Genomic DNA, 115,343 nt, shown 5'->3' with positions numbered 1-115,343 from the left:
TTTCTTATGCGCCGGCAAATAGCTGCGCTCGGTCTCGACCAGCTTCTCCACCTCATCGACGAGACGAGCGAAATCATCGGGCGGCAGAATGCTGTCGAGCGTCGCCAGACGCTCAGCGAAAGAGGGCAAAGGCTGATCGGGCGTGAAAAGTGGGTCCATCTTGAGGACCCGTACTCTAGCTTTCGACTTTACAATTTTATGACATGGCCGGGCTGTGCTTGAGGTCGGCATGATAACGCCGCATCCAGTCGAGGCTTGTCGCGTCGGCCAGTTTTGCAACGCCGGGCTTCACATCATCGGTATCCGGCGCCGCAACACCGAGTGCATCGCAGATGCATATCAATGCGGCGGCGGGATCGGCCGAGAGCCGCTCATAGCCGATACGCAGAGGACTTATGTCCTGCTCTTCGAACCACGTGTTCCAGGCGTCGTCGTAGCTCTCGAGCTCCATGATCTCCTGCCTGATGCGCTGGAAGTCATACTGGGGGTCTTTCGCCGGGGCCAGCCGCTCGATCTCGGTTCCGTCGGGAGCGATATGCCAGAGGCCGGTCTGCTCAGCTTTGACCAGCGAAATGGCCTGGGCGAGCTTGTCGTCGCGGGAGAGGTGCAGGTAGAGGATCTTGCCGAAGGCTTTTTCGAGACGTGCCCTGTCCGATGGCAGACCTGGTTGGATTTGATCCAGGATGGCCGAGAGTTCGTCCAGATTTTCCCGCATCAGGCGAAGGCCGAAGATGTCCGTGCTGCCCTTTCCGGCCCTGATTGCCGCTTCGAGGAAGGCAATATTGAATTCCTTCCCGGTCATCGTGTCGGAGCTCGGCAAGTTCCATTCCTGAGCCCACCAGGAAATGGTCTGCCGCCGATAGAACGAGTCAGGATTGCCGGTTCTCCTTGTGGAGGCCAGGAGGCCGCACAAGAGCGTGCTGCCGGTTCGCGGCGTGCCGCAGATGATGTAGGCGTCGAACATTCTATTTGATCTCGATCTCGATGAAGGCATATTCGCCGTCATTGGCATTGATGACGTCGTGCTCGACGCCTTCATTGCGGAAATAGGGCACGCCCTTCTTCATCTCGGCGAAATTCTCGCCTTGCTTGGTGAGGAGTTTCACCTTGCCATCCATCAGGGGCACGACGACATAATCATGGCCATGCCGGTGCCAGCCGGTATTGGCGCCGGGCGCGAAGCGGTATTCGGTGACGATCACCCTGTCGTTCTCGATATGCTTGATGGCTTTGGCGGTGCCGGACATCGATGTCTCCTTTGTTTTATTTGAGGAACCAATAGAGGATGAAAGGAAGGATGAGGGCGGTCATGACCGCATTGAGCGCCATGGCGATGCCGGCGAAGGTGCCGGCCACCTCGTCGACGACGAAGGCCCTGGCCGTGCCGATGCCATGCGCCGCAAGGCCGGCGGCGAAGCCGCGCGCGGCATAGTCCTTGAGGCCCAGCGCGTTCATCAGCGGCGTGACCATGATGGCGCCAAAAAGGCCGGTGGTGACGACAAGCACGGCGGTGAGCGCCGCTTCGCCGCCGAATTGCTCGGCGATGCCCATGGCGACGCCCGCCGTCACCGATTTGGGCGCCAGTGCCGCGAGCACCGGATCGGGCAGGCCGAAATAGGCCGCGACGGCGAGCGCCGAGACGACGGCGGTCACCGATCCCATGACCAGAGCGGCGATCATCGGCAGCAGGTTTTCCCGCACTTTGTCGAGATTGCGATAGAGCGGTATGGCGATCGCCACGATCGCGGGCCCCAGAAGGAAGTGCACGAACTGCGCGCCCTGGAAATAGGCGGCGAAGGAGGTGTGGGTGACGATGAGAAGGGTGCCGAGCGCAATGATCGAGAGAAGGACCGGATTGACCACCGGATGCCGGCCCGATGCGACGGCGATCCGGTCGGCAGCGATCCAGACGATCAAGGTGACGGTCAGCCACAGAAGCGGCGTCGAAGCGAGATAGACCCAGAGATCGAAAGCCGGCGTCATGACACTCCCCGCGGCGACCGCCAGCTTTTAACCGCGGTGAAGGTCAGCGCGGTGACGGCGAGGGACAAAGCGGTGGAGACGAAGAGCGCCAGGAACAGGACCGGCCCATAGGTTTGCAGAAGATGCAGGTGATCGATCACACCGACACCCGCCGGCACGAAGAGGAGGGAGAGATGCTGCAGCAATCCTTGGGTCGCGCGCCCGAGCGCCGTGTCGTTGATCGATACCGCGCTCGCCTTCCCGAAATTCTGCGCGATGACGAGGCCGGCGAAGAGGATGAGCAATCCGATCACCGGACCGGGCATGGGCAGGCCGAAGCCATGCGACAGGACCTCGCCCGCAAGCTGGCAGAGGAGGAGAAGAGCGAAGGTCTCGATCATGTAGGCAGGCTATCCGAGCATTATACGAGGTCAAGCGTGGTCGCGAAGCCGCTATTGCCTCCCCTTTGTTCATGTTGCCGGGCGGACTCAATGCGAAAGGTCAAGCAATCTAGAATCCGGGATTGGGGTAGGGCAAGCGCCGCTTGTAGGGCCTTGGTCCAACTGCCGCGCGCTCCCCCGGTCGTATAGGCTTGGCGAGGTTTCCAGTACCGACTTCACGCCTCTACCCGAGCTATCGATACGTTGACGACGCAAGCCGGTTTAGCTGCGTCGTCCGCAACGAGCAACGAGAGGAGACAGCCTCATGAGGAACCTGGCACGTCATACGGGCATTCTGGGGATCTGCGGGGCACTGCTGCTGGGCAGCACCGCGCAGCTTTCGGCGCAGTCGGTGCTGAGCAAGGCCACGCGGGCGAGCGAGAGCCTGGAGCCGGCCCTGGTGCATCCGCAGCAGGCGGAGACGGCCCAGCAGAAGCTCGACGCGCTCTTCAGGAAGACCGGCAAGCGGCCGAACATCGTGTGGCTGGTCGTCGACGACATGGGCTATGGCGATCCGGGCTCCTATGGCGGCGGTGGGGCCATCGGCGCGGCGACGCCCAATATGGACAGGCTGGCGCGCGAGGGCCTCAAGCTGACTTCGGCCTATTCGCAGCCCACCTGCACCCCCACGCGCTCGGCCCTCCTCACCGGAAGGCTGCCCGTGCGCACCGGGCTGACGCGCCCGATCCTGGCGGGCGACAGGATCACCAAGAATCCGTGGGCGGACGAGATCTCGTTGCCGAAACTACTGGGGGAGGTGGGTTACGCGACCGTTCTTTCGGGCAAATGGCATGTTGGCGCCCCCGAAGGCATGCGCCCGCACGATGTCGGTTTCGACGAATTCTACGGCTTCTACGAGGCCGAGAAGGAGATCAGCCAGGGCGTCGACAAGCGCCGCTATCCTGATCTCGTTCTCAATCCGGAGCGCCTTGCGATGCTGCGCAAGACCGGTGCCAGCGACGCTCTCGTGCACGGTTTCAAGGGCGGCAAGACGACCGACGTCGTGAAGATCGACAGTATCGAGACGATGGCGGAAGGCGACCGCATGACGAAGGAGTTCAGTGTCGCCAAGATCAAGGAGCTCGCGGCCGGCAACGCGCCGTTCTTCCTCGAGCACTCCTTCATGAAGGTGCATGCGGACAATTTTGCCAGCAAGGCCTTCGAGGGCAAGAGCGCCAGCAAATATGCCTATAAGGACGACATGGTCGAGGTTGACGCTTATGTTGGGGAGATCGTCGCGGCGCTGGACGAAGCTGGCGTCCTCGACAATACTTTCATTTTCGTCACGTCCGACAACGGGCCGCAGCTCGACAGCTGGCCCGACGCCGGGTACACGCCATTCCGCGGCGCCAAGGGCTCGGCCTGGGAGGGTGGTGTGCGCGTGCCTGGCATCGCCTATTGGAGAGGCATGATCAACCCCGGCCGCGAGAGCGACGACCTGTTCGATCTCATGGATCTCTTCAACACCTCGCTGCATTTCGCCGGCGCCGCCGACAAGATTCCGACCGACCGCTATATCGATGGCATCGACCAGACATCCTTCTTCATCGCCGATGACGGCCAGTCCAACCGCGAGAAGGTCTATATCTGGAACGAGAGCAACCTGATGGCCATGCGCATGTACGAATACAAGATCCATGTGAAGGTCGTTGAGCATAAGGCGCAGTGGCTCAATATCGATATGACCACAGTCAGCGACGTGGGCCTGGCCCCGTGGCTGTTCAACCTCTACATCGATCCCAAGGAGGAATATCCTGTCGGCCACCGCATGAATGCCTGGCTCGCCTCGATGGCGGGCGAGCTCAAAGGTCATGCGGCGACATTCAGGAAATACCCGCCGAAGGATATCGGCCTCGGGCGATAGGAGGACGGGATGACCATTCGCTCAAAGACTCGAAACTGGGTTGCGGCGCTTCACGCTTTGCGCGCCAGCACTGTCCTTGTCGCGTCGGCTATCGCCTTCACGGCGCCGATCCAGGCGCAGTCGGCGCCGGACGACGGCTCCGTCCTGCCGTTTCCGCCGACACCCATGGCAAGCAAGATAGCGCCGCGCCTGCAGGATTCGACCATGGCGTGGCCGCAGGAGCCGCAGCGCCTGCCCAAGGGGGCGCCCAACATCCTCATCGTGCTTCTCGACGATGTCGGTTTCGGCGTGGCCGAGACCTTCGGCGGCGAGGTGCATACGCCGACGCTGGCGCGACTTGCCGCGGAGGGCATCAGCTACAACCAGTTCAATACAACCTCGATCTGCTCGCCGACGCGCGCCTCGCTCCTGACCGGGCGCAACCATACACGCGTCGGCTCGGGCACCATCGCCGAGCGCGCGGTGGCCTTCGACGGCTTCACCGGCATCATTCCCAAGACGGCGGCGACCGCCGCCGAAGTGCTGAAGAACTACGGCTATCACACCTCGGCCTTCGGCAAGTGGCACAATACGCCCGCCACCGAGACGACCGCCATCGGACCGAAGGACCGCTGGCCCAACGGCTATGGCTTCGAATATTTCTACGGCTTCCTCGGCGGCGAGACCTCGCAATATGAGCCGCGGCTCACCGAGAATTACGATGCGGTCGAGCCCCCGCACGATCCGAAATATCACCTGACCAGCGACATGGTCGACAAGGCATTGAAATGGCTCGACGACTATCGCGCCTACGATCCCGGCAAGCCGTTCTTCATGTACTGGGCGCCGGGCGGCGTCCATGGACCGCATCACATTTTCCAGGAATGGGCCGACAAATATAAGGGCAAGTTCGGCAACGGCTGGGATGCCTATCGCGAGCGCGTCTACAAGCGCCAGCTCGAAATGGGCGTGATTCCGCCGGGCACCAAGCTCACCGAACGCGATCCGACCATGCCCTCCTGGGACAGCGTGCCTAAGGAACAGCGCCCGTTCCAGGAGCGGCTGATGGAGCTCTTTGCCGGCTTCGTCGAGCACACCGACACCGAAGTCGGCCGGCTGGTCGACGGCCTCGAGGTGCGCGGGCTCAGGAACAACACCTTGATCTTCTACATCTTCGGTGACAATGGCTCGAGCGCCGAAGGCCAGCAGGGTTCGATCAGCGAGCTTCTCGCCCAGAACAACATCGAAAACACCGTCGAGCAGCAGATCGCGGCACTCGACAGGATTGGCGGGCTTAAGGTGCTGGGCTCGCCCCGGACCGACAATATGTACCATGCCGGCTGGGCCTGGGCCGGCGGCACGCCGTTCAAGGGCACCAAGCTGCTGGGCTCCTATTTCGGCGGCACCCGCAATCCGATGGTGGTGTCGTGGCCGGGCCACATCAAGCATGACGGCAAGATGCGCCAGCAATTCCAGCATGTGATCGACATCGCACCGACCATCTATGACATCCTCGACATCCGGAATCCCAAGGTGGTGAACGGCTATGAGCAGATGCCGATGGACGGCACGAGCTTCGCTGGTACTTTCAGCGATGCCGCGGCGAAGACGCAGAAGACCATGCAGTTCTTCGACAACAATGGCAGTCGCGGACTCTATCTCGACGGCTGGTTCGCCGGCACGATGGGACCGTTCATTCCCTGGGATACACCTGGTTCGGTCAAGCGTGTGGCCGAATGGGATTCGGCGACCGATCCTTGGGAGCTCTATGATCTGAGGTCCGACTTCTCCCAGGCGAACGATCTTGCAAAGCAGGATCCGCAAAAGCTCGAGGAGATGAAGAAGCGCTTCCTCGCCGTCGCTGACGAAAACAAGGATTTTCCGATCGGCGCCGGAAACTGGCTCAGGCTTCATCCGGAGGATCGCGTCAAGACCGCCTATGATGAATGGACTTTCGGCCCCAATAGCCGCCGCATGCCGGAATTCTCGGGGCCCGGCGTCGGGCGCCAGAGCACGCATGTGACGATCGACGCCGTGTTCGGCGAGAATGCCAATGGTGTGCTCTACGCTGTCGGCGGCGCGGGCGGAGGCCTCACCGTCTACATGGAAGGTGGCCACCTGGTCTATGAATACAACATGATGATCATCGAGAACTACCAGGCGCGCACGGAGAAGATTCCGGCAGGCAAGCATGAGATCGTCATCGATACGAAGATCGTGAAGCCGGCCGGGCCTGCCGAGGTGGTCATCACCGTCGACGGCGCGGAAGCTGCGCGCACGACGGTGAAGCGAACCGTGCCGGCCGCCTTCACGGCGACCGAGTCTTTCGACATCGGTGTCGATCTCGGCTCGACCGTTTCCTTGTCCTATGAAGACAAGCGGCCTTTCGCCTTCGACGGCAAGATCGAGCAGCTGAAAGTCACACAGAAATAGGAGAGGGATGGCGATCACCCCACGCCCGCATTGAACGAGGTCAACATCATTTTGGCCGCGGGTTCTTGAGTCCGGCATCGACCTGCCCAAGCTTGCCCTTGCGCTTCAGCGTCACCGCGGCGATCAGGGCCTCAGCCGCGTTGCGCACTTCCGCCTGGAAATCGCGGTCCTGATCGAGATCGTCATGGCTTGTTGCATAGTCGCGGTAATAGCCGACATAGCGGTCGAGCAGGGCCTTTGTGCCTGCCGGGATCAATCCCATATCGGTCAGCCAGTCGGATAGGTTGCGGCGCAAATTCTCCGTGCCCGAGGCATCGCCATGCACGATGACCGAGAACACGCGGCCGGCGAGATGGCGCGGATAAGGCCAGCCCTTGAGCTCGAGCGCTTTCGCCGCTTCCGCGTCCTTGCCATGGGTCGAGGTCGGGTCAGGATTACCGCCATCGGCGCAGACCAGCCGGTCCATCATCGCCTTGAGGCCCGCCGGTACATGATACCAGTTGACCGGCGTCACGATCATGATGCCATGCGCCCTGACCCAGAGCGGATAGATCTCGTTCATCCAGTCGTTCACTTGTCCGATCGCATGATTGGGATAGCAGGAGCAGGGCCAATGGCAGAGCGGCATGGCGGTCGAGACGCAGGCCTTGCACGGATAGATGACGCGGCCATATTCGGAAGCAAGACGGCTGAGATCGAGCACTTCTGCTTCGAAGCCGCGCTGCGCCTCGACGATCCTGCGCGCCATCTGCGTGAGACGCCAGCTCTTCGACATCTCGCCGGGACAAGTCTGGTCGCTGCGCATTGATCCGTTGATGATGAGGATGCGCGAAGGCAAGGCTTTGTCTCGATGCTGCCGTTCGGCCGCCCTTATGCTCTGATGCGCGGCGAGCCAATCGACCGACAGATCATAGGCGGGATCGGCGAAGCCCTTGCCGGCTTTTCGGGTACGCGGGCTCTTGTGATAATCGTGATAGGAGGTCCAGGCCTGGGGCAGCAATGCCTCGATCTCCTTCGCATTTTCCGCAAAGACCGGATCAAAGAAGCGCGCCCTGAAGCGTTCGACGAATTCCGCCTTGGTCAAGGCGACGCTCGGCATCCCCTTGCGGACTTTTGCTTTCCCCATGGCGCACCTCCATCGGACCGACTCGCTGGAAAGCGAGCCGTTCCATGGACGGTCCTACGCCGGATGAAAGCTGTCAAATCCGATCAGGCGGCAAGCGCTTTCTCGGGCGGCACATATTCGTAACCGAGATCGTCGGCGACGGCCTTGTAGGTCACCTTGCCCTTGCAGACATTGAGGCCGGCGCGCAGATGATGGTCCTCGAGCAGCGCCTGCTTGTAGCCCTTGTCGGCGATCCTGAGACCGAAAGGCAAGGTCACATTGTTGAGCGCGTAGGTCGAGGTGTGCGCCACGCCGCCCGGCATGTTGGCGACGCAATAATGGATGACGCCGTCGACCACATAGGTCGGATCGGCATGGGTCGTGGCCTTGGAGGTCTCGGCGCAGCCGCCCTGGTCGATTGCGACATCGACGAGGACGGAGCCGTTCTTCCAGTCCTTGAGCATCTTGCGGGTGACGAGCTTCGGCGCCGCGGCCCCCGGAATGAGGACGCCGCCCACCACGAGGTCGGCGGTGGCGCAGAGATCTTCGACGGCACCTTGCGTCGAATAGAGCGTCTTGAGCTGCGTGCCGAAGCGGGAAACCAGTTCTTCCATCCGGTCGGTGCTCTTTTCGAGGATGGTGACATCGGCACCGAGGCCCATGGCCATCGCCGCGGCATTGGTGCCGACGACGCCGCCGCCCAGGATCACGACCTTGGCGGGGGCAACGCCCGGCACGCCGCCCAGGAGAATACCCAGGCCGCCTTGCGCCTTTTCCAGGCAATGGGCGCCCGACTGGATCGACATGCGACCCGCCACTTGCGACATGGGGGCGAGCAGAGGCAGGCCGCCCCTTGAATTGGTTACGGTCTCATAGGCGATGCAAACGGCGCCCGACTTGACGAGGTCCTTGGTCTGCTCCGGATCCGGCGCCAGATGCAGATAGGTGTAGAGGATCTGGCCTTCGCGCAGCAGCTTGCGCTCCACCGCCTGCGGCTCCTTGACCTTCACGATCATGTCGGCCTTGGCGAAAATTTCTTCCGCCGTCGGAATATTCTGCGCGCCGGCGGCCCGGTAATCCTCATCCGATGCGCCAATACCCAATCCCGCGCCGATCTCGACCCATACCTCATGGCCGTGGCGCACGGCCTCACGAACCGAGAGCGGCGTCATGCCCACCCGGTATTCGTGATTCTTGATCTCTTTCGGAACGCCAATCAGCATGATGGAAGAACTCCCAAAGGACACGCGAGCGAGCCTGGCTGCCCAGCGGTCTGGATTGATGGTTGTCGGAATTAGCTAGTTGCCGGTTGCCCTCGTAGCACCAGTTCACCTGGCTGCGTCAGGCCAGTTCGTGCCGGCCCTGTTTGCGCGAGGGGCTTATACTCCTGGACGCGATGCGCCGACAACCCCCGCGGTTTTCCTGCACAGGCCGGGGAATGGAATAGGTTTTCGAACGAAGAAGCCGGTCTCAGCGCAGGAATAAATCACGTCTCGGCGTTGACCTGCTTGCGGCTCGGCAGACTCTGCTGTTGCCGGTCGATCCGCCGGTCCGCCCACAGCATGAACAGCCCGGCCAGTAGCACGATCGCGCCGCCCCACAAGGTTCTGAGGCTCGGCACATCGCCGAAAGCGAGGAAGCCCAGCGCCGCTGCCCAGAACATGGCGCTGTATTCGAAGGGCGCCACGAAGCTCGACTCGGCACTCTTATAGGCCATGGCGAACAGCACCATGGCGATGGCGACGGTGGCGCCGAGAAGCAGCATCGCGGCGAAATCAAGCAGAGGCGGCCACTGCCAGGGCCGCGCCAGGAAAGCGAGGCTCTTGTGCTGGACGGCGCCCATGTCGAGGAAGGTGAAAATGAGAGCGAGACTGACCGCCACGGCGAGATAGACGGCATTGGTATGGAAGGCCATGGTCGCCGGCGGCACGGTGCGCACGATGCGCCGCGCCAGCGTCTGGCTGACCGCATAGCCAATGGCGGAATAGAGGGCCAGCAGCGCGGCGGGCTCGAGCACGCCGCTGCCCGGATTGATCATGATCATGACGCCGATGAAGCCGCCGATGATGGCGATCCAGCGATGCACGCGCACGCGCTCGCCGAGCATCGGTCCGGCGATGACCGCCACGAAGAGCGGCATGACGAAATAGATGGCGACCGAATCGGCCAGGGGCATCGCCGCGATGGAGAGGATGAAGGCGAGATAGGCGGAACTCATGATGGCGGCGCGCATGAGGCTGAGCCCGGTTCCGGGGCCGAGCAGGCTCCGGAGCGATGCGTTTCTGTGAACGATGAAGGCCAGGATAGGGATCCCGATCAGGCAGCGGATGACGAGGATCTGATGCACCGCATAGCTGCCGCTCAGCCATTTGACGACCGCATCGCCGCAAGAGGCGATGCCGACCGCACCGCAGGCATAGAGGACGGCGAGAAGCTTGTTGTCAGCGGGCGTCTGAGGGGCCATGCTCCAGGCCATAACCCAGTTCGTAGCGTAAAGAAACCGGACGGCGGAGAAGAGGGCAACGCATGAGACGCATGGCATTGCGCGGTCTGGTACTCGCCGCCTGTTTCATTCCCGCGTTGCTGGCGGCGGAGGCGGCCCAGAAGAAGATGCGGCCGCCCTTGCCGAAGCCGAAGCCCACGGAACTCCTGAACCCCTTCGAAGCCGAGCCGCCCGAGACGGCCGCCCCGCAGCCCGAGGCACCGGAGGTTGCGGCGCCCGAGCCCGAGGCGAGTGAGGATCAACCGGACCAGATTAACTCCGCCATCGTCATCCCACGCGAAAAGCCACCCGAGTTGCGAAAGCCCGAGCCCGCGCCCGAGGTCACGCCAAAGCCCGAGCCGAAGCCGGACGCAGCCGAGGGCACGGATGAGGAAAAGCCCGATCCCGGCGAAGATTTTGCGATCTGCCGCAAGGAACTGGCGGCGCTGGGCGCGAAATTCAAGGTGCCCGACATGCCGGCGGCCGAGATGGCCAGGTGCACCGTGCGCAATCCGGTCCAGATCAGCGCCATCGCATCGCCCGCGGGCGAGGTCGACTTCCCCGGCGAGCCGATCCTCAACTGTATCTTCGCCAAGCGGTTCACGTCATGGGTTTCAGACATCGCGGGTCCCGTGGTCAAAGCGCAGACCGGCGAGGCGCTGGCGGCGATCGCGACCGGTCCCGGCTATGAATGCCGCGGCCGCAATGGCGACGGCAGCGGCAAGATCAGCGAGCACGCCCTCGGCAATGCCGTCGACATTGCCGCCTTCAAGCTCGCGAGCAAGGAAAGCATGCCCGTGTCCAATGTCGCGAAGACGGAGAATGTCGAAAGCCGCTGGCTCACGGCGTTGCGCGTCTCAGCCTGTGGCTATTTTACAACGGTTCTCGGGCCTGGCTCGAACGCGGCCCATGCCGAGCATTATCATTTCGATCTCGGACTGCACGGCAAGAGCGGCAATTACCGGATCTGCGAATAACGTCCGGAAGCCGGCGTTATTCGGCGGCCAGCCGCTGCGCATCGGAGATCGTTTCGGCGAGAAGGCGGATGCCGGGCTCGATCTTCTTTTCCTCGATAGAGGAGAAGGCGAGGCGGAAGAAATTGTCGGGGGCGTTTTCAGCGCCGAAATGAATGCGTCCCGGCTCGATCACGATGCCACGCGCCGCCGCCTGCTTGGCGAGGCTTTCGCTGTCGAGCGCGCGAGGACCTGCGACCCAGAAGCTGGTGCCGCCGAAGGAGGGGATGCGGGCCGATTCCGGCAGATGCGTCTGCAGCGCCGCCCCCATGATCTCCCAGCGCGTGCGATAGGCCTTGTGCAGGCGCCGGATCAGCGTGTCGTGATGGCCGAGCGACAGGAAGAGGGCAGCGGTGCGCTGGTTGTTGTTGGGCGCATGGCGCACCATGAGCCGGCGCAAGGCGCGCGCCTCCTCGACGAAGGGTTTGGGGCCGACCAGGAAGCCGAGGCGAAGGCCCGGAAACAGCGTCTTCGACAATGAGCCCACATAGATGACGCGGTCCTCGTCATCGAGCGATTTGAGCGCCGGGCAGGGCTCGTTCACGTAGTTCGTCTCGAACTCATAATCGTCTTCGATGATCACGAAATTATGCTGGGAGGCGAGCTTGAGCAGATCGAGACGGCGCGCCAGCGGCATGGTCGCGGTGGTTGGAAACTGGTGGCTCGGCGTCACGAAAACGAGATCGGAGCCCGCGACCTGATCGGTGAGGGTGAGGCCGCCTTCATCGACCGGCACCAGCGCCACCTTCTGGGTCTTGAGGCGGAAGATGTTGCGCATGTCGGGAAAGCCCGGCTCTTCCATGGCGACGCGGCTTTTCTCGTCGATGAGCAGGCTCACGATGAGATAGAGCGCGTTCTGGGCGCCGAGCGTGATCAGGATCTCGTCATCGCTCGCCATGATGCCGCGCCTGGGCAGGATGCGGCGGCGGATCTGCTCGACGAGGAGCGGATCATCGAAGGCCCAGGTGTCGTTGGTCCAGGTGCCGAGCCATTTCTTGCCGAGCGCCTGGCGGGCGCAGTCGCGCCATTCGGCGAGCGGGAAGAGATTGTGGTCCACTTGCCCGTAGATGAAGGGATAGGTGTAGCTCTGCCAGTCGAGCGGCTTGAAGATATTGGCCTGTGCTGCCGGATGCTTGAGCAGCCGCGCCTTCCAATTGGGATCGGTGCCCGCCTCGCCGGCGGTGGCGCCGCCCGCTTTCGCCGGCCGGACCGCCGTCTCCAGCGCCTTGTCGGCGACGAAATAGCCGGACCGCTCGCGGGCGAAGAGATAGCCGTCGTCGAGCAGGCCCTGATAGGCGAGGACCACGGTGTTGCGCGAGACGCCGAGGCTCTTCGCCATCTTGCGGGTCGAGGGAATGGGCTCGTCGCGCGCCAGTTGCCCATCGAGGATGGCGGCAACCAGAGCTTCGCGAATCTGCGTCTGCAGGCTCGAATGATTGTGGCGGCGTATATGGACCAGCCAGTCGCGCAACGGGGATCACCTCTGGACCCATCATAGAGCCAAAAATCCCCGCAACAACATCGAAGCTGGATCAAAACTGGTGAATTGATCTCAACAATTGAGCAAAGCTCGGGGTTGCCAAGGTCTTAACATTTCAGCGAAACGAAGCCTCTGGTTCCTGCTGTCCGCGTTCATTGGCCCTATGGTTAGGGCTGGTCCCATCATGTAGTTTGCAGACCGACTCTCATTGCCTGGACGTCCATGGCCCAACCCAAGATCGACACCTCGCTCAAGACCTGGGACGAGATCAAGACGACCACCTGCTACATGTGCGCCTGCCGCTGCGGGATCAAAGTCTATCTCAAGGACGGCACCGTCAAATATATCGAGGGCAATCGCGACCATCCGGTGAACAAGGGCGTGATCTGCGGCAAGGGTGCGTCGGGCATCATGCAGCATTATTCGCCGGCGCGGCTGTCGAAGCCTTTGCTCCGGGTCGGCGAGCGGGGTTCGGGCGAATTCCGCGAGATCGACTGGGAGGAAGCACTCCAGCTCGCGACCACGTGGCTCAAGAAAGTGCGGGCCGAGGATCCGAAGCGCCTCGCCTTCTTCACCGGCCGCGACCAATCACAAGGCCTCACCGGCTGGTGGGCGACGCAGTTCGGCACGCCCAATTATGCCGCTCATGGCGGCTTCTGCTCGGTGAACATGGCGGCGGCCGGTCTCTACACTTTCGGCGGCTCCTTCTGGGAGTTCGGCGAGCCCGACTGGAAGCACACCAAATATTTCCTGCTTTTCGGCGTCGCCGAGGACCATGCCTCCAATCCGATCAAGATCGGGCTCGGCAAGCTCAAATCGCGTGGCGTGAAAATCGTTTCGATCAATCCGGTGCGCACCGGCTATTCGGCGATCGCCGATGAGTGGATCGGCATTCGTCCGGGTACGGACGGCCTCTTCGCTGGCGCCCTCATTCACGAATTGCTGGCGAGCCGGAAGGTCGATCTCGACTATCTCGCCCGCTACACCAATGCGCCCTGGCTCGTCATCCGCAATGAGGGCCACGCCGATGACGGAACATTCGCGCGCAATGCCAATGGCGAGCCTCTGATTTATGACGCGGTCATCGGTCGGCCGCTCTCCGCCTATCGCGCCGACACCTCGCCCAAGCTCGTCGGCGAATTCACGTTGGTCGACGGAAGGCGCGCCGTTCCCTCCTTCATGCTGCTGACCGAGCGGTTCCTCAGCCGTGAATATTCGCCGACGGCGGTCGCGGAGAAATGCGGCATCGAGGCGGACACGATCCGCCGCATCGCCGCCGAACTCGCCAGGACCGCCTTCGACGAGGAGCTCTGCCTCAATATCGGCTGGCGCGACTGGGCCGGGCGCATCCATGACAAGATGATCGGCCGGCCGGTTTCGATGTATGCGATGCGCGGCATCTCCGCCCATTCGAACGGCTTCCAGACCTGCCGCACGCTGCACCTTCTGCAGATCCTCCTCGGCACCATCGACGTGCCGGGCGGCTTTCGCTATCGCGCCCCGTTCCCCAAGCCTGCGCCGCCCGGCATCAAACCCGCCGGCAAGCCGGGGCAGGTGAAACCCAACACGGCCTTGCCGGGACCGCCGCTCGGCTTCGTCACCAGTCCCGACGATCTTCTCATCGACAAGGAGGGCACGCCGCAGCGCATCGACAAGGCCTATTCCTGGGAGGCGCCCTTCGCCGCCCATGGCCTGATGCACACGGTGATCGCCAATGCGGCGAAGCGCGATCCTTATGGGGTCGACGTGCTCTTCCTCTATATGGCGAATATGAGCTGGAACTCGGCGATGAATGTCGCCGAGACGACGGCGCATCTGACGGCAAAGGACGAGAAGACCGGCGACTATGTCATCCCGCATATCATCTATTCCGACGCCTATGCCTCGGAGATGGTGCACTATGCCGATCTGATCCTGCCCGACACGACCTATCTCGAGCGCTGGGACTGCATCTCGCTGCTCGACCGGCCGATCTCGGAAGCGGATGGTCCGGCCGATGCCATTCGCCAGCCGGTCGTCGAGCCCGACCGCGACGTGCGTCCGTTCCAGACGGTGCTGCTCGATCTGGGCGCGAGGCTCGGCCTCACCGGCATGACCAATGAAGATGGGACGCCGCGCTATCCCGGCGGCTATGCCGATTACATGGTCAATCATGAGCGCAGCCCCGGCATCGGGCCGCTCGCCGGCTGGCGCGGCAAGGAAGGCGTCTTTCACGGCCGCGGCGAGCCGAATCCCAGGCAGCTCGAACGCTATATCGAGAATGGCTGTCACTGGTTCTACGAATTGCCGGATCACGTGAAATACTACCGCCACGCCAATCGCGACTATCTCGAATGGGCATCATCCTTCGGCTTCATCGGCAGGCCCGAGCCGATCGTCTTCCAGCTCTATCTCGAGCCCTTGCAGAAATTCCGCCTCGCCGCAAAGGGGCATGGCGCGGTGCAGCCGCCGGAGGCGCATCGCGCGCGCGTCGCGCGCTATTTCGATCCGCTGCCCGGCTGGCATGAGCCGCTCGAAGAGAGCGTGCGCGACCACAAGGAATTCCCGCTCCATGCCATCACCCAGCGGCCGATGGCCATGTATCACTCCTGGGGATCGCAGAATGCCTGGCTCCGGCAGATTCTCGGGCGCAACTGGCTCTATCTCGCCAGGTCGCGCGGCGAGGAACTGGGCCTCGCCGATGGCGACTGGGTGCATGTCACCTCGGCCACGAGCCGCATCAAGGTGCAGGTGAAGCTCATGGATGGCGTCAATCCCAACACGGTCTGGACCTGGAATGCGATCGGCAAGCGGTCGGGCGCCTGGGCGCTCTCGCCCGACGCGCCGGAGGCGAAGAAGGGCTTCCTGCTCAATCATCTCATCGCCGAGCTTCTGCCCGAGCGCGACGGCGGCTATCGCTATTCCAATTCCGATCCGGTCACCGGCCAGGCCGCCTGGTACGATCTGAGAGTCCGCATCGAGAAAGCGCCGGCTGACGAGGCGGCGGTCAGCGCGCCGCAATTCCCGGCGCTGAAGCGCCTCGCCGGGCTCGTCGCCGGGAGGCGCGCATGACCTCGCTTCCGAGACCTCAGCCTAACCAGAAGAAGCTCGGCCTCGTCATCGATCTCGACATCTGCGTCGGCTGCCAGGCCTGCGCCACCTCCTGCAAGGAATGGAACACGCAAGGCTATTCGGCGCCGCTCAACGACAGGCACGCCTATGGCGCATCGCCCGAAGGCACCTGGCTCAACCGCATCCATGGCTATGAGGTGAAGGCGCCAGGGGACGAGCAGTCGCGCATCGTGCATTTCCCACGCTCCTGCCTCCATTGCGAGGAGCCGGCTTGCGTCACGGTGTGCCCGACGGGCGCTTCCTACAAGCGCGCCGAGGACGGCATCGTTCTCGTCAACCCTGAGACCTGCATCGGCTGCAAGCTCTGCTCCTGGGCCTGCCCCTATGGCGCGCGCGAATATGATTACGACCATGGCGTGATGAAGAAATGCACGCTCTGCGTCGACCGCATCTACAATGAGAATTTCGCCGAGGAGGACCGCATCCCGGCCTGCGTGAAGGCGTGCCCGACGGGGGCGCGGCATTTCGGTGATCTGGGCGATACTGAGAGCAAGGTCTCGAAGCTCGTCGCCGAACGCCAGGGCTATGATCTCTTGCCGGAAATGGGCTACAAGCCCGTCAATAAATATCTGCCGCCGCGCCAGCGCAACAAGACGACAGCCACGGCGAGCGCGCCCGTCGAAAGCGGCGGGAAGACGGTGATGGATGAGTTCTTCCGCTGGGCCGATCGTCTGTTGAGCCGGTAGCATCCATGCATCCTGCTTATTCGGTCATCCTGTTCACCACCGCATCGGGCGCGGGCTATGGCCTTCTCGCCCTTCTCGGTCTTGTCGGCTTCAATCACGGCCCGGCCTCCAGCGTCTGGTTCGGCGCGACCGCGCTGGTGGTGGCGCTCGGCCTCATCACGGTGGGGCTTCTGTCATCGACCTTCCATCTGGGCCGTCCGGAGCGGGCCTGGCGGGCCTTCTCGCAATGGCGTTCGTCCTGGCTGTCGCGCGAAGGCGTCGTCTCGGTCCTGACCTTCGCGCCGGCGCTTATCTTCGGCGCTCTGTGGCTGCGCATTCTCGATTATCCGCAGTGGCTAGGCCTTGCCGGCCTCGCGACCGCGCTCATGTGCGCGATCACCGTTTTCTGCACGGCGAAGATCTATTCGACGCTCACCACCATCCGGCAATGGCATCAGCCGCTGACCGTGCCGGTCTATCTCGCCTTCGCCCTCGCAACAGGTTCTGTCCTCTTGATGGCGATCGCTTCGCTCTTCGGGCCCTATCAGGTCTTCCAAGCCGGCCTCACCGTCATTGCTCTCATCCTCACCGTGGCGTTGAAATTTCTCTATTGGCGCAGGATCGACAGCGAGCCCAAGACCCGCACCATCGAAGCGGCGACGGGCCTCGCCCGGGACGGAGAAAAAGTGCGGCAATGGGAGGTGCCGCATACGGCTGAGAATTTCATCATGAAGGAGATGGGCTTCGCCGTCGCCCGCAAGCATGCCGAGAAGCTGCGCCGGATCGTCCTCGTTTCGCTGCTCATCGCCATCGCCGTGACAGCGCTGACGATCGCCGCGCCTTTCCTGGCCATTGCCCTGTCGCTGATCGCGGTGGTGCTCTCAGGGCTTGCCGCGGTCTTCGAGCGCTGGCTGTTCTTCGCCGAGGCGCAGCATGTCGTCTCGCTTTATTATGGCGCCGAAAGAGCGTAAGCTGCCTCGCTATGAACGTTGCAGATTCCGAACTCATCGTCAGGCAGTTCAGCGAAGGAGAGCCACCTGTCCTGTCGCCTCGCCGCATCTCACAATTTCTTGGCATTGAACAGTCAGAACTGGCGGCTCTTATTGGCATTCCAAGGGAGGCCCTGAGCACGAAGACTCACGCCCCGAAGCTTGAACAGGCGTTGCGCTCGCTGGTACGGATCCTGGCGATGGCGATCGAGATGACCGGAGAAAAGAGTAGGGCTGCCATCTGGTTCAAACACCAGCCAATCCCCGGTTGGGCAGGCAAGACGGCGTATGATCTTGTCGGCGCGGGCAAGGTCGGTAAGGTTTCGGACTATCTAGAGTCTGTCCGAGCCGGCGTGTACGCCTGATTTTCCACTGAAGCTCCAATAGGATGACAAAGCCGCACATCCGCTGGTTCGACGACTGGTATGCGATCGAGGCGATCGCGCCGGGTCTATTCGGCATCGGGGAGCCAAAATATCATCAGGTCAATTGGAATTATCTGATCGTCGGGCAGGAGCGGGCGCTGCTTTTCGATACGGGACCAGGCCTGCGCGACATCACGCCCGTGGTCGCAAGCCTGACGGACAGGCCGGTTACGACGCTGCTGTCGCATCTGCATTTCGACCATACCGGCAACTTCCATCGCTTCGCCGATCGCGCTCTGCCGGACCTCGCCATCTTGCGGGCATGCGTCAGGGATGGCGTGTTGGTGGCGCCGGAGGAACTGTTCTTCGGCAGCCTCGAGGACATGGTCTGGGTGCCGGTCGACATTGGGCATTGGTGGCCGATCGGCCATCGCATCGATCTCGGTGGCCGGTCGCTTGAGATCATCGCGACTCCCGGTCATTCCCCCGAGTCGATTTCGCTCTATGACGCGGGCGGGAAAATCCTGCTGGCGGCGGACTTCCTCTATCTGGGCTCCCTCTATGCCCAGATACCGGGCGCTTTCCTGCCGGACTATCTCTTAAGCGCCGAGGCGCTGGCGCGGCGGCTGCCGGAAGACGTGCTGATCCTCGGCGCTCATGGCAAGCCGTTGCCTGACGGCACGCAAGTGGCGCCGAGGCTGTTCAGGGGCGACCTGGCCGATCTCGTGACCGGGCTTAAGGCCATTCGCGACGGCAACATGCCGCCCATGGGCCAGAATCCCGACCGCTACTGGATTAATGGCCGATTGATGCTGCTGGCCGGCCCCGAATCCTATGGGTCCTGGCGGTCTGAGCAGGGCGGTTGAAATTCATATAAAGATATGTTTATATGATCATGTATCCTTGGGAAACCTTTCGATGACGCATCCGACCTTTACTCAAGCCCTGAATTCCCGGCCCTGGCTGCTCGCCGACGGCGCCACCGGCACCAATTACTTCCAGATGGGCCTCGTCTCGGGCGATGCGCCCGAGATCTGGAATTTCGAATTTCCCGAGCGCGTGCGCTCGCTGCACCGCCGCTTCATCGAGGCCGGCGCCGACATCATCCTGACCAACACCTTCGGCGGCAATCGCCACCGGCTCAAGCTGCACAACGCGCAAGACCAGGTGCGTGAGATCAATATGGCGGCCGCCAAGAATGCGCGCGCCGAGGCCGATGCCGTGGCGCGGCCGGTCTATGTCGGCGGCTCCATCGGGCCGACGGGCGAGATCTTCGAGCCCTTGGGCTCGCTCTCGCATGCGGACGGCGTCGCCGCTTTCGCCGAGCAGGCCAAGGCCCTGAAGGAGGGCGGCGTCGACGTCCTGTGGATCGAGACCATGTCGTCGGAAGAAGAGCTGCGCGCCGCGGTCGAAGGCGCAGGCCAGGCCGGGCTTCCGATCGTGACCACCATGAGCTTCGACACCAATGGCCGCACCATGATGGGCATCACGCCGCAGAATTTCGGCACGCTGACCACGACGCTCAGCACCAAGCCAGTGGCGATCGGTGCCAATTGCGGCGTCGGCGCCTCAGAACTCGTCGCGACCGTCCTCGGCATCACGACGGCTAGGCCCGATGCGCATGTCGTCGCCAAGGGCAATTGCGGCATTCCGCAATATGTCGACGGCCATATCCACTATACCGGCACGCCCGAGCTGATGGCCGACTATGCGCGCATCGCGCTCGACGCCGGCGCCCGCATCATCGGCGGCTGCTGCGGCACGAGCCCGGAGCACCTGGCTGCCATGCGCAAGTCGCTCGAGACTTACAGCAAGGGGGAGCGCCCGACCGTCGCCCTCATCGAGGCGCGCCTCGGCGCCGTGTCGGAACTGGCCAAGGGCTTCGACACCGCCGCTGCAGGTGCCGCCCGCCGCGAACGCCGCCGCGCTCGCGACTAGCCGGCCGCTCGTGCCGACAGCCATTTGCCTGACACCCGACCGGCGTTTCTTCGGTCCCGCTCTCTGCGTCGCTTCGCAGATCATCGCTTGTGGTCTGCCTGATGAGGCCGATCTCTTCCTCGTTTGCGAAGAGACGGATGTCTGGCCGCGCTTCGAGGAGATCGACGAAACCATAAGGAAGCGGCTCAAGCTCGCCGTCACTTCCTTCGACGATGTCACCCGCAAACTCCCCTCCAACAACAATGGCGAGCATGCGATCACGCGCCGGCTGTTTCTCGATCGCGTCCTGCCGGCGCAGTATGACCGCATCATCCCGGTCGATTCCGACATGATGATCGTGAATGAGGGGCTGGCGCCGCTGATCTCGCTCGACCTCGAGGGCGCTGTTCTCGCCGCCGCGACCGACATGATCTCCTATATGGATTTCGGCGGCCATCTGGCGGAGGAATTCCAGGCCTATCGCGCCAGCCTCGGCATGACGCCCGATACGCTTTATTTCAACAACGGCCTCACCGTCATCGACCGGGCGCTGTGGACCAAGGCTGAGATGGGCGAGCGCACCTTGCGCTTCATCGCGGCCAACCCGAAGCTCTGCCTGCGCTTCGAGCAGAGCGCGCTTAATGCGCTGCTCAAAGGCGGTTTCGTCCGGCTCTCGCCGCGCTTCAATTTCATGGGCGACTTCATGAGCCTCGATCTCGAGGAAGAGATCCGACCCAATGTCTATCATTTCGTCAACCGGCCGAAGCCCTGGCAAAGGGGATGGGTCGGCGACCCGCGCTATGCGCATGCGTTCAGGGACTGGTTCGCGATCTCGCCCTGGCCCGATTTTCCCGATGTCGAGCCCGTCGACAATCACTACGAGCCGGTGAATCAGGACTTCCGCCGGCGCCTGTGGTCTTTCCTCGAGACGCAGCATTTCGCCGACGGCTGGCAACCTCAGATGTCGGCATAGATCTCGAGCAGGTTTCCATCGGGATCGCGAAAGAACAGGGTGCGATGGGCCCAAGGCTGGTCCGTTGATGGCGAAACGATGGCGACGCCCTCGGCGCGAAGCGCCGCTTCGGCCGCATCGACCTCTTCCCGCCGCACGCGAAAGGCGAGATGTGTCGCGGCGGTCCCGATCGGCAAGGTGGCATCGGGGATGACGAGGCCGGGTTTGCACAGGGCGAGGATGTTGCCGCCGACGCGATATTCGACCCAATCGCCGTTCAGGAGCTCGAAATAATGCTCGAAGCGCATCACTTCGGCGTAGAACCGGCGCATGGCTGCCATGTCGCGCGCGAACAGGATGGTATAGTCTAAAGCGCGAATGGCGCGCAGCGGATGGCCGGAAAAGGGCGGGCGGCTGTGAGGCGGGGTGTGGGTGTCGGTCATGAAGGGAAATTCCATGGTTGCAGTGCCCCACGAAACTAGCGACAGCGTCGAAGCGAGCCAGACCAGTAGTGATGCTGGTATTGGCACTACCACCCTCGCCATGGCCGATCCCGACCTTCAGCGCCGCGCCGAGCTGGCGCTTTTCCTGAAAGCCAGGCGCGCGGCGATCGCGCCCGAAAAAATCGGCATGCGTCCCGCGCGGCACCGGCGCGCCCGCGGTCTCTTGCGCGAGGAGGTGGCGCAGCGGGCGGGCATCAGCCCGACCTGGTACACCTGGCTGGAGCAGGGACGCGAGATCAAGCCGTCGAGCGAAGTGCTGGAGCATCTGGCCGATGCGCTCTTGCTCAGCGAGAGCGAGCGAGGCCATTTGATGATGCTGGCGAGGCCCGAGGCATCCGCCCGGTGGGGCAGGCGTTTTTCTCATGCCGTGCCGCAGGCGCTGAAAGCGTGGACGGAAGGCCTACACCAGCCAGCTTACGTCCTGAACGGACGCTGGGACGTGCTCGCCTGGAATGAGCCGGCCAAGGAGATGCTCGGGGATTTCGCGTCGGTTGCGCCCGCCGATCGCAATATCTTGCGGATGATCTTCCTCTGGCCGGATTGGCGGCGGCTGTTCGTCGAGTGGAGCTGCCTCGCCGCCTCCTCGGTCGCCCAGTTCCGCGCCGACACGGCGCGCTATGCGGGCGCCGAAGAGCTCGAAGCCCTGACGCGCAAGCTCAGCTGCGACAGCGCGGATTTTGCCGCGCTATGGAGTGCCGGCGAGGTCGATGCGCCAAGACTGCGCGTCAAACGGATGCGTCATCCCAAGCTCGGCATGATCGACCTCACCTATGCTCCCCTGCAACCGAAGGGCCTGGCGGGAGACCTTTCGGTGGTCGTCTATAGTCCGCAGGCCGTCTGAAGCGGCCCTCAAGCCAGGCCTTCCCGTGCGGCGATCAGCATGGACACGACGGTGACCACGATCACCGCTTCGATGAGGTCATCGCAGTATACCATCGCGTCATGCGAGAGCTCGACAACGTCATCTGCCGCGGCCGGTGAAAGCGGCCGCCAGGGGAAAGCCGCCAGAGGCGTGTCCGCCACCTTGCCGCGGACCTCATCGATCATGTCCAATATGCCGATCACGGTTTCAGTCGGATTTTCTATGCCCATGCCGCCCTCCCGCTGCGAGGAAGACGGACGCGCTATCGGGAATCCGTCGGCTCACACATAAGGATTGAGCTCGCGATAGAGCGGGTTGAGCGTGGCGAGGAGAGGCAGGACGGCGGCGCCGCGCGCGACGGCATCGGCGCGGAGGCCGCTCTTCATGATGCGCGGCAAGGTGCGCTCCACCCGGCCGACGGAAGGGAGCAGAGGCTCGACCCGCGCCATGAACGTGTCGATCAGCCAGTCCGGCGCATTGCCGCCGATCATGATCGATTGCGGATCGAGCATGTTCTCGATGGCATTGAGGCCGTTGCGCAAGGGCTCGATGCCGGCCCCGATCCAGTCCTCGATCAGAGGATCGTTCGGACCGAGGCGGGTTGCGAATTCAGCCATGGTTTCGATCTCGATGCCCTTGGCCGCGAGATGGCGCAAGGCGGAGTCGACCGACACATAGGTTTCGAGGCAGCCGCGCTTGCCGCAGATGCAGTCATGGCCGTTGGGCACGACCGTGATATGGCCGATCTCGCCGGCATTGCCGGCGGCCCCGCCAAAGGCGGCACTGTGGATCATGACGCCGCTGCCGACGCCGATGCCGAAATAGACATAGACGAAATTGGTGAGGCGCCGCGCCGCCTCGCCGAACCGCCATTCGGCGACGATGGCGCATTGGCCGTCATTGGCGAGCGATACGGGAAGGCCGGTCGCGTCATGCAGCAGGCCGCGCAGAGCGAGGCCGTCCCAGCCCGGCAGACGCGGCGGGCTCAGGCCCTTGACTGCGAAAGGACCGGGTGTTGCGAGCCCGATCCCCAGGAAGTGGTCCTGCGGGATTTCGGTCGCCGCCATCAGCGTCTTCGCCGCGCGCTCGAGCTCGATCACCGCATGCTGGGGCTCGAGATCATCGAGCGGGCGGTCCTCGCGATGCAGCACCTCGCCCGCGAGATTGACGGCGATGGCGGACATCTGCCCGACATCGACATGGAAGCCGAGCGAATAGGCGCCATTGGGATTGATGCCGAGCGGTGTCGGCGGCTTGCCGACGCGCCGCTTGGCCACCTTCGTTTCCTCAACGAACTGCAAGGCGATCAGCTCGTCCACCAGATCGGAGCTCGCCTGCTTCGACAAGCCGGTCTGATCCGCGATGCCCGATCGGGAAATCCCGCTATTCATCCGGATCGTGTCGAAGACCACCCACAGATTGATGAGCTTGGCTTTCACAACATTGGTGGCGGTCAGCATAAGTCTTTTTCCTGCAAGGCAATTTAATTAGTAAGTCAGAATGACTGAATAATTATTGACAGCCCTTCGCCGAGGCGTCAAACCTTATTCGCCAACAAAGAGAACAGGGAGGTTCAGATGGTCCATAATTTCAGCCGCCGGCATGTCCTGAAAGCGGGAGCCATGGCCGGCGCCGCAGCGGCACTGCCGGGTTTCCTGGCGAGCCAGGCCCGGGCGCAGTCGGCAACGCTCAATGTCTTCTCGCCGCTGCCGCCCGATCCGGCACCGCCGGGCGCCGCCAAATTTTCGGAGGAGGCTTTCGCCAAATGGCAGGCCGACAATGGCGCCACCGTCTCCTACGAGATGCTGGCCTGGCCGCAGCTCCATGACCGCATGGCGACGGCCTTCGCCTCGGGCGCCGCTCCCTGGGATATCACCTACAATTGCGGCTGGGTGCCGGAATTCCAGTCCTTCCTGACGCCCTATGCCGACAGTCTGCCGAAGGCCCTGGTCGACGACCTGCCGCCTTCGAGCTTCGCCACCACCACGATCGACGGCAAGCGCTATGGCGCCGTCTTCACGCTCTCGCTCCTCACACTCTTCTACAACAAGGAGCAGCTGGAGCAGGCGGGTTTCAAGGAGCCGCCCAAGAGCTGGGACGAGCTCAAGGCCTGCGCCAAGGAACTGACGAAGGACGGCCGCTTCGGCTTCGTGCTGAATTACGGCGATCCGGCCGGTATCGGCGGCACGGCGAGCTACTGGATGGTGTTCCTGCAGCAGGCCGGCGGCAAGATGTATGGCGAGGACGGCCTGCCGGTGTTCAAGAGCGATGAAGGTGTGGCCGCGTTGCAGATGATGGTCGATCTCATGCCCTCGACCGATCCTGGTTCCATTTCCTATGCCGGCATCAATGACGCGACCAATGTTCTTCTGGCCGGCCGCGCCGGGATGATGATGAACTGGCCCTTCATGTGGAATGCCGGCAGCGATCCCAAGCAATCGCAGATCGTCGGCAAGCTGGCGAGCGCCGTGCTGCCGGCAGGACCCAAGGGCAGCGCCTCGATTGACGGCACCGATGCCTGGACCATTACCAAGGCGAGCAAGAACCAGGAGAAGGCGCAGAAGCTCATCGAGTTCTATCTCGATGCCGAGGTGCAGAAGCGCCAGGTGCTGGACACCGGCTGGCTGCCGATCCGCCTCTCGGTGCTGGCCGATCCCGAAGTGCAGGCCAAGGCGCCCAACGCGGCGGTCGTGCTCGACCAGGCGAAGCATCCCTATGACAGCTTCGTCACCGCCGACTACAACCAGGTGACGGTCGCGGTCGGCACCGAGGTGCAGAAGGCGCTGCAGGGCAACAAGACGGCGGCCCAGGCCATCGCCGATGCGTCTGAGGCGGTGACCGCCATCGTCAAGCGGCGCGGCTGAGCGCGAAACTTGCGTATGCGCGCGCGGGGGCAGCCGTGACGACGACCACATTCGAAGAAAAGCGGCGAAGGACGGGATTGTTCTTCGTCGCGCCGGCCTTGCTCGTGCTGGTGGTGATCCTCTTCTATCCGATCGTCGCTTCGATCCTGCTCGCCTTGCAGCGCGTGCAGCTTGCCGGCGGCGAAGTGCTGCAGGAATGGGTCGGCCTTGGCAATTTCCAGCGCCTCTTCGGCGATGCCGTGTTCTGGAAGGCGGCGCTCAACACCGCCTATTTCTCTTTCATGGAAGTGGTGCTGGTGACGCTGATCAGCCTCGGCGTCGCCTTGCTTCTCAATCATCCGCTGGGCCGTTCGGGTCTCTACCGCATCCTGCTGATCGTGCCCTGGGCGATCGCCCCCGTCGCCAATGCCGTCTTGTGGAAATGGATCCTCAACGCCAATTACGGGGTCCTCAACGGGCTTCTCACGTCGATGGGCCTGATCGACAATTATCAGGTCTGGCTCGGGACGCCTTTCTCGGCTTTGAATTTCCTCCTGATCGTCGATGTCTGGAAGTCGGTGCCTTTCGTGGCGCTGCTGATGCTGGCCGGCCTCCAGCGCGTGCCGCAATCGCTCTATCGCGCCGCCTATATGGATGGCGCAGGTCCCTGGCAGAGCTTCCTCAATATCACGCTGCCGACGATGCGCGGCGTGAGCGCCATCGCCGTCGTGCTGCAGACGATCTGGTCGTTGCGCGTCTTCGATCTGGTCTTCGTGCTGACACGAGGCGGACCTGCGGACGCGACCGTGCTTCTCAATTTTCTCGCCTACCGTGTCACCTTCAATTTCCTCGATCTGGGCTACGGCTCGGCCATCGCCAACATCATTTTTGCGCTGACCTTCCTGCTCGCCGCCCTTTATGTCTGGCTGCTCTGGCCGCGCGAGCCGCGGGGTGCCCGATGAGCTTCGCCAGGCTTCAGCATGGCGGCCCTTTGCGCCAGGCCTTCATCGCGCTCGGCCTCGCTTTGTTCGTGCTGTGGTCGGCGGCGCCGGTCCTGTGGCTCGTTTTGTCGAGCCTGCTCGAGCAGAAGGCGCTCATTGCGCAACCGCCCGATCTTTCACTTGTGAACTTCACATTCGAGAATTTTTCGACCGTCATCGGGGCCGCGGCGGCACTCGGGCGCGGCATCGTCAATTCCCTGATCGTCGCGCTCTTCTCGACCGCGCTCGCTCTGGCGCTGGGCGCGCCGGCGGCCTATGCGCTGGCACGCCTCAGCGTGCCGCGCGCCGATGCCATTTCCTTCCTGATCCTCGCTACCCAGATGCTGCCCGGCATCGCCATCGCCATACCGCTCTTTATCGTGATCAGCCGTTTGGGCCTCATCGACAATGTGCTCTCGCTCGGCAGCGTCTATCTTTCCTTCAACCTGCCAATCGTGATCTGGATCCTGCGGGGGTTCTTTCTAGGCATTCCGGCCGGCATCGAGAAGGCCGCCGCCATCGATGGCGCCGGCACCTTCGCTACTTTCTGGCACATCGTCTTGCCGATCTCGCTGCCACCCCTGAGTGCCGCCGCGGTCTTCGCCTTCGTCGAGGCCTGGAACGAGTTCTTCTTCGCGCTCATCCTGACGCGCCAACAGGCGCAGACGGTGCCTTTGGTGATCGCCAACTTCGCCGGCCAGTATCAGACCGTGTTCGGGCAGATGATGGCGGCGGCCGTTATCAGCGTAGCACCGGTCATCCTGCTCGCCGTCCTGTTTCGCAACCAGATCATCCGCGGTTTTGCGGACGGCATGATGAAAGGGTGAAGCCCACAGTGCCTGCCATCGAACTCAAGAATGTCTCGAAGCTGTTCGGCCCCTATGCGGCCTGCAAGGACGTCAATCTCACCATTGCCGAGGGCGAATTCGTGACGCTCCTCGGCGCTTCGGGCTGCGGCAAGACGACGACGCTCAATATGATCGCCGGCCTCGAAGACGTGACCTCCGGCGACATCCTGATGAATGGCAAGCGCGTCAATGATCTCTCGCCCGTCGAGCGCGACGTCGCCATGGTGTTCCAGAATTATGCGCTCTATCCGCATATGACGGTCGCACGCAATATCGGCTTCACCTTGAAGATGCGCGGACTCGACCCGCAGGAGATCAAGACGCGCGTCAAGAAGGTCGCGGCGGCGCTCGAGCTTTCGACCATGCTCGATCGCCTGCCGTCGCAGCTTTCGGGCGGACAGCAGCAGCGCGTCGCCATCGGCCGGGCGCTGGTGCGCGAGCCCAAGACCTTTCTGTTCGACGAGCCTTTTTCCAATCTCGATGCCGGCCTGCGCATGAAGATGCGCGCCGAGGTGAAGGAATTGCATCAGCGTCTCGGCGTTACTTCGATCTTCGTCACCCATGATCAGGAAGAGGCGATGTCGATCTCCGACCGCATCGCCGTGATGAATCTGGGCCGGATCGAGCAACTGGGCACGCCGGAGGAGATCTATGCGCGGCCCGCGACGCGTTATGTCGCGACTTTCATCGGCAGTCCGCGCATCGAACTGGCGCCAGGCGAGATCACCGATGCCGGAAGCGTCAAGATCGGCTCCATCACCATCCCGCTCTCACGTCGCCTGAAGCCCGGCACAAAGGTCGAGCTCGGCATAAGGCCGGAGCATGTGCGGCTCGGCGAGGCCGGCATCCCGGCGACCGTCAGGCTGGTGCAGCCGGTCGGACCCGCGACCCATGTGACGCTCGATTGGGAGGGCGGCGTGCTCATGGCGAGCCTTCCTGGTTTCGTTCGATTAAGTCCCGGAGCTCGGACGCGCGCCGCGCTCGATCCCGATCATCTTCTCATATTCGAAAGGCAACAGCCATGAACCAGCATTTCAAACCGAACTCGGTCGCCGGCCGCGATGTGGCGAGCCATCTGCATTCGCAGACGAATCCCAAGCGCTTCGAGGAGAAGGGACCGCTGGTCGTGACGCGGGGCGAAGGCATCCGTGTGTTCGACGATGCCGGCAAGTCTTATATCGACGCCATGGCGGGCCTGTGGTGCGCCTCGCTCGGCTTCAACAATGCGCGGCTCGCCGCCGCCGCCAACCGGCAATATAATGAGCTCGGCTTCTACCATACCTTCTTCAACCGCACCCATGGGCCGGCGACGGATCTTGCCGAAAAGCTTCTGGCGCTCACCGGCATGAAGGGTGGCAAGGCCTATTTCGCCACGTCGGGCTCGGAAGCCAATGAGACCATGGTGAAGCTCGCCTGGGTCTATCACACGGTGAGGGGCAAGCCGACCAAGCGCAAGGTGATTGCGCGCGACCGCGCCTTCCACGGCTCGACGATCGCCGCCGCCTCGATGTGCGGCCTCACCTTCATGCATCGCGAATTCGGCCTGCCGCTTCCGGGCTTCATCCACACGCTCTGTCCCGATACCTATCGCGGCAAGCTTGACGGTGAGAGCGATGATGCGTTCGCCGATCGGCTCGCGGCCGAGCTCGAGAAGCTGATCTTGCGCGAAGGGCCGGACTCGATTGCCGCCTTCATCGCCGAGCCGATCAATGCCGGTGGCGGCATCATCGTCCCGCCGAAATCCTATTTCGCCAAGATCCAGAGGGTCCTGAAGAAATACGACATACTCTGTCTCGATGACGAGATCGTCTGCGGTTTCGGCCGCACCGGCAATTGGTTCGGCAAGGAGACGGTCGGCTTCACGCCCGACATGATGGCCTTGGCCAAGGGCCTGTCCTCGTCCTATTTCCCGATCTCGGCTGTGGTGCTGGCGCCTGAGATCTATGATGCGGTCAATGAGTTCAACAAGCAGGGCGGCTCCTTCGGCCATGGCTTCACCAATTCCGGTCATCCGGTCGGTGTCGCGGTGGCGCTGGAAGCCATCAAGATTTATGAGGAGATGGACGTCGTAGCGCACGTGCGCAAGATGGGGGCCAGGCTGCGCGAACATTTCGATGCGCTGGCGAAGAAATTCCCGATCATCGGCGATGTGCGCGGCGCCGGTCTCATGCTCGGCATCGAGATCGTGGCCGACAGGGAAAGCCGCACGCCTTTCGATCCCGCCCTGCAGGCGGGATTGACCTTCGACCAGATCGCCTATGAGAACGGCCTGATCGGCCGGTGCATGGGCGATACGCTCGGCTTCTCGCCGCCGCTCATCGTCACCGAGAAGGATGTCGACGAGATCGCCGAGCGCTGCGAGAAGAGCCTCAAACAGCTCGCGACCTATCTCGCGAAAAGCTGACGTCACATTCAAGTGTATCCGGGAACCTTGCCGGGCTCATCATCTTTTCCTAAGACTTGCCGTCTTTTTGGAGAGATGAATGCGAATCCTATTGGCTGTGTTTCTGGTCCTGAGCGCGAGCCGGATTGCGCTGGCCGAGACTTTCGACACCGAGAAGGGCAAAATCTCCGTCCAGTCGATAGCCGAAGGCCTGTCTCATCCCTGGGCGATCGATTTCCTGCCAGACGGAAACATGATTGTCACCGAACGCGAAGGCAAGATGCGCATCGTCACGAAGGCGGGTGGCCTGGGTGAGCCGCTCAATGGTGTTCCCGATGTCGATTCGCGCGGGCAGGGCGGGCTGCTCGACGTCGCGGTGCATCCGAATTTTGCCCGCAACCGGCTCATCTATTGGAGCTATGCGGAAGCGGGCCCAGGCGGCAATTCGACCGCCGTGGCGCGCGGCCGGCTGAGCGAGGACAATACTTCGCTCCTCGAAGTCAGGGTGATCTTCTCGCAGAAGCCCAAGCTCCGCAGCACCGCGCATTTCGGCAGCCGTTTGGTCTTCGACGGCAATGGCCATCTGTTCGTGACCCTGGGAGAGCGCTCCAATGCCAAAACCCGCGGCCAGGCACAGGAACTCAACTCGCATCTGGGCAAGATCGTCCGCCTCACCGAGGAGGGCCAAGTGCCGTCCGACAATCCCTTCGCCGACAAGCCGGGCGCCTTGCCGGAAGTCTGGTCCTATGGCCATCGCAACGTGCAAGCCGCGGCGATCAATCCCGCGACCGGCGCGCTCTGGGAGATCGAGCACGGGCCGCGCGGCGGCGATGAGATCAACATCCCCGAGCCTGGCAAGAACTATGGCTGGCCGGTCATCTCCTATGGCGTGAATTATTCCGGTTCGCCGGTCGGTAGTGGCAAGACGAAAATGCGGGGCATGGAGCAGCCGATCTATCAATGGACGCCGGTGATCGCACCCTCCGGCATGGCTTTCTATACCGCCGACCTCTTCCCGCAATGGAAGGGCAATCTCTTCGTCGGCGGACTTCGGGCGACGGCCCTCGTGCGGCTCGAGCTGAATGGCAACAAGGTCGCCCATGAGGAGCGCCTCCTGCACGATCTGGGCGTGCGCATTCGCGACGTGGCGCAAGGGCCCGACGGCGCGCTCTATGTGGTGACCGATGAGGAAGACGGTCAGATTCTCAAGCTTTCTCCCGCGACGCCCTGATCAGTAAAGCCCCCAGCACGCCAATCACGGCAAAGAGCGCAAGCCAGACCCAAGTCCCGGGGCTCAGGAAGCTGGCGCGGCCCGTCTGCACATGGGCGAGGATGAGCGAGAGGACGGCGAAAAGCCCGAGGCCCGCCATGAACACGCCGCCCACGAGACATTCTTCTCTGGCTGCCGAGCGCGCGAGCAGGAGCAGGCCGATTCCAGGCGCCAGGAACACAGCGCTGTAAATGCGCCCATGCATCGCATCGATGGGCCAGGGCCAGAAGCCTGCCGCGAAGCCGGGTACCACGAACAACGCCGCGCCATAGAGCACCAGAAGGACACCGGCGATCGGCATGATCCTTCCCAGGCGCTCGCTGATGGTGAGCGGGGGGACGGCCGGCAGCCGGCGATAGAGGAGAAGCGCGCCAAAGGTCAGCGCCGCATAGCCGACATAGAGAATGAACCACAGTGCGACGCGGCGAGGACCGGCCAAGGAGGTGAGATGGAGGAGCGAGGCGATGGAGACGACGAAAGTGAAGACAAAGGCCACGACCAAAGCGGCGCGCCCGGGCGACCAGCGGTTGTGAGTGAAGAGAATAGCGAGACAGAAGAGCTCGGCGACATAGACGGCGCCAAGGAAACGCGCATTGAAAGGTGTGATCGCCCACGGCCAATAGGAGACGATCACTTGCGGCGCGAAAAGCAGCAAGGGTCCGGCGATCAGGACGATCAAGGCAACCCCGGTGAATACCCTCACCCAAGGTGAGAGTGGGGCATTAAACGAGGCATCGCTCACGTGATGGTTCCCAGCTGATCACAGGCGTAAATAATTCTACGCCCTTGAACGCTTGAGAACGAGTTCTAATTCCGAAGTGAAATAACCTCATCGAGGGCTGTGATGAAGCTATCGACTTCGGCCTCGCTGTTGTAATGAGCAAGACCCACGCGCAAGACGCCGCCTTGCTCCATGAGGCCCATGCGCGCGACCGGCTCCACCGCGTAATTGTGCCCCGACCAGACGAAGATGTTCTTCCTGGCGAATTCCTTGGCGAGCGCCTCGGGCCGCATGCCGTCGAGCGTGAAGGACACGGTCGGCACGCGCCGGTGCACGGCATTGGCCGAGGTGATGCCGCGGATCTTGAGGCCCTTGACCGGGCTCAAGCCTGCGATGAGGCGGTTGCACAGATGATGCTCCCATTGGGTGAAGACATCGAAGGCGCGATGGACCGCGGCTCCCCGTGCGCTCATATGCTCATAGGTCTTGCCCGACGCGCCCGGCTCATTGCCATGGCGCGCGAGATATTCGACGGCGCCGAGCGTCCCCGCCATGCCCTCATGGCTGAGCGTGCCGGTCTCGAACTTGTTCGGCAGGTCATCACCGGCCGGGCGCACCTTGTAGCTGAAGGTCTCGTTCAGCAGCTCTTCGCGCCCCCACAAAATGCCCTGATGCGGGCCGAAGAATTTGTAGGCCGAGGCGACGAGGAAATCGCAGCCGAGATCCTGGACATCGATGCCGCAATGGGGCGCGAGCTGCACCGCATCGACATAGAACAAGGCGCCTGCGTCATGCGCCTGGGCGGCGAAACGCTTCACGTCATTGATCGTGCCGGTGCAATTGGAGGCAAAGCCCATGGCGACGAGCCGGGTCCTCGGGCTCAGCATCCGGGTCAAAGCATCTTCGGCGAATTCATAGGTGTCGGGATCGAAATCCATCCAGCGCACGGTGAGGCCCTTGTCCTCGGCGAGGAGCAGCCAGGGGGCCACATTGGCGTCATGATCCATGCGCGACAGGACGATCTCATCGCCGGGACTGAAGCGCCTCGCAAGGCAGCGCGACATATGGAGCGTCAGCGTAGTCATATTCTGGCCGAAGACGATCTCGCGGGCTGAGCGGGCGTGGTAAAAATCAGCCATGGCCTGATGAGCTTCATTCACCAGCTCATCCGCCGCCACCGTGGTCGCGAAATAGCCGCCGAGATTGGCGTTCTTGGCCGTCATGGCCTCGATCGTGCGGTCGATCACCGTTTGCGGCACCTGGGTCCCGGCGGGATTGTCGAAATAGATGCGGGGTTGACCGCCGTCCTTGAGGGCAAGGGCGGGGAACTGGGCGCGCAGCGCCTCGATCGGGAAGTGGGTTTGGGGCATGGAAAACTCTGGCGGATGGAGGCCCCGCATAGCATTGCCGCCCAAGCCTTTCCAGGCCTGTCGGTTTCAGGCCTTCCACCGTCGCAGGTGATCGGGAATAACCCTTGCGTCGCGCTATTTTAGCCGTCAGAAGAGCGGCTGAAATGCCCGGAGACCAGCTATGAGCGATGAAGGCGAACTTGACCTCAGATCCTTGAATGACGAGGAACTGACCCAGCAGATTCACGACGACCTCTATGACGGCCTCAAGGAAGAGGTCGAAGAGGGCGTCAATATCCTGCTGGAGCGCGGCTGGACGCCCTACAAGGTGTTGACCGAGGGCCTGGTCGAGGGCATGCGCATCGTCGGCATAGACTTCCGCGACGGCATCCTGTTCGTGCCGGAAGTGCTGCTCGCCGCCAATGCGATGAAGGCCGGCATGTTCATCTTGAGGCCGCTGCTCGCCGAGACCGGAGCGCCTCGCCTCGGCAAGATGGTGATCGGCACCGTCAAGGGCGACATCCACGACATCGGCAAGAACCTCGTCGCCATGATGATGGAAGGGGCCGGTTTCGAGGTCATCAATATCGGCATCAACAATCCGGTCGAGAAATACCTCGATGCGATCGCCGAGCACCAGCCGGACATCCTCGGCATGTCGGCGCTGCTCACCACCACCATGCCCTATATGAAGGTGGTCATCGACACGCTTAAGGAAAAAGGCATGCGCGATGACTATATTGTGCTGGTCGGTGGCGCGCCTCTCAATGAGGAGTTCGCCAAGGCTGTCGGCGCTGATGCCTATTGCCGCGATGCCGCGGTCGCGGTTGAGACGGCGAAGGACTTCATGAAGCGCAAGCACAATCAGATGGCGGCGTCTGCGTGATCCCCGGCCGGGCCCACGTGGTGTCCGGAGCAAGGATCGGTACATGACTTTCGTCAATGTCAAACCTTCCGAGGAATTCGAATTCCTGAACGGCCAGGGCCATGTGCTGCTGATCGCCTGCGGCGCTTTGGCGCGCGAGATCGTCGACCTGATCGAGAGCAACCGCTGGAAAGCCTTCGACGTCGCCTGCCTGCCGGCCAAGTGGCACAACACCCCGCAATTCATCGTACCGGCCATCCGCGACAAGATCCGCGAGGCGAAAGGCAAGTACAAGTCGATTTTCGTGCTCTATGGCGATTGCGGCACCGGCGGCCAGCTCGACAAGCTGCTGGACGAGGAGGGCGTCGAACGCATTCCGGGTCCTCATTGCTACGCCTTCTTCTCCGGCAATGACGCCTTCTTGGCGAAGCAGGATGAGGATTTCACCTCCTTCTTCCTCACCGATTACCTGGCGCGCCATTTCGACAAGCTGATCTGGGCCGGCATGGGGCTCGACAAGCATCCCGAATTGCTGCCGATGTATTTCGGCAATTACAAGAAGATCGTCTATATCGCCCAGACGCGCGATGAGGAGCTGGCGCGCCGCGCCATGGCCGCGGCGAAGCGCCTCGGCCTCGATTATGAATACCGCTTCGTCGGCTATGGCGAGCTGGCGAGCGAGATGAAAGACCGCGCTTAAGCCTTGGTCACCACCTGACCATGCCGGCATCGACATTGATGGTCTGGCCGGTGATCCATTTGGCATCGTCGGAGGCGAGGAAGGACGCGACACCGGCGATCTCGACCGGCTGGCCCTTGCCCGGCAGGGCCTGCAGCATGCCGACGAAGTCGAAGGCGTTATTGTGCGGGCTCGCTTTCACGCCGTCCGATTCCATGAGGCCGGGCGAGATGGCATTGACATTGATGCCATGCTTGCCGAGCTCGGTGGCGAGCGCTCGGGTGAAGCCGATGACGCCGCCTTTTGCCGCCACATAGGCCGCCATATTGGGCGTGCCGGCGAAGAAGGTATTGGAGGCGATGTTGATGATCCGTCCCTTGCGGCCGAGCTTGCGCATCTGGTCGGAGGACGCCCGGCACATCAGGAAGACACCGGTGAGATTGACGTCGATGAGCTTGCGCCAATGGGCGAGGTCGACATCGTCCCAGGCGATGAAGGGCACGATCGCCGCATTGTTGACCAGGATGTCGACGCCCTTCGCTTTCTTCTCGACCTCGGCATGAAGGGCTGCGACCTGTTCGGGGTTGGACACATCGCAGGTGACGGCGAAGGCATCATGGGGCAGGGACTTCGCGACCTTCTCGGCCCCCTTCACGTTGATATCGCTCACCACGACGCGGGCCCCGTCCTCGGCGAGGCGGCGCGCGATGGCCTCGCCGATGCCTTGCGCGGCACCCGTGACGATGGCGGTCTTGCCCGAATGTCTCTTGCTCATGATCTTCTCCCTAGATTTTTTTGCCGATGGTGGCGAGCACGGCTTCGACGCCCGCCCCCGTATTGGTCTTGCGGCCGAGTGCATTGAGCGCGCCGCCCAGCGCCGATATGGCGACGACCGAATAGATCGGATGTGCCGTCGGGCCCATATGGCCGATGCGGGTGAGCTTGCCTGAGGTCTCGCCGCGCCCGGAGGAGAAGGTGACGCCATAGAGCGACCGCGCCGCGGCGCGCAGCTTCGCCTCGTCGACGCCGGAAGGCGTCTTCACCGCGGTCGTGGTCGGAGAGGCGATCTCCTCGCGCGCCGCCCAGAGCTCGAGTCCCATGGCCTTGACGCCGGCGCGGCAGGCCTTGGCGGTAAGCGCGTGCCGCTTCCACACCGTCTTGGGCCCTTCCTCCAGATAGACATCGAGCGCCGCATCGAGGCCGTTGATCTCGGAAACGGATGGCGTGAAGGGGAAGGGCCGGTCGTGGCGATGGGCCTCTTCCCAGTCCAGGATCGACAGCATCGAGGCGCGGGGAGCGTTCGGGTTCTTCTTCATCTTCTTCCAGGCGCGATCGCTCACCCCGAGCAGCGTCAGGCCCGGCACGCCGCCCAGGCATTTGTTGGGCCCGGTGACGAAGATGTCGGAACGGGACGACACGGCATCGATCGGCATGCCGCCGAACGATGAGACGGCATCGGTGATGAGATAGGCGCCATGCTTGGCGACGATGGCGCCGATCTCCTCCGCCGGATTGATCGTGCCGGAGGGCGTATCGTGATGGCATAGGCTGACGATGCGCGTCTCCGGCCGCTTCTTCAGGGCACGCGCGACATCGGCGGGATCGATGGCCTCATTGTAAGGGACGTCCACTTCATGCAGGTCGGCGCAGTAGCGCTTGGCCCAATAGCCGAAACCCTTGCCATAGACGCCGGAGGCGAGGTTGAGCACGACGTCATCGGGTGCGATGAGCGAAGCCGCCGCCGCTTCGAGGCCCAATACCGGCTCGCCATGGAGGATGACCGGTGCATTCTTGAGCTTCATCGCCTTCTTCGCCTTTGCGGCCACTTGCTCATAGAAAAGCTGGAAGGCCGGATCGAAGTCATAGGACACGGTGCGTGACAGGCCGCGCAGGACCGCCGGATAGGCATCGACCGGGCCCGAAGTGAGCGTGAAGACCGGCCAGTTGAGTTTGTCTGCCATGGTCGCCTCCTCAACCGTAGAATTGCGTGCCCGTCCGATAGGACTGGAACTCGCCCATATCATGCGAATACATGAGATCGGCCTCGCGGTCCTGGGCGAGCTGCTTCAGACGCCGCATCGAGGTGACGCCGGCTCGGGGATCGATATGGAATGAAGCCTGGCACAATATCTCGAGGCTCTTCTTCGTATAGGAGGCATCGATGGTGAAGAGGATCGGCTTGCGGTTGGAGAACTCGACCAGCAGGCTGTAATGGCCGATCGCATGGCCCGGCGTGAAGATGAGCTTGACGCCTTTCGCGAGCTCCACGTCGCCCTCGATGCCCTCGAAGGTCGAATTGGCGACCGTCGTTCCGGCGAGCAACTGCGCCGTCGCATTGCGCGCCTCGGCGGCGGCGGCCGAGAAGCTCAGATCCGAATAGCCCAGGACTTCGAAAGGCTCCGGCGTCATTGCCTGCTTGATCTCGTCCTTGTGGCAGATCTTCTTGGCATGCGGGAAATATTTGTTGCCGCCGACATGGTCGAAATGGAAATGCGAATTGACCACGATGCCGATATCTTTGGGCTCGAGGCCGAGGAGCTTGAGCGCGCCGGGGATCGTCTGGTCCTTCGACTGGATGGGCTTCTCGAAGGGCAGTACCTTCTGCACATGGTCATAGTCATAGCCGCTGTCGATCAGGAAGCGTCCGTCCTTGTGCTCGACCAGGATCGAATAGACGGGAAAGCGGACCTCGCCGCCCGGTCCCTTGTTCCAATAGACATGAAAGCCGTCGAGGACGAGCGAGCCGCCGTCGAGCAGATAGACTTTGGTGTCGGTCATGTGCGTTTCCTCCACTGTTTCTTCATCGCGCGCCCCGCACATAGGGAATGCCGAGGGCGGCGGGCAAATGGGCATTGCGGCCGAAGATGACGAGCACCGCCATCACCGCCGCGAAGGGGATCATCTGGATGACATCGGTCGGCACATTGACGCCGGCCACTTGCAAGGCCGTGGTCAGTGACAGGCAGGCGCCGAAGATCGCAGCGCCGAGCAGCACCCAGACGGGCCGTCCGCGCGCCAGCATGGCGAGCACGATGCTGATGAAGCCGGCACCATTGGTCATGAAGGGCACGAAGAGACCGGCGCCGACCTCGGCGAGGAAGGCGCCGCCGAGTCCGGCAAGAGTGCCGGCCGTGAGCACGGCGGCGGTGCGGATGCGCGTCACATCGATTCCGGTGACGTCGAGCGCCGCGGGCTTGTCGCCGGCCGCCTGCAGATAGAGCCCGAGATTGGTGCGGCGATAGGCGAAGGCTGCCAGGACGACGAGCAGCACGGCCAGATAGACGATGACCGGCCGGTCGAAGAGCGCCGGCCCGATGACCGGAATGTCGGCGAGGCCCGGGAGGCGCAAGGTCTCGACCGCCGGCAGGCGCGGATAGGTACGGCCGAAGAGATTGTAATGGAGGAGCGCGGTGATGCCCTCGAAGCCGAGCGTCAGGCCGATGCCGATGACGATCTGGTTGAGGCCGAGGCGCACGCAGAGAAGCGCCATGAGGAGCGCAACCCCAAAGCCGCCAAGGGCGCCGGCGACGAAGCCGAGGGCGATCGATTCGGTCGAATAGGCGACGAAGAATCCGGCAAAGGCGCCGGCGAGCATCATGCCTTCGATGCCGACATTGAGGACACCCGCCTTTTCCGACATCTGCTCGCCGAGCCCGGCAAGGAGGAGGGGCATGCCGGCGGTGACCGCGCCCGAGATGAGGGCCGTGAGGAAGGCGGTGGTGAGGAGTGCTTCCATGGCTCAGCCCTTGCCCTTGGCGCGCCGCCGCTGATCCAGCCATTCGGCGAGCGCCAGCAGGATGAACATGGTGGCGACGAGGATCAGGGTGAAATGCTGCGGCACGCCGATGCGGCGCGCCGCACTTTCGCCGCCGATCTCGAGCACCGCATAAAAGAAGACGAAGGCGATGGCCGCATAACCATTGAAGCGGGCCAGGAAGACGAGCGGCACGACGGCGAGCGCATAGGCCGGATTCCAGTCGGCGCGCACATTGCCGAAGACGCCCAGGATGTCGACCGCGCCGCCGAGCCCGGCAAGAGCGCCCGACAGTGCGAAGACCACGACGGTCAGCAACGGGACCGCAAGGCCGGCATGGAGTGCCGCCTTGGCATTGGCGCCCACCACGCGCAATCTGAGGCCGAAAGCGGTGCGCGTCATGACGACATGGACGGCGATGACTGCCGCAAGGCCGATGAGGAGCCCGCTCGAGATCGTCGTGCCATAGAGCCAGGGTAGCCGATCGTCGACCGGCAAGGTGCGCGTCTGCGGAACCGTGGTGCCGGGATCGAGGAAAACGAGCTTTACCAGGACATTGGCGAAGGACGTGCCGAGAAAGGTCATCATCAAGGTGGTGATGATCTCATTCACCCCTTGATAGGCGCGCAGCAAAGCGGGGATCAGTGTCCAGGCCGCCCCGACCAGCATGGCGACCAGCATGCAGACGATGAGCGTGATCCAATCGGGCATCACGGTGATGAGAGCGGGCGCCAGCGCGGCGGCGATCACGGCGCCGAGCAGGAATTGTCCGTCGCCGCCCAGATTCCAGATACCGGCCCGGAAGGCGATGATGAGGCTCGCCGCATGGAGGAGGAGCGGCGCCATGCGGGTCAGTGTCTGCTGCAGGCCCTGGCCTGAGAACACGCCGCGCTCGACGACATAGAGATAATAGGCGAGGGGATCGTAGCCCGCGACAATGAGCGCCAAGGCGCAGAGGACGAAGGCGGCGAGGATCGGCCCCAGCGTCACCACGGCGAGGCTCGTCCAGGCGTCAAGAGCGAAGCGCGGCTTCGTCAGTTGTGGAGGGCTCACGGCTTGCATCTCATCCATCATGCCGCCTTGCCCACCATGAGATTGCCGATCGCCCAGCGCGCCTCCGGTCCGTTCTCGACAATGCCGGCGATATGTCCGCCCACCATGACCGCGATGCGGTCGGAGAGCTCGAGCAACTCGTCGAGCTCGGTCGAGATCAGGAGGACGGCAAGGCCTTTCCCGGCCGTCTCGCGGATACGCGCGCGCGACAAGGCGATATTCTGGAAATCGAGGCCATAGGTCGGCTTGTTGAAGATCATGACCCGTGCGTCGCCGGCAAGCTCGCGCGCCAGCAGCGCCTTCTGGATATTGCCGCCCGACAATTTGCCGATCGGCGTGTGAATGCCGGGTGTCCTTATGTCATAGCGCTCGACCTGGCGCTCGGCATAGGCGTCGATCTTGTCTTTCTGCTCGATGCCGCGCCGCCAGAAAGGCTCGGCACCGATCGTCTTGAGGAGCAGGTTGAGGCTCAAGGGGAAAGAGGCGACGGTTGCCTCGGACAGGCGGTCATCGGTGAGATAGCGCAGGCCCAGCCGATGGCGCAGGCCGGCCGGCAGATGCTCGACGGGCTCGCCCCCGAGACGGATGGCGCCCGACGCCAGGGGACGCTGGCCGGCGATCGCTTCCGCCAATTGCTTCTGGCCATTGCCGTCGATGCCGGCAATACCGAGGATCTCGCCCGAGCGGATGGTGAGATCGATGCCGTGAAGCCCCGGGATCCCGGGTTCAGGCGTTACGCTGAGGCCCTGGATCTCGAGATCGTTATTCGCCTCGATTGGTGCTCGCACGACGGGCGCCGGGCTGTCACTCTTCTCGTCCTGGCGCGCGAACATGGCCTTGATGATCTCATCGCGCGCTTCTCCCCGGTCCATGGCTTTGAGGCGCTCAGGCGCAAGGCTCGCGATCTTGCGGCCGCGCCTCAGGATGGTGATGCGGTCGCCGAAGCGCAAAGCCTCGTCGAGCTTGTGGGTGATGAAGACGATGGCGAGGCCTGAAGCGACGAGCTTGCGCATCATGGCGCCCAGGTCCTCGATGCCCTTGGGCGTCATCATCGACGTGGCTTCGTCGAGAATGAGGACCCGGCTCTTGTGCAAGAGAGCGCGGGCGATCTCGACCTGCTGCTGCTCGCCGAGCGAGAGGTCGCCGGCGCGCGCATCGAGCGCGACGTCGAGGCCGAAATCCGCCTTGAGATCGGCGAGGCTTTGGGTCAGGCCGGCAAGGCCCGGTCTCTGCCACCAGGCACCGCCGAGCAACAGGTTTTCGCCAACGGTCAGACTCGGCACCAGCATATTGTGCTGGAACACCGTGCCGATGCCGAGGCCGAGAGCGGCGCGCGGCGAGACGATCGTCTGCCTCTCGCCGGCGATCAGGATGTGGCCGTCATCCGGCTGCTGCAGGCCCGACAGAAGGGCGATGAGTGTAGATTTGCCGGCGCCGTTCTCGCCCAGAAGCACGTGAACTTCGCCTGGCCACAAGGAGAGGTTCACATTGTCATTGGCGATCACGCCGGGGAAGCTCTTGGAGATATTGACGAGTTCGACGACGGGCTTCCCGGCCGCGGGACCGGAAGTCGCAGCCGTGGGTGTCGATGTGGTCTTGGCCGTCACGATAAAAGCAGCGCCGGCCAGGCTGATGCCGGCCGGCGCAATTCCGGCTTACTTGACGGTGTTCACGAGTTCATGGACTTTCGCCGCGTCCCAGATCGGCTCGACCTTGATCTTGCCCGACACGATGTCGCCGCGGATCGCTTCGATCTCGCCCCACACGGCATCGGTGATGTCCGGCGTCTTGAGCAGCTTGACGGAGTCGTCAGCAAGCTGGATCGAGTAGTTCTTGGTGCCGAAAGTGTCGGCCTTGAGGTCGGCGATCATCGCACCATAGACGGGCTCGAGGTTCCACAAGACCGACGACAGGAGGAAGCCCTTGTTGATCGGCGTCTTGTCGCCGATGACGTCGATGAAATAGACCTTGCCGCCATCAGCCGCCTTGGTGGTCTCGACCGCCTGCAGCATGCCGAAGCTCGAACCGTTGCCTTGTCCGAAAATGATGTCGGCGCCAGCCGCGATCACGGTCTCGGTCACCCGCTTGCCGCCGGCCGCATCGGCATAGGCGGCAGGCCCGATCACCGCATAGAGGATCTTGATGCCTTCCTTTTCGGCCTTGGCCCCTTGCGCGAAGGCGGCGGACTGCGAGTTCCATGACGGCGGCTCGCCCGACACCACGATCCCGACCGTGCCGCTGCGGCTCATCTTGGCGGCGAGCCTGCCGGCGAGATAGGCGCCTTCATGGCCGCTCAGCGTGTAGTCGGCGACCTTGCCGGCCTTCTTCGCATCCGGCATGTCGACGATCGCCACCGGCACATTGAGCTCGGCGCCGATCTCGGGTGCTGCGGTATTGTAGCCGCTGGCATGGGCGATCAGGAGATTGGCGCCTTCGCCGGCGAGCTCGCGCAAGGTGGGGCGCACATCGCCATAGCCCAGGCCCTCGGCGACCAGCACCTTGATGCCGGCCTTCTCGCCCACGGCCTTGGCGGCATCGACACCTTGCTGGTTCCAGCCATAGTCATTGCCTTGCTCGGGAGCGAGGATGGCGATGGTCTTCACTTCGGCGGCGAGGCTCGCCGTGCCGAGAAGGGCCAGCATCGTCAGGGCCGTGAAAGATCTCTTCCAATATGCACGCATGATGTCTCCTCCGTCTGTGTTATTAAATTTGATTATCGTCCATTCACTTGCAGGCGGCAGCCATGTAAAGTGCCGGTCACATTCCGAACCTCGCCATGTCTGCAAAATTTCTCCCGTGTCTCATTCTCGCTCTCGGCCTTGCGGCGCCCACGGCTCTCGCCGCCGGGCGCGGCAGCGAAGGGCTTATCGAAACCCCGTTCGTCGCGCGCAACGCGGCCCAAAGCGAGATCAGCTGCTCGGTATCGCTTGCACACTGGTATTCGGCCGAGCTCGGGCGCGCCGCACCCGGCGCCAGGATCAGCGTGAGCTTCTGGCGCGATCCCAAGAGCGGGGCGCTGTATCTCCTCAATGAGACCGGTGACCGCATGGCGGTGCAAATGACCTGGTGCGGCCTTGCCGGGAAGAGCTGGGAAACCCGCAGCGTCGTGACGCCGGCCGACGGCAAGCCCGCCGACCTCACTTGCGTGAGCGGGACAGACAGGCTCGCTTGCCGCTGAAGCGTCATTTGCCGTCCTTCTCCTCCAGCGCCCGGCGCACCGCCACGAGCTTGCGGGCCCGCTCAGCCGCCAGCTCCTTGCCGCGCTCGGGCGTATAGGCATAGACACCGCTGCCGGTCTTGAGGCCGAGGCGCTTCTCCTGGACCCGCTTAGTGATGAAGGGGGCGATATCGGCGCGCGTCGACAGCTCCTGATTGAGGAAGCTCGCCACCGAATGATAGATGTCGAGCCCCGCCACATCGAGCAGCGCCATCGGCCCGATGACGCTGAGCTTGTAACCGATGCCCCAGGACACGCAGGTATCGAGCGCCTCGGGCGCGATGACGCCTTCCTCGACGAGATCGATAGCCTCGCGCAGCAAGGCGTAGAGGATGCGGTTCTCGACGAAGCCCGCCACATCCTTGTTGATGACGACGGGGAGAAGCCCCAAGCTCTCGATCAGGTCGACGATGGCCTTCGCCGTTTCGGGCGCAGTCTTGGCGCCTGATATGACCTCGATCATCGGGATGATGTGGGGCGGGTTCGACCAGTGCATGCCGCAGAAGCGCTCAGGGTTCGAGAGATGCTCCTGCAACTTGCTGATCGGTATGCCGGACGTGTCGGAGACGACCAGTGTCTCGGCGCCGATCAGCCTGTCGATGGCGCGATAGACCTCGGCCTTGACCTCGATCCGCTCCGGCACATTCTCGATGATAAGATCGGCATCCTTGACGGCTTCGGCGAGGGAGGCCGCGAACCGCACCTCGCCGCCGGGCTTCGGCGCAATGCCGAGCTTGTCGAGCACGTCATTGATCAAGGGAAGCGCCGCCTTGGCCTTGTCGATCTGCGCCGTCTCCATATCGAAGGCGGACACCACGAGGCCGCCCCGCGCCAGGCGCTGGGCGATGCCCGGACCCATGGTCCCCAATCCGATGACGGCGATATGCTTCATCAGGCGGCCTTCTTCTCTTTGGCGCCGATCGCCACCTGGAAGGCCGAACGCTCACCAATGGCCTTGATCCAGCGATCGAGCTCGGCGAAGGCCGGCCGCTCGAGCGGGAAGTCGAGGCAGCGCTTGAGGATGGGGGCGAGCGCGATATCTGCGATGGTGAGCTTCTCCAGGGCGACATACGATCTGCCTTTGAGATGGGCGTCGAGGATCGCCATTTGTGCCGCGAGCTCCTTGATCTGCGCATCGTAGTCGGGCGCGCGCTCATTGGCGGGCTTCTTGGAGTCCTTGAAGGCGGTGAGATAGCCCGGATTGACTGCGGCGAGCACCCAGTCCATCCAGCGCTCGACCTCGGTGCGCTCGGCGGGCGTGGCGCCGGTCAAAGCCGGGGCATAGGCGGAAGCCAGATAGCGCAAGATGGTGTTCGATTCCCAGATCACCGCCTTGCCGTCGACGAGGGTCGGCACTTTCGAGGTGGGGTTGAGCGCCTTGTATTCCGGTGTCTGGGTGTTGTTGAACTGGCGGCCATAGTCCTCGCGCTCATAGGCTTTGCCGGTCTCTTCGAGCATGAAGATGACCTTCTGCACATTGCCTGATGTCTGGCGGCCGAGAAGCTTGATCATGTGATGCCTCGCATTGCTGGTTGAGTTTCGTTCACCGTCATTTCTTCAAAGGCTTGGCGGCGAGGATGAAGCGATTGGAAAAGGCGGCCTCGAGATCGATATCCTTCTTCATCACGCCTTGATCGCGCAAGACCTTGGCCGTCGCCGTCCAGGTGTCGAGCGTCATCGCGCCGATCCCGTCCTTGGCCGTCTCGGCGCTGAAGAAGGTCGATTTGATGTCGGCCTCTAGCTGCTTCACCAGGATGTCGCGCTTCGCCGCATATTCGGGATTGGCCTTGATCACGATATCGGCGGCCTCGCCCGGATTGGCGATGACATCGGCGAAGGCCTTGAGATAGGCGGCGGTGAAGCGTTCGACGAGGTCGGGCTTGTCCTTGGCGAGCGCTTCCGAGGTGAAGAGGCCGGAGCCATAGACATTGTAGCCCCAGTCGGCGCCCATGATGATGGACAACGAGCCGGGACCGCCGGCTTTCGCCTCGAGCTCCGGCACTTCGGCGTCGATATAGCCGGGCACGGCCGCGACACGGCCGAGAAGCAGATAATTCTCGTAAGGCGGCGCGACTGTGCTCTTCTTGATGTCGTCCTCGCTCATGCCGTTGGCGGCCAGGAAGGCGCGCAGGAAGACATAGGTCGATCCCGCGGTGTGCACGCCGACATCGAGGCCCTTGAGGTCTTGGGGCTTGGACAGGGTCTTGGTCTTGGCGAGCGCGATCATGCCCATGGGGCTGCGCTGATTGACGGCGGCAAGCGCCACGACCGGCACGGATTGCGAGCGCGCGATCGCCAGCGTCGGCAGGTCGCCGAAACCGAAATCGGCATTGCCGGCGCCGACGAGGCGCAGTGCGTCGACCGAACCCGTACCCTTGCGGATCGCCGTCACCTCGATGCCATTATCCTCGAAATAGCCCTTGTCCCTGGCGACGAAGAACATCGCATGATTGCCGCGCACCACCCAGTCGAGCTGGATGCTCACCTCATCGGCGGCCCTGGCCGCGACGGTGGCGGCGAGCAGCATGATCGTCGCGAGTGTCAGTCTGAGCCTCATCGTCATCTCTGTCCTCCAATCATCTGTTGCCCGGGTCGTCGAATTTCGGCGCCCACGGGATGAGAAGCCGTTCGGCCAGTTCCACCACATAGTAGAAGGCAAGGCCCAGGACCGAGACGACGAGGATCGCCGCGAAGACGAGCGCCGTCTCGAGCTGGGTGGAAGCGAATTGGATGATATAGCCGAGGCCCGCCGAGGCGCCGGCGAATTCGCCGACAATGGCGCCGATGACGGAGAGCGTGACCGCCACCTTGAGGCCTGCCATGAGCTGCGGCAAGGCATGCGGCAGGCGCACTCGCTTGAGGATGGTGCCGGGGCCGGCGCCCACCGAGCGCATCAGCGAGACCAGCGAAGGATCGACCGACTGCAGGCCCGACAGCATGCCGATCGCCACCGGGAAGAAGGCGATCACCACGATGAGCAGCACCTTGGGCGCGAGGTCATAGCCGAACCACAGGATGAAGATCGGCGCCAAGGCTACTTTCGGCACATTCTGGAAGAGCACGATCAGCGGATAGAGCGCCCGACCAAAGGTCTCGAAACGCGCGATGACGACGGCGACGAGCACGCCCGTAACGGCCGAGAGCGCGAAGCCAATGAGGATCTCTTCGGCCGTGACGAGCGCTGCCGCCGCCAGCGACTGGTATTGATCGACCATCACGAGGGCGATGGCCGATGGGGCGGGAAGCACGAAGGGCTCGACCTTGAACAGCCAGATGGCGCCTTCCCAGAGAAGGAGGCACACCAGGCCGAGCAGGATCGCCGGGGCGACGTCGATGACGGCGCGCGAGACCTTGGGAGCCGGAAGGGCTTGGGTGATCATGTCAGGCGCCTCCCTTATGGCTCTTGACCAGGAGCTCGCGCAGACGCGCCTCGGTTTCCGAGAAGCGCGGATCGCGATAGGTCTGGGCGTCGCGCGGATAGGGCAGATCGTTGGCGATCGTCTCGAGGATGCGCGCCGGCCCGGTTCCCATCACATGGATGTCGCTCGACAGGAACACCGCTTCGTCGAAGGCGTGGGTCACGAGAAGGATGGTCTTCTGGGTGCGCTGCCAGATGTCGAGGAGGAGGCTGCCCATTTCTTCGCGCGTGATCGCATCGAGAGCGCCGAAGGGCTCATCGAGGAGCAGCACTTCCGGATCGAGCGTCAGCGCGCGGGCGATGGCGACGCGCTGGCGCATGCCGCCCGAAAGCTGCGACGGACGCTTGGCTTCGGCACCGCTCAAGCCCACGAGATGGAGATTATGCTGGGCTCGCTTCCTCACCTCGGCGCGAGAGAGCGAGGGATCGGCGGTCTCGAGCAGGAAAGCGGCATTGTCGAGCGCCGTCTTCCACGGCAGAAGTGTCGCATCCTGGAAGGCGACGCCGATGAGTTTCTTGCGCGCCGCTTCGGCGGGCGCCATGCCCGCCACTTCGATCTTGCCGGCGCTCGGGCTCATCAGCCCGGCGAACAGTCTGAGCAAGGTGCTCTTGCCGCAGCCCGAAGGACCGACCAGCGCGACGAGCTGGCCCTTGCCGACCTTGAGATCGATGTCGTTGAGGACGCGCTGCTTGCGTCCGCCGAGATCGAATTCGACCGCCACGCCTTCGGCGCTCAGATGTGCCGGCCCGGGGCGCCGCGATTGCGACGCGGGCGATGGCGCGGCTCTGAGGATCGGGCGGGTGGCCGACATCTATTTCTCGTCCTTCGGACAATAGGCGATGGCATCCATCTCGATCTTGGTGCTGATGACGGCACGCGCTTCGACGGTGGTGCGGGCGAGGCCCGCCGGGTTTTTGAAATATTCGCCGAACACCTTGTTGTAGCGCCCGAAGTCGCGGGTGTCTTCGAGATAGGTGCACACCCGCACGACATCATCGAGGCTCGCGCCATCGGCCTTGAGCACGCGCTCGATGGCGAGGATGGTGGCGCGGGTCTCTTCCTCGATGGTGCCGTGGATCATATTGCCGTCGGCATCCTTGGCCACTTGGCCCGACACGAAGATGAGATCGCCGACCCTGACGCCTGGATGGAAGGGCAGGTTGGGATTCTTGGTTCCGATCGGATAGCGCTTGGCCTTGCTCTTGCTCATCATCTCTCCGTCACATGACACTGGTTTCGATGATATCGACCCCACGGATGCGGTCGATGAGATAGATGAGGCCGCGATCATCGATGGTGACATCGTTCGACGACGCCATCTCCGCGCCCTCGGGCATGTCCGGCACATAATGGCCCACTTCCTTGGGCGCGAAAGGATCGGCGATATCGACTAGTCTCAATCCTTGCGCGAACCAGGCGAAGGGGATGACCGTGCCTTTGAAACGTTCGGAAGGCTGGTGGCAACCCGTCATCGGCGGTTGCGGCGCGCCGTCCTTGTCGAGCCCCGGCACCTGGTAGGTCGCGATGGGGACCGGGCAGCGCTCTTCGGTGATGTCATAGATCCAGGCGAAGGAAGGGGCGGCGGGGCGCAGCTTCGCCACGTCCTCATCGGCCACCACCATGATGTTGCGGCCCTTGAGCGGCTTCGGCATCGGCAGGCAGGTGTGGGTCGGATGCGGGAAAGCCGGGCTTGTATTCGTATGGGCGATGGCCACGGGCTTCGTCATGTCGGTGAGATCGAGGATGAAGAGGCCATGGTGCCAGTAGCTCACATAGAGCCTGTTCCCCATGCGCAAGGGATGATGACAGCGGGGCTGCGTCCAGTTGGCCCAGGGATATTCCTCGCCGCCCGCTTGCCACTGGCCGGGGATCCACCAGCGGCCGACCTCGACAGGCTTGGTCGGATCGATGAGGTCGAGGATCATCACGATATTGCCGATATAGCCCTCGACGGTGGGCGAGATATAGGCATAACGACCGTCGAAGTCGTAGCGATGAACGCCGCGCCCGCCTGTCACCCATTTGCCGATCTGCTTCGGCGCCGCGGGCTTCGACACGTCATAGATGCCGAGGCCGCCGCCGAATTCCCAGGCCCCGTCAGGCCCAAGCTTCTCATGATTGACGATCATGATGCCGTCCTGCACCCGCACCTTGTGCGAGTGCCAGCCTTTCGGCACGTCGACGACGGCGAGCACCTTGGGCTTCCGGGGGTCGGCGATGTCGACGATGGTGGTGCCGCTCGGCGCCCGCATATGGCCGATATAGAGCGTGGTGCCGTCGACCCAGACCTGGCCGCCGCCCGGGCAATCGATATGCGCAATCTGCTTGGTCTTGTGTGAGCTCTGCACGATGAACCGGGAACTGGAGGTTGTCTCGACGGATGGTTTGCGGTGGGACGGGAACGGAAGAGGGTATGAGCCGCTCTTCCTTCCGCCTGGATTGCCTCTGGCCGCGTCAGGCGAGCCGCACCATGTCTCCCGCCTTGTCACGCCCCCATTTCTTGTAGAGGGCGAGCACCTTGAGCGTGGGCTCGTCGCTGGCGACGAAGAGGAAGACCGGATCCTTGTCGGAGCCGTTCACATGCTCGCACCAGGCGCCGCCCGGCACGGCGAGCGTGTCGAATTCCTTCCAGTCGAAGCGCTGGCCATCGACGATGGAATAACCCTTGCCGCGGAATGGCGCGACGAGAAGGCTCGCCGTCTGGCGCAGGGGCAGGGTCTTCTCGCCGGGGCGCAGCATCTGAGCGAAGAAGGTGATGGTCTTGAACACCGGGTTTCCCGTGGTCGGATCGACATATTCGGCCATCAGCGCTTCGTAGGGGTCGCCATCCCAGTCCTTGTGACGGTCGAGGAGCTCTTCCATGCGGTCCCAGCGATAGACATACATGGGGGACGAGAGGCCGGAGCCGCGCTTGTGATCGGCAAAGCGCGGCAGCATGCCGCCCTCGCCATAGACGCGCTGCGAATAGTCGGACGGATAGCGCGATGTCTGCTCTTTCTTCTTCACCATCTTGCCGTCTTCGAGCTCGGCATAATTGTGGTCGAAATGGATGGCGTTGAGGTTCTCGACCAGCGGCAGGTCGAGCACTGAGAGATTGACCGCGGGCTCGCCGCCCACCGTGCCGTGATTGTGCCAGGTGTCGTTGGGGGTGAGCACCATGTCGCCTGGGCCGAAGGTGATGTTTTCGCCCTCGACGCCGGTGAAATTGCCCTTGCCGGTGAGGCCGAAGCGGATGGCGCTCGGCGAATGCTTGTGCGGCGGCATGATCTCGTCGGGATCGTTGAGGCGATAGGCCGTGTACATGGTCGAGACGGTGGCGCGCTTGGGGGCCAGGCCCGGATTGATGAGGATCAGCGAACGGCGCTCGCTGTCGTCCATCTTGATGAGGTCGGCAGCGCGATGCAGCAGCGGGTCGATATCCTTGGCATAGTCCCACATGAAGGGCACTGCCTTCTTGGTGCCCATGAGCTGCTTGATCTCGTCATTCTCGACATCGGCCGAGGTCGCCCAGAAGGGGAACATGTTGCCGCGGGCAACATCGTCGTAAAGGCCGCGCAAGGCTGCGTCGCGATTGGGAAGGGCGGCTGATTTGGCGCCTGACATTCAATCCTCCATGCGTTCGAATTTTTTCTTTGGGTCTCGCCTGGTCGAAACCGTAGGCCAACCAGGTTCGACCGTCAAGCTTGTTGGTTGCGACCAAGAATGAGATCAGCACCGCGTTCGGCGACGGCCAGCACGGCGGCGTTGATATTGCCGGAAATGCCGCCTGGAAACACGCTGGCATCGACGACGCGCAAGGCGTCGACGCCCTTCACGCGCAAGTCGCCATCGACCACACCACCCATCCGACAGGTGCCCATCGGGTGATGGACGGTGATGGAGGTCGCGCGGATATGCTCCTCGATATCGCTCTTGGTGAGCTCGGCCGCGATGAAGGCCTGCATCTCAGGTCTCGCCGCAACCTGGCGCGCCATCTCGACGCCGGCCGTGAGGCCTTTCCAGTCGCTTTCGGTGGCGAGGAAATTCTGATGGATGAGGGGCGCTGCGGTGGCATCGGCGGAGGCGAGACGGACGGAGCCCCGGCTTTCCGGCTTGACCAGCACGATGCGGGTGGCGAAGCCGTCCTGGAAGGGCTGCTTGAAGGGTGCGAAATAGGGCCAGGCGGCGAGCGTCGCGGCAGTGAAGAGGAACTGCACATCGGGCACCGGGCTCTGCCCGCTATTGAGGAAAGCGGTGATGCCGCCCGGCACGTCCGCGGCAAAGCCGGTGCCGAAGAGATGCGCCTCGGCCATCGCCAGCGCGATCCGGTCATAGCGCATCATTCGGTAGAAGGGGCCGTGCTGCTTGCGCTTGTACAAGAGGATCACCGAGACATGATCCTGGAGATGTTGCCCGACATCGGGAAGCGGCACCTGCGTCTTGATGCCATGGCGTGCCAGCGCCTGCGGATCGCCGATGCCCGACAGCATGAGAAGCTGCGGCGAATTGATGACGCCGCCGGCCAGCAGCGTTTCGCGCCTGGCCCGGATCTCGCGCCTGCCTTGGGCCTCGGCCACTTCGACACCGAGCGCGCGGCCCTTGTCGATGAGGAGTCGCGTCACCAGCGCATCCGTCATGACCGTGAGGTTGGACCGGCCGAGCACCGGGCGCAAATAGGCGGTGGCGGAGGATGAGCGCCGGCCCTTGCCGATCGTCATCTGCAAGCGGCCGAAGCCTTCCTGCCTTTCGCCATTATAGTCCTCGGTCCAGCCGAAGCCTGCACTCTTGCCGGCCTCGCCGAAGGCTTCGACGAGCGGATCGGCGAATTTGCAGAATTGCGTGCTGACCGGACCTTCACCGCCGCGAAAGGCGCTCTCGCCGCCTTCCCAATGCTCCTGGCGCTTGAAATAGGGCAGGAGCTTTTCAAAGGACCAGCCGGAAAGTCCGTCCGCCTTGGCCCAGGCGTCGAAATCGGCGCGGTTGCCGCGCACATAGGCCATGGCATTGGTCGAGGACGAGCCGCCGATCACCTTGCCGCGCGCGCATTCGACCTTGCGCTGGTTCACATTGGCTTCCGGCTCGCAGAAATACATCCAGTCGTGCCGGCGCTGCTGCAGGATCTTGCCCCAGCCGAGCGGGATATGGATCAAGGGATCGCGGTCCCAGCCGCCCGCCTCGATGAGGAGGACGGAGTGGGTGGGATCGGCGCTCAGCCGGTTGGCGAGCACGCAACCTGCCGATCCCGCGCCGACGATGATATAGTCGAATTCTGCCATGGTCCCGGCAAGACAACCATTACTCAACCAGCTTCGTCAAGAAGCCGGCAACCGCAAAGATGTGGTTGAGTTTGGTTGGTGACTCTGCTAGACCCTTGCGCATGACGGACATCACGATCACCGCTCCTGCCCAGCGACGCATCCCGCACAAGACGACGGCCGAGCTCTCGGCTCTGATCGATGCGGTACGCGGCGCGATCCGGACGGCCGGCGCCGTGCCGCCCGAGCGCGATCTCGCCGCCGAGCTCGGCATCAACCGCCATCAATTGCGCAAGGCGCTGAAAGTGCTGCGCGATACGGGGGAGATCGAGCCCCGCACGGGCAAAGCCGAGACGCCGCCGTGGCACGAGCTTGCCCATGCCACCAATCCCATCGAGGTCATCGAATTGCGCTCCGTCATCGAGCCCGCTCTGGCGCGGCTTGCCGCCTTGCGTGCCTCGCCGGCGCAGGTCGATCAGATCGTCGCCGCCGTCGAGAATGCCGATGACGGCGACTATGGCGGCGCCGATCTCGCCTTCCACAAGGCGGTCGCCGATGGCGCCCGCAACGGGCTTGCGAGCGAATTCTACCGGCTGCTGCGCGCTGTCGGCACCGATTCGCGCATTCGCCTCGGCCTGCCGGCGAGCGTCTGCCCGAAGCGGCGCGCCGAACGCGATGCCGAGCACCGCGCCATCGCCAATGCCATTGCCGCGCGCGATCCCGAGACGGCCGAGCGCGAGATGCGCCGCCATCTCGCCAATGTGCAGTCGCAGATCATGGATCGTCTCACGGTGCGTTAGGTCTATCTGTTCTCGATGATGCGCAGATAGATCGCGGTCACGAGCAGCACGATCAATCCGAATAGAATGCGCCTGGCCCCTTCCGGCATCTGCAGGATGGTGAGCAATGTCGTCAGGATGGTGAGGATGAGCGCGCCGACGATCGTGCCGGCATAGCCGCCGCGGCCGCCGAAGATCGACGTGCCGCCGATCACCGCGGCGGCGACCGAAGGCAGGACCAGGGGCTCGGCGAGCGAGAGCGACGGCGATTTGATGAGCCCGATATAGAGCAGCCCGGTGATGCCGGCGAGGAGTGCCGAGAGGGCATAGAGGGCGATGATCACCTTCCAATAGATGACGCCCGACAGCCGCGCCGCCTTCTCATTGTCGCCGACCGCATAGAGAAGGCGCCCGAAGCCGGTCGCGTTCAGCATGAAGATGATGAAGGCCGCGACCGGCACGAACAGCAGAAGCGCATTGGGAAAGCCATAGGTGATGCCGGTGGCGAGCCAGGCCAGGCTTTCGGGGACCTTGGCGCCCGAGGCGATCACGGTGCGCTGATAGACCAGGAGGCAGCCCGTGCCGATGAGGCTCGTGCCGAGCGTCATGATCAAGGGATGCACGCGGAAGACGCCGACGCCTATGCCATTGACGAAGCCGATGAGCAAAGCGGGGACGAGGGCGATGAGAATGGCGATCGCCGGATCGTGGAGCGCTGCCTGCGTCACCATGATGAAGGCGCCCATGGTCGCGACGGTGCCGACCGAGAGATCGATGCCGCCCGTCAGCATGGTCATGGTCTGGCAGCCGGCAAGGATCGCAAGCGGAATGGCGAAGCGGACCGTATTGGCGGCCCAGCGCTCATTGACGATGCCGGGCCTCAGAATCTGCAGGACCACGACGAGCGCGATCAGCAGGATGATCAGCGGCACCAGAGGCTGGTCGCTCATGAACCGGCTGATGCGCCGGCCGAGGGACAGTTGCGGTGTGGCGGCGGTGGCCTGGTTCATGAAGAGCGACCTCGCAAGGCGATGTAAGCGCCGAACATCACGACGATGACCATGATGGTTCCCTCGATGATCGCGGTGACATTGGGATCGACCGCGAGAAGTGTGAGATCGGTCCTGACCAGCCGCAGGATGAAGACGGCGACGATGGGACCGATGATGCCGCCGCGGCCGCCGCTGAGCGCGACGCCGCCCAGCACCACCGCGGCGACGCTGGCCAGGAGATAGGGGCCGGGTATGGGTGCCCCGATGCCAGTGCTCATGGTGAGGCTCAAGCCGCCCATGGCGCCGAAGAGGCCGCCCAGCGCATAGCTGAGGATCTTGGTCCTGGCCACCGGCACGCCGCTGCGAAAGGCGGCAAGCGGATTGCTGCCGACGGCATAGAGCGAAAGATCGAGGCCGGAGAGCCTGAGCGGGACCCAGACCAGAACGAGGCAGATGACGAGAAGCACCAGCGCCTTGGGAATCCAGGCGGTGATCGCCTCGGGCAGTCCCGGCAACTGGACCGTACCGGTGATCAGGGCTTTCAGCCATTCGGCCGCAGCACCACCCGGCGCCTCGAGGACGAGGAGGGCGGCCCCCTGGAAGACGAAGAGCATCGCCAGCGTCACGACGATATCGGGCACGCGGGTGACGACGATCAGGAGGCCGTTGAGGGCGCCGAGCACGAGCCCCATGACGAGCACGAAGGGTACGACCAGCAGCGCAAATTTCTCGCTGGCGCCGTTCATCATCGAGGCGGCGGTGACGCTGGTCAGCGCCATCATCGAGGCGACCGACAGATCGATGCCGCCGGCGATGACGACGATGGTCTGCGCCGCGACGGCGAAAGCGAAAGGCAGGACGGCGCGGGCCAGCGAGCCGAAATCGCCGGCGCCATAGAAGGGCTGGATCGCCTTGGTGAAGACGAAGAGCAGCGCCAGCAGGGCGACAAGGCCCAGGACCCAGCCATTGCGCGTGATGAAGCGGGTCATGATGCGCCGGGCGGTGGGTTGGGGAGATCGGCCAATATGCCGACATCCTCCTTGGCATTGCGCGGCAAGCCATAGGCGGCGCGGGTGAGGGCCGCCTCATCGGCGATCTCGACGGGGAGCACATCGACCACGCGTCCGCCGAAGATGACGATGGCGCGGTCGCAGGCGAGCTGGATCTCCTCGAGCTCGGATGTGTAGAAGAGGATGGATTTCCCCTGCGCCGCAAGCTCGCGCAGCAGCCTATAGATCTCCTGCTTGGTGCGCACATCGATGCCGCGCGTCGGATCGAAGCACAGGATGGTGCGCACATCCGCCGCGATCCAGCGCGCGATGGTGACCTTCTGCTGATTGCCGCCCGACAGGCGCTGTACTTCGCGCTGGGCGCGTGTGTCGATCTGCAGCCGCTCGATGGCGCGGGTGACGCGCTCGCCTTCGCGGCGCCGGTCGATCGGACCCCAATTGCGCCAATGGGCGCTGAAGGGCAAAGCGATGTTCTCGCGCACCGGCTGCTGCATCAGCAGCGCCTCGGCGCGGTCGCCGGGCACATAGGCGATGCCGGCGCCGATGGCATCGGCGGGACGATGGAACTGGACAGGCGTTCCATCCACTTCGATGCCGCCGCCCGATGCCGGCGTCGAGCCCGACAGCGCGGCGAAGAGTTCGTCCTGGCCCTGGCCTTCGAGCGCCACGACGCCCGCCACCTCGCCATTGGCGAGATCGAAGGAGACGTCGTGCAGCTTGTTGCCGACGCTCAAGTTTCGCACCCTGAGGCGCGGGCGAGCGTCGACCGGCTCCGGTCCCTTGCCGGCGCGCCGCGCCGCGGCACGGGCCTTCTCGATCTTGGCGCCGAGCATGAGTTCGACGATCTTCTCCTCGATGCCGGGCGCGATGTCGACGACGCCGACGGTCTCGCCGTCGCGGAGCACCGTGGCGCGGTCGCAGAGCGAGGAGATCTCGATGAAGCGGTGCGAGATGAAGATGACCGAACGCCCGGCGCGGCTCTGCCGGCGCACGACGTCCAGCACCTTTTCGGCGAGATTGGCCGGCAGAGCGGCAGTCATCTCATCGAGGAGCAGGACGTCGGGCGCGATCGCCAAGGCCCGCGCCAGATCGAGGATGCGCAAGATCGCGAGCGGAACGTCGCGCGCCATATCGCGCAGGTCGAGATCGTCCACGCCGAGCTCGCGCACCCATTGCCGGAAGGGCTCGACCGGCGTGCGGGTGAGGCGAAGATTGGCGGCGACGTCGAGATCGGGGATCAGCGCCGGCTCCTGATAGACCGAGACCAGCCCGGCGCGCCGCGCTTCAGCCGGCGAATGCACGTGGTGCTCTTTGCCGCGGATGAGAATGCGCCCGGCATTGGGCCGGATCGCCCCGGTCAGGATCTTGACCAGAGTGGACTTGCCGGCGCCATTGGCGCCCATCAGCGCATGCACTTCGCCGGGGCGCACCGAGAGCGAGGCGTTGCGCAAGGCGGCAACGGCGCCATAGGTCTTGGCGACGCCAGTGGCTTCGAGAATCGGTTCCGTCATCAGCTATCGATAGTGAAGAGCGAGCGGGAACGATGTTCCCGCCCGCATCAATGCGACACTATTCACCCGGCCCCTTGCAGGCGACGATCTGCTCTTTCGTATAAGTGGTCCAGTCGGGAATCGAGATGCTGACCGGCCATTCCGGGCTGAGCGAGGGATCGGCCGCCGCCTTGAGCTTGGCCTTGCCGTCATCCGTCGTGTTTTCCCAGAGCTGCGGCTCGACCAGCACGGTCTGCTGTGCCGGCTTCTTGCCCTCGAGGATCTGCAGAGCGAGGGTCACGCCGGCGCCGCCGATCGAGCCCGGATTGGTGACCGCGGCACCCTTCAGCCCCTCGACCGAATTGAGCTGGCCGACGAAGCCCGCATTGTCGGCGCCGACGACCGGCACCAGCGGCGTCTGCGATTCGGTGAGCGCATCGACGATCACATTGTCGATGCCCGACGTCCAGATGCCGTTGAACGGCGTGCCCGTCGCGATGAAGTCGAGGATCTGCTGCTTGCCCTGGTCCTGCTGCCAGCCGGTGAAGACCTCATGCACGACCTTGATGTCGGGGAATTCGGCGAGCGCCTTCTTAAAGCCCTTGTCGCGGTCGCTGTCGGCGGAAGCGCCGGCGGCGCCGCGCATATAGACGACATCGCCCTTGCCGCCCAAGGTCTGGAACAGCCATTTGGCGCCGAGATAGGCATATTCCTCCTGGTTGTTGGAGATGATGTAGGCGGTGGGCTCGGTCACCGTCTGGTCGACGGCGACGACGACGATGCCGGCCTTGGTCGCTTCAGCGAGCGCGTCCTTGATGCCGGCGGGATCGGCCGGATTGACGACGATCGCGTTGACCTTGGCGCTGATCAGGTTGCGGATGTCCTCGAGCTGGCCCGCGGCGTCGGTGTTGCGATGGGCGATATTGAGCTTCGCCACCTTGCCCGAGGCGAGCGCCTGGGCCTTGATGGCGCAGATCATCTCCTCGCGCCAGCCATTGCCCTGGACGGTGTTGGACACACCGATCGTAAAGGTGCCTTGCGCGCCAGCCGCTGCGGCCGAAGCCATCAGGGCTACGCCGGCGAGGAGCAGTTTCACGTTTCTCATGTTTGGCATTGCAGTTTCCTTTCCTCCCAAAAGACGTTCATTTCACAAAAGGACGAAGCACGTCGCGCGCCAGCATAAAGCCGCGCTTGATCGCCTCGTCGCTGCCTTCGAATTTCCGGTCCTCATGCTCGATGATGACCGGCCCGTCATAGCCGGCCCGGTAGAGGCCGGAGAAGATGACATTCCAATCGACCTCGCCCAGGCCCGGCATGCGCGGGATCTGCCAGCCCATGCCGGCCGAGAGAATGCCGCGCTCATAGAGGCCGTCCTTGTCGATCATCAGATCCTTGGCATGGACATGGAACATATGCGCGCCGAATTCGCGGATGAAGCGCGCCTGGTCGATCATCTGCAGGACGAGATGCGAGGGATCGTAATTCATGCCGATGGCGCCGTCCCAGGTTTCGAGAATGCGCCGCCAGATATAGGGCGAATAGGCGATATTGTGACCTCCCGGCCATTCATCATAGCTGAAGATCATCGGGCAATTCTCGAAAGCGAGCTTGACGCCATTGTCGCGCGCATGGGCGATGATGTCGGGCCAGACCTTGAGTGCCTCTTTCCAATTGTCGTCGATATGTTTCGTTGCGTCACCGCCACAGAAGGTGTTGACGACCGAAACACCCATGCGGCCGGCGGCGGCGATGACTTTCTTCAAATGATCGATGACGGCCTGGCGATGCTGGGGATCGGGATGAAGGGGATTCGGGTAGTAGCCGAGCGCCGAGATGGAGAGGCCCATTTCAGCGAGGTCGGCGGCGATCTGCTTGGCTTGCGACGCCGAGATCGTGGCGACGTCGATATGGCTGGTGCCGGCATAGCGGCGGGTAGCACCCGACGATTTCGGCCAACAGGCGATTTCGAGCGCCTTGAATCCCGACGTGCTTGCCCAATGGGCAACTTCGGCGAGCGGCGCGTCGGGAAAAGGCGCCGTCAATATGCCAAGCTTCATGGATCCTCCCGTTTTTCCCGTACTATGCCTGTTGCGCGGCGCTATTCAACAGGTGGGCGGAAGACTTTCGGAAAAACAGGAATTCACATCATTTTGAGGCGTCGCGTGAGGCTAGCTTAAGTTCGCTCAGATAGCGGGCGTGGAACCGGGCATAGCCCTTTTCCACCTGACGGAGATGACCTTCGATCAAGGCATGGAATTCCGGCAGCCGGTGGAAGGGGACGCCCGGATAGGCATGATGCTCGGCATGATAGGGCATATTCCAGGCAAGCCTGCGGACGAGGATATTGGTGAGGGTCGTGCGGCTGTTCTCCAACATATTCGCGACATAGGGGCAGCGGCCATGCTCGGCGAGGAGATAGAGCCTGAGGAAGGGTTGTCCGATGAGCGCCGGCAGGATCCAGGCGAAGAGCAGCACGGGCGTCCGGAAATAGACGCAGAGTATCAAGATGACCGCATAAGCGGCGATCATCGCGCGCGCTTCCATCCGCACCTTGCTGTGGCCCTTCGGCGGCACGAAACCGTCGCGGCAACGGCCCAGCGCATTGACGGCGAGCGTCTTCACATGTCCCCGCCAGACCGGCAGGCCCGACACGTGGAGCGCATATTGCCAAGGCGTTGCGGGTTTGGCGAAAGCGAGTTCCGGGTCCTTGTCCGGGTCCTGGGTGAAACGGTGATGGGCGAAATGGAAATAGCGGAACCAGTCGGCGGGGAGCGCCAGCATGAAGCTCGCGCTGCGCGCAACGGCCTCGTTGAGCCACGCCGTGCGGAAAGCGGTCTGATGGATGGTCTCATGCAGCAAGGTGAAGAGAAAGACGATGAGTATGCCTTGCGGGATCATGAGCCAGGGCCAGAACGGCACTTTGAGCGCGATGAGCGTGCCGAGGACGAGAATGGTGCCCCAATGGGAGAGAAGAAGCGGCAGGCCGGGCAGGTCCGACTTCGCGGTCAGATGATCGCGCTGCTCTTGCGATAAGGAAGTGACGATCTCGCGATGGTCCATGGGTAAAGCCTACGACGTAGATTGTCTTTCTTAAAACAGGAATTTCTGTCATTATAGTAAGATAGACTTATCCAAATCCATGACAGCTCTCCCGTCTTTGCGGACATTGCAGGCTTTCGAGGCTGCGGCGCGCACTGGCAGCTTTGTCGCGGCCGCCGAGGAACTGGCGATCTCGCCCGCGGCCATGAGCCAGCTCGTCGCCACGCTCGAGGATCATGTCGGCCGCAAGCTTTTCCACCGCATCAACCGTCGGGCCGTCCTGACCGAAGCCGGCCGCGAAGTCCTGCCGCGGCTGACCCTCGCTTTCGAGGAATTGAACGGTGCCGCCCGCGATCTCATCGGCAGTGCGCACCGTGCCCGGCTGGTCGTCTCGGTCCCGCCGTCGGTCGCCGTGAGCTGGCTGCCTTCCCGCCTTCCGCTCTTCATCGGGCTCCATGGCGAGGCCGACATTTTCTTGAAGGGCGAAGAAGAGCCGATCGCATTCGAGCGCGATCTCATCGACATCCGCTTGTCTTATGGGCGCTTCCCCGATCGCGACCATGATGCCGAGCCGATCGCGAGCGATGCTGTTCATCCGGTCTGCACGCCAGGCGTTCTCAGCCACAATGGCCCGGTGCGGGACGCGCGCGACCTGCTGTCCATGCCCTTGATCCATACCGACTGGGGGCCGGCCGCCGCGTCCTTTCCCACCTGGCGCTTATGGTTCGAGGCGGCCTCGGTCACAGCCGGCCGCGAGATCCACCGCGGCCTCACCGTCAATTCATCGGCGGCGGCACTCGATCTCGCTCTGTCCGGCCTGGGTGTGGCTCTCTGCCAGGGTCTCTTCGCCGCGCGAGCGGTCGAAGAGGGAAGGCTTGTCAAGCCGGTGAAGCAAGCCCTGCCGCTTGCCCAGCCCTATTGCCTGACCGTGCCGCAGAGGAGTGCGCGACGCGCCATTGTGGCGGTCTTCAAGGACTGGTTTGTCGCCGAATGCCTGAAATCCATCCAGTCCCGGGCACTTGTCTAGCATCGCTTGATTGTCGACAACTGACTTATGCACGCAGCCTGGAAATGAAACGGAAATAGAATGTGCATCAGCACGATCAGGGCCTATCGCCTGCGCCAGCCTTTCGTCGAGGGACCTTACAAGATGTCGAAGGGCCGCGCGGCCGACGCGTTCGATGCGGTGATCGTATCGCTCACTTCCGACACGGGGATCACCGGCTGGGGTGAGATGGCGCCGCTCGGCACTTTCTATTCCGCCGCCTTTGCCGCCGGCGCCGAGGCGGGCGTCGCCGAGATTGCACCGCATCTGCTGGGCCGCGATCCGCAAGCCGTTGCCCAGCTCGGCCGCCTGATGGACGTCGTGTTCAAGGGACATCCCTATGTGAAATCTGCCATTGACATGGCTTGCTGCGACCTTGCCGCCCGCGCCGCGCAAGTGCCGCTCGTCACATTTCTGGGCGGGCGGGAGGGCGAGACCGTCGAGCTCTATAAGGTCGTGACCCATGGTTCAGTAGATGCCATGGCAAAGCTCGCCCGGCGCATCACTGGGGAGGGTTTCAACCGCATCCAGGTCAAGGTCGGCGGCGATGTACGGAGCGATATCGAGCGCGCCGCGGCGGTCGCGGATGCGGTGCCGAAGGGCACGGTGATCTTCTGCGATGCCAATGCCGGATGGACGCCGTTCCAGGCGCGGCAGTTCGCCGATGCCAGCCGCGCCATCGACTATGTCTTCGAGCAGCCTTGCCCGACGATCGATGAATGTCTCTCGGTCAGGCGAGCGGTCGACAAGCCGATGGTCCTCGACGAATCGGTGACCGGGCTGGAAGACCTGCTCGCCATTCACCACAAAGGCGCGGCCGACGGGTTGACGCTCAAGATCTCGCGCATCGGCGGCGTGTCGAAGACAAGGAGCCTGCGCGATCTCGCCGTCGATCTTGGTTTCATGGTCACTGTCGAGGATACGGGCGGTGCCGAGATCGATACTGCCGCCATGGCACATCTGTCGCTTTCGACACCTGAGGAGCGCCGCTTGCATGCCATTGCTTTCCATGAATGGGTGACGGTCAAGACGGCCAAGAGCCCGCCGCCGGTCAAGGGGAATCGCATGGGCATTCCCGACGGTCCCGGCCTCGGCATCGACGTGCTGCCCGAGCGGCTCGGCAAGCCGTTCCTCGAGCTTTCGGAACGGCCGTGAAAATTCTTTATGGCGCCTTGGGATCCGTCGCCCATTGGCCGAGCTTGTAGTCGCCGCCGGTGATCTCGTAATAGTCGCCGGCATCGTCGCAGAAGATATGGCCGGCGAGCTTGACGCCGGTCGGGCCGTCGATGGCGCCGGCGGCGATAGCGGTGTAGTCGCGGCCGTCGCCTTTCCAGAACAGCGTCGAGCCGCATTCGCTGCAGAAGCCGCGCCTGGCCGTGCCGCTCGAGCGATACCATTTGAGGCCGCGCGTCTCGGTGAGCTTCAGATATTGGTCCTTGGTGCCGGTCGCCGACATGTAATTGCCGGTCTGCTTGCGGCATTGATGGCAATGGCAGGCGATGATCGAGCGCAAAGGGCCCGTCACTTCGAAGGTCACGGCGCCGCACAGGCAGGACCCGGATTTGCTATCGCTCATCAAATTCTCCCGAAAGCTTGAGCCAGGGCCTTGATATGGCTCGGATTGGTGCCGCAGCAGCCGCCGAAGATGCTGGCGCCGGTCTTCTGCCACTCGCGCGCCTCGGCCACCAGCGCCGAAGGCTCGATGATGTCGACGAACTGCCAGTCCGGCATCTTGAAGAAGCCGCTCTCGGGATAGGCGCCGAGCGGTCCTTTCCAGATCTCGCACACGACCTTCAGCGCGGGGCCTACGTGATTGGGCAGCGTGTGCATGATCGAGATGACATCGGCGCCGGTGGGGGCCAAAGCGGCGATGATCTCTTCGAGCGGCCAGTCGGGCCGCGCGAAACCGGTGAGCTTGCCGTCTTCGCGGGGCTCGGTCGAGATGCCGACCCAGACCGGCAGGCCCGTCGCCACCGCCGCTTCCGTCGCCCACACCGAATAATCGGCGTCGCGCATCATCTCCATCATGATGAGATCGACGCCGGCCTCGGCCATGCTTTCGGCCTTGTGGCGCATCAGCGCCTTGGCGTCCTTCTCGCTCCATTCGCGATATGTCTTGACCCGGTCGACGCCCGTTTCCATCGGCCGCATGACGGAAAAGGAGCCGGCGACGGCAACGCGCCCTGCCGCTGCCTCGCGCGCGATCCGCACCGCCTCCTTGTCGATCAGGACCATGTCCGCATCGCGCCCGAGCGCATTGAAGAGGAGGGGACTCGTCGGATAGGTGTTGGCGGTGATGATCTCCGCTCCCGCCTTGATATAGTCCTCATGGACCGAGCGCACGACGCCCGGATGAGAGAGATTGGCTTCGGCGCACCAGGTCTCGCCCGCCATGGGCACGCCGCGGCTCTGGATATCGGTGCCGGTGCCGCCATCGAGGATGATGGTCTCGCCTTTGGCGAGCTTCTTGGCGATGCGGCTGTAGCTCATGCGGAAATCCCGTCAGGTTGATGGGCTTTGAGAAAGGCGCGCATATGGAACTGCATCTGCTCGCGCCCATAGGTGAAGTGCTGTCCGACCGGGCAGGCCCGCCTGGCGAGGCAGCCGCCGGTCATGCAGTCTTGACCTTTTGGTGAGGCGATGTGATCGACGCAACGCGGCACATCGTAGCTGATGCCGGAGAAGGCGCTGACCGGACAGGCGCTGAGACAGGGCTTGCCCTCGCAAGTCTCGCAAGGGTGAGCGCCTGGGGAAGGGGGCGGCAGGTCGAAGGCGACCGGGAACAGCAAGGCGGCCCGGAAAGCATGCCAGAGCCCGTAGACGGAATGGATATTCATGCCGAGCGGCGAGACATGCCCGGCCTTGGCGCGCCTCGCCCAGGTGAGGAACGGCAGCGGCGGCTGGTCGAATGGATAGACGGCGCGCGCGTCGAGGTCGCGCGCGAGCCGTCCTATGACCTGGCGGCACCAGTCGTCCATGCGATCATGCAAGGGATCGCGCTCGCGGGCGAAGCGGCGGAACATCTCAGGCCCGGCATTGCCGATGAGGATGACGAATTGCGTGCCGGCCGGCACGCGGTCATCTTCATTCGGCGCAAACCAGCCGAGAGCGGTGAAGCTTTCGCGCCTTATCGCATTGAGCACGGGATGATCCATGGGTAGGGAGTCTAGCCCCTGCCGGGACATAGGCAAATCAACGCTTGCGGCCGGTTGCGGACCGTCGGCGACAGCAGCCCTATTTGAACCACCTCGGATCGCCCATCCGCATCACCTCGCGCGGCAGCTTGATGTCGTGCTTGGCGCGGATGAGGTCGTCGATCGCTTCCGGTATGTATTCCGGATAATAGGTGGTGAGGATCTCCATCTTCTTCGCCGTGGCGCGCTCGACGATGTCGGGCTTGCCGGCTTCGTTCCATTCCTTGGGACTCATGCGGTTGCCGAGCACCGGATAGATATACTCCTTCTGCATCAGCGACAGCGTCTGGTCGTGGCCGAGATAATGCCCGGGCCCTTCGATGCAGACATTGGCGATGACATCGAGCGACAAAGTCTCGTCATTCACCTCGATGCCGCGCACATTGCGGTTGATCGAGCCCAGCATGTCATTGTCGATGAGCAGGCTCTCGAGGCAGAAGCCGAGCAGCGAGGCATGCATGCCGGCACTTTCATAGAGGAGATTGATGCCGGTCATGGCGGCGAGCGAGGCGGTGACGCCTTTCTCATAGCCGGCCTGGATGTCGGGCAGCTTCGAATCGCACATGCCGGCGGCCGAGCCGACGGTGAGGCGGTAGAAATGCCCCATTTGCGCGCAAGCGGCGGTGATGAGCGCCTGCTCGCCGGACCCTCCCGACATGGCGCCGGTGCGCAGGTCGGAGACGAAGGGCCACGGCCCCCAGATGGCGATGGCGCCGGGCTTGATCGCATTCACGTAAGCCAAGCCCGCCAGACATTCGGCGACCGCTTGCGCGACGGTTCCGGCAAGGGCGGCGGGCGCGGTGGCGCCCGCTTGTCCGGCCGACAGCAGCAGCACCGGCATGCCGCCCCTGACCGCGACTTCGAGGCAGCGGCAGGCATCCTCGGCGAATTTCAAGGGCGGCACGACGAAGCAGTTCGATTGCGAGACGAAGGGCCGCGCCCGCCATTTCTCCTCGCCGCCCGCGACATAATGCAGGATCTCGAGACATTCGGCGACATGCTCGGGCGCCACCATGCTGGTGCCGACATGTTTCGACGTGCCCGCCATGCAGGCATACATGGTGTTGATATCGAGATCATGGCCGGTGAGCATGTCGCGCGCCGTGATCGGGCGCTGATAGAAATGGATATGCTCGCATTGATCGACGATGCGGGCGCAGTCATAGAGATCGACCAGCACGGAATCGCGATAGGTCCTTGTCTCGACATCGACGACATGGACGGCGGCACCGGCGGTGCCGAAATAGACCTTGTTGCCCCAAGGCTCCATGTCATGCTTGGGATCGCGGCCATAGAGCACGAAATCGCGGGCGCAGTTGGCTAGCGTGTCCTCGATGAGCGCGCGGGGGAGGCAGAGCCGGCCATGCTCGCTCATGAAGGCGCCCTTGGCGGTCAGGACTTCGATGCAGGAGGGAATGGCCTGGCCGAGCCCGACTTTTTCGAGAAGGTCGAGGGCGGTCTCATGGATGCGCTCCATGTCGCGCTGGCTGAGTGGTTTGTATTGCCCGCCTTCCATGCCGGGGCGGACGGCCGCCTCCTCGCGGGGGATGGGCCGTGCACGGAGCGCCTTGCGCGCTTCGCGCCCGCCGCGCCTGCGTGATATTTCCTCGACAACAGTCATGAGAAGCTCCTGATTTCACGCGGAATGTGCTCCGTTTGCCGGCAAACCGAAAGCCTCAATCTTGTTGACTGGATGGTGAGTAAAATTCACCAAAATTTTGCCGTCGTTCTCATTTGATCCACTTAACACCCATGTTTTCAACCTGTTATAGATGCGGCGCTCGATTTTCTGGTGAACTCACTTGCCCCGTCGCGATCTTCCTCCCTTGCGTGCCCTGACCGCTTTCGAGGCCGCCGCCCGGCTCGGGTCCTTCCGGCTTGCGGCGGCCGAGCTCGGCATCACCCGCTCCGCCGTCAGCCACCAGGTCAAGGCGCTGGAGCAGCAGCTGGGCCTGCAGCTCTTCAAGCGCGATGCCAGGCGCGCCGAGCTCACGCAAGCCGGCCACGCCTATTTCCCGCCGGTGCGCGATGCCTTCGACCAGATCGAGGCCCAGACCCGGAATTTGCGGCCCGCCGTCGCCGACAATGAGCTCACCATCCAGGTCTATGTGACGGTGGCGCTGAAATGGCTGATCCCGCGGCTGCATGATTTCGAGCGCCGCTATCCCGACATGAAGGTCAGGCTGTCGACCGCCTATTTCGATTGGGAGTTCGACGAGACGAATGTCGATTGCGGCATCGTGCTGGCGCGCAACAAGTCGCCCGGCCACAATTACCGTGCGCTGTTCCGCTCGCTGTTGACGCCGGTCTGCTCGCCCGATCTCCTCAAAGGAGCGAATGCGCTGAAGACCCCGGCCGATCTGAAGAAGCACAAGCTGCTTTATGTCTATACCGCCGAGGAGGACTGGCGCTTGTGGCTCGAAGGGGCAGGGGTGAAGAATATCGAGCTGTCGGACCGGCTCGCTTTCGACAGCTATATCCTGGCGCAGGAAGCGGCCGTCGAGGGCCGGGGCCTCGCCATGACCATTGGTCCTTTCGCCACCGACGAGATCCGCATGGGCCGGCTGGTCCAGCCTTTCCCGCTGCTGGTGCCGCATCGCCACCGCTGGCAGTTCGCCTGCAAGCCCGAAGACAAGCTCAAGCCCAAGATCAAACGCTTCGAGGAATGGCTGGTGAAGCAGGTCGCCGCCGATCCCAACCTTGCTGCTTACAGGTAGTTCGCCATGGCTGACGCCTCTCTCGAAACCTCAACAGCTCACCGCCGCCGCCGCGAAAGCCGCCGTGGCGATGCGGGCCATGCCGCGAAAGGCATCGCGCAATTGCCGCGCCGCAAAAGCACCCGGCGTTTCCCGCCGATGGAGATCATCTCCGCCGATGAGGTCGAGGCGATCCATCAGGCCTCGCTCACCGTGCTCGAGGATATCGGCATGGATTTCATGCTGCTCGAGGCGCGTGACCTCCTGAAGCAGGCCGGCGCCAGCATCGAGGGCGAGCGAGTGCGCTTCGACCGCCATATGGTCGAGGAACTGATCAGGACGGCGCCGGAAGATTTCATCTTTCATGCCCGCAATCCCGAGAACAGCTTCAGGGTCGGCGGGAATGCGATGAATTTCGGCACCGTCGGCAGCCCGCCCAACAGCGCCGATCTCGACAATGGCAGGCGGGCCGGCAACCATGCCGATTACCGCAACTTCCTGAAGCTCGCGCAGTATTTCAACTGCATCGGCTTCGTCTCGGGCTATCCGGTCGAGCCGATCGACCTCCATGCCTCGATCCGCCATCTCGAGGCCTTGCGCGACATGGCTCTCCTGACCGACAAGCCGTTCCATGCCTATTCGCTGGGCAAGGAGCGCATCTGCGACGGCATCGAGATCGCCCGCATCGCCCGCGGTATCAGTCCCGAGCAGCTCGAAAGCGAGCCGTCGCTCTTCACCATCATCAACACCAACTCGCCGCTCAAGCTCGACGCGCCGATGCTGCGCGGCATCATGGAGATGTCGGCGAAAAACCAGATCGTCTGCGTGACGCCCTTCACGCTGGCCGGCGCCATGGCCCCGGTCACCGTGGCGGGTGCCCTCGTCGAGCAGAATGCCGAGGCGCTGGCCGGCATGGCCTTCACCCAGCTCGTCCGCAAGGGCTCTCCCTTCATCTATGGCGGCTTCACGTCCAATGTCGACATGAAGTCGGGCGCGCCCGCTTTCGGCACCCCCGAATATATGAAGGCCTGCATCGTCGGCGGCCAGATGGCGCGCCGCTACAAGGTGCCTTATCGCACGTCCAACACGTGCGCGGCCAATGCCGTCGATGCCCAGGCCGCCTATGAGAGCGTCTTCTCGCTCTGGGGCGTCACCATGGGCGGCGGCAATTTCATCATGCATGGGGCGGGGTGGCTGGAAGGCGGCCTGGTGGCGGGCTTCGAGAAATTCGTGCTCGATTGCGACCTGATCCAGATGGTGATGGCATTCCTCGAGCCTCTGGCCACCGACCGGGATGCGCTTGGGCTGGAGGCCATCCGCGAAGTGGGGCCGGGGGGCCATTTCTTCGGCGCCCAACATACGCTGGCGCGCTATGAGACCGCCTTCTATGCGCCGATGATCTCCGACTGGCGCAACAACCAGCAATGGCTCGCCGCCGGGAGCCCTCAGGCCTGGCAGAAGGCCAACCAGCTCTATAAGCAGGCGCTCGCCGACTATCGCGAGCCCGTCATGGATGCGGGCGTGCGCGCCGAGCTCGACGATTTCGTCGAGCGCCGCAAGCGCGAAGGCGGGGCGCCGACGGATTTCTAGGATCGCGCGGTTTTGTCCCTCGCCGCATCGACACTGAGGGGCCCGCCGCCGGCTGTGGCGAGATAGAGGCAGGCAAAGCACAAAACGATGGCGAGGCTGCCACCGTTGAGCAGGGGATGCCATACGGGCTCAGGATCCCTGAACATATGGCCCATGAAATAGGCAAAAGCCATCTCGCCCGAGAGGATGAAGGCGGAGATCCGGGTAAACAGGCCGATCGTCAACAGTCCGCCGAGCACGAGTTCGATCCAGCCGGCCGCGAGGATCAGCGGCGGGAGGTTCGCGAAATACTCCATGGCCGGGTATTTGAGGATCTTGGCGACGCCGAAGGCAAAGAGCACCAGGCCGACGACGAAGCGCATCAGGCTGAGGGCGACGGGTTGCGATTTAGCGATCATTTGTTCCATGGTCGGTTGCTCCCTTGCGGACGGCGATGGCCCCCGCCATGATTCATGAGCAGGAGTGGCAGGCAGCAGACCTTTTAGCGCATGATCCGGAAAAAGCGATAATGGCTTTCCTTGGGGTCATGCGCAGGCTGGAGAATAAAGCGTGAAGGGGATTCAACATCAAGCCGGCACGATCGAGATCATGGTAGACATGTCCGGCACCGTGATGGAGTGATGGCAGGCCGAATGAATCAGTTTCTCAGCATCGCACCTGAAGTTGTTGAGGCGATTCGAGAAAATCGCCCCGTGGTGGCGCTCGAATCGACCATCATCGCGCATGGCATGGCGTTTCCGCAGAATGCCGAGACGGCCTTCGCGGTGGAAAAGATCATCCGCGATGAAGGCTGCGTGCCGGCGACCATTGCGGTCCGGGCCGGCAAGCTGAAAGTGGGCCTGTCCAAGACCGAGATCGAGACCCTGGCGCGCAACGGCGCCTCGATCGCCAAGCTCTCGACCAGGGACCTGCCGCATGCCGTGGCGCTCGGCCGCGACGGGGCGACGACGGTTGCCGCGACCATGCGGATCGCGGCCCTTGCCGGCATCAGGATATTCGCGACCGGCGGTATTGGCGGCGTGCACCGGGGGGCCGCGGAGACTTTCGACATCTCGGCCGACCTGGGCGAGATGGCGTTGAGCGATGTCGCGGTCGTCACCGCCGGCGCCAAGGCCATCCTCGACCTCGCCTTGACCATCGAGAAGCTCGAGACCTTGGGCGTGCCGGTCGTCGGCTATGGAACCCAGGAATTTCCGGCCTTCTATTCGCGCATCAGCGGCCTCAAATGCCCGATGCGGGTCGATGGTCCGGAAGAGCTGGCGCGGCTCATGCGGGCCAAATGGGCCATGGGGCTCAAGGGCGGCATCGTCGTCGCCAATCCGATCCCCGCCCAATATGAGATCCCGGCCTACGAGATCACGCCGATCATCGAGAAGGCGGTCGCGGAAGCCCGCGACGAGAAAGTGGAGGGCCGCGACGTGACGCCGTTCCTCTTGGCGCGCCTCGCCCGCGCCACCGCCGGCCGCTCACTTGCCGCCAATATCGAACTCGTCAAGAACAATGCCCTTGTCGCTGCCCGGATTGCCAAAGCCCATGCGGAGCTCCCATGACCCTCATCGACAATGAAGCCCGGCATCATTCGCGCGGCCGCGGCCGCAGGCCCGATGCCAAGCATCAGAAGATCCCGCAGCTTCCCTTCGCGCAGCCGAGGCTGACGCTGGAGCCGTCGCGCATCCTGTCGGACGACCAGATCGAGACGATCCACACGCGCTCGCTCGATGTCCTCGAAGAGATCGGCATGGACGTCCTCAACAAGGAGGCGATCCGCATCTATGAGCAGGCGGGCGCCAAGGTCGAGGGCGAGCGGGTGCGCATCGGCCGCGACATCGTGGCGGAAGCGCTGAAGACCCCGCCTTCCGAATTCACCTTCCATGCCCGCAACCCGGCGCATACGATCCAGATCGGCGGCAGATGGATCGCCTTCGCCCCCGTCGGCGGTCCGCCCAATTGCTCCGACATGGACAAGGGGAGGCGGCCAGGCACGCTCGAGGACAATGCCAATTTCATCCGCCTGGCGCAGTTCTTCAATTGCATCCACACCGCGGGCGGCGGCTCCGTCGATGCGCTCGACGTCCATGCCTCGGTGCGCCATCTCCATATCATGCGCAACAAGGTCAGGCTCTCCGACAAGATCCTCTATACGATCTCGACGGGGCGGGCGCGGCTCTTCGACGGCATGGAGATTGCCCGCATAGCGCGTGGACTTTCACCGGAGCAGTTTTTGAAAGAGCCGTCCTGCTACACGGTGATCAACACCAATTCGCCGCTCAAGCTCGACGATCCCATGGGCATGGGCATCATCGAGATGGCGCGCCACAATCAGGTCGTGGTCTGCACGCCCTTCACGCTGGCGGGGGCCATGGCGCCGGTGACGATCGCGGGCGCCCTCGTCGAGCAGAATGCCGAGGCGCTGGCGGGGCTCACTCTGTCGCAGCTCGCCAATCCGGGAGCGCCCTTCGTCTATGGCGGCTTCACCTCGAATGTGGACATGAAGTCGGGCGCGCCCGCCTTCGGCACACCCGAATATATGAAAGCCTGCATCATCGGCGGGCAGCTGGCGCGCCGCTACAAACTGCCTTACCGCACCTCCAACACCAATGCCGCCAACATGGTCGATGCCCAGGCGGCCTATGAGAGCGTCTTCTCGCTGTGGGGCGCCATCATGGGCGGCGGCAACCTGATCCAGCATGCGGCGGGCTGGATGGAAGGCGGCCTCGTGGCGTCCTACGAGAAATTCGCCCTCGATGCCGATCTGCTCCAGATGGTGATGGAGTTCCTGAAGCCGCTCGATTTCTCCGAGGATGCGCTGGGCCTCGACGCCATGCGCGAAGTGGGGCCGGGCGGCCATTTCTTCGGCGCCCAGCACACGCTTCAGCGCTATTCGTCGGCCTTCTATGCGCCGATCATTTCCGACTGGCGCAATTTCAGCCAGTGGCAGGCTTCGGGCAGCCCGCAGGCCTGGCAGAAGGCGAATGAGGTGTGGAAGCGGGCGCTCGCCGAATATCAGGAGCCGCCGCTCGATCCCGCCATTGCCGAGGAGATCGACGCCTTCGTCGCGCGCCGCGAGCAGGAAGGCGGCGAGAAGACGGACTTCTAAGTACTCGTTCGACACAGAACGGCCATCACCCGGTTTAGTCTTTCCAACAACTGGACCTGTCCTTCAGGGCTGAGCGATTCACCGCGGCGGCTCCGCTCGTCGCCATCCTTGCCCAGCGCGGGGGTCGAATCATCCACGCTGTTGCACAACCGGCGAGGAGTGCTAGGATGGCTTGCAGATCTCGAGGGGGATCGGACCATGGTCGATTACCTCAGCGGCCCGCAAGAGGCTGCCGGCAATGTTGTGTCGGTTGTACCTCCCGTCATTCAGCGCGCGGTCCCGCCGGGACAAGCGGAAAGCACGCACTTCAGCATCGATGGCGCCAAAGGGTCTTTGAAGGCGCGATTCGTCCCGGACGTCGCCAGCATCAAGCTGGTCGAGATGCAGAGCATGCGCGTCACGCAACGCCCATTCAATCCGGAGACCGACGGCCCCCTGCCCAATGGCGTGCGGCCGCCGCCCTTCGTCGTCGAGCGCGAGCTGGTAGAAGCTGTCGGCCCAGGCGCCACCTTGCGGGACGTCACCGGTCTCGACGTGCTCTGCAAGATCACGTTCCAGACTAATGCATCGATGCCGTGGCTCACCTCCACGATGCTGATCTTCGACGCATCCGAAAGCGGCCCATTCTCCGTTCCCGTCAACTTGTTTTGCGGGCTTCCGACCGTGACAGTCCTCGGGCAACCTGTTCAGGCTGAGATCGGCCGTACTACGCTCATCCGCGCGCGGGTCAGTCTCCCCAGGGGTGCGCCTGCAGTCGCCCTCACCTTGAGTGCCATCGATGGTCCGGTCACCATCCTGCCGCGGGTGGTCGCGGTCGCCGGCACCATGAGCTCGGTCGCCGAGCTCAACCTTTCCCTCAGCGTTGCGACCGAGCCCGGCATCCTTCAGTCCGAGCTCATCATCGACGGCTTTGCCAACGAGCAGTTCAGCGTGCCATTTAGAGTCAAGGCCGTCCTGCCGCCGCCGCCCGCCGAACCGGTCGATCACCCGGCCAACCTGGCCGCCATCAACAACTATTGGCTTGGCCATGGCGCGCAGCGCGGGCCGCTCGGTTATCCGATGGCCAAAACCGAGCGCAACGGCCACATCTTCCTGCGCCGCTTCACCGGCGGCGGCGTGAAGAGCGTCAGCGCGCGGGCGTCCCTGGACTATCGGCAATGGGTGCGCGTCCGCTTCGTCGGGCACCGTTGCCATTGGAAGCAGACACCGCATGGCAATGATGAGCCCTACTTCATCATCGGCGTCGCCGGCGCGAATGGCGCGGTGACCCGACGGTTCGGGCCTTACAGCGTCGATGCCGGGCAAGACACCGCCGTCATGTTCGAAGTCGCCGGTCCCGAGCTCATGCTGGTTCCGCCCATCACGCTCGCCATCGTCGGACTCGAGCACGACAGCGGCACACCGAGCGAAGCAGAGGACAAAGTCCGCATCGCGATGGCGGCGCTCCCCGAAAAGCTCGCGAGCGTCCCCGATCCCAGCAGCGTCGAAGTCGACAGCCACGTGGTCGGCAAATTTCTGCGCGATCTCGGCGTCGGAAAAATCTGGGAAGTGCTTGCCCAGACGTTCGGCATGGGCGACGATCCGATCGACCGGCGCGTTCTCCTGCTCTATGACGAAAAAGTCAACGAACAGGGGGTGTTCGGCAACAAGGGCCATTTCTGCGGCCAGTATTTTAATATCTGGATGCCGTTCGGAAAGGCCAACGGGTTCTACGACCTCTATTTCCACGCCGAGCTGGTCGTCGATCCGAATCCGCCGGAACTCTGAGACGTGTGGAAGCGGGCGCTCGCCGAATGTCAGGAGCCGCCGCTCGATCCCGCCATCGCCGGGAAGATCGACGCCTTCGGCGCGTGCCGCGAGCAGGAAGGCGGCGACACGGCCGACGGACGGCGATACGTATTGATCACATCCTGGCTATGGCCGGCTGCCGCCCGACAGAGCCGACACCCCACCATCTGCATTCAGATCAAACACTACATTGCATCGAATCCCTGCCGGCAGCCGCAAGCCGGGATTGGGAAGTGAAAGGCGCACGCCAAAAGTTCCGCTGGCAGCGTCGAGCACACGGTCCACAACCACGACTGTGGCCGGGTAGGAGCCACCAATGGGTTCCTCTGGCCGGACTTCGGCAATGGTACCGGCCCGGACCTGACCGTAATACGTGACGGGAGCAACCACCTCGACTCGAAGAGGATCGATCTCAGCCAGCGTCAAGACAGGGCTTTGCTCGTTCTGATACTCGCCGGGTACCAGCAGCCGTTCGACAACAACGCCATCAATCGGACTCCGCAACGTTCGCTGAGCCAGGACCTCCTCTGCATGGCGGACCTGCAGGGCAGCAACCTCCTTTTCCAGTTTCCTCTCCTCGAGTTGGTGGGCGGCGACGTTTGCCTCCTCCTCGGCCTTCTGCAGTGCAGCCCGGGAGACAATGTCCTTGTCCTGAAGCTTGATCAGTCGCTCGTGCTCGCCGCGCAAAAAACGCAGGCGGGCTTCCGCAGACCGGATCGAAAATTCGTTCGTCGCACGCGCGCGGGCGAGCGCAAGGGCAGCCGCCTCAACCCCAGCCTCCAGCCCGCCAACGACCTGACCCTTGCTGAGAATATCTCCCCGATCGACGTCGAGATGCGAAATCACCCCGACGACCGGACTGGCGAGCTTAACGACCTGCTGAGGCTCTATGACACAGTCGAACTCGACTGGCTCCGACCGCCCCTCCGAAGCGGCGAAGGCACCAACGAAGAGCATTCCAAGAAACCTGCCCGACCAGTTCCCGCTGAGCCGTTTGCGCCCGATGCAGGTGAAGAACATAGGTCCCAAATCCCGGCAATGCTGCGCGAGTTGCGCTTGGGCTGCAGCATATCTATAATCGACCCATCGCGCGAACGGATTTTAACGGACCGAGAGCGCCGTAATGCGTACTTTGTCCGTGCTCGCCGATCTTGAACGGCAAAGTCGATCTTTGGGACGGCTAAAGTCGATCTTTGGGACGGCGAACATGTCTGAACCGGCGCTGGTCGGATCGGAACAACCCGACAAACCTGAAGAAAGACGGTTCGCCGGCAGGCGGCCATCTTTGCGCGCCGAGCAGAGCGGACTGTCTGACGCCGGAAATGAACAAGCATATTGCTCGGCCTGGCTGGCGCTTCAATGCGCTCGCATTTCGGGTGCTACGGCAGGCCTGCTTGTCACGCGACGGCCGGACAAGAGCCTGTCCGTTTCTGCAGTTTGGCCGGAACGGCATGTTGAGCTTCCGAACCTCTCGCGGCTGGCGGAGCTTGCCTATTCCGAGCAGCGGATCGCCATCTCGCGACATCCGGCGGAGGGAGCTATCGGCCCTTCGCAACCTGGCGACCTTCTCATCGCCGCTCCTATCGGAGCGGGCGAAGTCATTGCCGTGGCAGCGGTTGCAATAACAACGCGGGCGGGTGCAGTTGCGCCGGTCCCCGAAGTTATCGCCGAGCGACTGCGATGGGGTGGCGGCTGGCTTGCAACTTTGCCTTGGGTTCAGCACGCCAAGGAGACCTCGGCACGAATTGTTCGGGCAACCGCGTGCCTGGATCTCCTGATCACGGTCGGCGAGCAGGATCACCTGCACGGGATGGTCATCGCAATCGTCAATGATCTTGCGACAAGGCTTCGTTGCGACCGTGTGTCGATGGGCATCCTGCGAAGAAACGGCTCAATCCGCCTGCGCGCCATTTCGCATTCCGCCCGGTTCAAGAATGAGGGCCGCCTGATCGACGCGATCGAAAATGCCATGGAAGAGGCGATCGACCAACGTGCCACTGTTCCCTGCCCGCAGCTGCCTTGGGCCGTACGCACCGCGAACATGGCCCATCAGACGCTCTCCGAGGTCGTCCGGACGCGAGGCCCTCTGCTGACGGTTGTGGTTGGTGACGGCAAGGGTGGTCTGGTTGGCGCGATAACTCTCGAACGCCATCACGATGAACCCTTTGACAAGGAGACAATGCAACTCGCTGAGGCCGCAGCGGTGCTTGTGGGACCGGTCGTCCGCCAACAGCTTCTGACCGACAGGCTGGTGGCCGGCCGCATTGCCGATCGCGCCGGCGATGGTATCGCGGCGATTTTTGGCCGTGGCCGCCCGGGTCTCAAGCTGGTCGCAACCGGCCTTGTCGCGCTCGGTCTGTTCCTCCCCTTCGCGAGCGCCGAGCACAGGGTGACGGCGAAGGCAGTGCTGGAGCCGGAACTGCAGCGAGCGGCAGTGGCCCCGTTTGACGGGTATATCCGCAACGCTCACGTGCGCGCCGGCGACACGGTCAGACGAGGAGATGTTCTGGCCACGCTCGACGACCGGGATCTTGTTCTCGATCAGATGAAGTGGCGTGCAGAACGCGACAAGCTGGTGCAGAAGCAGCGCGACGCGCTTGCAAAACACGAGCGGACGAATCTCGTTGTCCTGACCTCGCAGGTCCGCCAAGCCGAATCGGTCCTCTCCTTGGCTGAAGACAAGCTACTGCGGTCCCGGATCGTCGCTCCGTTCGATGGAATCGTCGTCTCGGGCGACCTCAGTCAGAAGCACGGCTCCCCGGTCGAGAAGGGCGATGTTCTGTTCGAAATCGCTCCGCTTAATTCCTATCGACTGATCGTTCACGTCGATGAGCACGATGTCCGCTACATAGCGGTCGGGCAGCCCGGCAAGGTCGCGCTGGCGGGATCGCCGGCCGACGCATTGCCGCTGGTCGTAAGCAAGATCATGCCGGTTACGACCGCTGATGAGGGGAGCAACACGCTCCGGGTCGAAGCCCGGCTGACGGAGCCCGGCCAGCGGCTGCAGCCAGGAATGGAAGGGGTCGCAAAAATCGAAACCGGGCAACGCTCCCTGCTGTGGATATGGACACACGGGGTGGTCGACGCGGTCCGTCTGGCCGCGTGGAAGTATCTGCCGTGAGGTATCCGGGATGAGCAGCGCGACGTTCCTGAGTTCTTCCTGGTATCGCGTCGCTAATCTGCGGCCCAAGCTGAGAGAGCACATCTCGGTCAGCAGGCATCGATATCGTGGCCGCAGCTGGTACGTCCTCAACGATCGCGCGACCGGCAGCGTGCACCGCCTCTCATCGGCCAGCTACTTGCTGGTCGGCAACATGGATGGACGACGGACCATTGACCAGATTTGGCGCGAGGCGGCAACAAGCCTTGGTCAGGAAACACCGAGCCAGGACGAGATCATTTATCTGCTAGGACAACTGAACTCCGCTGATCTGCTCCAGACCGAGGTTACGCCCGACTCGGCCGGGCTTTTGGAGCGCGCCGCCAAGACGCGGCGATCGCTATGGTTGCGGAACGTTCTCAACCCGCTGGCATTCCGGAAAACACTTTGGTACCCGGACCCATTCTTCGAGCGCACTTTGCCGCTGGTGAAATGGCTTTTCAGTTGGCCAGCCGCGATCATTTGGCTCGCTGTAGTGATCATCGGCATTATCTTGGCGGCATTGAACTGGCAGGCGCTCAGCCACAACGCCACCGACCGCATTCTTGCCGCCGACAATATCCTGTTGATGGCCCTGTGTTATCCGGTGCTCAAGGCACTGCACGAACTAGGGCACGGATATGCATTGAAAGCATTCGGCGGCGCGGTTCACGAAATCGGCGTGATATTCCTGGTGTTCTTCCCGATGCCCTACGTCGATGCTTCCGATGCGTCGAAGTTCCGCAGCAAATGGCAGCGGGCTCTGGTGGGTGCGGCGGGAATGATCGTCGAAGTGTTTCTTGCCGCCGTCGCAATGTGCGTATGGACCCTCGTCGAGCCCGGAGTGACCCAGGCCGTCGCGTTCAACGTCATGTTGATCGCCGGCATTTCGACACTGCTGTTCAACGGCAATCCTCTTTTGCGGTTCGATGGCTACTACATTCTCGCGGACCTGCTCGAGATTCCCAACCTGTCGCAGAGAGCGACGCGCTATTGGCGGTATCTGGTCGATCACTATGTCTTTCGGACGGACGGGGCACGGGATTTTGCGGCCACCGCCGGAGAGCGGGTGTGGCTGTTCCTGTATGCGCCGGCGTCGTTCGTCTACCGGCAGTTTATCCTGCTTGCCATCGCGATTTTTGTTGCAGAGGAGTATCTGGCGGTTGGCATTGCGATCGCGATGTGGAGTCTTCTCACCTGCCTCGTGTTGCCAATCGGCAAGGCGCTCTGGCAGGTAGCCGCAAGCCCGCGCTACAGGCGGAACCGCGCCCGCGTCGTCACGGCAACGTCGGCCATGATCCTGGCGTCGTTGGCCGGCCTCTTCCTCGTTCCAGCCCCGCTATACACGACCGCCGAAGGCATAGTCTGGCTGCCCGAGAGCGCGCAGGTGCGGGCTGGCACGAACGCATTCGTGAGCCGGCTGCTGGTTGAACCGGGGCGTCACGTATCGCTCGGCGAAGCGCTCATGGAGAGCGAGGAGCCAATGCTCGATGCGAAGCTCGAACTCCTGCAGGAACGCATAGCCGAACTCGCCGCGAGACTCGCCGCGGAGCGTTTCGCCGACAGGGTGCAGGCCAGTATCACGACTACCGAGCTCACACACGCGCGAGCGGAGTTGGCGAATACGATCGATCAGGTCGAACGGCTCACGGTGCGCAGCCGAAGCGAGGGCACTTTTTTCGCAGTGACGCCGCAGGATCTGCCGGGCCGTTTCCTGAAGGAGGGCGAGCTTATCGGATACGTCTTGCCGCCGGCTTCGCGCATCGTCCGCGCGGCGATAGGACAGGACGACATCGCACTCATTCGCGGTCAGTTACGGCACACCAGCGTCAGACTTGCCGCGCGGCCGGAGGAAACGTTGTCTGCCCGAATTGTACGCGAGGTTCCGACCGCCCGCGACGAGTTGCCGAGCAAGGCCCTTGGCGGAGCTGGCGGAGGGGCTTTGCCTGTCGATCCGCGCGACGAGCAAGGGACGAAGACTCTCCGGCGGGTCTTCCAGGTGGATATCGAGCTGGTGTCCGATACCTTACCGTCTGCAGCGTTTGGCAGCCGGGTATACGTCCGCTTTGATCATCCATGGGAGCCCGTGGGCCAGCAGCTCTGGCGGCGCACGCGACAGCTTTTACTGTCGCGGCTCCAAGTCTGAGATTGGTTACGTGCTCGTCTCGCTCGGCCAGAGGCAGGAATCAAACCGGGATCGCCTCGCCATCAATGGTCCCTATGTAGAGCGAGCCGATTGGCCGGGGAACCGGCTCGACGAAGCGCTGTCCAAGACATGGGGAAGCATTGCTCCCTATCTCTATTCCGGGAGCTACCGCTGGCGTCTCGGACGGTTCGTCCGTCGTGTCGAGGATTGCGGACACCAGTTCGCGACGGTGCCGGATGAACAACTGCACGAGGCGGCCGACGGATTGCGCAACCGATTGATGTCGGCGACATCCGGACACGGCGAATTGGCACTGGCATTCGCCCTGGCCCGCGAGGCAACGCAGCGGCATACGGGAATGCGTCATTTCCCGGTTCAACTGCTCGGCGGCGCTGCAATGATGAGCGGCGCCATCGCCGAAATGCAAACCGGTGAAGGCAAGTCCCTCACGGCGGTATTGCCTGCGGTCGCAGCTGCACTGATGGGACAGTCGGTTCACGTCGTGACCGTCAACGATTACCTCGCGCGGCGTGATGTCGAACTGCTTCGCCCCGTCTATGAAGCGCTTGGCCTCACGGTCGGGCTCATTCAGCAGGGCCAGCCGCAGCTCGAGCGAAAGCACGCCTACGCCTGCGACGTAACCTATTGCACCAACAAGGAACTCGCCTTCGACTATCTGCGAGATCGCCTTGCGCTCGGCCCGCGCAGGGCAAGCGCGCGCCTTCTCATGGATGACCTGTTCGAAGCCGCGTTCGCCGGACAGTCTCACAGGCTGGTGCTGCGCGGTCTGCAGTTTGCGATCATCGATGAGGCGGACAGCGTCCTCATCGACGAGGCGCGTACACCCCTGATTCTGTCCGGCGTGCCCAATGAATCCGGAAACAAGGCTCAGTTGTATGAGACCGCGTTGCGGTTGGCGCGCCAGTTGGTTGCGGGCGAGGATTTCCACCTGGCGGCAAGCGAGAAGACGATACGCCTGACCGAGCATGGCGAGCGCACGCTGTCCGGTCTCACGTCGGGCCTGGGGGAGCTGTGGGACATTCGACGAGCTCGGGAGGAACTCGTTCGGCAGGCGTTGTCGGCAATCCACCTGTTCGGGCGCGACAAGCAATACATCGTCTCTGAGGGAAAGATTCAGATCGTCGACGAATATACGGGTCGCGTCATGCCCGACCGCTCGTGGGAGCATGGGCTGCACCAGCTCATCGAGGCGAAGGAGAGCTGCGTCGTCACCGAGCCCAGCACGACACTTGCCCGTACCACCTATCAGCGGCTCTTTCGGCGCTACCTGCATCTTTGCGGCATGACCGGCACCGCGGTAGAAACGAGCGGCGAGATGTATGGGGTCTATGGTGTCCACGTCGTGCCAATTCCGACCAATCGCCCGGTTCGCCGGACCGATCTTGGATTCCGAGTCTTCCCTACGTCGGACCTAAAGTGGAAGTCGGTGGTCGAGTCGGCGCTCGAGGCGACGCGAAAGGGTCGGGCGGTCCTGATCGGCACACGATCGGTTGACGCGTCAGAACATGTCGGAAGGATGTTGTCGGCGGCCGGAGTTGAGCCGGCCATCCTCAATGCGCGTCAGGACCGGCGAGAAGCGGAGATCGTCGCAAATGCCGGCCAGCCCGGGCGTGTGACCGTGGCAACCAACATGGCCGGCCGGGGCACCGACATCCTGCTTCATCGGGATGTGAAGGCCGCCGGCGGTCTTCATGTGGTGCTGACCGAATATCATGAATCCCGTCGCATCGATCGCCAGCTCTTCGGACGAACAGGACGTCAGGGCGATCCGGGCAGCCATGAGGCCATCGTTGCGCTCGACGATGAACTGTTTCAGCGCTTTGCCAATCCACATCTCCTTCAATTGATAAGGAAAACACTGTTTCGCAAGGAGCGAGTCCCGGCCGCGCTGGGACGTGCATTGAGGATCTATAGCCAGTCCGCTGCTGAGCGGCTGCATGCGCATGCCAGGAGATCGGCCGTCGCCGCGGAGGATCGCTTCAACAAGCTGCTCGGCTTCGCGGGCAGGGATTAGAGCGCCGAACGTTCAGTTGTTCGTCGCGGCGCTCTATTATTTTGTTTGCGCATCGGACTATCCGAAAGCCCGAATGGCGGCGTTTAACCCGGCCATCTCACCGGTTTTCCGAAAAGATCACGCGCAAACAAAAAGATAAAGTGCGATGGCGACTCGATGTAAAGCCCATCTTGTTTCAGTTTGGCACGCAGCGACCTGACGCATCCGAAGAAATATTACGCAAAGTTGATTTGACGGAACGGAAGCAGATTCTGTAGGCTGTAATTTCGGACGGCAGGCCAGACATGGGGGCAGACATGAGGGGACATCATGCGCCCGATGAGTCTGCTTCCAAGCCTCCGGAAATTTGATCGGTCATCCAGCCACACGAGGTCGGATTTCGCGTCTCGCGAGAGCTTCGTCCTGGAATCGCTGGAAAATCGGCTGCTTCTATCCGTCACCGTAGAGGGCATACCGACCTGGGATCCGCAGGGACCAGCCCCGGCAGAGAATGGTCAGGTTTCCGCGGCGCCGGATGATCAGGTCGTTGGCGCCGTCGAGGCTCTGGCCGCCCATCCCACCAATCCGGACATCCTCTACGCCGGTGGCGTCACTGGTGGCGTCTGGAAAACGACCAATGCCACGTCGGCCACACCGACCTGGACCCCGCTCACCGATCAGCACACTACGCTTGCCATCAGCGATCTCGCCTTCAGCCCGCTGGATGCAACCAACAACACGCTGTTTGCCGCTACCGGCGGCTTCTCCAATGGCGGATTCAATGGACCGGCCCAGGGGATCCTCAGGACCACCGACGGCGGTGCAACATGGGAGCAGTTCGGTCAGACCACTTTCAACAATGATCGCATCCGCTCGATCGTCCCCACATCGATCGGCACGTCACTGGCCGATCAGGTGGTGCTGGTCGCCGCCATTGACGGCAACGGCGGCGTTTATCGCAGCACTGACGGCGGCGAGACTTTCACCCTCGTTTCCGGAACGAGCGGCGTCGGCGATCTCCTCGACAACGATGCCGACGGAATGACTGATGAGGCTGGCGAGGTCAACCTTCCGCTTGGCCAGGCCAGCTATCTCGTTGCCGATCCGGGCAACGCCAACCGCTTCTATACGGCGATCGTCGGTCAGGGCGTGTTTCGCAGCGACAATGGCGGACTAAACTGGGTTGAGGTCAACAATGGTCTTGCTGCCGCAGACTTGGCGGCAATCAGTATCGAGCTGTCGGTGAGCCCGGCAGCCGGAAATGCGATATTTGCCGGATTTATCGACGCTACTGGCACGCTCACCAATGTCTACCGGTCCGCAGATCAGGGCGGCACCTGGACGGCAATCGGAGCGGCGCCGGCCATTACGCCGGGTGGCCAGGGCTTCACCGACTTCTCGATGGTCGCAGACGCTGCAGATCCGAACGTCGTCTATGTCGGTGGTGACCGGCAAGCCGCTGACCCGTTCGTCGGCAACCTGTTCCGCGGCGACGCGGCGGCTAATACCTGGACCGATATTTCGGATGTGGGCACTACCTTCGGATCGGCGCCGCATGCCGATTCGCGCGACATGGTTTTCGACGCGAACGGAAACCTCATCGAAGCAGATGACGGTGGCGTGTTTGTGCTCGCGAACCCGGCCGGTCCTTTCAGCCTGTGGACCAACCTTAACAGCAACCTTCAGGTGGGCGAGTTCTATTCAATAACCTACGACCATGTCCGCGACGTGATCGTCGGAGGCACCCAGGACACTGGTTCGCTGGTGCAGACCGGCTTTCTCAGCGACACCTGGGACTCGGTCAACCTGGGCGACGGCGGCACCTCCGGCGTCGGGTATTCAGGCGGCGCCAGCGTCCAGTACACCATGGGGAACAACTTCGCCACATTTGAACGCCGCTTCTCCTTCTTGCCGGGTCTGGGTATTCAACTCGGTCTCAACGGACTGGACTCCACCGACGCAGGAGTCACCGGCTTCGTCGTATTCCCATACCAAGTGAATCCCTTTGACTGGACCAGGCTCGTAATCGGAGGCAACAGCCTCTATGAAAGCACTGACTTCGGCGACAACCTCACCAACATCACCCCGACCGGCGTGAACGGCGTTTCCGCCATTGCCTATGGCGGAAACCAGGGCGGCGTTGCCAATCCCGACGTGATTTACGCCGGCGTCGGCGGAAATCTCTACCTGCGCACCACCTCGGGCGGTGCATTCACCCAGTTGACGAATTATACGGGCAACGCTCCCGTAGACATCGTCATGGACCCGGATGACTGGGGACGTGTCTATGTCTCCGACGGCACATCCGTCTATTACACGTCTGACGCCACCGACCTGACCGCAACCTGGACCATCATCAACGCGGCAGGCCTTTCAGCGTTGACCAACAGCCTGTCCGCCCTTGAAGTCTTCAGCCCGACCACGACACCGGGCGACGAGGTCCTGCTGGTGGGCGGCACCAGCGGCGTGTTCCGGACGCGCAATCCAGGCGCCGGGGCTACGGCACTATGGAGCGAGTTTGGAACGCAGCTTCCGAACTCGCCGGTGACCGACCTGCAATATGACGCCACAGACGACGTCCTGGTCGCGAGCGCCTGGGGCCGAGGCGTCTGGCTGGTCGAGAATGCCAGTGACTTTCTGCCGGTCGCTGGTGTCGTAATTGTTGACGGCGACACCGACTTCCCGGGCCAGGACGACCTGATCACGCTCATCCGTGATCCCAACGTCCCGAGCCTGCTGAATGTCTTCCTCAACAACCCGTTCAATCCCGAGCTGACGGTTCCGATTGCTGCCGTCGAGCAGATCATCGTCAACGGTCTTGCCGGCAACGACACTTTGATTGTCGACAGCACCAATGGGCTGATCAACGTCGTCAGCGGCATTCGTTACGACGGCGGGACCGGATTTGACGAGTTGCAGTTGTTGCAGACCGATGGCCCGACCCATGTCAGCGACACCTATACGGTGGGACCGACCATTGGGGCGGGGACGAGCACGATCGTGGGCGCCGGCTCTGACGGCACCCAGATGGTGTTCTTCGAGAATGTTTCGCCGGTGATCGACCTGGTGCCGGCACTGACATTTACCGTCGATGCCACGGCGACCAACAATGCGATCAGCTATACGGCCGGCTCGGTTGCCGGGCGTGGGCTGATTACCATCGACGAGCATGAGCTGATCGAGTTCTCCAACAAGACTTCGCTGACGATCAATGCCGGCGCGGGCCAGGACACGATCAGCCTGAACAACCCCGAAACACCGACCGGATTGTTGGATATCGAGATCGACGGCGGCGACCCGAGCAGCGGCGATACGCTGACGGTTACCGGTGTCGACGTGGCGGTATCCGTCAACACGTTCACGCGCACGATCACCGGCGCCACGGGTGCCGGCGGTGCGGTAGACGTCACCTATGTCGCCGGGACGATCGAGAATCTCGAACTGCTGGCCGGGATCGAAGACCTGACGGTGACGACGACGGCGGCCGCCGATACGGTTACGGTTACGCCCGGATCGAGCACCGGGGCCAACAGCGGCACCGTGCAGTCGAGCGGCGCCGTGCCGCAGATCGTGTTTGTCAACAGCGGCGATTTCACCGCTCATCTGGGTACCGGCAACGATGCCCTGATCGTGAACGCCTCGGCGGTTGCCGAAACCATCGCGGTCAGCGGCGCTACCGTGGCGATTGCCGGACGGCGGCCCGTCATCTACTCCGGCGTGGAAACGCTCAGTGTGAACGGCAATGCCGGAAGCGATGTCTTCAATGTCATGCCCAGTGGCAGCACGGCAATGTTCATCGACGGCGGCGATCCGGTTGGCGCAATCCCGGGTGATGTCCTGAACCTGGCCGCCGGTGGCGGTCTGCTCACCTTCAACGCCGGCCCCGAGACCGACGAAGGAAGCCTGGTGGCCGGCTTCAACGAGGCGGTCAGTTTCGATCATATCGAATCGCTCGGCATCACCGGGGGTGGCCCGGTCGTGATCAACGGCACGGATGGGCCTGATGAGATCACGATCATTGCCCGCGACGCGACGACCCATGCGGGCGCGGATGGGGTCCAGGACTTCACCGTGGCGCTCAATTCGGGGCCGGAATTGCTGTTCATCGACGTCGGTTCGCTAACCGTCAATGCTGAAGGCGGCAGCGACCAGATTACATTGCAGACGCCGGCTCCCAACGGCGCCGTGTGGGACGTTGACATGAACCTCAATGGCGGTCCACCCGCTACAGGCACCAGCGACCGGGTGATCGTGCAGACTCCTGGTATCGTGACGGCGTCCTATACCCCGACCGCCTTTGACGCCGGGACGTTCGACCTGGCATCGCTGTCGTCGCTTGCGACCCTCACCGGCATCGAGCTCCTCAGCTATGACGGGCAGGGAGACGATGACAGCTTGACGGTCGTCGCAACCGGCGGTGACGATACCATCGTCCACAGCCCGGGCAGTAACGACCAGTCCGGCTCCTTCCAGGTCAACAGCCTGCTGGGGCTCAGCTACCAGAGCCTCGGAAGCGGTGCGAGCCTGATGGCTGACGGCGCCGGCGGAACGGATACGCTGATCTACAATGGCACAGGGGCGAACGATGCCTTCACGATCGGTACGGCCGGCCAGGTGAATCTCAACACCCGTGCGGTGCTCAACACCTCCGGTGTAGAGGTGCTGACGCTGGAGGGCCTGGGCGGTGACGACACCTTCACGCTGGTGCCGGCAATTTCGGCGAGCCTCTATCCGACGATCAATCTGAACGGCGGCGCTGCGGCTTCCGCTACCGGCGATCGTGTCAACCTGATCGCCACCGCCGGCAGCGACGATATCGTCATCAGCGGGCAGGCGGTCAGCCTTGGCGGTGTGACCGTCAACTCGAGCGGTGTCGAAAATATCAGCCTCGATGCACTCGCTGGCGATGACCTGATCACCTACAACGGTGTCAGCGGCGTCACCGAGAATATCATCGTCAGCTCATCGGCCATTGCCGGAGGCGGCCAGTTGAGTGCGCCGGGCGTGACACTGGTCAATTTCAGCAGTGTCGAACGGATCGATGTCAATGGCAACCTGCCGACGCCGACGGAGACCGATACCTTGACCTTCGGCGGCACCAATGCCGCTGACACGTTCCAGATTAACCTGGCTGCCGATGGCACCGATGCCGATCCGATCCTGAGGTTGGAGAACAGCCTGGGCGCGACGCTGCTCACGCTTCGCAACTACACCAACTTCGACACCTTGAAGGTGCTCGGTCTCGATGGCGAGGATACGTTTAATGTCGCGACGGACGCTTCGGGCCCGAGCCGGGATCTGTTCGTCGACGGCGGCCTGCCTTTTGGCAAGAAGAAGTCCACCGACAAACTCAACGTGACCTACATCATGCCGCGGCCGCACATCATTCACAGTGCCGCGACCCAGGATCCGGATGCCGGCTTGGTCGACCTGTTCTATGACCCCGAGCAGTTCCTGGTTCAATACGATAACGTCGAAAAAGTCACGATAGCGAAAGCCTGAACACAATTCCCGCTCCCGGGACCGCCCGGGAGCGGTTTGCTCCCTACTCGGCAGAATTGACGTGCCAGTTGAGTTTTGCGTCTTTTCAAGCGAAAGAAGCGTCGTTCTTCCGACGGCAGCGTTGTTCCTTGCGTGTCTTGTGCCCGTGTGCGAGGCGAGAGGTTGGATGGGATACGGCCGAGACAACGATGCCTCGATAAACGAGAATTACCTGGCCGCGCCAAGGGTCATAGAGGCGTCGCAAAATCCACGCTCACCTTGCGGCCTCGACATCGAGGTCAGTGGCGGGACATTCTCTCCTGATGTCTGCCAGTTCGAGATCGTCTCTGGCGGAGCCATCTGCGCAGATCCTAAGGCGTGCAGTCCCGATTATGTCATCAGCCTGAAGACCAGCAGGCCAGGTTCCGATGAAATCATCAGCGTCGTTCTCTTCAACATCAGGGAGTTCAAAACGGGAGTGTACAAATTTGACCCCGGGACCGGCTCGACGGATTTCAAGGGCCAATTGACCGACAAGAATGCAGTCGCGCGCCACCTCCTGCGCGGCGCGATCACTCTCGACCGGCGGGGTGACGACAAAGTACAGATCGTGTGTGATGTTCACTTCGCAACCGACATTGTTGTGCGTGCTTCCGGCCTGGTCGATGTAAAGCGACTCAACGCACCCTAGCTTGCCGCAGCAATCGAAAGGGGTTTTGCCTGATGCCATCCGGTCTTCCGTCGTCTGCATTTCAACTGATCGATCCGTCGAACGTGCGCGAGGTTTTTTCCGATTCACTGGGCCAGGCGCTATTCGACGGTCAAACGCTTCGCCTGGAGTTCTGCGTCGTCCGGTTCGACAGCGTTGAGGCGAGTGCCACGGCCCAAAAAAAGCCTGCCGGCAAACGTCATGTCGTCGCGCGGCTCGTGCTCGATACGGAAGGAGCCGTGGAACTGGTCAACCAGTGCATGAAATTCGCCGCCGTGATGGAGCAAAGAGGGCTTATCAAGCGCAATCCGCCGGCAGGAACGGCACCGAAAGCCCCCGCGCAAGGCGCGAATTAGCATCGATGCCGTTTAGCTTGGCCGTTTCGATCAGTGAAGCAATGAGGTGTGGAAGCGGGCGCTCGTCGAATATCAGGAGCCGCCACTCGATCCCGCCATTGCCGAGGAGATCGACGCCTTCGTGGCGCGCCGCGAGCAGGAAGGCAGCGAGAAGGCGGATTTTTAGACTCGGGATTTGCGCATAGGCTTGTCCGCAAAACAGGATGGCCGGGTTTAACCTGGCCACAAGCCTTAGAGCCGATACGCTGACGTGACTTTTCGCACTGAAGGCGAGGGCGGTCATCGGTTAGAAAACCGGCATCCTCTGGTCCTCGTCGGAATCGATGTGTCCCAAAGGAATACAGGCGCTTGTCGCCTCTCGTTGTGGCAAGCGACCGGCCAAGACGCTCGCGGAAACCGACCCTTGGTGTTGCCGAAAAGGATGCGCTCATCGAATATCCCAAGACCTCCTGAGAGGCTCTTCACATGCCGATGGCCTGGCGATCGACTTACGAGAGAGTCCAGAACGGGATCATCAAGTTCCTGCGTGGCCCGCTGCTGCTTCTGGCTCTCGGCATCGCGGCCGTCCTCTATGCCAACTACAAGTTCTTCTATGTCGAGCCGCAGAACGTATGCGCCGATGTCGAAGCGGAGCGAAGGGGCCGTTGCCGCGCGAATATTGCCGAAGAGCAGTTCAAATACGGCTCGATGAATGCCGAGAATGAGCGCGGCGTTCCTTACCCCATCTTCTATGTCCTGCCGCGCGTGTTTCCGCACTGCCTGCCGGGCAACAAGCTCGGCGGCTACCGGGCTTTCGGCTTGCCTTGGGAAGAAGGCCGCGAGCTGCCGGTCGGCTTTTCCAAGCGCCGCCTGGGTTTTGATCGCATCACCCAGACCTGCGCCATCTGCCATACGGCGACCTATCGCATGAGTGTCACCGACAAGCCGGTCATCGTACCGACGGGTCCTTCGCACACGACGGCCTCGCAGGAGTTCCTGCGCTTCCTGCGTTGCGCTGCCAATGACGAGAAGTTCACCTTCGATGGCCTGTGGGAAGAGATCAAGCGCAACTTCGAGATGGGTCTCGACGACTGGGCGATCTACCACGCGCTGATCCCGATCGTGCGCGCCCGTCTTCTTGGAAAGGTCGAAGGTCTTGCGTGGATGGACCAGGACGAGTTCCGCCCCGGCATGAAGCGGCCCGATTGGGGACCTGGTCGTGACGATCGGATACATCTCACCAAGTACTTCCTGGACGCTGACCGCCGGAAGGACCACACGACAGGCAATGCCGATTTTCCGGCGATCTGGAATCTCTCGGTGCGCGAAGGCCAGTCGCTGAACTGGGGCGGCGAGACGCTGGATCCGCTCGCCGTGATCATGGATTCGGCATTGGGCCTTGGCGCGCCGCCGGGGCCGTATTTCGAGAGGCAGATGCGCGATATCCGCGCCTATCTCCAGCGCGTGCAGCCGCCCAACTATCCGCTGGCGCCCAAGCCAGGAAATGCCGACGTCGTGGCGGGGGCCGCGCTCTACAAGACCAATTGCGCCGAATGTCATGAGACCGGCGGCAGATATTTCGGCAAGGTGGTTCCGATCGAGGATATCGGCACCGATCGCGAACGCTACGACGCCTGGCGGCAGGAAGATGCCGATCGGGCGAACCGGGTGGCGGTGGAGATGGGTGTCCAGCGCGCCAACATGATCAAGAGCAAGGGCTATATCGCCGGGCCGATCTCGGGGCTCTGGCTGACCGCACCCTATCTGCACAATGGCGCGGTAGCGAATCTGAAGGAGCTGCTGACCGCACCGGAAGAGCGGCGCACCAGCTTCTATCGCGGCTGCGACCTCTATGATCCGGTCAATATGGGCTTCATCTCGGACCGGGTGGAGCCATCCTGTCCGAGCAATTTCCTGTTCGACACGACGCTGCCCGGCAATGGCAGGCTCGGCCATGCCTATGGAACCGATCTGACGCCGGAACAGAAGCGCCAGCTCATCGAATATCTGAAGACGCTGTGAGCGGAGGAAGTTGCAATGGACACCGCGCTCGATCCCAGGACGATCTCCACTGCTGGAGCCCAGCCGCTCAGCGGGGAGGATCGCATGTTGCGCGCCGAACTCGCGACGGTCGGAACAAGGCGGGAAGCGGCAAAGGAGCTCCATGCAAAGCTGCAAAGCGGGGCCTTGGGCGAAGGGCCTTACACAGTGGGACTCGCTCTCTCGGGCGGCGGGATTCGTTCAGCCACCGTCTCTCTCGGCATCCTGCAGAAGCTTGCCGGGGCCGGACTGCTGAAGCATGTCGACTATCTCTCCACCGTCTCGGGTGGCGGATATATCGGCTCGGCCCTCACCTGGTGGTTGCGCGGCAATGCGCGCGGCGAGCCGGTGCATGAAAGCCGGTATGATACGGAGAGCCGCTTTCCCTTCGGGACGAACGACCCCAGATTGCCGGAGCCGGGCGAGGGGATCGTGAACGGGAAGGACCGGATGCTGACGCCGCTGCAGTATCTGCGTGTCCAGGGAAACTATCTGGCACCGGGTAACGGTCTCTCCATCTGGTCGGGCATTGCGGTGGTCGGGCGTGCCATCCTGCTCAACCTGCTGATCTGGGTGCCGGTGACAGCGCTCATCATGGGCCTCATCTATGCCTTGGGGCGGCTTCCCGTCTTTAAAGGGCTGCCTTTTGCCGTGCGCATGGCAGCACCAGGCACGCTCGAGACCGCCGCCGATGTGGTGGGCACCAGCACGGAGCTGGATATCAATCGGACCATTCCACCGGTCTTTCTCCTGATGCTCGTGCTGGCTCTGGTGCTCTTTGTCCTGTTCATCCTCGGCAGCATCAATCACTCGCTGCTGTCGTGGAGGAGTCTGACGGAGTCGGACTCCGAACCGAAGTCGGCCGATGCTGCAGCGCCTGAAACGTCGAAATGGTACAGCTGGCTGCTGGTCGGCGTCAGCGCCGTCGCCGGCTTCGTCCTGCTTGCAGTCACTTTGATGTGGATGGAGCCCGCGATGGAGGCGCTTTTCGCACGTGGCCGTTCTGCGGCAATGGTGGAAATGCCGAGCCTGGCGACCGGCCTCATCCTTTGGGCCATCGTCTTTGTCGGCGCGGTGCTCGCCACCGCTTTCATCGGCAGGCGTGGCCTGGTCGAGGGCCTGAAGAGCGAGGAACAGAGGCCGATCGCCAGAGTCTTGCTGGGGTTGCTCGCGATCCTGGTTCTGAGTGCCATTGCCGATCGCATCGTTCCGAACAAGGGCTGGCAGATTCTCGGAAGATTTCCGGAATTCCTGCTGTTCGTTTACAGCGTGGCTTTCCTCATCTTCGCTGCCTATATCACCGGCCTCCTCATCAGGCACCTGCTCAGGGCGGAAGCCGTCGGGAATCCAACGGCCGAAATGCAGCGCCCGACGTCGGCGCTGCTGCAATATCGCGCGCGGCGCGTATTCGAATGGTTCTTCGGCCGGATATTGTTCTGGATCATCGTGCTCCTTCTCTTTGGCAGCCTGCCGCTGGTGAGCCATTACATCAATTATAGCCTGGGCGGCGTGTGGGCGGCGCTGGGGCTCGGCATCACTCTGGCGGGCCAGCTCCTCACCCGGATCCGGGGCGACAGCCGGTTGACCCAGATCACGATAATGATCGGCGCGGCCCTGTTTGCCTATGGCGTCCTGCTGGTGGGCCACAGGCTCGCCCTCACTTTCATGGAGGGTGAGACGATGCAACGGGCGCTCATTGGCGCTGCCGTCATCGCCGCCCTGATCGGCGGCTGGTTCGTCAACACCAACCATATCGGCCTGCATCGCTTCTACCGCGACCGGCTGATGGAAGCCTTCCTTCCCGACGCCGACACATTGCGCGGTGACGTCAATGCCGCGGCGACGGCGGCCAATGAGCGCAAGCTCGTCGATTGCTGGAACGAGGCCTGGTCCAAGGGCCCCTATCAGATCATCAATGCGAATGCGGTGCTGACCAATTCCTCGCAGCGCAAATATCGTTTACGCGGCGGTGACAATTTCGTTCTGACCCCGGAATTCATCGGCTCGTCCGCCACCGGATGGCACCGCACGGCGGACAGCGCCAATGCCGACCTGACCCTGGCTTCGGCGATGGCGATTTCAGGCGCCGCCGCCAATCCGCGCGGTGCCGCCGGCGGACGCGGCCTGACCCGCAGCCCCTTCGTCTCGCTGGCGATGAGCCTGTTGAATGTCAGGCTCGGCTACTGGATCCCCAATCCCCGCTATGGTGTGCCCGGAGAGCTGATGCGCAGGCCCAATCACTTCTGGCCCGGCGGAGCCTATGCGGCGGCGCGCAGCGGCTATACCGAGACGGCGAAATGGCTGGAGGTCGCCGATGGCGGTCATTTCGAGAATCTCGCTGTCTATGAGCTGGTGCGCCGGCGCTGCGGCCTGATCATCATCTGCGACGGCGGGCAGGACATCGCCTCCTCCTATCGCGATCTCGTCACCGCGGTGCAGCGCGTCGGGCAGGATTTTGGCGCGACGGTCCATTTCGATATGCAGGTCAAGAAGCCCGGCAAGGCTGCATTCGAAGGCTCGAGCCCGGCCCAGATGATCGCCAGCAGCAAGCTTACCGACTATCCCAAGGGTGCCGAATTCGCCGAAAAGGGCTATTTCGTGGCTCGGATAGACTATGGCGAGCGCGGCGGGAAGGGCTGGCCGAAGACCGGCATTTTGATCTACATGAAATCCACCCTCATCCCTGATTTGGCCATCGGCGCAAAGGGCTATCGCGGCGCGCATCACGACTTTCCGAATGAATCGACCGGCGATCAGTTCTTCGATGAGGATCAGTTCGAGGCCTATCGCGAAGTGGGATATCGGATCTGCGAGCAGATGATCGGCGAACTCGATCTCACGACCTTGTTCAAGGACGGTCCGCCACCTCTGACAAGGCTCAGGCAAAACGACCGGTTCAAGATGCCATAGCCGTCGCGCCCGCAAATCCGCGCACCCATCGCCACGGATACAGGGAAAAAACAGGGTATTTTTGAAAAAGGGACGCAGCTTGCAGGCATCTGCGGCTCAAAGAGCCGAATAAGAACAGCGGCCTAGCTGAAATTCCGCGTCATGACCACCAGGGAAATTAGCCCGGTGCCGGCAGGCAACATGCTATGGCACGGGAGGGAAAGCGGGGCGTGGTCGAAATTGCGGATTTTCTGGCCACCGCTCACAGATCCATGGGCAGCGCGAAACCAGCCTTCACGCGATCCATCACCACCATGGTCTTGAAGCCCTTGATGTCATGGTTCTCGTAGAAGAAGCGGCGGGTGAATTGCTCATAGTCCTCCATGCTCTTTGCGGTGATGAGGAGGACGAAGTCGGCATCGCCGGTGACGTAGAAGCCGATCATCACTTCAGGCGTCGAGCGGATCGAGGCCTTGAAGCGGTCGATGATGTCGGCGCGCTCGCGTTCGAGCGAGACCAGCACCAGCATGGAGACGGGCCGGCCGACGGCCTTCGGCGCCACGATGGAGATGTCGGCCTCGATCACGCCCTCGGTGCGCAGCCGCTTCAAGCGCCGCTGGCAGGCGGTGGCCGAAAGCCCGACCCGCTGGCCGAGTTCCTCCGTCGTCAGCCGGTTGTTGTGCTGCACCGCCTCAAGGATCTCGATATCTATGCGATCCAATTCTGTCATGAAGGTATCCTGCGTCTAAATCTGAAAAATTGCAGATTTTCCAAACCAACTGAGCAGGAAACGCAGTCCAGCGCAACGCGTCAGCGGCTATTTTGCGCTCATCAGTCGCATGAATCACATGGAGATCGTCACCCATGAAAGGTCTGGCCGTCGATGCGCTCCGCCGTCTCAAACGGCGCGATCTCCTGGAGAACCGCGCCTTCATTGCCGGCGAATGGCTGAGCGAGAATGCCACCTTGCCGGTGATCGATCCGGCGACGGGCGAGCATCTCATCGATGTCGCGGCTTGTCCGGTCGAGGCTGTCGATCGCGCCGTGGCCGCGGGCTCGGCCGCCTTCCTCGCCTGGCGCGACCGCACGCCCCTCGAGCGCGGCGCGATCCTGCGCCAGTGGGGTGCCCTGATGCTGGCCAATGCGGAGGACCTCGCGGTGCTGATGACGGCCGAGCAGGGCAAGCCGCTGAGTGAGGCACGTGGTGAGATCGCCTATGCCGCGAGCTTCCTCGACTGGTTCGCGGCGGAAGGCGAGCGGACCTATGGCGAGACGATCCCGAGCCATCTGCCGGGTAGCCGGCTTAGCGTCCATATGCAGCCCATGGGGGTGACGGCGGCGATCACGCCGTGGAATTTCCCGAGCGCCATGATCACGCGCAAAGCCGGCGCCGCCTTGGCGGCAGGCTGCGTGATGATCGTGAAGCCCGCGCCCGAGACGCCGCTCTCAGGGCTTGCGCTGGCGCGCCTCGGCGAGGAGGCCGGCATTCCCGCAGGTGTCCTGCAGGTCGTGACGGGCGAGGCGCCGCCCTTGGCGCGGCGGCTTCTCGATCATAAGGAGGTGCGTGCCTTCTCCTTCACCGGTTCGACGGAAGTGGGCCGGCTCCTGCTGGCGCAGGCGGCCAAGACCGTCAAGAAGGCCTCGCTGGAGCTCGGCGGCCATGCGCCCTTCATCCTGTTCGCCGATGCCGGCTTCGAGCAGGCGGTGAGCGGATGTATCGCCGCCAAATTTGCGACCTCCGGGCAGGATTGTCTCGCCGCCAACCGCATCTATGTCGAGCGCCCGATCTATGAGAGGTTCATCGCCGCTTTCGGCGCGGCGACGGCGCGGCTGAAACTCGGGCACGGCCTCGAGCCTGAGATCGATATCGGCCCGATGACGCGCGCCTCGGTAGCCAAAAAATGCCGTGAGCAGATCACCGATGCCTTGTCCGCGGGCGCACGCCTTATCGCCGGCGGCGAGGCGAATGCGCTCGGCGGAAATTTCGTGACGCCGACCGTGCTCGCCGACGTGACGGACGACATGCTGATCGCGCGTGAAGAAACCTTCGGGCCGGTCGCCGCCATCCTGCCGTTCGATCATGAGACCGAGGTCGTCACGCGCGCCAATGCCAGCGAGATGGGGCTCGCGGCCTATGTCTATACGAGCGACATCGGCCGGGCGATGCGCCTCAGCGACCGCCTCGATTACGGCATGGTCGCGCTCAACACCCCCAAATTCACCGGAGCGCCGATCCCTTTCGGCGGCTGGAAGCAATCGGGCCTCGGCCGCGAAGGCTCGCGGCACGGCATCACTGAATATCTCGAACCCAAATATGTCTGTTTCGGCAATCTCGCCGCTTGATCACGGGAAGAATCTCATGACCATCAATGTCAAGGAAATCAGCGCCCTCGACCGCGCCAGCCTCCTCCATCCCTTCACCCAGCTCAAGGATTTCGCCACCGGCAAGGCGGGCGATCCGACGATCGTCGAAACCGGCAAGGGCATCCGCATCAAGGACGCGACGGGGCGCGAATATATCGACGGCTTTGCCGGCCTCTATTGCGTCAATATCGGCTATGGGCGCACGGAGGTCGCGGAAGCGATCGCCCGTCAGGCCTACAGGCTCGCCTACTATCACTCCTATGCGGCTCATACGACGGACGAGCTCGCGACGCTGTCGGGCCGGCTCGTCAAGATGGCGCCCGGCCGGATGAGCAAGGTGTTCTTCGGCATGTCGGGATCGGATGCCAATGAGACGCAGGCCAAGCTGGTTTGGTATTACAACAATCTGCGCGGGAAGCCGAAGAAGAAGAAAATCATCTCGCGCGAGCGCGGCTATCACGGCTGCAGCGTCGTCTCGGGCTCGATGACCGGCATGTCCTTTTATCACGATCACATGGACCTGCCGCTGCCCGGCATTCTGCATACCGGCTCGCCGCACCATTATTGGGGGGCAGAGCCGGGGGAGAGCGAGCGCGATTTCTCGAAGCGGCGTGCCGCCGAACTCGACGCGCTCATCGAGCGCGAAGGTCCCGACACGGTCGGCGCCTTCATCGGCGAGCCGGTGCTCGGCACCGGCGGCATCACGCCGCCGCCGGAAGGCTATTGGCAGGCGATCCAGCCCGTCCTCAGGAAGCATGACGTGCTGCTCATCGCGGATGAGGTCATCACCGGCTTCGGCCGCGTCGGATCGATGTTCGGCTCGCATCATTACGGCATCGAGCCCGATCTCATCACGGTGGCGAAGGGCCTGACTTCGGGCTATTTCCCGCTGTCGGGCGCGATCGTCGGCGAGAAGGTCTACAAGGTGCTCGAGGAAGCGGCCGACCGCATCGGCAGCTTCTCGCATGGCTATACCTATTCCGGCCATCCGATCGGCGCCGCCGCGGCCAATGCGGTGCTCGACATCGTCGAGACGGAGGACTTGCCGGGCAAAGCGCGCGATGTCGGCGGCTATTTCCAGGAGCGGCTCAAAGCGAGCTTCGCGCAATTGCCGATCGTCGGCGAGGTGCGGGGCGTCGGCCTCCTCGGCGCAATCGAATTCGTGGGCGACCGCGCGAAGAGGACCCGCTTCGATGCCGGGCTCAAGGTGGGCGCCCGCATCTCCAAGGCGGCGCGCGACAAGGGCCTTATCGCGCGCGCCATGCCGCATGGCGACATATTGGGTTTCGCGCCGCCGCTGGTCACGACGCGCGAAGAGGTCGATGAGATCGTCGCGATCGCCGAAGCCGCGGTCCGCCAGGTGATGGACGAGCTCGCGCGCGACGGCGCGATCTGACGATCGCGCCGTTGCCGAACCTTTCTCATCTCAACTCCGGCTTGTTTGTGGCGATACTGCGAGCCCGAGAAAGACGAGCAGCGCTCGGTTCAGCTGCAGCATGCTTTCGTCTTCCAGTTTTCCAATACGCGACCCGAGCCTCGTCTTTGGTATCGTAGTGACCTTGTCGACCATCAGGCGGCAAACTGCCCGCAACCCGTTGTGCTCGCTGGGTGCGACCGGCACCCGGAACAACGGCGCATCCGTGTCGTCGGTCGTGAAGGCGCAGATGGTTATGGACGCAGTGGCATCAAAGCTACCGTCCTGCACAATGACGACCGGACGGGGCTTTCCTGCATAGGACTGGCCTGGGGAGGCAGTCCAGATCTCGCCTCTCTTCATCTATTGAACCAAATCTGAAATCGCATCGATGAAGGCCTGATCGTCATTGCCTTGGCGGCTCCGCGCCACTGCCAGCGACTGACGATGGGCTTGCAACTTGAAGGCAGGAGAGCGCATGTCCGGAACCCAGATCTGAATGGGACGAAGGCCCAGCCGCCGCAAACGCTCGCGGTGCTTCCTCACCTTCTCGCGGGATGGCTTCGGTCTTGAGACGGGCGGCATGAGCAATTCTCCAGCTAGGTTACATGTAACCTAGCATAGGGGATGGCGAAAGCAAGATGCCCGGTCCGAATTGGAGGTCGAGTCGCTCAGGTAAGCCGCAGGAGACGGCCCCCTTGTTCACTGCCGCCAGATCACCGGGAACCAGTCCTCGCGCAGGCGCTGGCCGTCCTTCATGTCGTGGCCCGGATAGGGCGGCGAGGTGCGGCCGGGCCGCGTGACATAATGCGCGTCATCGCCGACCCAGCGCATGGAGAAGGCGCGCCGCCGGCGGTCGGAATTGTTGCCGCGGGCGCCATGCACGGTCTTGTAGTGGAAGGCGACGGCATCGCCGGGCTCCATCTGCCATTCGACCACCTTGTATTTGCCGGGCTCGGCGTCGGGATCGGGCACCGGGATATAGTCATGCTCGCCGGCATAGAAATTCTGCTCCGACAGCCAGCGCACCGGCAGCACCATCCTGGGCCACTTATGTGAGCCTGCGATGCAGCGCAGCGCTGCTTCCTTCACCGGCTCCACCGGCACCCAGAAGCTTACCGTCTGCTCGCCGTCGACGAAATAATAGGGCGCGTCCTGGTGCCAGGGCGTGGGCTTCGACGTGCCGGGCTCCTTGACCAGCACATGGTCGTGGAAGATCTGCGCCGTCTTCGACTGCATGAGCTCGGCCGCGGCCTGGGCGGCGGGCGACTTGCGGATGATCTCGGTGAATTCCGGGATGCGCTCCCAGTTGCAGTAATCGTCGAAGAAGCGGCCGCCTTCGCCGGGCTTGAGGTTCTCGGCCGCATATTGGCTGGGCTCGCGCATATTGCGCTCGATGCCTTCGCCGATCGTGGGCACCCAGTCCTTGAACAGCCCCTTGATGCAGACGACGCCGTCACGCTGGTAATCGGCGATCTCATCGGCGCTCACATATTTGCCCATCGGGTCCTCCATGTCTCGCGGAGGACCGTTGCATGCCGCCAAACATCAAGTAAAATAATGTTTGATAATATGGCACATCAGGAAAGCCTATCTCTGACGCTCAAGCAGCTGCGCTATGCGGTGGCGGCCGCCGATGCCGGCAATGTCACGCAAGCCGCGGAGAGCCTGCATGTGTCGCAGCCTTCGATCTCGGTCGCTATTGCCCAGATCGAGGTGCATTTGGGCCGCAAGCTGTTCGTGCGCCACAAGGGCGAGGGCGTCGAGCTCACCTCCTTCGGGTCGGCTTTCATACGCGACGCACGCGCCCTGTTGGAAGAGGCTCGGAGGCTCTCTCGCCTCGGCCAGGCGGCGGAGGCGGCATCGGGCCAGGCGACTCTCGGCTGCTTCACCGATCTCGCCCCTTATTATGTCCCCGCACTCATCAGCCGGTTTCGCAAGGCGATGCCGGCGATCACGGTCGATTTCCGTGACGCGGGCTTCGACGAGCTGGCCGCGCAACTCGGCAAAGGTTCGATCGACCTGGCGCTCACTTACGATCTGGGTCTCGGATCCGGCATCGAGCGCCAGACCCTCATCGAATTGCATCCCCATGCGATGCTGCCTGACAGTCATCCGCTGGCGCGAAAGGCGGCCGTCTCGCTCGCCGATCTGGCCCGGCACCCCTTGATCCTCACCGACCAGGCGCTGAGCTGGCAGCATATCGTGGCGCTGTTCAAGGCCGTGAGCCTGGAGGTCGACGTGGCGGCGCGCGCCTCATCTTTCGAACTCCAGCGCAGCATGGTGGCGAACGGTCTCGGCATTGCGGTCGCCTATACGCGGCCCAAATCCGACCGCAGCTATGACGGGCGCAAACTCGCCATAAGGCCGATTTCCGACAAGCTGCCGGCGCAGCGCATCCTGCTCGCCTGGGCGAAGGGCGATCCCCTGACGCCGGCGGCGCGCGCCTTGCGCGATTTCATCACGAGCCGTTTTCAAGCCTGAGCCGGAAGGCCTCGAGCTCGTCTGCCGGAATGGCGGCCACTTCGCCCTTGGCCGGGAAATCGCCTGCGGCGACGGCGCCGCGAAATCCCTTGAGCGCCGCGAGGCGTTCCTGCTTGACCTGATCCTGTAGCCTTTTGACATCGCCCCAGGCGCGCGCATGGCGGGGCAGGCGCTGGCTCTCGCCGCAGATATCGGAAGTGAAGAGGAAGATCACATCCGCGGAAGGTCCGGAGCCCAAGGAGACGGTGACGAGCGAGGTGCGCTTGTTGATCTCGGCCATGACGTCGGCCGCGATGACCTCGCATTCGGCGGCAAAGGCGCCAGCATCTTCCAACCCCCGGAACCGGTCCCACAGCTCGGCAGCTTCCTTGGCCGTCTTGCCGACCGCGCGCATGCCGCCCATCCAGGTGGACTTGCGCGGCACGAGGCCCAGATGCCCCATCACCGGGATCTGCTCGCGGGCGATGAGCCGAACGGCCTCAGCGCTGCGGCTGGTGAGAACCGCATCGGCCCCGCCGGTGACGGCGGCGAAAGCGCTACGCAGGATCTCGTCATCGGTGATCGCCTCGGCAAAGCCCAGGGCGGCGGTGACGAAGACGCGCTTCGATCCCTCGCGCAGGCGCGGCACATTGGCGGCCCGGCAGATCACCATCTCGATGCCGGCGGCTTCCGCCGCTGCCGCTTCCTCGGCCGTCTCGGCGGTCACTTGCGCGACATGCCGCCCGCTGCCTTTGAGTTGGCGGAGATCGGCGACCGTCAGGCTGCGCTCCACCTCGCGGCCGCCGAAATCGAAGATGCGCGGCATGGAGGCGCTACTTCTTCATCTTCTTCGCATAGTAGTCGGGTGGAACCGTGCCTTCCTTGGAGAACCAGGCCGGTACGTCGACGCCGGAATAGAGCAGGATATTGCCCCAGGGATCGAAGGCGCCGGTGCGCACGATGACCTTGGCCTTTGCCGCCATCTCGGTCAGGATCGTCTCATGCCTGGCGGTCTCGAAATCGGCGCCTTCGAAGATGCGCTGCACCTTGGCGAGAAGGCGCGGATTGTGCTTCGGCAAAGTGTCGGCATAGCCGACGCGCTCGCAGATCAGATTGGCGGCGATCGGCGTGAGCACGGTCTCGAGATCGGGCAGATCGGGCGCGATGGCGAGATCGATGCGCCAGGCCGAGGAGGGGATGGGAAAGCCCGCATCGCAAACAATCATCAGATCGCCATGGCCCATGAGCGCGATGGCATGGCTGAGTTCGGCATTGAGCAGTCGGTTGCGGTTCACGGGTGGTCCTTCCATACGGTTTTGCAGGCTTTCTCATACATGGCATCGGCCTCAGCGCGCTGGGCGAGGCTCGGGATGACGCCGAGCCTGGTGCAGGCAAGGGCGCCGCAGACGACGCCGAAGCGCACGGCATCGACGATGTCGCGTCCCTCGGCGAGCGCCACCGCGAAGCCTGAATTGAAGGCATCGCCGGCGCCCGTGGTGTCGACGACATCGACCGGCACGGCCGGCACCATCTGGTCGAGATCGTCGGTGAGGATGAGGGCGCCCTGGCGGCCCAGCGTCACGACGACATTGCGCACCCCGCGCCGGCGTAATTCCGCCGCCAATTCGCGCGAGGAGCGCGGATCGTCAGCCGGAAGGCCGAGCAGGATGCGCAATTCGCTTTCATTCGGCGTCAGATAGTCGACGGAAGCGAAGATCCCGGGCGGCAAGGCCCGCGCCGGCGCCGGGTTGAGGATGGTGCGGGCGCCACGCAAACGGGCGAGCTCCATCGCGCGGGCGGCCGCTTCAGTCGGCACTTCGAGAACGGTCATCACGACGTCGCTCTCGGCGATCCGGGATTCCGCCAGGTCGACGGATTTCGCGTCCATGAGCTCATTGGCGCCCATGTCGAGGATGATGAAATTCTCGCCCTTGTCATTGAGGATGATGAAGCCGACGCCGGTCGGGCGCTCGCTCTGCGAGGTCACGAATTCGGTGTCGACGCCCTCGGCCGCATAGAGGTCGGTGGCGATGCCGGCGAGCTTGTCGGTGCCGAGAATGGCGACGAGCGACGAGCGCGCCCCGAGCCTCGCCGTCGCCACCGCCTGGTTCGAGCCCTTGCCGCCAGGCCCCATGTCGAAATCGGTGCCGAGCATGGTCTCGCCGAAAATGGGGAGCTTCGGCGCGCGGATGGTGAGACCCACGGCGAAGCTTCCGACGATCGTGATCTTGGGGGCAGTCACTCTCTATACCTCACGATGCCATGGCGCGCGCCAGGATGGCTTCTTCATTGATATCGGTCCCGGTCAATTCCTCGCTGAGCCGGCCGGCGCGGAGCACCAGCACGCGCTCGGCGTTCAGGACCAGCTCCGGCATCTCGGAGGATATCATGATGATCGCGACACCTTCGCCGGCGATCTGCCGCAGGATGGAATAGATCTCGGCCTTGGCGCCGACATCGATGCCGCGTGTCGGCTCGTGCAGCACGAGGAGGCGGGGATTGGTGACGAGGCTGCGGCCCAGGATAATCTTCTGCTGGTTGCCGCCCGAGAGGGTCGCGAGCTTCTGGCCGAGATGCGAGATCCGGGCGTCGAGCCGCGCCACCTGGGCGCGCGCGGCACGCTTGATCCGGGCCCGGCGCAGGAAGCCCGACAGCGAGAACTGCTTCAAGGCGGCGGAGACGACATTGTCGGCGACGCTCATGGCGAGAAGGGCGCCGGCGCCCCGCCGGTCGGCGGGGACATAGGCCATGCCGTGGCGGATCGAGGCCGAGGGATTGGCGGCCGGCAGATCCTGGCCGTCGACCGCGATCCTGCCTGAGCGCGCCGAAAGGCCGAAGAGCACGTCGCCGAGACGGTCCTTGCCGGAATCGGGCAGGCCGCCAATGCCGAGGATCTCGCCCGAGCGCACCGTGAAGCTGATGCCCTCGAGCCCCGGCGCCGTGAGGCTGTCGACCGCGAGGACAACGGGTGCGTCGCGCGAGGAATGCTGCGCCGACCAGGGCTTGGCGGAGCCCAGTTCGCGACCGACCATGGCGCGGATCAGCCGCTCCTGCGGGACATTGTCATTGACCATGGTCTCGATGGTGCGCCCGTCGCGCATCACGGTGATGCGGTGGGCGATATCGAGCACCTCATCGAGGTGATGCGAGACATAGATGACCGCGACACCTTCGCCGCTCAGCTGCCGCACCACCTCGAACAGGCGCTCGCTTTCGCGCGTGGAAAGGGCGGAGTTCGGCTCGTCCAGCACCAGGAGGCGCGCCTTCTGGCGGATGGCGCGGGCGATCTCGACCAGTTGCGCCTCGGCGACGCTGAGCCGGCCGACCTTGGTGTCGGGATCGAGATGGCCCATGCCGAGCCGTGCCAGAGCGAAGCGCGCCTCGCGCCGCATTTCCTCGCGCGGCACGAAGGTCGCGACGGAGCGCGCCGCCATGTCCGGCATCATGATGTTCTCGGCGATGCTGAGCGTCGAGCAGAGCGCCAGCTCCTGATAGACGACGGTGATGCCATGGGCCCGGCTCGCCAAGGGAGAGGCGATGATGGCAGGCTTGCCGTCGATGAAGATCTGGCCGTCATTGGGCTGAAGGTCGCCCGCCAGGATATTCATCAGCGTCGACTTGCCAGCACCATTCTCGCCGATCACGGCGTGCACCTCGCCGGCGCGGAAAGCGACCTCGATATGGTCGAGCGCCAGGACGCCGGGGAACCTCTTGGTCACCCCGGAAATCCTGACGATCGGTTCTCGCTGTTGGTGATCGCTCATCACTTGCCGAATATGAGGTGTCTCCACCGTTTCCCCCTCTCCCGTTGCGCAGCAATGGGAGAGGGTGCCCGACAGGGCGGGTGAGGGCTCTTTGTCCGAGACATTCCGTTCACTCAGAAGAGCCTTCATCCGGCCTTCGGCCACCTTCTCCCATCCTTCGGACGGGAGAAGGGGAAGGTTGAGTTACTTCTTCTTGGTGACTTCGGCGATGTTGTCCTTGGTGTAGACGCCGACACCGGTGTCGAGATTATCGATCGGCTCGCCCTTCACGAATTTGACGATGAGATTGACCGCCTCGAAGCCCTGGCGCTCGGGCGCCTGGTCGATCGTCGCCTGGATATTGCCGCTCTCGACGAGCTGCACCGTCTGGTCGAGGAGATCGAAGCCGACGACCTTCACCTTGTCGGAGGCCTTGTTGCGCTCGACCCAGGTGCCCGCCGCCGGCGTCGAGCAGCATTCGAGCGACAGGATACCGTCGATGTCGGAATTGGCGAGCATGGCGTTCTCGATCGCCGAATAGATCTTCTGTGGATCGGTGCCGGTATTGAGCGTCTGCACGACCTCTATGCCGCTCTCCTTCTGCAGCGCCTCGCGCGCTCCCTTCTCGCGGTCGATCGACCACTGCGCGGCGGCATCGATGGTGGTGATGATGACCTTGCCCTTGCCGTTCAGCACTTTCGCCATGAGGCTGCCTGCCTCGCGGCCCGACTGGACCAGATCCTGGCCGGCAAAAGCGAGGCGCTTGCTGTCGGGATTGTCGGTGTTGAAGGTGACGACCGGGATGCCGGCGGCGAGCACGCGGTCGATCACCGGCGCCAGTGCGTCGGTCGAGACGGAGGAGATGGCGAGCCCGTCCATTTTGCTCATCAGCGTCTCGATCTCGCTGATCTGGCCGTCGGCATCGGCGCCGACGGGGCCGATGAATTTGGCATTGACCTTGTCTTCGGTGGCAGCACGCTCGACGCCCGCTTTCATGAAGGGCGCGAATTCGTTGGAGACATCATGATAGGAGACATAGATGTCGAGGGGCTGGCCGGCCGCGACCTTGCTCTTGATGCGCTCGGCCAGGGGGAAGTCGGCGAGCTTGGATTCGGCTGCCGCCTGCTGCAACGGCCACAGGCAGAGCGCCGTGGCGAGGATGACGTGTCTTAGTTTCATCTGGATAGTCCTCCCTTTGGATAAAAGCCGATCGCCATCAGGCGCGCCGGTGGGTTGTCCATTTGTCGATGCCGACGGCGATGATGATGACGAGACCGATCATCAGCTCCTGCACGAAGGGCGAGACGCCCATCAGCACGAGGCCGTTGCGCATGACGCCGATGATCAGGACGCCGAGAATGGTTCCGAGAATGGTGCCTTCGCCGCCCGACAGAGAGGCGCCGCCGACGATGGTGGCGGCGATCACGTCGAGCTCGAGGCCGAGCCCGGTGCGCCCGGCCTGGCCGCTGGGCAGGAAGGCGAGGCTCAGTATGCCGGCGAAGGCGGAGAGCGCGCCCATCAGCACGAAGGCCCAGATCTTCACGCTGTTGATCGAGATGCCGGATACCCGCGCCGCCTTGGCGCTGCCGCCGACGGCGAAGACGCGGAAGCCGAAATTGGTGCAGGACAGCACCACCCAGGCGAGGGCGGCGATGATGATGAAGAAAACGAGCTGCATCGGCACGACGCCGAAGAGATAGCCCTGGCCGATGAAGCTGAAGGTCTCGAGCACCGAAGGATCAGCACCGTTGCGGACATTGACGGTGACCGGCTGGCCGTTGGTGAGGATGAGAGCGGCACCACGCACCACCGAGAGCATGCCGAGCGTCGCGATGAGCGAGGGGAGCCGGCCATAGGTCGAGAGGACGCCGTTGATGAGGCCGATCGCCATGCCGGTGAGGAGGCCGACGCAGAGGGCGGGCAAGAGGCCCCAGCCAGCGATGATGAGCATGCCGGTGGCAAGCCCGGAGAGCGCGTAGTTCGATCCGACGGAAAGGTCGACCTCGCCCGAGATCAGGACGAAGGTCATGCCGACCGCCATGATGCCGAGGAGCGAGATCTGGCGCCCGACATTGAGCAGGTTGATCGAGGTCAGGAAGCCGTCGGTGGCGAAGGTCAGGAACAGGCATAGGACGACGAGCGCGAGAAACACGCCGGTTTCGCGTGCGCGCAAGAGCCCCGACACTGAAATGCGGTCCATGGCAGGTGCGCGCGCACCGGTCCTGACCGTATCGGTCATCCTGTCCTCCCCTCCGGCCGCTTGCGCGGGTCCGGCTATGATCCGGGCGTCGCCCGGCTTCGGCCTCAAGACGCCATGCGGAACGAGCCCGCCGGCACTTTCTTCAATTCATCGAAATTGCCGTATTCGCGCACCTTCTTGAACGGCGCGTTCTCGACGGCGTTATAGGAGCAGATATAGCCCCAGCGATACGTGTCGGAGCGGTTGGCGTCCGAGCGATGCAGCAGATTGCCGTCGAACACCAGGGCATCGCCGGCCTCCATCTCGACATAGACATGCTCGAAGCGCTTGAGCGCCGCATCGAGATGCTCCTGCTCGACATTGGTCTGGTCGTTCTCGCGGATATGATTGAGGCGGCCGAGCTTGTGCGTCGCCTTCAGCACCTGCAGGCAGCCATTCTCGCGCGTCGCCTTGTCGAGGGCGATATAGATGCTCATCATATCGGGGGCGAGGCAGCCGTAATTATACCAGTAGCCGAAATCCTGGTGCCACTCCCAGGCGCCGCCTTCATTGGGCTGCTTCATCGTCATCTTGTGGCTGTAGAGATAGATGGGCTTGCCGATCGCGGCCTCCGCGAGGCCGACCATGCGCTCGTCGCGTGCAAGGAGGCCGTATTTGTCGTCCTCGGCCTTGGTCCACATCTTGAGGAGGGTGGTTTTGCCCTCCTTGTCGCCCTTGGCCATGATGGCGCCGGTCTTCTTCTCGGCCTCGAGCTGCTGGCGCGCATGGCCACGAAAATCGGCGACCTCTTCCTCGCTCAACAGGCCCTTGCGGATGATGTAGCCGTCGCGCGCATAGTCCTTGGCTTCAGCTTGCGTCAGTCCGAGCATCGGCTATCTCCCTCACAGGAGCGAAATCTCCTGAAAAACCTTGTTTCGCTCGTGTTTTCGAATGTCTGGCGGGCATCCTATGCGCGGCATGTCCGGTGGGAAATGGACAAACGGGACTCATTTTTTGTATAAAACGCGCATGCGCCAGAGCGTCTTTCTCGAAAGCCTGCATTATGTTCCGGAGCCCGGCTGGACGAAGGCCGCGGCGAGCGTGCTCAGGGCCGGCAAGGTCGAGGCGGCGCCCGATTACCGCGTCATGCGGGCGTCTCATCCGGGCCAGGACATTCTTTATTGCCTTTCAGGCGCCGGCACGGTGGAGACGCTGGGCGAGCGCCAGCCCATCGGGGCGGGCGAGCTGGCCTGGATCGCCAATGAGACGCGCCATGGACATTCGGCCGATGAGGCAGAGCCCTGGACGGTGCTGTGGTTCCGGCTCGACGGTCCCAATCTCGCCGAGCTGCGCCGGAAACTGTTCGGCGACGCCTTTCCCAAGGCCACAATCGCCGAAAGCGTCAATCTCGTCGCCTGGTTCGACCGGCTCTTCGCCACCATGCGGCGGCGCGATCCGGGGCTCGATCTGCGCCTCAACCAGCTTGTCGCGGAATTCCTGACCATGATCGACCGCAGCCTCTCGGGCAACGGCTCGCGGGAGCTGCCGCCGGCCTTGGCGGCGACGATCAATGCCATGCGCGCAAATCTGGAGCTTTCCTGGGAGGCCGAGGATCTGAGCCAAGTCTCCCGCCTCGGGTCGTCGCAGATCCGCCGCCTGTTCCGCAAGCATCTGCGCACCAGCCCGCGCCAGTGGCTCATCCGCGAGCGATTGATGCAGGCCCAGTCGCTGCTCGTCGGCGGCAGGAGCCTTGCCGAGGTGGCCGAGCGCTGCGGCTTTTGCGACGTCTATCATTTCAGCCGCGAATTCAAGCGCTCGACCGGCGTCGCGCCCTCGTCCTGGCGGCGCAACGAGCTCGGAACGAAGAGCTTGCCGCGCTGAGCGGCGATCTACGAGAGTTTCTTATCACCGATGATGAATGTCGCTAGACCTATGTGCCCGGCCGTGACCTGATAGATCGCCACCATCTCGACATGGCCCGGCCCTTCCGGGAAGGTTCGCGCGACATGCTCATGATCGATCACGGTATTGCCGAGCACGATCCGCGATTTGAGATGCGCGTGCAGATCAGGATCCTGGAAGCGCGTGGTCATCCGTGCACGGATGGCATCATGGCCCTCCGCCAGCAGCTTGTCCGGATATTCATATTGCCTAGCGTCAGGCGCATAGGTGGCGAGCCACGCTTCCATATCATGAGCATTGTAGGCGTCCAACTGACGTTGGACGACGCTCGTGGGATCTTCCGCTTGCGACATGTCAGCCTCTGCGGCGCCGGCGCCGCTCACCGCCATCGGCTTCCGGCGGCGTGATGATCTTGGGCGCCGGGAACTTCACTTCCTTGGCGAGATTGGCGAAGACCGCCGTCTTGTGCGGGATGGCCATCGCCTCGACGAAATGCTGCTGGAACAGAGGCTCGACCGCCGTCTCGATCTTCTCGATGCGCCTGACGACATGCTCGATCTCATCGCGCGCCTTGGTGTTGAGAAGTGCTATACGCGCACCCGTGCCCGCCGCGTTGCCGGCCGACTGCACCTTATCGAGCGGACAATCGGGAATGAGCCCCAGGATCATCGCGAATTTGACGTCGATATGGCTGCCGAAGGCGCCGGCGAGGCGGATGCGGTCGACATGGTCGATGCCGAGCTTGTCCATGAGCAGCCGCGTGCCGGCATAAAGGGCGGCCTTGGCGAGCTGGATGGCGCGCACATCGTTCTGGGTGATGGCGATGAAGGGCTCGCCGTCGCGCACCACATAGGTGAAAGTGCGCTTATGCGGCCTGATGCGCGGCGACCGTTCCGCCATCGCGCCATCGACCAGACCGTCCTGATTGATGATGCCGGCAAGATACATTTCGGCGATGACTTCGATGATGCCGGAGCCGCAAATGCCGGTGACGCCGGTCGAGGCGACCGCGTCCTCGAAGCCCGGCTCGTCCGACCAGAGATCGGAGCCGATCACCCGATAGCGCGGTTCGAGCGTCTCGGGATCGATGCGGATACGTTCTATCGCGCCGGGGGCGGCGCGCTGCCCGCACGTGATCTGGGCGCCCTCGAAAGCGGGGCCGGTCGGTGACGAGCAGGCCAGCAAGCGGTGCTTGGAGCCGAGCACGATCTCGGCATTGGTGCCGACATCGACGATGAGCATGTTGTCTTCGGAATATTGCGGCGATTCCGACAAGACCACGCCCGCGGTGTCGGCGCCGACATGGCCCGCGATGCAGGGCAGCACATAGACTTGCGCGCCGTGATTGAGGTCGAGATCGAGCTCGCGGGCGGGCCGTGTCACCGAGAGCCCGGTGGCGAGCGCGAAGGGCGCGCCCCCGAGCTCGGTCGGATCGATGCCGAGGAAGAGATGATGCATGACCGGATTGCCGACCAGCACGGCTTCGAGAATGTCGGTCTTCTCGATCGAAGCTTCCTGGGCGACCTGGGCCGCCAAGGTATTCAGCGCCTCGCGCACGGTCGCGGTCATTTCCTTCTCGCCGCCCGGATTCATCATCACATAGGAGACGCGGCTCATGAGGTCTTCGCCGAAGCGGATCTGCGGATTCATGAGGCCGGAGGAGGCAGCGACCTCGCCGGTCGAGAGATTGCACAGATGCGCCGCGATGGTGGTCGAGCCGACGTCGATGGCAAGGCCGAAGGCGCTGTCGTGATAGCCGGGCCAGATCGCCGTGATGACATTGCCGCCGCCGGCGGGGCGCGAGAACACGGCGACGGTGATCTTCCATTCGCCCTGGCGCAGCACCTTTTGCAGGTTCTGGATGATGGCGAGGCTGGCCGAGACATTCTTCACATCCCACTGCTCCTCGAGGGCGCGATAGACGCGCTCGAGATCGGAGGAGGGCTTGTGCATGTCGGGCTCTTCCACCTCGATGTAATGGAGGCGGGTCGCCGGATGCATGTCGATGGCGCGCGCCTCGGCGCGCTTCCTCACCACCTGCTTGTGCACCTGGCTTTCGGGCGGCACGTCGATGACGGCATCGCCCAAGAGCTTGGTCTGGCAGGAGAGGCGGCGGCCGGCGAGAAGGCCGCGCTTGTCGTCATAGCGCTTCTCGACGGCGGAGAATTCGCTGAGATGCGAGACGCTCGATCTTATGCCGTGCTTGGCGAATTCGCCCTCGCCGATGGTGATCTGGCAGCGCCCGCAAATGGCGCGCCCGCCGCAAACGGAATCGATATCGACGCCGAGCGAGCGGGCCGCCTGCAGCACCGGCGTGCCGATCGGGAAGCGTCCGCGCTTGCCGGACGGCGTGAAAACGATCAGGGCATCACTTCTGGTGTCGGCCATATCACCTATCCACGGCGCCGGCGCCGCTCCTCGCGCGCCCGGCGGCGGGATTCGACATCTTCACCGGAGGCGCCGGGCAATCCATCGCCGACGGCTTGCGAAACCGCGGCGGGAGTCGACATTTCGCGGAACTTGTTCGTCCACACTTTGCAGTTCCGGTCGGTGCCGTTAAGGACGTTGGCCGCCAGGATAGCATGCATGTCTTCGTCATGGAGCGGATTCATGATCGCCGAGGTCATGCCGTGCGACGCCGCCATGGCAAGGAAATAGCCGGTGAGCACGCGCCTGTTCGGCATACCGAAGGCGATGTTCGAGGCCCCGCAGGTCGTGTTCACTTTCAGCTCCTCGCGCAGGCGCCGCACCAGGCGGAACACCTGCTGGCCGGCCGTGCCCATGGCGCCGATCGGCATGACCAGGGGATCGACGACGACGTCTTCCGGCTTGATGCCGAAATCGGCGGCGCGCTGCACGATCTTCTTCGCCACTTCGAAGCGCACATCGGGATCTTCCGAGATGCCGCTCTCGTCATTGGAGATGGCGACCACCGGCACGTTGTATTTGGCGACCAGCGGCAGGATGGCTTCGAGCTTCTCTTCCTCGCCGGTCACCGAATTGACCAGCGGTCGGCCCTTGGCGGTCTCGAGGCCGACCTTGAGGGCGGCCGACACCGATGAGTCGATGCAGAGCGGCAGGTCGGTGACCGACTGCACGATCTCGATCGTCTGCTTGAGCAGCGGCGGCTCGGTCTCATTGGGATTGACCGCGGTGACGCCGGCATTGACGTCGAGCACATTGGCGCCGGCCTCGGTCTGGGCAAGGGCGTCCTTGATCACCGTCTCGAAATTGCCGGCCTGCATCTCGGCCGCGAGCTTCTTGCGACCGGTGGGGTTGATGCGCTCGCCGATGACGCAGAAGGGGCGCTCGAAGCCGATCAGGAATTGCTTTTTTTCAGAAGCGATAAGGGTCTGGGTCATCTTTGTCCTCGAAACGGGGGTGAGGTTCAGGATTTTGCCGCGCCGCCATTGGCGATCAGGGCTTTGAGCCGTTCTTTGTCATAGGCCTGTTCGATCTCGGCCTTGGCCTTGTCGGCCTCCGCCATGAGATCATCGCCGACGGCGACCGGATCGGCGCGCCGCCAGTCGGCGAGATAGGCGTCGGTATCGGAAGCCCCGCCGCGCATGGCGGCCATGTCGATCGCTTCCTGGAAGCGGTCGGCGAGCATGCGCTTCTCCTCCTTGCGTCCGGCCTTGACCGAGACGGCGGAAGGAATGTCGCGCCAATAGGTGATCACCAGATTAGCCATGGCAGTTCTATGACCTTTCCTCACTCGTCAGGTCCGTCCGAAAGCGACATTTAGCCGATGGAGGCCGAATCTCGAAGCTTCGCGATGTCGCCCGCCGTGAGGCCGAGGACCCTGCTGAGGACATCTTCTGTCGCATCTCCCAGGCGAGGTGCCGCTTTTGCGTATTCGATCGGTGTCGCCGAGAACCTGACCGGATTGGCGACCCCTGGCGTCTCGGTGCCGTCCTCGCGGGTCAGCGTGACACTGAGGCCGCGCGCATTGACCTGGGGGTCGGCGAAGACCTGGTCGATCGTGTTGATCGGCCCGCAGGGCACGGCGGCGGCCTCCAAGGCTTCGATCCATTCCGCGGTCTTGCGCCGAGTCATCGGCTCGGTGAGGAGCGCTATGAGCGCCTCGCGATGGTGGACGCGGTCGCTGTTGGAGCGGAAGCGCGGATCATCGGCAATCTCGGGCACGCCCGCGATCTTCGTATATTCGCGGAACTGCCGCTCATTGCCGACCGCGATGATGATGAAGCCGTCCTCGGTGGCGAAGGTCTGATAAGGCACGATATTGGGATGGGCGTTGCCGAGGCGCCTGGGTGCCTTGCCGCCGACCAGGAAATTGAGCGCCTGGTTGGCGAGGACGGCGACCTGGGTGTCGAGCAGAGCGAGGTCGAGATATTGCCCTTCGCCCGTCCGGTCGCGGTGATGAAGTGCCGCCAGCACGCCGATCGTTGCGTAAAGTCCGGTGAACACATCGGCGAAGGCGACACCGGTCTTGACCGGCTCGGCGCCGGGTGTCCCGTCCGGCTGGCCGGTGATCGACATGATGCCGCCCATGCCCTGGATCATGAAGTCATAGCCGGCGCGCTGCGCATAGGGGCCCGTCTGGCCGAAACCGGTGATCGAGCAATAGATGATCTTTGGATTGATCGCCTTCAGGCTCGCATAATCGAGGCCGTATTTCTTGAGGCCGCCGACCTTGAAGTTCTCCATGACGATGTCGGACTTGGCCGCAAGCTCACGCAGGAGCTTCTGGCCTTCGAGTTTCGTCATGTCGATCGCGACCGACTGCTTGCCGCGGTTGGCGGAGAGATAATAGGCGGCATCGCCGCGCGATCCGTCCGGGTTGGTGACGAAGGGCGGGCCCCAGCCGCGCGTGTCGTCGCCTTCGCCGGGCTTCTCGACCTTGATCACCTCGGCGCCGAAATCGGCAAAAATCTGCGTCGCCCAGGGGCCGGCCAGCACGCGTGTGAGATCGAGAATACGGATGTTCTTAAGCGGCCCGGCCATGCGTTACTCCTTAGCGCGCTTCCCGGCGAGGTGGACTCCACCTCGCCGAAAAGGATTCGCGCCAAATTATTATGTTGGAGCAAATCCTTATCGCCAAAGTCGGGAGACTTTGGCGGGATTTGCTCCGAGGGAGCATGCTTCTAGCCTTTGATTCCCTCAGCTGCAAATATTGGCCGGCATGCGCAGGGAGCGCAGCGGCAAAGCCCCTCGCTTCTTCCAAGGCGAGACTCAGATCAGCCAAAAATCATTCTGGCCCTTCTGCCGTCTTTCGCAGCGATCCAGGACCTGGCTGATCCTGAGATGAAGGCCGATGTCATAGGCGTCCGCCGGCCGCGCTTCATATTCATGAAGGCGTGCGACGCTGATGCCGACTTCGTTTGCGAGCTGGGCCTCGGAGATTCCGAGCCCGACCCGGCGATGCCGGTCGGAGGCCGGTGAAAATCTGTTCTCGACGGGCTTGTCCATCATCGTGATCCAGTTATATCGTATAACGATATATTAATAGCACAATCCCGGCGAATGTGACAGATTTTTCAGCCCGCCAGGCGCTGCCACAGAGGCTCGGCCACCACGATGCCGGCCTGCCGGGCCAAAGCGAGCTTTTCCTCATATGGGTTCTTTGTCCGCTCGCCGCCCAGCGCGAAGGCCGGATCGACCGGGCAGCCGATGCCGATATTGGCCTTGACCGAGAAGGGCAGGAGATAGAGCCCATGGTGGACATTACGCAGGAAGAGCCGGCCCTGCGGCTCGACCATCCGGGCGACAGGAGGGCCAAGGAAGACACAGGAAATGTTCCCCAGATCGAGGCCAAGGACGTCCGCTTCGAGGACCGGATGACGAGCCTCAGGCGGCGTCGCATCGAGGGCTTCGAGCAGGAGCTCGACCCCCGGATAGGCGCAGGCCGCAAGCCAAGCGCAGGCCCAGCCGCTCTCTTCCGCAATGTCGGGCGAACCGCTCTCCCGCAACCGCCGGGCAGCAGCGGCAGACAGGTCATCAAAGCCTATGGGCACCTCTTGGGTCCTCTCCTGGGCGCAGGCTGAGCCTAGGGCTGGCCCCGCTTTTGCAAAATCGTCGTCCAACTGTCTCAAAACTGTAACCCGACCGTAGCCCGACCGTCATCGAGCGCCTTGGGTGGGAGGAATGCGATGTTCCGGTCTGCCGTGCGGCTTTTGGCAAATCATGCCGTTCTTCTCAAGATTCTCCTGCTTTCGGCATTCATTGCCCTGACCAATTTCGGCTTTGTCGGCCGTATCGACGTCCTCGTCGCGCAAAATCGCTACGTCACCCTCATCGCCTTCCTGGGCGTGTGGCTCCTGTCGGTTGCCGCCATTTTCGTAGCAGCATTTCAGCCGCGCTGGTCCTCGCGCCTGTTCTGGGCCGTGATCCTAGCCGTGTCGACCGCAGGCTCCGTCGGCTATTACAGCATCAGCGGGTCGGAATTCACCGTATTCGATGTTGTATCACTGTGGAACGCCCGCCAGGAAGCCGGACGGGCGGCGGATTTCTATGGCTGGCATCTGATGATGTCGGCCGGCCTCACCTTGGTCGCCGGGCTGTTGATCATGGGATTCCCGGCACCGTTGCGTAGGGCAAAGGCCCGTCTGTGGATGGGCCGCCTCGCTGTCCTGCCGATTCTGCCCTTCGCCGCAATCGCGCTGATCGTGGCGATGAAGTCGGGCAGCGGCCAGCAGGCGATGCCGAAGCAATTCGCGCCCCTTTCCGTCACCGCCTTCGCGGCGGGAAAGATCGCGACCCTGGAAAACCAGGTCCGCGGTGAGGTGACGTGGACGCCAGATCCGCAAGCGCGGGTGAAGAATATCCTCATGCTGGTCGATGAGAGCGTTCGCGCCGATTATCTCGATTTTTCTCCCGGCAACCCGGTCACGCCGGATCTGCCGGCGCTCAAGGCGAATTTCGTGGATTTCGGTCCGGCGGCGTCGGGCGGCAATTGCAGCCACTATTCCAATTTCATCCTGCGCAGCGGCGCCAGGCGGAGCGATCTCACGACCAGCGTCAACACCAACCCGCTGATCTGGAGCTATGCCAAGAAGGCCGGGTACCGCACCGTCTTCATCGATGCCCAGGGCGCCATCATGAAGAATCCCGGCAAGCTTACGAACTTCATGACGATCTCGGAGACCCGCAATATCGATCGCTATGTTTCGCTCGACTATGTAACGCCCGATCAGGCCGATTTCGAGCTCCTGCGCATCATCGCCGAGGAACTGAAGGGTGATCAGCCGGTCTTCATCTACGCCAACAAGAACGGCGCGCATTTCCCCTATGATGCGACCTATCCCAAGGACCAGGCGAAGTTCGGTCCGACCATGATCGAAAGCGGTTCCAGCGATACCCCGCACCGGATCGCGTCCTATCGCAACGCCATCTCCTGGTCGGTCGACCATTTCTTCGACCGGTTCTTCAAGGACATCGGTCTTTCGAATCTGGCGATGGTCTATACCTCCGATCACGGGCAGGCGCTCCGCGAGGGCCAGCTCACCCATTGCTCGATCGAGGATCCCGATCCGCGCCAGGGCCTCGTTCCGCTGCTCGCTTTTGCGAGCGATCCCGGCCTGCGCGCCAGGCTCGAAGAAGGGGCGCGCTCGAGCCACGGCTGGGCGAGCCACTTCACCATCGTGCCGAGCCTTCTCGAAATGATGGGTTATACCCATGCCGACGTCGCGAGCTATTACGACGAGTCGCTCTTCGCCCGGCCGTCAGTCGCGCCGGCCTTCACCAGCGGCGACATCTTTGGCCTGTTCTCCAAGGAAGTGCTCTGGCATCCGATCGATCTCACGCAGGACTATCGCGAGCCGGAGTCGCTCGAAAGCAAGCCGCGCGCACCGCAGACAGCGAGCGTCACGCCATGAGAACGCTTTCCCGCAAGCTCGGCAAGACGGAGCATGATCTGCGCTTCGTGCTGCCCAATCTCTTTACCGCCGCTTCGCTGTGCGCCGGCATGACCGCCCTTCTGCTCGCCGCGCAGGACCGCATCGAGCTTGCCGTGCTCTCGGTCTTCCTCGCCGCCATCCTCGATGCCTGCGACGGCCGCATCGCCCGCCTGACCGGCACCACCTCGCGCTTCGGCGGTGAGCTCGACTCGCTCGCCGATGTGGTGAGCTTTGGCGCCGCTCCCGCCTTCATCGTCTATTGCTGGGGCCTCGAGCAGTTCGGCATGACCGGATGGCTGCCCTGCCTGGCGCTCGCCACCTGCTGCGCCTTGCGGCTCGCCCGATTCAACGTGGCGCAATTGGATGCCAACGCACCCGCCTGGATGGCGAATTATTTCACCGGCGTTCCGGCACCCGCCGGCGCCTTCCTGGCGCTCGCCCCCATTCTCGCCCAATTGTCGGGCGCTCTCGGCCATGACGCGGCGTCTTGGCTTGCGCTCGGCGTGCTGACAGCGGTGGCCGGCCTGATGATCAGCACCTGGCCGACCTTTTCGGGCAAAGCCCTTGGCCGCAAGGCATCCCGTCTCATGCTTCTGCCGCCGGTGGCCTTGGCGGGACTATTGGCGCTCGGCCTGCTGAAATGGCCCTGGGCCACATTGCTTACCATGGCGGTTCTCTATGTCGCGACGCTGCCCGTATCCAGATGGCGCCATGGCGTGCTGCTGGCCAGGGCTCGGCCTTGAGGTCCAGCCGCTTCCGGGACATGGAGCCAGGTTCCGAACCCCATTGCCCGACAGTCATCGGCCCGTCATACTGGACTGAAATCAAGAAAGAGCCGGACCTGCCGGCCACGTAAATTGGGCATTTACATTGGTGCCGCGGGAATAGTCTCGCGGCACTTCGGAGGAAGCAGATGAAGAAATACGATCCCCAAAAGGCGACTTTGGATCTGGTGCGCGCCGCACAGATAAGCCGCCGCAGCCTGCTCAAGGCGAGCCTCGCCGCCGGAGCGGTCGGGCTGACGAGCCCTCTCTATCTCAAACGTGCCTGGTCTTCATCGGGTGAGCTCTCGATCCTCATGTGGTCGGACGAGTATCCGGACCCCGTCATTCCAAATTTCGAGAAGGCGACCGGCATCAAGGTCAACACCACGCCTTTCTCGCAGAACGAAGAGCAGATCAACAAGCTCCAGGCGACGGGCGGCGAAGGCTTCGATCTGTGCTCGCCGACCATGAACCGCGCTCCGCAATATAAGGACCTCGCGGTCTTGGCGCCCTTCGACACCAACAAGCTCAAGAACATCGGCAACATCATTCCCTCGATGCTGGGCAGCGCCAAGGAGCTGTGGGAATGGGAAGGCGGCCTCTATTGGCTGCCGCATGTGTGGGGCTCGGAAGCGATCTCCTACCGCACCGATCTCTATAAGGGCGATCCGGCCCAGCTCTCCTATGGCTCGCTGTGGGATGAAGGCGTCAAGGGCCATGTCCAGGGCCGTCCGCATTCCTATCTGCTGAGCATCGGTCTGTGGTGGGACGCCAATGGCAAGATGCCGTCCAACCGCATGAAGGACGGCTACAAGGACGAGGAATCCTTCAAGAAGCTTTGGGATCCGATCCTCGCCTTCGCCATCGAGAACAAGGCCTTTGTCAAGCAGTTCTGGGATTCGGCCGACAACACCAAGTCGGGCCTCATGGAGAACGATGTTTGGATCGGCCTCACCTGGGACGGCCCGCCGATCTCTCTCAAGAAGGAAGGCAAGCCCGTCAACTACACCGCACCCAAGGAAGGCGCCATCGCCTGGGTGGACGGCGCTTCGCTGATGAAGTCGGCCAAGAATGTCGACCAGACCTATGAGTTCCTGAACTTCCTGCAGACGCCTGAATCGTCCGCGCATCTCGCCGAAGGCTCCGGCTACAACCCGGTCATCACCGGCGCCGATGCCTTGCTGTCGGATGCGGCGAAGAAGATCTTCCAGGAAGCCTTCCCGGGAGACGCGCTCAAGAACCTCTGGCCCTGGCCGGTGGAGCCGACTTGGTATGCCGAGATCCGCAGTCAGTATGCGGACAAGTTCAAGGCCGCCTGAGCGGTTTGAAACGAATATCGCAGAGCCGGCCCCGCCACTGTCGGGGCCGGTTTTCATGGCCGGGCTCCGACCCGGCCATCCAGACTCGGCGTGATATAGCTGTTCCACGGACGGGACTGGATGGCCGCCTCAAGGACGGCCATGAATTGCGCTGGACCGGCGCGCCAGAACGGTTTTTACTGACGGCAGAACAGACTTCGCCACAAAGGCGAGCGACAGGGCTTTTAGGTAGGGCAGGGGATGAGCGCTAACGTCGAACTCGACCGCGTTACGGTCAGATTTGGTCAATTCACCGCCGTCAGCGGCGCGTCGCTGCAGATCGCGGGCGGCGAGTTCTTCTCGTTCCTGGGCCCATCGGGGTGCGGCAAGACGACGATCCTCAGGACCGTCTCGGGTTTTCTCGATCCTTCCGAAGGGGCTGTGCGCATCGCCGGACAGGATATGGCGGGCATCGGGCCGAACAAGCGGCCGACGGCGCTCATCTTCCAGAATCTGGCGCTCTTCCCGCTGATGACGGTTGCCGAGAACATCACTTATGGATTGCGCGTGCGTGGCGTCTCCAAACCCGAGCGCATGAAGAAGGCAGACGAACTGCTCAGCCTGATCGCCCTTCCCGGACAGGGCAAGAAGCTGGTGAGCGAGCTTTCCGGCGGCCAGAAGCAGCGTGTCGCCATTGCTCGCGCGCTTGCCGTCGAACCGAAAGTGCTGCTGCTCGACGAGCCACTCTCGGCGCTTGACCTCAAGCTGCGCCAGCATATGCGAACCGAATTGCGCGCCATCCAGCAGCGTGTCGGCATCACCTTCATCTACATCACCCACGACCAGGGCGAGGCGCTCACCATGTCGGACCGCATCGCGGTCATGAACAATGGCGTCATCGAGCAGATTGGCGACGGCAAGGTGGTCTATGACGCGCCAAAGACCGCCTTCGTCGCTTCCTTCGTGGGCGAGAACAATCCTTTCCCCGGGCGCGTCAGCAAGGCCGATGCATCGGGCGCCGTCATCGACACGGCCTTCGGCCCCTTGCGCGGGCGCAATCCCGGAGGCGTCAAGGCCGGCGACAAGGCCATTCTCTTCATCCGCCCCGAGGCGCTGCGCCTCGGCAAGGGCGCACCGGATGCGACCATCA

At 63.1% G+C, this 115,343-nt stretch carries 105 protein-coding genes (2 of these 105 cut by a window edge); 45 read left to right on the top strand and 60 right to left on the bottom strand.

The window, feature by feature from the left end; all coding sequences use genetic code 11:
• The 5 genes in view from DS839_RS21665 to DS839_RS21645 are tightly spaced (at most 37 nt apart) and all read right to left on the bottom strand, a layout consistent with a single transcriptional unit that may run on beyond the window.
• Nucleotides 1–159, bottom strand: partial view of a HalD/BesD family halogenase gene (locus tag DS839_RS21665; RefSeq protein ID WP_162918717.1) — the beginning only. Its footprint begins 513 nt before the window's first position; the window shows 159 of its 672 coding nt (coding positions 1–159); the start codon lies at nt 157–159; its stop codon lies beyond the left edge, outside the window.
• Between the two features lie 37 nt (nt 160–196).
• Nucleotides 197–964 (bottom strand): Stf0 family sulfotransferase, encoded by a 768-nt coding sequence (locus DS839_RS21660; protein WP_119272559.1) that lies wholly within the window; start codon nt 962–964, stop codon nt 197–199.
• A gap of 1 nt (nt 965) precedes the next feature.
• On the bottom strand, nt 966–1,247 hold the full coding sequence (locus DS839_RS21655) for a cupin domain-containing protein (protein WP_119272558.1): 282 nt from the start codon (nt 1,245–1,247) through the stop codon (nt 966–968).
• A 16-nt stretch (nt 1,248–1,263) separates the two neighbouring features.
• The gene (locus tag DS839_RS21650) at nt 1,264–1,983 is read right to left on the bottom strand and encodes an LrgB family protein (RefSeq protein ID WP_119272557.1); all 720 of its coding nucleotides are present in this window, start codon (nt 1,981–1,983) and stop codon (nt 1,264–1,266) included.
• The gene (locus DS839_RS21645) at nt 1,980–2,363 is read right to left on the bottom strand and encodes a CidA/LrgA family protein (RefSeq protein ID WP_119272556.1); all 384 of its coding nucleotides are present in this window, start codon (nt 2,361–2,363) and stop codon (nt 1,980–1,982) included. The genes DS839_RS21650 and DS839_RS21645 overlap by 4 nt, the downstream gene beginning before the upstream one ends.
• A 304-nt stretch (nt 2,364–2,667) precedes the next feature.
• Here DS839_RS21645 and DS839_RS21640 point away from each other — a divergent pair, with 304 nt between their 5' ends.
• Both DS839_RS21640 and DS839_RS21635 read left to right on the top strand, forming a co-directional pair.
• Nucleotides 2,668–4,266 carry an arylsulfatase gene (locus tag DS839_RS21640; RefSeq protein WP_119272555.1) on the top strand — a complete coding sequence of 533 codons (1,599 nt, stop codon included), beginning with the start codon at nt 2,668–2,670 and terminating at the stop codon, nt 4,264–4,266.
• Nucleotides 4,267–4,275: 9 nt separating this feature from the next.
• Complete coding sequence (locus DS839_RS21635; protein WP_368911822.1) at nt 4,276–6,678, top strand: arylsulfatase; 2,403 nt, start codon at nt 4,276–4,278, stop codon at nt 6,676–6,678.
• A 46-nt stretch (nt 6,679–6,724) separates the two neighbouring features.
• Here DS839_RS21635 and DS839_RS21630 read toward each other — a convergent pair whose 3' ends face one another.
• The 3 genes from DS839_RS21630 to DS839_RS21620 form a co-directional block, all read right to left on the bottom strand.
• Entirely contained in the window at nt 6,725–7,804 is a 1,080-nt protein-coding gene (locus DS839_RS21630) for a flavodoxin family protein (RefSeq protein WP_119272554.1), read from the bottom strand.
• 83 nt (nt 7,805–7,887) lie between these two features.
• Nucleotides 7,888–9,006, bottom strand: a complete 1,119-nt coding sequence (gene ald / locus DS839_RS21625) for an alanine dehydrogenase (RefSeq protein ID WP_119272553.1) — start codon at nt 9,004–9,006, stop codon at nt 7,888–7,890.
• Nucleotides 9,007–9,269: 263 nt separating this feature from the next.
• Nucleotides 9,270–10,247, bottom strand: coding sequence for a DMT family transporter (locus DS839_RS21620; RefSeq protein WP_162918716.1), 978 nt, complete (start codon nt 10,245–10,247; stop codon nt 9,270–9,272).
• Between the two features lie 62 nt (nt 10,248–10,309).
• Here DS839_RS21620 and DS839_RS21615 point away from each other — a divergent pair, with 62 nt between their 5' ends.
• A complete protein-coding gene (locus DS839_RS21615) occupies nt 10,310–11,242 on the top strand; it encodes an extensin family protein (protein ID WP_119272551.1) in 933 nt (310 codons plus the stop codon).
• A 16-nt stretch (nt 11,243–11,258) separates the two neighbouring features.
• Here the strand turns inward: DS839_RS21615 and pdxR are convergent, their stop codons facing one another.
• On the bottom strand, nt 11,259–12,749 hold the full coding sequence (pdxR, locus tag DS839_RS21610) for a MocR-like pyridoxine biosynthesis transcription factor PdxR (protein WP_119272550.1): 1,491 nt from the start codon (nt 12,747–12,749) through the stop codon (nt 11,259–11,261).
• Nucleotides 12,750–12,980: 231 nt separating this feature from the next.
• Here pdxR and DS839_RS21605 point away from each other — a divergent pair, with 231 nt between their 5' ends.
• The 7 genes from DS839_RS21605 to DS839_RS21575 are packed head-to-tail and all read left to right on the top strand — an operon-like array spanning nt 12,981 to nt 20,778.
• On the top strand, nt 12,981–15,809 hold the full coding sequence (locus DS839_RS21605) for a molybdopterin oxidoreductase family protein (protein ID WP_119272549.1): 2,829 nt from the start codon (nt 12,981–12,983) through the stop codon (nt 15,807–15,809).
• Complete coding sequence (locus tag DS839_RS21600) at nt 15,806–16,555, top strand: 4Fe-4S dicluster domain-containing protein (RefSeq protein WP_119272548.1); 750 nt, start codon at nt 15,806–15,808, stop codon at nt 16,553–16,555. Before DS839_RS21605 ends, DS839_RS21600 begins: the two co-directional genes overlap by 4 nt.
• Before the next feature lie 5 nt (nt 16,556–16,560).
• Nucleotides 16,561–17,505, top strand: coding sequence for a dimethyl sulfoxide reductase anchor subunit family protein (locus DS839_RS21595; protein WP_119272547.1), 945 nt, complete (start codon nt 16,561–16,563; stop codon nt 17,503–17,505).
• A gap of 11 nt (nt 17,506–17,516) precedes the next feature.
• Nucleotides 17,517–17,888, top strand: coding sequence for an antitoxin Xre/MbcA/ParS toxin-binding domain-containing protein (locus DS839_RS21590; RefSeq protein WP_119272546.1), 372 nt, complete (start codon nt 17,517–17,519; stop codon nt 17,886–17,888).
• A 23-nt stretch (nt 17,889–17,911) separates the two neighbouring features.
• The gene (locus tag DS839_RS21585) at nt 17,912–18,754 is read left to right on the top strand and encodes an MBL fold metallo-hydrolase (protein ID WP_119272545.1); all 843 of its coding nucleotides are present in this window, start codon (nt 17,912–17,914) and stop codon (nt 18,752–18,754) included.
• 52 nt (nt 18,755–18,806) lie between these two features.
• On the top strand, nt 18,807–19,826 hold the full coding sequence (gene bmt, locus DS839_RS21580; RefSeq protein WP_119272544.1) for a betaine--homocysteine S-methyltransferase: 1,020 nt from the start codon (nt 18,807–18,809) through the stop codon (nt 19,824–19,826).
• A gap of 10 nt (nt 19,827–19,836) precedes the next feature.
• Nucleotides 19,837–20,778: a glycosyltransferase family 8 protein gene (locus DS839_RS21575; RefSeq protein ID WP_162918715.1), complete on the top strand. Its 942-nt coding sequence runs from the start codon at nt 19,837–19,839 to the stop codon at nt 20,776–20,778.
• Here DS839_RS21575 and DS839_RS21570 read toward each other — a convergent pair.
• The gene (locus tag DS839_RS21570; RefSeq protein WP_119272542.1) at nt 20,763–21,200 is read right to left on the bottom strand and encodes a VOC family protein; all 438 of its coding nucleotides are present in this window, start codon (nt 21,198–21,200) and stop codon (nt 20,763–20,765) included. The two genes, DS839_RS21575 and DS839_RS21570, sit on opposite strands and share 16 nt — an antisense overlap.
• Nucleotides 21,201–21,213: 13 nt before the next feature.
• On the opposite strand from DS839_RS21570, the gene DS839_RS21565 reads away from it, so the two are divergent.
• Complete coding sequence (locus DS839_RS21565) at nt 21,214–22,101, top strand: helix-turn-helix transcriptional regulator (protein ID WP_162918714.1); 888 nt, start codon at nt 21,214–21,216, stop codon at nt 22,099–22,101.
• Between the two features lie 8 nt (nt 22,102–22,109).
• Here the strand turns inward: DS839_RS21565 and DS839_RS21560 are convergent, their stop codons facing one another.
• Both DS839_RS21560 and DS839_RS21555 read right to left on the bottom strand, forming a co-directional pair.
• Nucleotides 22,110–22,352 (bottom strand): hypothetical protein, encoded by a 243-nt coding sequence (locus DS839_RS21560; protein WP_119272540.1) that lies wholly within the window; start codon nt 22,350–22,352, stop codon nt 22,110–22,112.
• A 51-nt stretch (nt 22,353–22,403) separates the two neighbouring features.
• Complete coding sequence (locus DS839_RS21555; RefSeq protein WP_119272539.1) at nt 22,404–23,582, bottom strand: ROK family transcriptional regulator; 1,179 nt, start codon at nt 23,580–23,582, stop codon at nt 22,404–22,406.
• Nucleotides 23,583–23,699: 117 nt separating this feature from the next.
• On the opposite strand from DS839_RS21555, the gene DS839_RS21550 reads away from it, so the two are divergent.
• From DS839_RS21550 to DS839_RS21525, 6 genes are all read left to right on the top strand, one after another.
• Nucleotides 23,700–24,986, top strand: a complete 1,287-nt coding sequence (locus DS839_RS21550; RefSeq protein WP_119272538.1) for an ABC transporter substrate-binding protein — start codon at nt 23,700–23,702, stop codon at nt 24,984–24,986.
• A 35-nt stretch (nt 24,987–25,021) separates the two neighbouring features.
• The gene (locus DS839_RS21545) at nt 25,022–25,927 is read left to right on the top strand and encodes a carbohydrate ABC transporter permease (protein ID WP_119272537.1); all 906 of its coding nucleotides are present in this window, start codon (nt 25,022–25,024) and stop codon (nt 25,925–25,927) included.
• Complete coding sequence (locus tag DS839_RS21540; RefSeq protein ID WP_119272536.1) at nt 25,924–26,772, top strand: carbohydrate ABC transporter permease; 849 nt, start codon at nt 25,924–25,926, stop codon at nt 26,770–26,772. Before DS839_RS21545 ends, DS839_RS21540 begins: the two co-directional genes overlap by 4 nt.
• A gap of 8 nt (nt 26,773–26,780) precedes the next feature.
• Complete coding sequence (locus tag DS839_RS21535) at nt 26,781–27,818, top strand: ABC transporter ATP-binding protein (RefSeq protein ID WP_119272700.1); 1,038 nt, start codon at nt 26,781–26,783, stop codon at nt 27,816–27,818.
• The gene (locus tag DS839_RS21530; RefSeq protein ID WP_119272535.1) at nt 27,815–29,197 is read left to right on the top strand and encodes an aminotransferase; all 1,383 of its coding nucleotides are present in this window, start codon (nt 27,815–27,817) and stop codon (nt 29,195–29,197) included. The genes DS839_RS21535 and DS839_RS21530 overlap by 4 nt, the downstream gene beginning before the upstream one ends.
• Nucleotides 29,198–29,276: 79 nt before the next feature.
• Nucleotides 29,277–30,407: a PQQ-dependent sugar dehydrogenase gene (locus DS839_RS21525; RefSeq protein WP_119272534.1), complete on the top strand. Its 1,131-nt coding sequence runs from the start codon at nt 29,277–29,279 to the stop codon at nt 30,405–30,407.
• Here the strand turns inward: DS839_RS21525 and DS839_RS21520 are convergent.
• A complete protein-coding gene (locus DS839_RS21520) occupies nt 30,382–31,125 on the bottom strand; it encodes a hypothetical protein (RefSeq protein ID WP_119272533.1) in 744 nt (247 codons plus the stop codon). The genes DS839_RS21525 and DS839_RS21520 overlap by 26 nt on opposite strands.
• Nucleotides 31,126–31,253: 128 nt before the next feature.
• Nucleotides 31,254–32,537, bottom strand: a complete 1,284-nt coding sequence (locus tag DS839_RS21515; protein WP_119272699.1) for a cysteine desulfurase-like protein — start codon at nt 32,535–32,537, stop codon at nt 31,254–31,256.
• A 160-nt stretch (nt 32,538–32,697) separates the two neighbouring features.
• Here DS839_RS21515 and DS839_RS21510 point away from each other — a divergent pair, with 160 nt between their 5' ends.
• Together DS839_RS21510 and DS839_RS21505 are read left to right on the top strand one after the other, a co-directional pair.
• A complete protein-coding gene (locus DS839_RS21510) occupies nt 32,698–33,402 on the top strand; it encodes a corrinoid protein (RefSeq protein ID WP_119272532.1) in 705 nt (234 codons plus the stop codon).
• 43 nt (nt 33,403–33,445) lie between these two features.
• The gene (locus DS839_RS21505; RefSeq protein ID WP_119272531.1) at nt 33,446–34,081 is read left to right on the top strand and encodes a DUF1638 domain-containing protein; all 636 of its coding nucleotides are present in this window, start codon (nt 33,446–33,448) and stop codon (nt 34,079–34,081) included.
• Nucleotides 34,082–34,088: 7 nt separating this feature from the next.
• Here the strand turns inward: DS839_RS21505 and pldH are convergent, their stop codons facing one another.
• Genes pldH through DS839_RS21470 form a run of 7 tightly spaced genes read right to left on the bottom strand, consistent with a single transcriptional unit; the run spans nt 34,089 to nt 41,548 of the window.
• Nucleotides 34,089–34,835: a pyridoxal 4-dehydrogenase, SDR-type gene (pldH, locus tag DS839_RS21500; protein ID WP_119272530.1), complete on the bottom strand. Its 747-nt coding sequence runs from the start codon at nt 34,833–34,835 to the stop codon at nt 34,089–34,091.
• A 10-nt stretch (nt 34,836–34,845) separates the two neighbouring features.
• Nucleotides 34,846–36,021 (bottom strand): pyridoxamine--pyruvate transaminase, encoded by a 1,176-nt coding sequence (gene ppaT / locus DS839_RS21495; RefSeq protein WP_119272529.1) that lies wholly within the window; start codon nt 36,019–36,021, stop codon nt 34,846–34,848.
• A 10-nt stretch (nt 36,022–36,031) separates the two neighbouring features.
• Nucleotides 36,032–36,838: a 4-pyridoxolactonase gene (gene pldA / locus DS839_RS21490; protein ID WP_119272528.1), complete on the bottom strand. Its 807-nt coding sequence runs from the start codon at nt 36,836–36,838 to the stop codon at nt 36,032–36,034.
• A gap of 22 nt (nt 36,839–36,860) precedes the next feature.
• Nucleotides 36,861–37,796, bottom strand: coding sequence for a putative B6 ABC transporter permease subunit 1 (locus DS839_RS21485; RefSeq protein ID WP_119272527.1), 936 nt, complete (start codon nt 37,794–37,796; stop codon nt 36,861–36,863).
• Nucleotides 37,797–37,799: 3 nt separating this feature from the next.
• The gene (locus tag DS839_RS21480) at nt 37,800–38,876 is read right to left on the bottom strand and encodes a putative B6 ABC transporter permease subunit 2 (protein ID WP_368911835.1); all 1,077 of its coding nucleotides are present in this window, start codon (nt 38,874–38,876) and stop codon (nt 37,800–37,802) included.
• A gap of 8 nt (nt 38,877–38,884) precedes the next feature.
• Entirely contained in the window at nt 38,885–40,474 is a 1,590-nt protein-coding gene (locus DS839_RS21475; RefSeq protein ID WP_119272525.1) for a putative B6 ABC transporter ATP-binding protein, read from the bottom strand.
• A gap of 48 nt (nt 40,475–40,522) precedes the next feature.
• Complete coding sequence (locus DS839_RS21470) at nt 40,523–41,548, bottom strand: putative B6 ABC transporter substrate-binding protein (RefSeq protein ID WP_119272524.1); 1,026 nt, start codon at nt 41,546–41,548, stop codon at nt 40,523–40,525.
• Nucleotides 41,549–41,643: 95 nt separating this feature from the next.
• Between DS839_RS21470 and DS839_RS21465 the strand changes: the two genes are divergently transcribed.
• Nucleotides 41,644–42,045: a hypothetical protein gene (locus DS839_RS21465; RefSeq protein ID WP_119272523.1), complete on the top strand. Its 402-nt coding sequence runs from the start codon at nt 41,644–41,646 to the stop codon at nt 42,043–42,045.
• 4 nt (nt 42,046–42,049) lie between these two features.
• On the opposite strand, the gene fhmpcd1 is transcribed toward DS839_RS21465, so the two are convergent.
• From fhmpcd1 to DS839_RS21420, 9 genes are all read right to left on the bottom strand, one after another.
• The gene (fhmpcd1, locus tag DS839_RS21460; protein WP_368911821.1) at nt 42,050–42,976 is read right to left on the bottom strand and encodes a 5-formyl-3-hydroxy-2-methylpyridine 4-carboxylate 5-dehydrogenase; all 927 of its coding nucleotides are present in this window, start codon (nt 42,974–42,976) and stop codon (nt 42,050–42,052) included.
• On the bottom strand, nt 42,976–43,596 hold the full coding sequence (locus DS839_RS21455; protein ID WP_119272521.1) for a glutathione S-transferase family protein: 621 nt from the start codon (nt 43,594–43,596) through the stop codon (nt 42,976–42,978). The genes fhmpcd1 and DS839_RS21455 overlap by 1 nt, the downstream gene beginning before the upstream one ends.
• Nucleotides 43,597–43,633: 37 nt before the next feature.
• The gene (locus DS839_RS21450) at nt 43,634–44,647 is read right to left on the bottom strand and encodes an ABC transporter substrate-binding protein (protein WP_119272520.1); all 1,014 of its coding nucleotides are present in this window, start codon (nt 44,645–44,647) and stop codon (nt 43,634–43,636) included.
• Between the two features lie 13 nt (nt 44,648–44,660).
• Nucleotides 44,661–45,464 (bottom strand): ABC transporter permease, encoded by an 804-nt coding sequence (locus DS839_RS21445; protein WP_119272519.1) that lies wholly within the window; start codon nt 45,462–45,464, stop codon nt 44,661–44,663.
• Between the two features lies 1 nt (nt 45,465).
• Nucleotides 45,466–46,314, bottom strand: coding sequence for an ABC transporter ATP-binding protein (locus tag DS839_RS21440; protein WP_119272518.1), 849 nt, complete (start codon nt 46,312–46,314; stop codon nt 45,466–45,468).
• Nucleotides 46,315–46,713, bottom strand: a complete 399-nt coding sequence (locus tag DS839_RS21435) for a RidA family protein (protein ID WP_368911820.1) — start codon at nt 46,711–46,713, stop codon at nt 46,315–46,317.
• Between the two features lie 10 nt (nt 46,714–46,723).
• On the bottom strand, nt 46,724–47,851 hold the full coding sequence (locus tag DS839_RS21430; protein WP_119272516.1) for an LVIVD repeat-containing protein: 1,128 nt from the start codon (nt 47,849–47,851) through the stop codon (nt 46,724–46,726).
• Between the two features lie 106 nt (nt 47,852–47,957).
• Nucleotides 47,958–49,106 (bottom strand): cupin domain-containing protein, encoded by a 1,149-nt coding sequence (locus tag DS839_RS21425; protein ID WP_119272515.1) that lies wholly within the window; start codon nt 49,104–49,106, stop codon nt 47,958–47,960.
• Nucleotides 49,107–49,180: 74 nt separating this feature from the next.
• Nucleotides 49,181–50,758, bottom strand: coding sequence for a GMC family oxidoreductase (locus DS839_RS21420; protein WP_119272514.1), 1,578 nt, complete (start codon nt 50,756–50,758; stop codon nt 49,181–49,183).
• A 101-nt stretch (nt 50,759–50,859) separates the two neighbouring features.
• On the opposite strand from DS839_RS21420, the gene DS839_RS21415 reads away from it, so the two are divergent.
• Nucleotides 50,860–51,537, top strand: a complete 678-nt coding sequence (locus DS839_RS21415) for a FadR/GntR family transcriptional regulator (protein WP_119272513.1) — start codon at nt 50,860–50,862, stop codon at nt 51,535–51,537.
• Nucleotides 51,538–51,539: 2 nt separating this feature from the next.
• On the opposite strand, the gene DS839_RS21410 is transcribed toward DS839_RS21415, so the two are convergent.
• The 6 genes from DS839_RS21410 to DS839_RS21385 all read right to left on the bottom strand — a co-directional run bounded on the left by DS839_RS21410 (nt 51,540) and on the right by DS839_RS21385 (nt 58,068).
• Nucleotides 51,540–52,526: an ABC transporter permease gene (locus DS839_RS21410; protein ID WP_368911819.1), complete on the bottom strand. Its 987-nt coding sequence runs from the start codon at nt 52,524–52,526 to the stop codon at nt 51,540–51,542.
• Nucleotides 52,523–53,497 carry an ABC transporter permease gene (locus DS839_RS21405; protein ID WP_119272512.1) on the bottom strand — a complete coding sequence of 325 codons (975 nt, stop codon included), beginning with the start codon at nt 53,495–53,497 and terminating at the stop codon, nt 52,523–52,525. The genes DS839_RS21410 and DS839_RS21405 overlap by 4 nt, the downstream gene beginning before the upstream one ends.
• Complete coding sequence (locus DS839_RS21400; RefSeq protein WP_119272511.1) at nt 53,494–55,032, bottom strand: sugar ABC transporter ATP-binding protein; 1,539 nt, start codon at nt 55,030–55,032, stop codon at nt 53,494–53,496. The genes DS839_RS21405 and DS839_RS21400 overlap by 4 nt, the downstream gene beginning before the upstream one ends.
• A gap of 55 nt (nt 55,033–55,087) precedes the next feature.
• Entirely contained in the window at nt 55,088–56,122 is a 1,035-nt protein-coding gene (locus DS839_RS21395) for an ABC transporter substrate-binding protein (RefSeq protein WP_119272510.1), read from the bottom strand.
• 28 nt (nt 56,123–56,150) lie between these two features.
• A complete protein-coding gene (locus DS839_RS21390; RefSeq protein ID WP_119272509.1) occupies nt 56,151–57,065 on the bottom strand; it encodes a sugar phosphate isomerase/epimerase family protein in 915 nt (304 codons plus the stop codon).
• A gap of 88 nt (nt 57,066–57,153) precedes the next feature.
• Nucleotides 57,154–58,068, bottom strand: a complete 915-nt coding sequence (locus DS839_RS21385) for a fatty acid desaturase family protein (protein ID WP_119272508.1) — start codon at nt 58,066–58,068, stop codon at nt 57,154–57,156.
• Between the two features lie 79 nt (nt 58,069–58,147).
• On the opposite strand from DS839_RS21385, the gene DS839_RS21380 reads away from it, so the two are divergent.
• Nucleotides 58,148–59,074: a LysR substrate-binding domain-containing protein gene (locus tag DS839_RS21380; RefSeq protein ID WP_119272507.1), complete on the top strand. Its 927-nt coding sequence runs from the start codon at nt 58,148–58,150 to the stop codon at nt 59,072–59,074.
• Nucleotides 59,075–59,134: 60 nt separating this feature from the next.
• The gene (locus tag DS839_RS21375) at nt 59,135–60,247 is read left to right on the top strand and encodes a mandelate racemase/muconate lactonizing enzyme family protein (protein ID WP_119272506.1); all 1,113 of its coding nucleotides are present in this window, start codon (nt 59,135–59,137) and stop codon (nt 60,245–60,247) included.
• A gap of 7 nt (nt 60,248–60,254) precedes the next feature.
• On the opposite strand, the gene DS839_RS21370 is transcribed toward DS839_RS21375, so the two are convergent.
• From DS839_RS21370 to DS839_RS21355, 4 genes are all read right to left on the bottom strand, one after another.
• Entirely contained in the window at nt 60,255–60,668 is a 414-nt protein-coding gene (locus DS839_RS21370; protein ID WP_119272505.1) for a GFA family protein, read from the bottom strand.
• Complete coding sequence (locus tag DS839_RS21365; protein WP_119272504.1) at nt 60,668–61,582, bottom strand: homocysteine S-methyltransferase family protein; 915 nt, start codon at nt 61,580–61,582, stop codon at nt 60,668–60,670. The genes DS839_RS21370 and DS839_RS21365 overlap by 1 nt, the downstream gene beginning before the upstream one ends.
• Entirely contained in the window at nt 61,579–62,247 is a 669-nt protein-coding gene (locus DS839_RS21360; protein ID WP_119272503.1) for a hypothetical protein, read from the bottom strand. Before DS839_RS21360 ends, DS839_RS21365 begins: the two co-directional genes overlap by 4 nt.
• Nucleotides 62,248–62,326: 79 nt before the next feature.
• A complete protein-coding gene (locus DS839_RS21355) occupies nt 62,327–63,907 on the bottom strand; it encodes a trimethylamine methyltransferase family protein (protein ID WP_119272502.1) in 1,581 nt (526 codons plus the stop codon).
• A 181-nt stretch (nt 63,908–64,088) separates the two neighbouring features.
• Between DS839_RS21355 and gcvA the strand changes: the two genes are divergently transcribed.
• Together gcvA and DS839_RS21345 are read left to right on the top strand one after the other, a co-directional pair.
• Nucleotides 64,089–65,003 carry a transcriptional regulator GcvA gene (gene gcvA / locus DS839_RS21350; protein ID WP_119272501.1) on the top strand — a complete coding sequence of 305 codons (915 nt, stop codon included), beginning with the start codon at nt 64,089–64,091 and terminating at the stop codon, nt 65,001–65,003.
• Between the two features lie 6 nt (nt 65,004–65,009).
• On the top strand, nt 65,010–66,572 hold the full coding sequence (locus tag DS839_RS21345; protein ID WP_119272500.1) for a trimethylamine methyltransferase family protein: 1,563 nt from the start codon (nt 65,010–65,012) through the stop codon (nt 66,570–66,572).
• On the opposite strand, the gene DS839_RS21340 is transcribed toward DS839_RS21345, so the two are convergent.
• Nucleotides 66,569–66,979 carry a DoxX family protein gene (locus DS839_RS21340; protein ID WP_119272499.1) on the bottom strand — a complete coding sequence of 137 codons (411 nt, stop codon included), beginning with the start codon at nt 66,977–66,979 and terminating at the stop codon, nt 66,569–66,571. The genes DS839_RS21345 and DS839_RS21340 overlap by 4 nt on opposite strands.
• A 225-nt stretch (nt 66,980–67,204) precedes the next feature.
• Between DS839_RS21340 and DS839_RS21335 the strand changes: the two genes are divergently transcribed.
• The 3 genes from DS839_RS21335 to DS839_RS21325 all read left to right on the top strand — a co-directional run bounded on the left by DS839_RS21335 (nt 67,205) and on the right by DS839_RS21325 (nt 71,436).
• Nucleotides 67,205–68,122, top strand: coding sequence for a pseudouridine-5'-phosphate glycosidase (locus DS839_RS21335; protein WP_119272498.1), 918 nt, complete (start codon nt 67,205–67,207; stop codon nt 68,120–68,122).
• Nucleotides 68,119–69,669 (top strand): trimethylamine methyltransferase family protein, encoded by a 1,551-nt coding sequence (locus DS839_RS21330; RefSeq protein WP_119272497.1) that lies wholly within the window; start codon nt 68,119–68,121, stop codon nt 69,667–69,669. The genes DS839_RS21335 and DS839_RS21330 overlap by 4 nt, the downstream gene beginning before the upstream one ends.
• Before the next feature lie 141 nt (nt 69,670–69,810).
• A complete protein-coding gene (locus DS839_RS21325; RefSeq protein WP_162918713.1) occupies nt 69,811–71,436 on the top strand; it encodes a hypothetical protein in 1,626 nt (541 codons plus the stop codon).
• Between the two features lie 147 nt (nt 71,437–71,583).
• Here DS839_RS21325 and DS839_RS21320 read toward each other — a convergent pair whose 3' ends face one another.
• Nucleotides 71,584–72,477, bottom strand: a complete 894-nt coding sequence (locus DS839_RS21320; RefSeq protein ID WP_119272495.1) for an efflux RND transporter periplasmic adaptor subunit — start codon at nt 72,475–72,477, stop codon at nt 71,584–71,586.
• A 187-nt stretch (nt 72,478–72,664) separates the two neighbouring features.
• On the opposite strand from DS839_RS21320, the gene DS839_RS21315 reads away from it, so the two are divergent.
• The 9 genes from DS839_RS21315 (at nt 72,665) to DS839_RS21280 (ending at nt 90,231) form a co-directional block, all read left to right on the top strand.
• Complete coding sequence (locus tag DS839_RS21315; protein WP_162918712.1) at nt 72,665–74,578, top strand: efflux RND transporter periplasmic adaptor subunit; 1,914 nt, start codon at nt 72,665–72,667, stop codon at nt 74,576–74,578.
• A gap of 10 nt (nt 74,579–74,588) precedes the next feature.
• Nucleotides 74,589–76,742, top strand: a complete 2,154-nt coding sequence (locus tag DS839_RS36615) for a M50 family metallopeptidase (RefSeq protein WP_162918711.1) — start codon at nt 74,589–74,591, stop codon at nt 76,740–76,742.
• A 10-nt stretch (nt 76,743–76,752) separates the two neighbouring features.
• Nucleotides 76,753–78,777 carry a preprotein translocase subunit SecA gene (locus DS839_RS21310; RefSeq protein WP_162918710.1) on the top strand — a complete coding sequence of 675 codons (2,025 nt, stop codon included), beginning with the start codon at nt 76,753–76,755 and terminating at the stop codon, nt 78,775–78,777.
• 309 nt (nt 78,778–79,086) lie between these two features.
• Entirely contained in the window at nt 79,087–84,258 is a 5,172-nt protein-coding gene (locus DS839_RS21305; RefSeq protein WP_119272492.1) for a beta strand repeat-containing protein, read from the top strand.
• Nucleotides 84,259–84,424: 166 nt separating this feature from the next.
• A complete protein-coding gene (locus DS839_RS21300) occupies nt 84,425–84,928 on the top strand; it encodes a hypothetical protein (RefSeq protein WP_119272491.1) in 504 nt (167 codons plus the stop codon).
• Nucleotides 84,929–84,960: 32 nt separating this feature from the next.
• Nucleotides 84,961–85,302, top strand: a complete 342-nt coding sequence (locus tag DS839_RS21295; protein WP_119272490.1) for a hypothetical protein — start codon at nt 84,961–84,963, stop codon at nt 85,300–85,302.
• A 46-nt stretch (nt 85,303–85,348) separates the two neighbouring features.
• A complete protein-coding gene (locus tag DS839_RS21290; RefSeq protein WP_119272489.1) occupies nt 85,349–85,468 on the top strand; it encodes a trimethylamine methyltransferase family protein in 120 nt (39 codons plus the stop codon).
• Between the two features lie 299 nt (nt 85,469–85,767).
• Nucleotides 85,768–87,303 (top strand): c-type cytochrome, encoded by a 1,536-nt coding sequence (locus tag DS839_RS21285; RefSeq protein ID WP_119272488.1) that lies wholly within the window; start codon nt 85,768–85,770, stop codon nt 87,301–87,303.
• Nucleotides 87,304–87,318: 15 nt separating this feature from the next.
• Nucleotides 87,319–90,231, top strand: a complete 2,913-nt coding sequence (locus DS839_RS21280) for a patatin-like phospholipase family protein (protein WP_119272487.1) — start codon at nt 87,319–87,321, stop codon at nt 90,229–90,231.
• A gap of 241 nt (nt 90,232–90,472) precedes the next feature.
• Here DS839_RS21280 and DS839_RS21275 read toward each other — a convergent pair whose 3' ends face one another.
• A complete protein-coding gene (locus DS839_RS21275; RefSeq protein WP_119272486.1) occupies nt 90,473–90,940 on the bottom strand; it encodes an Lrp/AsnC family transcriptional regulator in 468 nt (155 codons plus the stop codon).
• 134 nt (nt 90,941–91,074) lie between these two features.
• Here DS839_RS21275 and DS839_RS21270 point away from each other — a divergent pair, with 134 nt between their 5' ends.
• Together DS839_RS21270 and DS839_RS21265 are read left to right on the top strand one after the other, a co-directional pair.
• Complete coding sequence (locus DS839_RS21270) at nt 91,075–92,553, top strand: NAD-dependent succinate-semialdehyde dehydrogenase (RefSeq protein WP_119272485.1); 1,479 nt, start codon at nt 91,075–91,077, stop codon at nt 92,551–92,553.
• A 16-nt stretch (nt 92,554–92,569) separates the two neighbouring features.
• Nucleotides 92,570–93,970, top strand: a complete 1,401-nt coding sequence (locus DS839_RS21265) for an aspartate aminotransferase family protein (RefSeq protein ID WP_119272484.1) — start codon at nt 92,570–92,572, stop codon at nt 93,968–93,970.
• Between the two features lie 30 nt (nt 93,971–94,000).
• Here the strand turns inward: DS839_RS21265 and DS839_RS21260 are convergent, their stop codons facing one another.
• The 3 genes from DS839_RS21260 to DS839_RS21250 all read right to left on the bottom strand — a co-directional run bounded on the left by DS839_RS21260 (nt 94,001) and on the right by DS839_RS21250 (nt 95,491).
• Complete coding sequence (locus DS839_RS21260) at nt 94,001–94,351, bottom strand: type II toxin-antitoxin system PemK/MazF family toxin (RefSeq protein ID WP_119272483.1); 351 nt, start codon at nt 94,349–94,351, stop codon at nt 94,001–94,003.
• Nucleotides 94,352–94,573 carry an antitoxin MazE family protein gene (locus tag DS839_RS21255; protein ID WP_119272482.1) on the bottom strand — a complete coding sequence of 74 codons (222 nt, stop codon included), beginning with the start codon at nt 94,571–94,573 and terminating at the stop codon, nt 94,352–94,354.
• Between the two features lie 117 nt (nt 94,574–94,690).
• Nucleotides 94,691–95,491: a phytanoyl-CoA dioxygenase family protein gene (locus DS839_RS21250; RefSeq protein WP_368911816.1), complete on the bottom strand. Its 801-nt coding sequence runs from the start codon at nt 95,489–95,491 to the stop codon at nt 94,691–94,693.
• A gap of 69 nt (nt 95,492–95,560) precedes the next feature.
• On the opposite strand from DS839_RS21250, the gene DS839_RS21245 reads away from it, so the two are divergent.
• Nucleotides 95,561–96,472 (top strand): LysR family transcriptional regulator, encoded by a 912-nt coding sequence (locus DS839_RS21245; RefSeq protein ID WP_162918709.1) that lies wholly within the window; start codon nt 95,561–95,563, stop codon nt 96,470–96,472.
• Here the strand turns inward: DS839_RS21245 and DS839_RS21240 are convergent.
• The 7 genes from DS839_RS21240 to DS839_RS21210 form a co-directional block, all read right to left on the bottom strand.
• Nucleotides 96,450–97,277 carry a 3-methyl-2-oxobutanoate hydroxymethyltransferase gene (locus DS839_RS21240; protein WP_119272479.1) on the bottom strand — a complete coding sequence of 276 codons (828 nt, stop codon included), beginning with the start codon at nt 97,275–97,277 and terminating at the stop codon, nt 96,450–96,452. The two genes, DS839_RS21245 and DS839_RS21240, sit on opposite strands and share 23 nt — an antisense overlap.
• Nucleotides 97,278–97,284: 7 nt before the next feature.
• A complete protein-coding gene (gene rbsD / locus DS839_RS21235) occupies nt 97,285–97,746 on the bottom strand; it encodes a D-ribose pyranase (protein ID WP_119272697.1) in 462 nt (153 codons plus the stop codon).
• Complete coding sequence (gene rbsK, locus DS839_RS21230; RefSeq protein ID WP_119272478.1) at nt 97,743–98,693, bottom strand: ribokinase; 951 nt, start codon at nt 98,691–98,693, stop codon at nt 97,743–97,745. The genes rbsD and rbsK overlap by 4 nt, the downstream gene beginning before the upstream one ends.
• 10 nt (nt 98,694–98,703) lie before the next feature.
• Nucleotides 98,704–100,170, bottom strand: coding sequence for a sugar ABC transporter ATP-binding protein (locus tag DS839_RS21225; protein WP_368911813.1), 1,467 nt, complete (start codon nt 100,168–100,170; stop codon nt 98,704–98,706).
• A 228-nt stretch (nt 100,171–100,398) separates the two neighbouring features.
• Entirely contained in the window at nt 100,399–101,373 is a 975-nt protein-coding gene (locus tag DS839_RS21220; protein WP_119272476.1) for a sugar ABC transporter substrate-binding protein, read from the bottom strand.
• Nucleotides 101,374–101,410: 37 nt separating this feature from the next.
• A complete protein-coding gene (locus tag DS839_RS21215; RefSeq protein WP_119272475.1) occupies nt 101,411–102,433 on the bottom strand; it encodes an ABC transporter permease in 1,023 nt (340 codons plus the stop codon).
• 65 nt (nt 102,434–102,498) lie between these two features.
• On the bottom strand, nt 102,499–103,263 hold the full coding sequence (locus DS839_RS21210) for a phytanoyl-CoA dioxygenase family protein (RefSeq protein ID WP_119272474.1): 765 nt from the start codon (nt 103,261–103,263) through the stop codon (nt 102,499–102,501).
• Between the two features lie 139 nt (nt 103,264–103,402).
• On the opposite strand from DS839_RS21210, the gene DS839_RS21205 reads away from it, so the two are divergent.
• The gene (locus DS839_RS21205; protein ID WP_368911812.1) at nt 103,403–104,254 is read left to right on the top strand and encodes an AraC family transcriptional regulator; all 852 of its coding nucleotides are present in this window, start codon (nt 103,403–103,405) and stop codon (nt 104,252–104,254) included.
• A gap of 8 nt (nt 104,255–104,262) precedes the next feature.
• On the opposite strand, the gene DS839_RS21200 is transcribed toward DS839_RS21205, so the two are convergent.
• The 7 genes from DS839_RS21200 to DS839_RS21170 all read right to left on the bottom strand — a co-directional run bounded on the left by DS839_RS21200 (nt 104,263) and on the right by DS839_RS21170 (nt 110,250).
• A complete protein-coding gene (locus DS839_RS21200) occupies nt 104,263–104,628 on the bottom strand; it encodes a nuclear transport factor 2 family protein (RefSeq protein ID WP_119272695.1) in 366 nt (121 codons plus the stop codon).
• A 1-nt stretch (nt 104,629) separates the two neighbouring features.
• A complete protein-coding gene (locus DS839_RS21195; protein WP_119272473.1) occupies nt 104,630–106,663 on the bottom strand; it encodes an ASKHA domain-containing protein in 2,034 nt (677 codons plus the stop codon).
• A gap of 5 nt (nt 106,664–106,668) precedes the next feature.
• Nucleotides 106,669–107,637, bottom strand: a complete 969-nt coding sequence (locus DS839_RS21190; RefSeq protein WP_119272472.1) for a methyltetrahydrofolate cobalamin methyltransferase — start codon at nt 107,635–107,637, stop codon at nt 106,669–106,671.
• A 26-nt stretch (nt 107,638–107,663) separates the two neighbouring features.
• Nucleotides 107,664–107,966: a virulence factor gene (locus DS839_RS21185; protein ID WP_119272471.1), complete on the bottom strand. Its 303-nt coding sequence runs from the start codon at nt 107,964–107,966 to the stop codon at nt 107,664–107,666.
• Nucleotides 107,967–108,016: 50 nt separating this feature from the next.
• The gene (locus DS839_RS21180; RefSeq protein ID WP_119272470.1) at nt 108,017–109,240 is read right to left on the bottom strand and encodes a CaiB/BaiF CoA transferase family protein; all 1,224 of its coding nucleotides are present in this window, start codon (nt 109,238–109,240) and stop codon (nt 108,017–108,019) included.
• A gap of 228 nt (nt 109,241–109,468) precedes the next feature.
• Nucleotides 109,469–109,708 carry a hypothetical protein gene (locus tag DS839_RS21175; protein ID WP_162918708.1) on the bottom strand — a complete coding sequence of 80 codons (240 nt, stop codon included), beginning with the start codon at nt 109,706–109,708 and terminating at the stop codon, nt 109,469–109,471.
• A 65-nt stretch (nt 109,709–109,773) separates the two neighbouring features.
• Nucleotides 109,774–110,250 (bottom strand): hypothetical protein, encoded by a 477-nt coding sequence (locus DS839_RS21170; protein WP_162918707.1) that lies wholly within the window; start codon nt 110,248–110,250, stop codon nt 109,774–109,776.
• A gap of 135 nt (nt 110,251–110,385) precedes the next feature.
• Between DS839_RS21170 and DS839_RS21165 the strand changes: the two genes are divergently transcribed.
• The 4 genes from DS839_RS21165 to DS839_RS21150 all read left to right on the top strand — a co-directional run.
• Complete coding sequence (locus tag DS839_RS21165; RefSeq protein ID WP_119272467.1) at nt 110,386–112,110, top strand: sulfatase-like hydrolase/transferase; 1,725 nt, start codon at nt 110,386–110,388, stop codon at nt 112,108–112,110.
• A complete protein-coding gene (gene pssA / locus DS839_RS21160; RefSeq protein ID WP_119272466.1) occupies nt 112,107–112,874 on the top strand; it encodes a CDP-diacylglycerol--serine O-phosphatidyltransferase in 768 nt (255 codons plus the stop codon). The genes DS839_RS21165 and pssA overlap by 4 nt, the downstream gene beginning before the upstream one ends.
• 170 nt (nt 112,875–113,044) lie before the next feature.
• Nucleotides 113,045–114,214 carry a substrate-binding domain-containing protein gene (locus DS839_RS21155; protein WP_119272465.1) on the top strand — a complete coding sequence of 390 codons (1,170 nt, stop codon included), beginning with the start codon at nt 113,045–113,047 and terminating at the stop codon, nt 114,212–114,214.
• A 240-nt stretch (nt 114,215–114,454) separates the two neighbouring features.
• Nucleotides 114,455–115,343 carry the 5' portion of an ABC transporter ATP-binding protein gene (locus DS839_RS21150; protein WP_119272464.1) on the top strand. 197 nt of this gene lie beyond the right edge of the window, so only the first 889 of its 1,086 coding nucleotides appear in the window; the start codon lies at nt 114,455–114,457; the stop codon falls past the right edge of the window.

This window comes from Taklimakanibacter deserti, assembly GCA_003574785.1.
The sequence above is the reverse complement of the archived record's forward strand: the minus strand, read 5'-3'. Positions and strand labels throughout refer to the sequence as shown.

Bases quoted from the DNA above. Each gene is read 5' to 3' on its own strand.
- DS839_RS21245 (WP_162918709.1), top strand. From the start codon at position 95,561: ATGGCACATCAGGAAAGCCTATCTCTGACGCTCAAGCAGCTGCGCTAT.
- DS839_RS21340 (WP_119272499.1), bottom strand. From the start codon at position 66,979: ATGGAACAAATGATCGCTAAATCGCAACCCGTCGCCCTCAGCCTGATG.
- DS839_RS21405 (WP_119272512.1), bottom strand. From the start codon at position 53,497: ATGACCCGCTTCATCACGCGCAATGGCTGGGTCCTGGGCCTTGTCGCC.
- DS839_RS21555 (WP_119272539.1), bottom strand. From the start codon at position 23,582: ATGCTGACCGCCACCAATGTTGTGAAAGCCAAGCTCATCAATCTGTGG.
- DS839_RS21250 (WP_368911816.1), bottom strand. From the start codon at position 95,491: ATGGGCAAATATGTGAGCGCCGATGAGATCGCCGATTACCAGCGTGAC.
- DS839_RS21570 (WP_119272542.1), bottom strand. From the start codon at position 21,200: ATGACCGACACCCACACCCCGCCTCACAGCCGCCCGCCCTTTTCCGGC.
- ald (WP_119272553.1), bottom strand. From the start codon at position 9,006: ATGCTGATTGGCGTTCCGAAAGAGATCAAGAATCACGAATACCGGGTG.
- DS839_RS21205 (WP_368911812.1), top strand. From the start codon at position 103,403: ATGCGCCAGAGCGTCTTTCTCGAAAGCCTGCATTATGTTCCGGAGCCC.
- DS839_RS21385 (WP_119272508.1), bottom strand. From the start codon at position 58,068: ATGGACCATCGCGAGATCGTCACTTCCTTATCGCAAGAGCAGCGCGAT.
- DS839_RS21620 (WP_162918716.1), bottom strand. From the start codon at position 10,247: ATGGCCCCTCAGACGCCCGCTGACAACAAGCTTCTCGCCGTCCTCTAT.
- DS839_RS21505 (WP_119272531.1), top strand. From the start codon at position 33,446: ATGACTTTCGTCAATGTCAAACCTTCCGAGGAATTCGAATTCCTGAAC.
- DS839_RS21515 (WP_119272699.1), bottom strand. From the start codon at position 32,537: ATGCCCCAAACCCACTTCCCGATCGAGGCGCTGCGCGCCCAGTTCCCC.
- DS839_RS21635 (WP_368911822.1), top strand. From the start codon at position 4,276: ATGACCATTCGCTCAAAGACTCGAAACTGGGTTGCGGCGCTTCACGCT.
- DS839_RS21175 (WP_162918708.1), bottom strand. From the start codon at position 109,708: ATGATGGACAAGCCCGTCGAGAACAGATTTTCACCGGCCTCCGACCGG.
- pldA (WP_119272528.1), bottom strand. From the start codon at position 36,838: ATGACCGACACCAAAGTCTATCTGCTCGACGGCGGCTCGCTCGTCCTC.
- DS839_RS21540 (WP_119272536.1), top strand. From the start codon at position 25,924: ATGAGCTTCGCCAGGCTTCAGCATGGCGGCCCTTTGCGCCAGGCCTTC.
- DS839_RS21465 (WP_119272523.1), top strand. From the start codon at position 41,644: ATGTCTGCAAAATTTCTCCCGTGTCTCATTCTCGCTCTCGGCCTTGCG.
- DS839_RS21185 (WP_119272471.1), bottom strand. From the start codon at position 107,966: ATGGCTAATCTGGTGATCACCTATTGGCGCGACATTCCTTCCGCCGTC.
- pssA (WP_119272466.1), top strand. From the start codon at position 112,107: ATGAGAACGCTTTCCCGCAAGCTCGGCAAGACGGAGCATGATCTGCGC.
- DS839_RS21345 (WP_119272500.1), top strand. From the start codon at position 65,010: ATGGCTGACGCCTCTCTCGAAACCTCAACAGCTCACCGCCGCCGCCGC.
- DS839_RS21320 (WP_119272495.1), bottom strand. From the start codon at position 72,477: ATGTTCTTCACCTGCATCGGGCGCAAACGGCTCAGCGGGAACTGGTCG.
- DS839_RS21530 (WP_119272535.1), top strand. From the start codon at position 27,815: ATGAACCAGCATTTCAAACCGAACTCGGTCGCCGGCCGCGATGTGGCG.
- DS839_RS21435 (WP_368911820.1), bottom strand. From the start codon at position 46,713: ATGAGCAAGAGCAAGGCCAAGCGCTATCCGATCGGAACCAAGAATCCC.
- DS839_RS21525 (WP_119272534.1), top strand. From the start codon at position 29,277: ATGCGAATCCTATTGGCTGTGTTTCTGGTCCTGAGCGCGAGCCGGATT.
- DS839_RS21315 (WP_162918712.1), top strand. From the start codon at position 72,665: ATGTCTGAACCGGCGCTGGTCGGATCGGAACAACCCGACAAACCTGAA.
- DS839_RS21410 (WP_368911819.1), bottom strand. From the start codon at position 52,526: ATGAACCAGGCCACCGCCGCCACACCGCAACTGTCCCTCGGCCGGCGC.
- DS839_RS21440 (WP_119272518.1), bottom strand. From the start codon at position 46,314: ATGTCGGCCACCCGCCCGATCCTCAGAGCCGCGCCATCGCCCGCGTCG.
- DS839_RS21285 (WP_119272488.1), top strand. From the start codon at position 85,768: ATGCCGATGGCCTGGCGATCGACTTACGAGAGAGTCCAGAACGGGATC.
- DS839_RS21450 (WP_119272520.1), bottom strand. From the start codon at position 44,647: ATGACGATGAGGCTCAGACTGACACTCGCGACGATCATGCTGCTCGCC.
- DS839_RS21645 (WP_119272556.1), bottom strand. From the start codon at position 2,363: ATGATCGAGACCTTCGCTCTTCTCCTCCTCTGCCAGCTTGCGGGCGAG.
- DS839_RS21445 (WP_119272519.1), bottom strand. From the start codon at position 45,464: ATGATCACCCAAGCCCTTCCGGCTCCCAAGGTCTCGCGCGCCGTCATC.
- DS839_RS21415 (WP_119272513.1), top strand. From the start codon at position 50,860: ATGACGGACATCACGATCACCGCTCCTGCCCAGCGACGCATCCCGCAC.
- DS839_RS21395 (WP_119272510.1), bottom strand. From the start codon at position 56,122: ATGCCAAACATGAGAAACGTGAAACTGCTCCTCGCCGGCGTAGCCCTG.
- DS839_RS21510 (WP_119272532.1), top strand. From the start codon at position 32,698: ATGAGCGATGAAGGCGAACTTGACCTCAGATCCTTGAATGACGAGGAA.
- DS839_RS21305 (WP_119272492.1), top strand. From the start codon at position 79,087: ATGCGCCCGATGAGTCTGCTTCCAAGCCTCCGGAAATTTGATCGGTCA.
- DS839_RS21255 (WP_119272482.1), bottom strand. From the start codon at position 94,573: ATGCCGCCCGTCTCAAGACCGAAGCCATCCCGCGAGAAGGTGAGGAAG.
- DS839_RS36615 (WP_162918711.1), top strand. From the start codon at position 74,589: ATGAGCAGCGCGACGTTCCTGAGTTCTTCCTGGTATCGCGTCGCTAAT.
- DS839_RS21420 (WP_119272514.1), bottom strand. From the start codon at position 50,758: ATGGCAGAATTCGACTATATCATCGTCGGCGCGGGATCGGCAGGTTGC.
- fhmpcd1 (WP_368911821.1), bottom strand. From the start codon at position 42,976: ATGAAGCATATCGCCGTCATCGGATTGGGGACCATGGGTCCGGGCATC.
- DS839_RS21200 (WP_119272695.1), bottom strand. From the start codon at position 104,628: ATGTCGCAAGCGGAAGATCCCACGAGCGTCGTCCAACGTCAGTTGGAC.
- DS839_RS21190 (WP_119272472.1), bottom strand. From the start codon at position 107,637: ATGACCCAGACCCTTATCGCTTCTGAAAAAAAGCAATTCCTGATCGGC.
- ppaT (WP_119272529.1), bottom strand. From the start codon at position 36,021: ATGGCAGACAAACTCAACTGGCCGGTCTTCACGCTCACTTCGGGCCCG.
- DS839_RS21630 (WP_119272554.1), bottom strand. From the start codon at position 7,804: ATGGGGAAAGCAAAAGTCCGCAAGGGGATGCCGAGCGTCGCCTTGACC.
- DS839_RS21565 (WP_162918714.1), top strand. From the start codon at position 21,214: ATGGTTGCAGTGCCCCACGAAACTAGCGACAGCGTCGAAGCGAGCCAG.
- DS839_RS21595 (WP_119272547.1), top strand. From the start codon at position 16,561: ATGCATCCTGCTTATTCGGTCATCCTGTTCACCACCGCATCGGGCGCG.
- DS839_RS21215 (WP_119272475.1), bottom strand. From the start codon at position 102,433: ATGACCGATACGGTCAGGACCGGTGCGCGCGCACCTGCCATGGACCGC.
- DS839_RS21275 (WP_119272486.1), bottom strand. From the start codon at position 90,940: ATGACAGAATTGGATCGCATAGATATCGAGATCCTTGAGGCGGTGCAG.
- DS839_RS21455 (WP_119272521.1), bottom strand. From the start codon at position 43,596: ATGATCAAGCTTCTCGGCCGCCAGACATCAGGCAATGTGCAGAAGGTC.
- DS839_RS21210 (WP_119272474.1), bottom strand. From the start codon at position 103,263: ATGCTCGGACTGACGCAAGCTGAAGCCAAGGACTATGCGCGCGACGGC.
- DS839_RS21660 (WP_119272559.1), bottom strand. From the start codon at position 964: ATGTTCGACGCCTACATCATCTGCGGCACGCCGCGAACCGGCAGCACG.
- DS839_RS21240 (WP_119272479.1), bottom strand. From the start codon at position 97,277: ATGCCGCGCATCTTCGATTTCGGCGGCCGCGAGGTGGAGCGCAGCCTG.
- DS839_RS21640 (WP_119272555.1), top strand. From the start codon at position 2,668: ATGAGGAACCTGGCACGTCATACGGGCATTCTGGGGATCTGCGGGGCA.
- pldH (WP_119272530.1), bottom strand. From the start codon at position 34,835: ATGAGCAAGAGACATTCGGGCAAGACCGCCATCGTCACGGGTGCCGCG.
- DS839_RS21180 (WP_119272470.1), bottom strand. From the start codon at position 109,240: ATGGCCGGGCCGCTTAAGAACATCCGTATTCTCGATCTCACACGCGTG.
- DS839_RS21220 (WP_119272476.1), bottom strand. From the start codon at position 101,373: ATGAAACTAAGACACGTCATCCTCGCCACGGCGCTCTGCCTGTGGCCG.
- DS839_RS21300 (WP_119272491.1), top strand. From the start codon at position 84,425: ATGGGATACGGCCGAGACAACGATGCCTCGATAAACGAGAATTACCTG.
- DS839_RS21165 (WP_119272467.1), top strand. From the start codon at position 110,386: ATGTTCCGGTCTGCCGTGCGGCTTTTGGCAAATCATGCCGTTCTTCTC.
- DS839_RS21585 (WP_119272545.1), top strand. From the start codon at position 17,912: ATGACAAAGCCGCACATCCGCTGGTTCGACGACTGGTATGCGATCGAG.
- DS839_RS21375 (WP_119272506.1), top strand. From the start codon at position 59,135: ATGTGCATCAGCACGATCAGGGCCTATCGCCTGCGCCAGCCTTTCGTC.
- DS839_RS21195 (WP_119272473.1), bottom strand. From the start codon at position 106,663: ATGGCCGACACCAGAAGTGATGCCCTGATCGTTTTCACGCCGTCCGGC.
- DS839_RS21330 (WP_119272497.1), top strand. From the start codon at position 68,119: ATGACCCTCATCGACAATGAAGCCCGGCATCATTCGCGCGGCCGCGGC.
- DS839_RS21590 (WP_119272546.1), top strand. From the start codon at position 17,517: ATGAACGTTGCAGATTCCGAACTCATCGTCAGGCAGTTCAGCGAAGGA.
- DS839_RS21360 (WP_119272503.1), bottom strand. From the start codon at position 62,247: ATGGATCATCCCGTGCTCAATGCGATAAGGCGCGAAAGCTTCACCGCT.
- DS839_RS21560 (WP_119272540.1), bottom strand. From the start codon at position 22,352: ATGGGCATAGAAAATCCGACTGAAACCGTGATCGGCATATTGGACATG.
- DS839_RS21260 (WP_119272483.1), bottom strand. From the start codon at position 94,351: ATGAAGAGAGGCGAGATCTGGACTGCCTCCCCAGGCCAGTCCTATGCA.
- DS839_RS21390 (WP_119272509.1), bottom strand. From the start codon at position 57,065: ATGAAGCTTGGCATATTGACGGCGCCTTTTCCCGACGCGCCGCTCGCC.
- DS839_RS21380 (WP_119272507.1), top strand. From the start codon at position 58,148: ATGACAGCTCTCCCGTCTTTGCGGACATTGCAGGCTTTCGAGGCTGCG.
- DS839_RS21280 (WP_119272487.1), top strand. From the start codon at position 87,319: ATGGACACCGCGCTCGATCCCAGGACGATCTCCACTGCTGGAGCCCAG.
- DS839_RS21600 (WP_119272548.1), top strand. From the start codon at position 15,806: ATGACCTCGCTTCCGAGACCTCAGCCTAACCAGAAGAAGCTCGGCCTC.
- bmt (WP_119272544.1), top strand. From the start codon at position 18,807: ATGACGCATCCGACCTTTACTCAAGCCCTGAATTCCCGGCCCTGGCTG.
- DS839_RS21485 (WP_119272527.1), bottom strand. From the start codon at position 37,796: ATGGAAGCACTCCTCACCACCGCCTTCCTCACGGCCCTCATCTCGGGC.
- DS839_RS21365 (WP_119272504.1), bottom strand. From the start codon at position 61,582: ATGAGCTACAGCCGCATCGCCAAGAAGCTCGCCAAAGGCGAGACCATC.
- DS839_RS21480 (WP_368911835.1), bottom strand. From the start codon at position 38,876: ATGCAAGCCGTGAGCCCTCCACAACTGACGAAGCCGCGCTTCGCTCTT.
- DS839_RS21470 (WP_119272524.1), bottom strand. From the start codon at position 41,548: ATGCGTGCATATTGGAAGAGATCTTTCACGGCCCTGACGATGCTGGCC.
- DS839_RS21370 (WP_119272505.1), bottom strand. From the start codon at position 60,668: ATGAGCGATAGCAAATCCGGGTCCTGCCTGTGCGGCGCCGTGACCTTC.
- DS839_RS21270 (WP_119272485.1), top strand. From the start codon at position 91,075: ATGAAAGGTCTGGCCGTCGATGCGCTCCGCCGTCTCAAACGGCGCGAT.
- DS839_RS21550 (WP_119272538.1), top strand. From the start codon at position 23,700: ATGGTCCATAATTTCAGCCGCCGGCATGTCCTGAAAGCGGGAGCCATG.
- DS839_RS21425 (WP_119272515.1), bottom strand. From the start codon at position 49,106: ATGTCAGGCGCCAAATCAGCCGCCCTTCCCAATCGCGACGCAGCCTTG.
- DS839_RS21605 (WP_119272549.1), top strand. From the start codon at position 12,981: ATGGCCCAACCCAAGATCGACACCTCGCTCAAGACCTGGGACGAGATC.
- DS839_RS21335 (WP_119272498.1), top strand. From the start codon at position 67,205: ATGAATCAGTTTCTCAGCATCGCACCTGAAGTTGTTGAGGCGATTCGA.
- DS839_RS21265 (WP_119272484.1), top strand. From the start codon at position 92,570: ATGACCATCAATGTCAAGGAAATCAGCGCCCTCGACCGCGCCAGCCTC.
- DS839_RS21355 (WP_119272502.1), bottom strand. From the start codon at position 63,907: ATGACTGTTGTCGAGGAAATATCACGCAGGCGCGGCGGGCGCGAAGCG.
- DS839_RS21650 (WP_119272557.1), bottom strand. From the start codon at position 1,983: ATGACGCCGGCTTTCGATCTCTGGGTCTATCTCGCTTCGACGCCGCTT.
- DS839_RS21655 (WP_119272558.1), bottom strand. From the start codon at position 1,247: ATGTCCGGCACCGCCAAAGCCATCAAGCATATCGAGAACGACAGGGTG.
- DS839_RS21295 (WP_119272490.1), top strand. From the start codon at position 84,961: ATGCCATCCGGTCTTCCGTCGTCTGCATTTCAACTGATCGATCCGTCG.
- DS839_RS21615 (WP_119272551.1), top strand. From the start codon at position 10,310: ATGAGACGCATGGCATTGCGCGGTCTGGTACTCGCCGCCTGTTTCATT.
- DS839_RS21155 (WP_119272465.1), top strand. From the start codon at position 113,045: ATGAAGAAATACGATCCCCAAAAGGCGACTTTGGATCTGGTGCGCGCC.